Genomic DNA, 111187 nt, shown 5'->3' with positions numbered 1-111187 from the left:
CGCTGAGCGTGCAGACGGCGTTCTTCGCGGCCTATGCCATCGTCGGCATTCCCGGCGCGATGATCGTCAAGAAGGTCGGCTACATGCGCGGTGCGGCGATCGGCCTGCTGACGATGATGGCGGGCTGCCTGATGTTCATTCCCGCCTCGTCGAGCGCGACGTTCCCGGTGTTCCTGGCCGCCATGCTGGTGCTGGGCGCGGGCGTGACGATCGTCCAGGTGGTCGCCAATCCGCTGATCTCGCTGCTGGGACACCCACAGACCGCCAGTTCGCGCCTGGCTTTCGCGCAGGCCTTCAATTCGATCGGCACGACGATCTTCCCCTACGTCGGCACCATCGTGATGCTGGGCAGCCTTGCCAAGGTGGACGCGAGCAAGCTGACGGGCGAGGCGCTGACCGCCTATCGCGTCGCCGAAACCGCTGCGATCGAGCACTCCTATCTGGGTCTTGCCGCGGCGCTGCTGGTGATCGCACTGGTCGTGTGGTTCAACCGCAACCGGCTGAAAGGCGAGCGGCACGAGGGCGGATCGGTGTTGGCCAGCTTCGGCCTGCTGGCGCGCCCGCGCTTCGGGTTCGGCGCGGCCTGCATCTTCCTCTATGTCGGGGCCGAAGTCGCCATCGGTTCGCTGATCGTCAACTACATGATGGAAGGGCGCGTGCTGGGGCTGAGCGAGAGCGCGGCGGGCAAGCTGATCCCGTTCTACTGGGGCGGGGCGCTGGTCGGTCGCCTGATCGGTTCGGCGCTGTTGCGCGTGGTCAATCCGGGCAAGATCCTGGCCTTCAATGCGGTGGTCGCCATCGTCCTGCTGCTGGTTTCGACCCACACGGGCGGCCAGGTTGCCGCGTGGAGCTATCTGTCGATCGGCCTGTTCAACTCGATCATGTTCCCGACGATCTTCAGCCTGGCCAGCGAAGGCCTCGGCAAGCGCGCGGCGGACGGTTCGGGCGTGATCTGCGTGATGATCGTGGGCGGCGCGGTGATCCCGCCGCTGACCGGGCATCTGGCTGATATCACGCATAGTCTGGCGCTGGCGATGGCTCTGCCTGCCCTGTGCTATGCCCTGATCGGCGCGTATGGATGGTTCGCGCGCCGTCCGCTGGTAGCTTCGGCCTGACCTTCTAAGGGCCGGGCCGTGAACCGGCTTAGGCAAATATCAAGCACTTTGCGCGAGGATCTGCCCATGACCCAACAGGTTCCCAGATCCTCGCCTCGCCACCCGGTGCGCCTTGCCGCCCACTGTCGGACGCTCGACGGGCAGGCCGAGGAAGGCGAGCTTTTCGATATCTCGCTCGAAGGCTGCTGTGTGCGCACGCCTTCGGGGTTCTTCCGCGTCGGTGGCCGCGTGGTGGTCCTGCCCGAAGGGCTCGATGGCCAGAGCGGCATCGTGCGCTGGTCGCGCGGCGAGATGGCCGGGGTGGAGTTCGACCAGCCGGTGCGCCCGATGCTGGTTGAGGAACTGGCCGCCCGCCACGGCGTGGATGTCCTCACCGACCGCCGCTGACCTTTACCGGCGCCGCGTTTCGCTGAGCCTTTGCGACGTGAAGCGGTAGCCGAGCCCTTCCGAAATCGCGATCACCGCGTCCCCCTCGCGCATTTCGACGCGGGTGTGGATGCGCCGGACCGGATGGGCGGCCACGTCCTCGCGGATGGCTGCCAGAGTGCCGAGCCGCGCCAGCCGTTCCAGATTGCAGCGGGTGGGGAAGATCACGTCCACCTTGCGCCGCCCGACCATCGCCAGTGTCTGTGCGGCGCTGGCCCAGAACAGGCGGGTGTTCTCGGTCTCGTCCGCGCTGACCTCGCAGGCCCCGCTGCCGATATCGATTACGAAGAACCGGGTGTCGAAGAAGCGGTCCTCCAACTGCGTCCAGTGGGCGAAGAGGTCGAGGCGCTCGGGCGCCAATGTCCAGTGCATGGCGGCGAGTACCTCCGCAAAGGACATTCCCTCTGTCAGCAGCGCGCGGGCGCGCGCGGCCTGTGCGGCGCTGACCGGTTCGCGCACCGCAAGCATGAGGCCGGTCTCTTCCAGCGTTTCGCGGATTGCGGCGATGCGCGCTGCGGCCAGCTCGGGTTCCTCGTCGGGCGAGAGCAGGGCGGCCAGCGCATGATCGCCCGGATCGACCCGCCCGCCGGGGAACACCGCCGCGCCGCCTGCGAAGTCCAGCGCGCGCGAGCGTTGCACCATCAGAAGCTCGGGCGCCGCGTCATGTCTCCCGCGTCGCATGACCACGACGGTGGCTGCGGGCACGAAGGCGGCGCCGTCCATCTGCATCGGGCCGGGGCGCATTGGACCAGGGCTGGGGGAACTCTCCATGGCGGTCCTCCTCGCGCTGTTGGCGGCCAAGCGCAAGTGCGGATCGCCGGTGCAATTCCGACCGTCACGTCTTCCGACGCAGGTGTCGGACATTTTTACAAATCGCTAAGAGAGATGAATTGCCTTTAACGCGGGATCGGCGGAATTCAGCGCTATATCCGAATCTGGCACGCATCGTGCTATAGAAACGGTGTACCCAAAGTGGTTGAGGCGGGGCCGGATTGGTCTCCGGGTCCCGCCTCCCCGCGATACACCCCGAAATCGCCGGAACCAGATAGCAAAACGCCCGCAGCGGAGCTTTCCGTGCGGGCGCTTCGAAATCGTGGAAAGATGGCCGGGGCGTCCCGGCCAGCCTTGTCAGGCCTTGGTGGCGAGGCCTGCGTCGATGAACAGCTGGTGCAGTTCGCCTGCCTCGTACATCTCCATCATGATGTCGCTGCCGCCGACGAATTCGCCCTTCACGTAGAGCTGCGGGATCGTCGGCCAGTCCGAGTAGGCCTTGATGCCCTGACGGATTTCCATGTCCTGCAGCACGTCCACGCTCTCGTAGGTCGCGCCGAGGTGATCGAGGATGGCGATCGCGCGGCTGGAGAAGCCGCACTGCGGGAACAGGGGCGTGCCCTTCATGAACAGGACGATGTCGTTGCTGTTGACGATGTCGCCGATGCGGGTGTTGACGTCGGACATTGCGGAAAAATCCTTGGAGAAGCGTTCTGGGAGATCAGTTGGGAACTGCGGTGGTCAGTTGCAAGGCATGGAGCACGCCGCCCATGCGGCCGCCCAGTGCCTCGTAGACCAGCTTGTGCTGCGCGACGCGCGGCTTGCCCGCGAACGATGCCGAGACGACATGCGCGGAATAGTGATCGCCGTCTCCGGCAAGGTCGGTGATCGTGACCTGCGCGTCGGGCAGTGCGGCCAGGATCAGGGCTTCGATTTCGTGGGCTGGCATGGCCATGGGATTGTCTCCTTGTCTGTATGTCGGCACCGGCCCTTTCCCCCACCCTGCCACCCATAGGGTACGATCGTCGGGTGGCAGGGTGGGGGAGAGGGCCGGTGCCGTATCGAAGGGCCTCCCCGAAGGCCCTTCGCAAAAACGTTACCCCAGGAACGCGCGGCGGGCGTCGACCTGCTTGGCCTCCAGCGCCTCGCGCACTTCGGCTTCGCTGGCGTCCACGCCGGCGGCGATCAGATCGCCCAAAAGTTTGCGCACGACGTCCTCGTCGCCCGATTCCTCGAAGTCGGTCTGGACCACGGCCTTGGCATAGGCGTCGGTCTCGGCCTGCGAGAGTTGCATGCGCTGCGCGGCCCATTCGGCCAGCAGGCGGTTGCGGCGGGCCTGAATGCGGATCGCCATCTCGGATTCGCGTCCGATGCGCGGTTCGAAGCCGCCGTGTGCCGACGAAGGATCGTTCGCAGTGTCCATGGTGTCCTGTGTGCCGCCGTTTTGCGCGAGCCGGGGCGTGCGCGGGTTTTCTCGCGCCGACATAGGGCCGGGAGGGCGTTTCCGGCAAGAGGCTTTCGGGGGGCGGGCCGTCGGCGCGCCGGGCGAGGCAAACGGGAAGGGGAAGCGGGGAAGGGCTGGAGCCGCTCCCCCGCAATCCGTATCAGTCCGCGCTGACAGGCGCCTTCGCGAGGAAGGGCAGCTCGGCGCTGGCCTTGGCCTCATGCCCGGCGATGGCGGCGTCCTGCGCCAGCGTCAGGCCCACTTCGTCGAGGCCGTTCAGCAGGCAGTGCTTGCGGAACGGATCGATCTCGAAGGTGAAGCGGTCCTGAAAGGGCGTGGTGACGGTCTGGCTTTCCAGATCGACATCGACGGGCTGCTCCACGGCGACTTCCATCAGCCGGTCGATGGCTTCCTGGGGCAGGGCCACGGTGAGAATGCCGTTCTTGAAGGCATTGCCCGAGAAGATGTCCGAGAAGCTGGGCGCGATCACGCAGGCCACGCCCATGTCGAGCAGCGCCCATGCCGCGTGTTCGCGGCTCGATCCGCAACCGAAGTTGTCGCCCGCGATCAGGATCGGTGCGCCTTCGTAGGCCGGGTCGGTAAAGACGTTGCCCGGCTCCTTCTTCACCGCCTCGAACGCGCCCTTGCCGAGACCTTCGCGGGTGATCGTCTTGAGCCAGTGCGCGGGAATGACGACGTCGGTGTCGACGTTCTTGCGCCCGAACGGGATCGCCTTTCCGGCGACGTGGTTGATGGCTTTCATCGCTGGGTGCCTCAGTCCGTCTCGGCCGGGAAGTGCGGCGCGGTACTGGTCGGCGAGGGGAGCGAGCGGGCATCGCGCGCCTTGTCGCGGCGGCGCTTCACGAACAGCAGCGCGGCAGCAATCGCGGCAGAGCCGATGGCGGCACCGGCAGCGACAGCGGCGCGACCGGCGAGGTTGTTTTCGGTATCGTCGGACATCTTGGTCATCCCATCAGCTCGCGAACGTCGGTCAGGTGGCCGGTGACGGCAGCGGCAGCGGCCATCGCCGGGCTCATCAGGTGGGTGCGCGCCCCCGGTCCCTGACGTCCGGTGAAATTGCGGTTGCTGGTCGAGGCGCAGCGCTCGCCCGCCGGAACCTTGTCCGGGTTCATCGCAAGGCATGCCGAGCAGCCCGGCTCGCGCCATTCGAGGCCCGCCTCGACGATGATCCTGTCCAGGCCCTCGGCCTCGGCCTGCGCCTTCACCAGACCCGATCCGGGGACGACGATCGCCCACTTCACGTTATCCGCCTTGTGACGGCCCTTGAGCACTTCGCAGGCCGCGCGATATCCTCGATGCGGCTGTTGGTGCACGAGCCGATGAAGACGTTCTGGATCTCGATATCGGTCAGCTTCGTGCCCGGCGTCAGCCCCATGTAATCGAGGCTGTGGCCGACCGCGTCGCGCTTCGAGGCATCGCCGAAGGCTTCCGGCCCCGGAACGAGCGCGCCGATGGGGGCGGTGTCCTCGGGGCTGGTGCCCCAGGTGACAGTGGGCTGGATGTCCTCGGCACGGATATGGACGGACTTGTCGAACGTCGCGCCTGCGTCGGTCGCCAGACTCTTCCACCAGGCGACGGCCTTGTCCCAGTCCTCGCCTTTGGGGGCATAGGGGCGGCCCTTGACGTAGGCGAAGGTCGTCTCGTCCGGCGCGATCAGGCCCGCGCGGGCGCCGCCCTCGATGGCCATGTTGCACACGGTCAGGCGGCCTTCGACGGTCATTTCCTCGAAGACGTTGCCGCAGAATTCGATGACGTGGCCGGTGCCGCCGGCCGTGCCGATCTCGCCGATGATGTGCAGGATCACGTCCTTGGAGGTAATCCCGGCGCCGAGCTTGCCCTCGACGCGCACCTCCATGGTCTTGCTCTGCTTGAGCAGCAGCGTCTGCGTGGCGAGCACATGCTCGACCTCGCTGGTGCCGATGCCGAAGGCCAGCGCACCGAGGCCGCCGTGGCAGGCGGTGTGGCTGTCACCGCACACAATCGTCGCGCCGGGCAGCGAGAAGCCCTGCTCGGGGCCGACGACATGGACGATGCCCTGTTCAGCGTCGGCATCGCCGATGTAGCGGATGCCGAATTCGGGCGCGTTCTTTTCCAGCGCGGCCAGCTGCTGGGCGCTCTGCGAGTCGGCGATGGGCACGCGGTTGCCCTGCGCATCGCGGCGGGCGGTGGTGGGAAGGTTGTGATCGGGCACCGCGAGCGTAAGGTCGGGACGGCGTACCTTGCGACCGGAGCTGCGAAGGCTTTCAAAGGCCTGCGGGCTCGTAACCTCGTGAACGAGGTGACGGTCGATGTAGATGAGGCAGGTGCCGTCGTCGCGTCTGTCGACGACGTGTGCGTCCCAGATCTTCTGGTACAGCGTGCGGGGTGCGGTGTCAGTCATGGTGAAAGCGCGATTAGGCGCGCCGGTCCCGCAATTCAAGAGGGACGGGCGCGCCTTGTCGCGCAATTATCGTGCTTCCCGTTGCGCTATCCGCCCTGCGCCATATGTTTCAATGGGGGGAGGGAGATGCCGGGTGGATAGCGCAGGCGGCGTGACGATCAGTGGCGATAGGTGACGGTCTTCTTGACGACCGTGTGATGCGCTACGTGGGCGGGCGCCTTGTGAACGACGACGGTGCGGTGGACGACCTTGCGGGCAGGGGCGGGGCGCACGACCTTCTTGGTGACGACCTTCTTGGTCACGACGCGGTGGGCGGGCGTTACCTTGTGGGTCACGACGGTCTTGTGGACGACCGGGGCGGCAGTGGCGGGAAGCGCGGCGCCGAGACCGATGGCGGCGACCAGAGCGGGGGCGAGAATGCGGGTGAACTTGGTCATCGTGGTGTCCCTTCTTGATGGCGGAAGCGCGGTCGTGAGTGACTGTCTCTCCGTTGCATTCAGATTTAGAGCTGTTTTGATGAACGCCCGAAAAACAAGGCGTCGCAGGATCTTGGGAAAGTGTCGCCAAATGTCGCACGCAGATCGGCATGTCGGGTGGGCTGACAGCGAGGCGGCGCGGGCGTAGAAGCGTGGCTATGGATTTCGTTCTTGCCCTCTCGATGGTTCTGGCCAGTGCCGCCGCGATGGAACTGGTCGCCTGGGCCAGCCATAAGTACGTGATGCACGGCTTCGGCTGGGCCTGGCACCGCGACCACCACGAACCGCACGACAATCTGCTGGAGAAGAACGACCTCTATGCACTGGTCGGTGCAGGCATCAGCATCGGTATGTTCGCGCTGGGCTCGCCGCTGGTGATGGGCGGCCTGTTTGGTCTGCCTGCTTGGTGGCCGGGGACGTGGATCGGCCTTGGCGTGCTGATCTATGGCGTGATCTATACGCTGATCCACGACGGGCTGGTGCATCAGCGCTATTTCAGATGGGTGCCCAAGCGCGGCTATGCCAAGCGGCTGGTGCAGGCGCATCGCCTCCACCATGCGACCATCGGCAAGGAGGGTGGGGTGAGCTTCGGCTTCGTGATCGCCCGCGATCCTGCCGTCCTGAAGCGCGAACTGGCGGCGCAGCGCCGCGCCGGCATCGCCGTGTTGCGCGAAGCAGCGGACGATTGATCGGGTAAGGGCTGGACGCGGGCGGCATCAGCCTCCATCTTGGCACAGCGATGCTTGAACCAGTCGAAGTCGAAAACCTCATCATCGAAATCCGCGACCACTACGTCGCCCAGTTCCGCGACTTTGCCGCGCGCATGCGCGCCGAAGGCGAGGACGGCAGCACTGAGGTCAAGTTCGAGGTCCCCGATCCCGGCAGCGCCTTTCGCGGGCTGATCGTGGTCGATCACATCACCTCGGGCGAGGATATCGTCGCCAGCGATTTCGATCCCGAACAGATGCTCTCGTTCAACCGGATCGAGGGGCTGGTGAACGACATGGCGCTCGAACTCGAAGGGCTGCGCTGGGACGGCGCGGTGCTGCGCCACGATCTGCCCGATGCCGCGCCTGCTCTGGAGGACTGGTTCGAACGCTGGTTCGATCCCGACGAACTGCGCCTCGATCCCGAGGCCGAACTTTCGGAGAATATCCACGCGCTCTATGTCGAGCCGGGCGAATTGCAGGTCGATTTCGGCACGGCCCCTGCCGAGGCATTCTGGGAACTGCTGGGCACTCTGTCCGCCGCCGGGGCCGCGCGCGTGGTGGTCAGCGGGTAGGAATTACCCCGCTGCCAGCCGCGCCGCCGTCTCGCGGATCAGCGCGATCATGTTGGGCACGCCCTGTGTGCGGTTCGAGGACAGCTGGCTCTTGAGATCGAACGGTTCTAGCGCGGCGGTAACGTCGGTTGCGGCGACGTCCTTGGCCGGGCGATCCTGCACGGCGGCGATCACCAGCGCGACGATACCCTTGGTAATGGCCGCATTGCTGTCCGCCAGAAAGTGCAGCGTGCCGTTCTCGGCTTCGGTGGGATAGACCCAGACGCTGGCCGAACAGCCGCGCACCTTGGTGGCATCGGTCTTGAGCGCATCGGGCATCGGGTCCAGCTCGCGGCCCAGTTCGATCAGCAGGCGATACCGTTCGTCGCCATCGAGGAATTCGTACTCTTCGCGGATATCGTCGAGGCTGCGCATGGCAGGGCATTTAGACGCCGGTGCGCGAAGGGCAAGGGGGAGAATGGCTTGCACGATTGCGCTGGGCGCGCGTTCCTGTCAGGGGAAGTGGCAAAGTTTATGTGGTTCAAGGCGTCTGAACACAAGGAACTCGTCATCCCCGCGCAGGCGGGGATCCAGAGCCCATGGCGCCACGGCCACTGGATCCCCGCCTGCGCGGGGATGACGAATATGAGAGAGACGCACCAGCCGATGCCATCAGCCGCCAGCCATCCGTTCTTCTCGATGCACCGCCACGGCTTCGTGCGCGTCGCCACTTCCACGCCGCGCGTGCGCACGGCGGACGTTGCCTTCAACACCGAGGCGGTGCTGGCCGAGGCGGCGCGCGCGCATGCCGCGCATGTCGATCTGGTGGTGTTTCCCGAGCTGTGCTTGTCCTCCTACGCGATCGACGACCTGCACCTGCAACGCGCGATGATCGAGAGCGTCGAGGCCGCCATCGCCCGCGTGGTCGCAGCGAGCGCGGCGCTTTCGCCGGTGCTGCTGGTCGGCGCGGCGCTGGCGCGCGAGGGGCGGCTGTATAACTGCGCATTGGTGATCGCCAACGGGCGGCTGCTGGGCGTCGTGCCCAAGAGCTTCCTGCCCAACTACCGCGAGTTCTACGAGAAGCGCTGGTTCTCCAGCGGCAAGGGTCTGCGCGGCGAGACCATCCGGGTGAACGGCGAGGATGTGCCCTTCGGCACCGACCTCGTGTTCGCCTCGAACCAGTTGCCCGATTTCCGCCTCTTCGCCGAAATCTGCGAGGACGTGTGGGCCGCGATCCCGCCCAGTTCGCTGGGCGCGCTGGCAGGTGCGACGGTGCTGTGCAATCTCTCGGCCTCGAACATCGTCATCGGCAAGAGCGACGAGCGCCACACCCTGTGTCGCGCCCAGTCGGCCAGTGCGCAGGCGGCATACATCTATTCCGCCGCCGGCCATGGCGAGAGCACGACCGACCTTGCCTGGGACGGGCAGGGGATGATCTACGAACTGGGCGGGCTACTGGCCCAGTCCGAACGCTTTGCGCTGGAGCCGGAGCTGTGCATCGCCGACGTCGACGTGACCCGCATCGCGCTCGACCGGCTGCGCTCGCCCACCTTTGCCGACAGCGCCGACCTTGCCTTCGCGAGTCTGCCGAAGTTCCGCACCGTGGCGTTCGATCATGTGCCCGCGAGCGGCGATATCGGCCTCACCCGCCCACTCGCCCGCTTCCCCTTCGTGCCCGACCGTGCCGACAAGCTGGATGCGGACTGCTTCGAGGCGTTCAATATCCAGGTCGACGGGCTGATGCGCCGGATCGCCTCGACCCACGCGAAGTCGCTGGTGATCGGCATCTCGGGCGGCCTCGATTCGACGCAGGCACTGATCGTCGCCGCGCGCGCCTGTGACCGCCTCGGCCTGCCGCGCACCTTCATCCGCGGCTACACGATGCCGGGCTTTGCAACCAGCGACGGCACCAAGTCGAACGCCTGGGCACTGATGCGCGCAGTGGGCATCACGGCGGAAGAGATCGACATCCGCCCCGCCGCCACGACGATGCTGAAGGACATCGGCCATGCCTTCGCGGATGGTCAGCCGGTCTATGACGTGACCTTCGAGAACGTGCAGGCGGGGCTTCGCACCGATTACCTGTTCCGCCTTGCCAGCCAGCACGCGGGTTTTGTGCTGGGCACCGGCGACCTGTCGGAACTGGCGCTGGGCTGGTGTACCTATGGCGTGGGCGACCAGATGAGCCACTATGCGGTCAACGCTGGCGTGCCCAAGACGCTGATCCAGTACCTGATCCGCTGGTGCGCGAATGGCCAGTTCGACGAGGCGACGGCGCAGATCCTGCTGGCGATCCTCGATACCGAGATCTCGCCCGAACTGGTGCCCGCAGGCGCAGACGGCGCGATCCAGAGCACCGAGGCGAAGATCGGGCCTTATGCGCTCAACGACTTCTTCCTCCACCACATCGCCCGCTTTGGTCAGAGCCCGTCGAAAGTCGCGTTCCTGTGCTGGCACGCCTGGCGCGATGCGGCGGCGGGCAACTGGCCCGAGGGTTTTCCCGAGGACGCGCGCGAGGCGTATGACCTCGCCACGATCCGGTCTTGGCTGGAGAAGTTCCTGAGCCGCTTCTTCGCGTTCAGCCAGTTCAAGCGCTCGGCGATTCCAAATGGTCCGAAAGTCTCCTCCGGCGGCGCGCTGTCCCCACGCGGAGACTGGCGCGCGCCCTCCGATGCGAGCGCGGCAGTATGGCTGGCGGATCTGGAAGCGGGCGTGCCGAAGGGCTGATCGGTCCCGATTGGCGGAGAAGCAGCCCCAACATTCTTCGTCATTCCCGCGCAGGTGGGAATCCAGCTTCCGACCTTACGGTGGAGCGTCACTGCGGACTGGATCTCCGCCTGCGCGGGGATGACGAAAGGGGGGCGGGCAGGGGGTTAAGGGGCGATTGACCTCAATCGCGCAGTTTCTCGATCTCGCGCGCAAGGTCCTTGCCGTGGCGATCATCGGTGGCGATGCGTTCGAGGACGGCGATGCGCTCGCGCAGCTTCTCGACCTCGCGCTCCAGTTCGCGCTCGTGGTCGGTCGGACCGGAGGGGGTGAAATCGCGGTCGCGACCCAGGGTTCGGCCCAGCCGACTGCGGCGACGACCGAAGTTGAACAGCTCGCGCGGGTCGGTGCTGCCCCCGTGCCGCAACTGTTGCGAACGCAGCCAGGTCACGCAGCCGATGGCGAAGAGGACGACGATGGCGGTGCCGAAACTCATTGCGTGGTCACTTTCCTGATCTCTTGGCCCCTGATCTCATGCCCAATGTCGGCAGAGGGAAGGCGGGCGTCAAGCGCCGTCGTATCGTGGGCAGAGGTATCCCGAAGCGCCTCGATCTGGTGGGCAAGGCCCAGTGCGCTGCCACCGTCGGTGAGGATACGCTCCAGCACGCGGACGCGGTTCTCCAGTTGCGCATTGTGCGCAGCATATTGCGCGGCCTTTTCCGCCGCCAGCTTCGTCGAGGCACCGGCAGTGATCTCCAGCTTGCGCTCCATGAAGGCGAGGCGGCGCTTATAGGCGCCTGCCAGGATCGCGAAGATGATGATCGTGGCGATCAGGAAGGCGCAGAAGCCCATGAAATCGCCGGGGCTCACTGGCGGGTCTCCTCGGGGGCGGGCATGGGTGGCGGCCCGGGGATGCGCTCGGCCTCCACCTCGCGACGGTCGCGCAGCGCCTCGATCTGCAGCGCGGTGTCATAGCTGCCATCGGTGATGATGCGCTCCAGCACGCGCATGCGCTCTTCCAGCTCCGCGACGGTAGTGGCGTGGCGCGCGGCCTTGTCTGCGGCGAGATCGGCGGCAGACTGGATGTGCAGTTCGGCCAGATGGGTCTGGTGCCGGGTCCAGATGAAAAAGCCGCCCAGAAGGAAGGGGGCCAGCGGTATCAGTATCCAGAGGTTGTCCACGAGAGGTGTCCCTGTTGCGTGCTCGTAAGTGGCCCGGAGGAGAGGTCTTCAGTTGATCTTCTGACCGGCTGCGGGATCGCGCGCGGTCTCCACCTCGCGCTTGTCGCGCAGGGCCTCGATCTGGAGCGCGGTGTCATAGCCGTTGTCGGTGATGATCCGCTCCAGAATGCGCACGCGCTCTTCGAGCTGGGCATTGCTGGTGGCGTAGAGCGCGGCTTTCTCGGCCGTAGTGTTTGCCTGGATTTCGGCCATGCGGCGCTGGTGGCGCGTCCAGATCGCGACGATCGGGATGGAGAGCGCGAAGATGGGGACGAGCAGGTCGGGATCGAACATGAGGGGCGTTCCTTCGGAAGGTCTCAGCGCAGGCTGTCGATCTCGGCGGCGAGGCGCGAGCTGCTGCTGGTCGAGTAATGCGTTTCCAGATCGCGCACGCGGCGGTCGAAATCGTCAAGATCGCCTGCAATCTTCTCGCTGCGCGCGGTGGTGGCGGAGCGGGAGGCGCGATCCAGCGAGATGTCGTGGAAGGCACTGCGCGGCGCATAGGGCGAGCGGATGCCGCGGGCGCGGCGGCGCTCCATCCGGCGCAGCAGGCGCGCTTCGTCGGCCTCGTCATAGAGCCCCATCGGGCGCGAATCCGCCAGCCAGGCGACCGCGATGTAGACGAGGATCGGTACGCCCGAGCCCATCAGCGTCACCAGCACGGCGGCGAGGCGAATCCAGAAGGCGTCGACGCCGGTGTAATCGGCGATCCCGGCGCATACGCCCCAGATCTTGGCGTTCGACTTGTCGAGATAGAACTGTCCGCGTGACATCGTTCCGTTGTCCTTCCCCAGAGGCCGCCGGGCATTGCCCTGCCGCGGCCGGAATGCGTCTTGTGTAAGTACGGCGGAATTTTACGCCGGCCTGTCGGTCATAGGCTTGTCGGTCATCGCGCGCTTCATTGCCGCGAGTTCGTCCTCGATCGCATCGCCATCGGCCAGCGCGGCGATCTCGTCGGCGAGCGTGGGCTGGCGGCGGTCGTCGCCGAGCGAGAGCGCTTCGGCACGGCCTTCGGCATAGTCCACGCGGCGTTCGAGCTGGTCGAAGCGCGCCAAAGCCTCGTCCACCCGCTCGCTGGCCAGCAGCGTGCGCAGTTTGACGCGATTCTCGGCGCTCTGCAACCGCGCGGCGATGGCGCTCTGGCGGCTGCGGGCTTCGCGCAGGCGGTTCTGCAGCTTCTCGATGTCCTGTTCGTAGGCGAGCAGCGCATCGTCGAGCACCGCGACTTCGCCGGTCAGCTGTTCGGCCATGTCTGCGGCCTTCTTCTTTTCCATCAGCGCGGCGCGGGCCAGATCCTCGCGGTCCTTGGACAAGGCAAGTTGCGCCTTTTCCGACCAGTCGGCCTGGAGCTTGTCCAGCTTGATCAGGTGGCGGCGCAGTTCCTTCTGGTCGGCGATGGTGCGGGCCGACGAGGTACGCACTTCGACCAGCGTCTCTTCCATCTCCAGGATGATCAGGCGGATCATCTTCGCCGGGTCTTCGGCCTTGTCGAGCAGGTCGTTGAAGTTGGCGGCGATGATGTCGCGGGTGCGGCTGAAGATGCCCATGGCGGTGGTTCCTGTGATGCGGGTTTTGCCGAAGGAGGTGTGGTTGAAAGTCGCCTCGTCCGCCGCATCCGGTGCAAGCGGATAGAGCGTGACGGGGCGGGGGTTCGAGGGGCCGGAGTTGGAGGAACGTGCGTTCGAGACGCGTTCGATCTCGGCGTCGAGGCGGCTCATGCCAGCGGTGCTCCGCAGGCATGGAAGCTGGAAAGCGTCGTGGCAGAGGCGGGCGCTGCGATGGCGTCGGCGGCACCGATCTGTCCGGCCATGGCCAGCACGTTGAACACGGCGAGCACCAGCAGGCCGACGAACAGGGCGATCTGGGCACGCGAGCGGGCGGGTGCATCGGCGTCGCGCACCGGAAGCGGTGCGCGGGCGGCGGCATGGCTGGCTTCACACTCGGTCCACCGGTCCACGGGTGACTGGTCTCGAACGGATGCATGACGGTTGGTCCCTGTTGCGGCCCGGCGGGTCTGCCGAGCGATTGTTCACAGTACAGCAAGCCCCGTGCCAAATGGACAAAAGCGCACATTTGCGTGGCTATCGCACTGGAAACACGCGGATTGAAAATGACGGATTGCCAGATATTGGTAAATTATGCCAATTTATGGGCATGGAGCGCGACGTTCAGTTCATCGGCCAGTCCTCGGCCTTTCTCGATGCGGTGGAGCGCGCCAGCCGTGCCGCGCCGGTCGGGCGGCCGGTGCTGGTCATCGGCGAGCGCGGCACGGGCAAGGAGCTGATCGCCCAGCGCCTCCATCGCCTGTCCTCGCGCTGGATGAGCCGCTGGTGACGCTCAACTGCGCGGCGCTGCCCGAAACGCTGATCGAGGCGGAGCTGTTCGGGCACGAGGCGGGCGCCTTCACCGGCGCGGTCAAGGCGCGGGCCGGGCGCTTTGAGGAGGCCGATCGCGGCACGCTGTTTCTCGACGAGCTGGGTAATCTGTCGATGGCGGCACAGGAGCGGCTGCTGCGCGCGATCGAATATGGGGAAGTGGTGCGCATCGGCGCCTCGCGCCCGGTGCAGGTCGATGTCCGCATCGTCGCGGCGACCAATGCCGACCTGCCGCGCATGGCGGAGGAGGGCGCCTTCCGGGCCGACCTGCTCGACCGCCTGAGCTTCGAGGTCATCACCCTGCCGCCGCTTCGTGCCCGCGAAGGCGATGTCGAGCAACTGGGCGACTACTACGGTCGCCGCATGGCGAGCGAGCTGGGCTGGGATCGCTGGCCGGGCTTTGCAGACGGGGCGATGGCGGCGTTGGAGGCCTATCCATGGCCAGGCAACGTGCGCGAACTGCGCAATGTGGTGGAGCGCGCGGTCTATCGCTGGGGTGATGAGGAATTGCCCATCGGCGAGGTTGTGTTCGACCCGTTTGCCAGTCCCTGGGCGGCGAAATATGCAGAGGTTCCGGTCGAAGTGGCCGAGGTTGTCGCCTCTGCCGCCTCGGTTCCTACGCCGCCGGTATCATCGCCTGCGAACTTGCGCGAGGCGGTCGAGGCGCATGAGCGCAGCCTTGTCCTCGCTGCGCTGGAGCGTCTGCGCTGGAACCAGCGCAAGGCCGCCGTAGCGCTGGGCCTGACTTACGATCAGTTGCGCCATTGCCTGAAGAAGCATGGGCTGCATCGGGGCGGGTGATCGCGCTTCTGCTCGTCCTGTTGCAACGCCCTTGCAATTTTCCGGAATCGGGCCTATCTGCCTTGTCATCCCGTAATTGGTGACACAACGAACGGGCTGGCGCCGACAGGGGCCGGCGCGAAACTGCGTTGCCTAACACGGCCCGACATATCCGGCGCGATGCGCCGACAAGACATACGAACGGAATACCGATTGGCCGATATTGCCCGCCTTGTTGAAGTGATCGAACCCGAGGTCAAGGCTCTGGGCCTCGACCTCGTGCGCGTGCGCATCTTCGGCAAGAGCGAAGTCGGCGACGACGAGATCGCGCTGCAGATCATGGCCGAGCGTCCCGAGACCGGGCAGCTCGTGCTGGAAGACTGTGTGACGCTCTCGCACCGCATTTCCGATCGCATGGACGCGCTGGAGGAAGCGGGCGAGGACCTGATCGAGGAGGCCTATCGCCTCGAAGTCAGCTCGCCGGGCATCGATCGTCCGCTCACCCGCGTGAAGGATTACGCGAACTGGGCCGGGCACGAGGCCAAGATCAATCTGTCCGAACCCGTGGAAGGCAACCGCAAGGGGCTCCACGGCGATCTGGTCGGTATCGAGGGCGATGCCGGTGCGGAAGTGGTGACGCTGGAGGACCGCAAGTCCGGCCGCGTCAGCTTCCCGCTCGCCCATGTCAATTCCGCAAGGCTGGTCCTGACCGACCGGCTGATCGCTGCAACCCGCCCGCTCGACGCCTCTGGCGCGGACGAGGAAGTCGTCATCGATGACGACACTTTCGAGGAACAGGAAGACTAAGCCATGGCCAGTGCGATTTCCGCCAACCGCGCCGAGCTGCTCGCGATCGCCAACTCCGTTGCCTCGGAGAAGATGATCGACAAGTCCATCGTCATCGAGGCGATGGAAGAAGCGATCCAGAAGTCGGCCCGCAACCGCTACGGTGCCGAGAACGACATCCGCGCCAAGCTCGATCCGCGCACCGGCGACCTGCGCCTGTGGCGCGTCGTCGAGGTGGTCGAGCATGTCGACGACTACTTCAAGCAGGTCGATCTGGCGCAGGCCCAGAAGCTCCAGAAGGACGCCGCGCTGGGCGACTTCATCGTCGACCCGCTGCCCCGGTGGATCTGGGCCGTATCGACGCGCAGTCGGCCAAGCAGGTGATCTTCCAGAAGGTCCGCGATGCCGAGCGTGACCGTCAGTACGAAGAGTTCAAGGACCGCGCGGGCGAGATCATCACCGGCGTGATCAAGTCGGTCGAGTTCGGCCACGTGATCGTCAACCTCGGTCGCGCCGAGGGCGTGATCCGCCGCGACCAGCAGATCCCGCGCGAAGCTGCCCGTGTGGGTGAGCGCGTGCGTGCGCTGGTGCTGCGCGTCGAGCGCCAGAACCGCGGTCCGCAGATCTTCCTCTCGCGCTCGCACCCGGACTTCATGAAGAAGCTCTTCGCGCAGGAAGTCCCCGAAATCTATGACGGCGTGATCGAGATCAAGGCCGCTGCCCGCGATCCGGGCTCGCGCGCCAAGATCGGCGTCATCAGCCACGATCACTCGATCGACCCGGTCGGCGCCTGCGTCGGCATGAAGGGCAGCCGCGTGCAGGCCGTCGTGCAGGAAATGCAGGGCGAGAAGATCGACATCATCCCCTGGAGCGAGGACACCGCGACCTTCGTGGTCAACGCGCTTCAGCCCGCCACGGTCAGCCGCGTCGTCATCGACGAGGAAGAGAGCCGTATCGAGGTGGTGGTGCCCGACGATCAGCTGTCGCTGGCGATCGGCCGTCGTGGCCAGAACGTGCGCCTCGCCTCGCAGCTCACCGGCTCGCAGATCGACATCATGACCGATGCCGAATCGTCGGAGAAGCGCCAGAAGGAATTCGTTGAGCGCTCGAAGATGTTCGAGGAAGAGCTGGACGTCGACGAGACGCTCTCGCAGCTGCTGGTGGCCGAAGGCTTCACCGAGCTGGAGGAAGTCGGCTACATCGACATCGCCGAACTGGCGCAGATCGAGGGCTTCGACGAGGAGCTGGCCGAAGAGCTGCAGAACCGCGCGCTCGAAGCGCTGGAGCGCCGCGAGGAAGCCTCGCGCGAGGCTCGCCGCGCGCTGGGCGTCGAGGATGGTCTGGCCGAACTGCCGCACCTCACCGAAGCGATGCTGGTGGTGCTCGGCAAGGCCGGGATCAAGACGCTCGACGATCTCGCCGATCTCGCCACCGACGAACTCATCGCCAAGAAGCGCACCGAGCAGCGTCGTCGCGACGGCACTGTCAATCGCCGCTCGCGCGACGAGGACAAGGGCGGTGTGCTCGGCGAATATGGCCTGACCGAAGAGCAGGGCAACGAGATCATCATGGCCGCCCGCGCGCACTGGTTCGACGACGAGCCGGACGCTGCGGAAGCGGTCGAGACTGAGGAGGCCGCCGATGCGGGATCCTCACAATGAGCGCGTAAGCTCCGACATCGATGGCCCCGGCGCGGAGCGGACCTGCATCCTCTCCGGCCGCAAGGGTGCGCGCGATGATCTCGTGCGCCTCGCCATTTCGCCGGAAGGACTGGTCCTTCCAGACGTCCATGCGCGTGCCCCCGGGCGCGGCGCATGGATCGGCGTTTCGCGTGAGGCCCTTGAAATTGCCGTTGCCAAGGGCAAGTTAAAGGGAGCGCTGGCGCGTGCCTACAAGGGCGCGCCGCTGACGATCCCCGAAGACCTGCCCGAACGCATCACGGCGGCGCTGTCCCGCGCCCTGACCGACCGCCTCGGGCTGGAGATGAAGTCCGGCCGTCTGCTGCTCGGCTCCGACCGCATCGCCCAGAACGCTCGCGAGGGCCGGGTCGAATGGCTCGCCCACGCCGCCGATGCGCGCGAGGACGGATCGAGGAAGCTCGATCAGGCCTGGCGCGTGGGGCGCGAGGAAGAGGGTTCGGGTCTGAAAGGTGTGCGCTTGCCACTGGACCGCACGACGCTCTCTGTGGCATTGGGCCGCGAGAATGTCGTTCACCTGGCGCTTGGCGAGTCTGGTGCGGCCCAACGGGTCGCCTCCTTGCTGGAGCGTCTCCTGAATTACCAGGGGCAGATCGCGGAGCCACCGGCTGCGCACGAGCCCGCCGCATAGCGCGGGCACGGTACTGAACTGAACGAACACGAGGGCAGGTCTTCGCTGAAGGCGCGCCCGCGACGTTACCCGGTCGTTTTCGGGTACATGAATTGAGATTGAAGGGCACGACGACAGATATGAGCGAGACCGACAACAAACCGACCCTGGGCCGCAAGCCGCTTGGGCTGAAGCGCTCGGTGGAAGCGGGTGAGGTCAAGCAGACTTTCAGCCATGGCCGCACCAACAAGGTCGTGGTCGAGGTGAAGCGCCGCAAGGTGCTGGGCAAGCCCGGCGAGGGCGGCGTGGAAGCCACTGCACCGGCCCCGCAGGCCCCGGCAGCCCCTGCTGCTCCGGCTCCGGCTCCGGCGGCTGCTCCGGCAGCAGCCAAGCCTGCCGCCCCGGCCCCGCGCCCGGCGGCCCCGGCTGCGCCCGCACGCCCGATGATCCGCCCCGGCGAGACCCGTCAGGAAATGCAGACCCGTCTGCTGCGCGAGGCCGAGGAAGCCCGCCTTGCCATGCTCGAGGAGGCAACCCGCCGCGAGCAGGAAGCGCGCACCCGCGCGCTCGAGGACGAGAAGCGCCGCGCCGAGGACAACCGCCGCGAGCAGGAAGAGGCTGCGGTCGCTGCTGCCAAGGCGCAGGCCGAGGCCGCGCGTCAGGCTGAAGCGCCCGCCGCTGCTGAGCCCGCGCCCGCTGCGCCGGTTGCTGCCGAGGCTCCTGCTGCAGCGCCGGTGGAAACGCCTGCGCCCGTGGCCACGCCTGTCGCCAAGGCTGCCGAAGCGGCGCCTGCCGTCGAGGAGAACGCACCGGCACCTGCGCCGCGTCGCTTCACGCCCGTCCAGCGTCCCGAGCCGGTCGTGCGCAAGCCTGCCGCGCCTGCCGCTGGCGGCAACGCGTCGAACACCGGCAACACTGGTGGTGCTCCCAAGACCGCCTCTTCGGCACCCGCTGCCAAGAAGGGCGCGCCTGCACCGCGCGGCGCTTCGGCGGAGCGCAAGGGCGGCGATCGTCGCCAGTCGGGCAAGCTGACCGTCACGCGCGCGCTGAATGACGACGAGGGCGCACGCGCCCGTTCGCTCGCCGCGCTGAAGCGTGCGCGCGAGAAGGAGCGTCGCTCGCACTTCGGTGGCCGTAACCAGCCGCGCGAGAAGCAGGTCCGCGACGTGATCGTCCCCGAGGCGATCACCGTGCAGGAACTCGCCAACCGCATGGCCGAGAAGGGCGCCGACCTCGTGAAGGCGATGTTCAAGATGGGCATGATGGTCACGGTCAACCAGACCATCGACCAGGATACCGCAGAGCTGCTCGTGACCGAATTCGGCCACAACATCCAGCGCGTGTCCGAGAGCGATATCGATCTCGATCACACCGTGGACGTCGATGCCGAAGAGACGCTGAAGCCGCGTCCCCCGGTGGTGGCGATCATGGGCCACGTCGATCACGGCAAGACCTCGCTGCTCGATGCCCTGCGCGGCACCGACGTGGTGAAGGGCGAGGCCGGCGGCATCACCCAGCACATGGGCGCCTACCAGATCAAGACGAAGAGCGGCGATCTCGTCACCTTCCTCGATACGCCGGGTCACGCTGCCTTCACGCAGATGCGCATGCGCGGCGCGAACGTCACCGACATCGTGATCCTGGTGGTCGCGGCGGACGACGGCATCATGCCGCAGACGATCGAGGCCATCAACCACACCAAGGCCGCAGGCGTGCCGATGATCGTGGCGATCAACAAGATCGACAAGCACGAGGCCAACCCGCAGAAGGTGCGCGAGCGCCTGCTGGAGCACGAGATCGTCGTCGAGGCGATGTCGGGCGACGTGCAGGACGTCGAGCTTTCGGCCAAGACCGGCCAGGGCCTCGACGAGCTGATCGAGAAGATCCTGCTCCAGGCCGAACTGATGGAACTGCGCGCCAACCCCGATCGCATGGCGGAAGCCACCGTGATCGAGGCCAAGCTCGACAAGGGCAAGGGCCCGCTGGCGACCGTTCTGGTCAACCGCGGCACCCTGAAGGTTGGCGATGTGCTGGTCGTGGGTTCGGAGAGCGGCCGCGTTCGCGCCATGCTCGACGACAAGGGCCGTCAGGTGAAGACCGCGCCGCCTTCGATGCCGGTCGAGGTTCTGGGTATCGGCGGCGTGCCGATGGCAGGTGACCTGATGAGCGTGGTCGAGAACGAGCAGCGTGCGCGTGAGGTTTCGGCCTACCGTCAGGAGCAGGCGACTGCCAAGCGCACTGCCATGGCACCCGCCAGCCTCGACACGATGTTCTCGGCGCTCGCCGCCAAGCAGAGCGTCATCGAGTATCCGGTGGTCATCAAGGCGGACGTGCAGGGTTCGGTCGAAGCGATCAACTCGGCGCTCCACGCCCTGTCGAACGACGAGATCAAGGTGCGTATCCTTCACTCGGGCGTCGGGGCTATCACCGAAACCGACGTGGCTTTGGCTTCGGCCTCGGGCGCACCGATCGTGGGCTTCAACGTTCGTCCGAACGCCAAGGCGCGCGAGCAGATCGCCAAGACCAAGACCGAGATGCTGTACTACGATGTCATCTACGAGCTGACCGAAGTGGTCGCCAAGCAGATGGCCGGTATCTGGGGCCCCGAGCGCGTCGAGAACGTGGTCGGTCGCGCCGAGGTCAAGCAGGTCTTCCCGGCGGGTAAGAAGGACAAGGCTGCCGGTCTGCTGGTCGTCGAAGGGGTCATCCGCAAGGGGCTCTACGCCCGTCTCACCCGCAACGACGTCATCGTTTCGGCCACGAAGATCGCCTCGCTGCGCCGCTTCAAGGACGATGTGGACGAAGTGCGCGCGGGTCTGGAGTGCGGTGTGGTTCTGGCCGACACCAACGACATCCGTGCCGGCGATCACCTCGAAGTCTTCGAGGTCAACCATCGCGAACGCACGATCGGCTGACGATAACGGCCCGCCCGGCTTTCAGGCCGGGCGACGGAACAAGACGGGGGCGGCGACCATGGGTTGCCGCCCCCGTTGCTTTGTTGGATACCCGGTCCAACCCAGTTTCAAAAAGAGATCTGATGCCCCGCTACCTTGCCCTGTTCGGTTCGCTCAATGTCGGCTCCGGCAACCGCATCACCATGGCCGATCTGCGCCATGCGCTGGCGCGCGAGGATATCGAGAACGTCGAGACGGTGATCGCCAGCGGCAACGTACTGTTCGACTACGACGAGCGGCCGACCGAGGGGCTGGAGGAGATGTTCGCCTATGTGATGCGCGAGCGTTTCGACATCGACAGCTTCGTTGCCATCCGCACCCGCGAGGAACTGCGCCGGGCGATCGAGGACAATCCCTTCACCGGGATCGGTGAGGATGCCAACGTCCACACGCATTTTCTGGGCGGGCAGCCCACGCCCGAAGCCTATGACGCGCTGTTCGCCGCCTATGAGGGGCGCGGGCCGGAGAAGCTCGCGGCGGGCGAACGCAGCCTCTATATCGATTATGTCGAGGGGCAGGGCGAAGCCGGTTGACGGCAGGCTTTATCGAGCGGCGGCTTGCGTTTCCGGGCACTGCGCGCAATGTGCGCTCGCTGGCGCGCATTCTGACGAAGATGGGATAAGGTTCGAAGGCGAGAGCAGGAATACCGCTGCACTCCGAAAAATCACGGGGCGGCCCCCCAAACCATGAAAAGGGGCCGCCCCGGTCGCACTCAGATCAGGTCAGGCGTTCAACGGAACTGCCCGGCCAGGACCGAGGCGACGATCCCGCTGGTGATGCCCACGAGCAGAATGTCGTTGCCCGAACGGACATAGTGATAGCCGCGCGGCGGGGCCTTCATGCCGCGATGCTGGCGATAGTCGACGACCTGGTAGTGCGAGGCGTGCTTGCGGTCGAACTTCTCGCCCTTCTTCCAGTGGTCCATCTGCGAATGGCCATGGCCGGGTGCTGCCATGGCAGGCACGGCGGCGGTCAGGGCGGGCAGGGTCATCGCAGCAGCGACGAGGCGGTGGTGATCTTCTTCATGTGTCGCACTCTCCTTCGTAGTGGGGCACTCGTCTTGCGACGGAGCCTTTGCTATGGCGTAGCCAGGTTATGAGAGCTTAACGAAGCGGCACCTGAACGGTGGCGTATTCAATTGTTGCAAATTGTCGCAAAATTACGTGATGGATTAAGAGAAATGGCACGTCAGCAAGTCACCCCCGAGCAACAGTCGGTCCGCCTCCTGAAGGTGGGCGAGCAGGTGCGCCACGTGCTGTCCGAGATCCTCACGCGTCAGCAGGTCCACGATGCGACGCTTTCGGGCCATACCGTCTCGGTCACGGAAGTGCGCATGACGCCGGACCTGCGACAGGCCAACGTCTACGTGAAGCCGCTGCTGGGCGAGGACGAGGAGGCCGTGCTCAAGGCGCTACGCACGAACACCGCGTTCTTCCAGCGCGAGGTCGCGCAACGCCTCAAGCTGCGCTTCGCCGCCAAGATCCGCTTCCAGGCCGACGAGACCTTCGACGAGGCCAGCCGCATCGACGCGCTGCTCGCCGACCCCCGCGTAAAGCGCGACCTCGACGAGGATTGAGGGGCGTATCGAGGGAAGAGACGCGGCGCGTCAAGCGCTCCAGCAGCCGAGCGGCGAGCCGAAAATTCCCGCAGCATCCAGACGATCCGGATGTTCGCCCCAGAAGCACACGAACCTGTCGAGCGCGGGCTGATAGCCGAGCCAGTATCCACCCTCGTGAGCGACGCATATCGCGTCGAGGGTCTCGCCTACCGCCGTTTCGGGAAAGCCGGGTTCGATCGCCACGGCGCGGATCGGGAAAGGCTCGCAAAGGGCCGCGCGAAGCCCCCGTTCGATGTCGCGCAGATAGCTGGCAGCGTCCCAACCGGCGCCGATATAGACGTCCGAAGTATCGGCCATGCAGGCATTCAGCCGGTCGATAGCTGTCGCCATGCCAGCCCTCACGCCGTCTCGAACGCCAGCGTCGCCTTGTCCCAGCGTTCCGTGCGCAGGGCTTCGGCCGGGATGCGGAAGCGCCAGGCGCCCATTTCGCTCCAGCGCCATTCCATCAGATCGTCGTAGCCCAGCTGGAGCAGCAGCACGTCGCGCCTGCCGTCCTCGTCGAGCGCGAAGATGCGGTGCTGGTGCAGGTTTGCCAGCGCGTGCTCGGTGTTGATCCGCGCGAGGGTGTCGTCGGGCAAGGCATCGAGCGCAGTTTCGTCGCCGCTGACCATCGCGCGCTGGCTGAGCGTGGAAAGCTGGGCAATGCCCGTCGGGATCTGGGTGGAGACGGTATCGCCGTAATGGCCGTGCAGTTCGGCGAGGATTTCCTCGACCAGCGCGACTTCCTCGGGCGTCAGCGGTTCCCAGTCGTCGCGCCCCGATACGAGCTCGGCGAGCGCTGTGGCCATGTGCGGCAGGCTGTCGACCTGCTCGGTGAAGCGGTCGAGATCGGCGCGGGCAGCGGCGGCGACGTCTTCGGCCTGATCGATCTCCAGCGTTCCGCGATGTTCGCGGTGCATGGCATCGAGCGTGTCGAGCGCGGCAGTGAGCCGGGCCTCACGCTGGCCAAGCTGGCGCGGCGCCAGCGCAGCGGCGATCTCGATCCGGCGCGCCAGATTGCGCACGGCGTGCCACCACAGCGGCGGCGGCGCCTCTGGTTCGGAAGGGGGCGCAGTTTCGCCGCCCCCGTTTCCGTCCTCCGGCTCGGGCGGGGCCTCGACTGCGCGGAAGGTGGCGCGCGGATAATGACCGAAACGCTCGGTGAGGAAAGCGGCGAGCGCACCTTCGCGATCGCCGCCGGTGAGGTCCAGCGCGATCTGTTCGACCGGCCAGAACGGGAAGACCGGGCGGCTGAGCACCGAGGCGCGCGCGGGAAGCGGAAAGCCTCCCTCGTCGAAGGCAGGCGGCAGGCCGGGGGCGGCGCGGTGAAGTCGTGCTCGCCCGGCGGCACGGCCACGACGGCGCCGCTGCCCAGGAAGAACGCCAGCCAGCCGCGCGCAGGAAGCCCGGTTCCCTCGGGCACCTCGGGGCGGACCTGTGCCAGTTCGGCAAGGTCGATCTGCGCGACAAAGGGCAGCGGGCGCCCGTCGCTGCCGCGCGGCCATGGCGCGGGGCCGAGGCGCGGCAGTCCGCCGAGCCAGCTGGTCTCGGCCAGCCAGTCATGGCCCCGGTCGCGCGGGCGGCGGACCAGCAGGATCGGCGCGGGCGGCGGCGGGAGATCGGGCTCCGGGGCGGGCGGCTCTTCCTCTGCCGCCATGTCGTGAAAGGCGTCGGCAAAGGCTTCGGGCGGGGGTAGGGCTTCGTGGCGCAGGCGGCGTGAGCCGGTGAGCGCGACCAGTGCCGTCAGCACGATCGTCAGCGCCAGTGCGGCGAGCACGGCATTGCCCTGACCCAGCCTGTCGGTGGCGTGCGCCGCCAGATCGTCGAGCCAGCGAACCGGCGCGGGCGAGCCGGGATGAGCGAACGGGGCCAGCGCGACCCAGGCGGTGGCTCCGCCGGTCAGCGCGAAAGTGGCTATCGTCGCCCAGATCCGTCTCAACGCCTGCTCCCCGATAGCGGACGCATCCGGCCTGTCCGGCGTGGTCGGTATCGTGAGTTGCAGGCTAAGCTGCATTTCGTCGGGGAGAAAGTCGCAAACCCCCGATGCAGCGCGATAAGAGGGGTGTTATCCACCGCGCGCAATGGCCAAGCTCTATTTCTACTATGCCAGCATGAACGCGGGCAAATCCTCGACCCTGTTGCAGGCGGACTTCAACTACCGCGAGCGCGGGATGGAGACCATGCTGTGGACCGCCGGGCTCGACGACCGGGCAGGGCACGGGCGCATCGCCAGCCGCATCGGGCTTGAGAGCGCGGCCAATGCCTTCCAGCCCGAGACGGACCTGTGGGCCGAAGTCACCGCCGCGGTGCGCCAGCGCCCGATCGCCTGCCTTATGGTGGACGAAGCGCAGTTCCTCACCGAAGCGCAGGTCTGGCAATGTGCCCGGATCGCCGATGCCGCTGACATTCCGGTGCTGTGCTATGGCCTGCGCACCGATTTCCGGGGGCAGCTGTTTCCCGGTGCGGCGGTCCTGCTGGGGATTGCGGATGCGCTCGTCGAGCTGAAGGCGGTCTGTCACTGCGGGCGCAAGGCGACGATGAACATGCGCGTCGATGCGGCGGGCCATGCCGTGCGCGAGGGCGCGCAGACCGAGATCGGCGGCAACGAACGCTACGTCGCGCTGTGCCGCCGCCATTTCGTGGAGGAAATGGCGGGCTGAGCGCCAAAGCCACCGGTCTTGCCGGAGCGGTCGCCCGCGCCTAGATGGACGCCATGACCGACACCTGGCTGCAGGCCGCAGCGCTCATCCTTCCGCTTATCCTCGCCATCGTCTTTCACGAGGTGGCCCACGGCTGGACCGCGCTGGCGCTTGGCGATCCGACCGCAAAGGAGATGCGCCGCCTCAGCCTCAATCCGTTTCGCCATGTCGATCCCTTCGGCACGGTGATCCTGCCGGGGATGCTCGCGCTGACCGGCGCGCCGGTGTTCGGCTGGGCCAAGCCGGTGCCGGTGGACAAGTGGCGGCTGCGCAATCCGCGCCTCGGCATGATGGTGGTGGCCGCCGCCGGACCGCTGACCAACGTGATGCTGGCCTTAGTCGGCACGATCCTGCTGGGGCTGACGATACGGTTCGCCGCGGGCGCGCAGGGCGGTCTGGCGCTGACGTTCTGGGTGATGAACCTGTTCAATTTCATCCGCCTGAATATCTTTCTTGCGCTGTTCAACCTGTTGCCGATCCCGCCGTTCGATGGCTCGCACATCGTCGAGGGCGTGCTGCCCGCCTCGCTGGCGAGGCCCTATCGCCGGTTGCGGCGCTACAGCCTGCCGCTCTTGCTGATCCTGCTGGTGGCGCTGCCGATGGCCTTCCCGCATCTGGGGATCGTCGACCGGGTGGTGGCACCGCCGGTGCTGTGGTCACAAGGCGTGCTCTTTGGTCTTGCTCACGACATCGCGGGCGCCTGATTAATTTAATCCGGGTGAATTGACTCCAATAACCCGGATTAATATAGGGCCTCTCTGGAGGTTCATCATGTCTGTCACCGTATTCTACAAGGACGAGGTCATCGCGCGCGGCGATCCGCGTTCGTTCGTCGATTCCGTGCGCAAGCTCGAACTGGCGCGCAGCAGCGATCTGCTGGCGTTCGATGACGAGAGTGGGCGGCAGGTCGATCTCGATTTCGATCCGGCGCCGGTCACGCGGCCGCGCGGTCGCCCGGCGCTGGGTGTCGAGGCGCGCGAGGTCACGCTGCTGCCGCGCCATTGGGAGTGGCTGGCGGCGCAGCCCGGCGGCGCCTCGGTGACGCTGCGCAAGCTGGTCGAGGCGGCACGGCGCGAAGGCCGCTCGCCCGCCGAGTGCCGAGATGCGGCCTGCCGCTTCCTGACGGTGATGGCGGGAGACCGCCCCGGCTACGAGGAAGCGGTGCGCGCGCTCTATGCAGGCGATCGCGAGAATTTCGACGCGCTTTCGATGCTGTGGCCGCGCGCGGTGGCGGATCACGCCCGCTTGCTGGCATGGCCCGCAGACGGGGGCGCTGCGTGATGCCGCACGGCTGGATCATTCTCGACAAGCCGCTCGAACTGGGCTCGACACAGGGTGTAGCGGCGGTGAAGCGCAACTTGCGCAGCGGCGGCTTCGGCAAGGTCAAGGTCGGCCATGGCGGCACGCTCGATCCGCTGGCGACCGGGGTGCTGCCGATTGCGCTGGGTGAGGCGACCAAGCTGACCGGGCGCATGCTCGATTCGGACAAGGTCTATCACTTCACCGTACGCTTCGGCACCGAGACCGCGACGCTCGATCTTGAGGGCGAGGTGGTGGCGACCAGCGATGTGCGGCCCACCCGCGCCGAGGTCGAGGCGGTGCTGGCGCAGTTCACCGGCCCGATTTCGCAGGTACCGCCGGTCTATTCCGCGCTCAAGATCGACGGCGAGCGCGCCTACGATCTTGCCCGCGCGGGTGTCGAGGTGGAGATGAAGTCGCGCGAGGTGACGATCCACGCGCTGGAATTACTCGATTTCGATGCCGAAAACGACGCGACCCTGCTGGCGGAAGTGTCCAAGGGCACCTATATCCGCAGTCTGGCCCGCGACATCGCGCGGGCGGTCGGCAGCGTCGGTCAAGTGACGATGCTGCGCCGTGTGAAGGCGGGGCCGTTCGACCTGTCACAGGCGATTTCGCTGGACAAACTCAACGAAATCGGCCAAGGCGCGCCCCTTGAACAGGTACTCTTGCCGCTGGAGGCGGGGCTGGACGACATCCCGGCCATCGACCTCGATCCGGAGCAGGCAAGGGCGGTCCGACAGGGCCGCGTTCTGACCGGAATGGCTTGCGAAGATGGGTTGCACTGGGCGCGTGTGGGGCATGTCCCCCTTGCTCTGGTGGAGCTTACGGGCGGAGACGCCCGCGTCGTTCGCGGTTTCAATCTCACGGATGTCGCGGAGTAGTATTATGTCGGTTACCGCCGAGAAGAAGTCGGAAATCATCACGGACAACGCACGCGTCGCTGGCGACACGGGCAGCCCGGAAGTTCAGGTCGCGATCCTCACCGAGCGTATCGTCAACCTGACCGAGCACTTCAAGTCGCACCACAAGGATAACCACTCGCGTCGCGGTCTGCTGGCTATGGTCAACAAGCGCCGCTCGCTGCTTGACTACCTCAAGAAGAAGGACGTGGCGCGCTACAACGCCCTCATCCAGAAGCTGGGTCTGCGCAAGTAAACCTGAGCGGAGGCGGCCCCTAGCGGGCCGCTTCTTGCATGTGGGCCCCGCGTAATCCGCCAGCGGATCGCGCCGGGCCTGAAAAGTTTATCAAGGGTATCCCCGCAATCCGGCGGGGGACCGGGAGGCCACAAGGCTTCCGACCGGACCGGGACGGTATCCCCGGCAAGCGATCCCCGCGGGCAATAGGGCCTGTGGGAAAAGGAAATTCTCATGTTCGACGTCAAGACCGTATCGATGGAGTGGGGCGGCAAGACGCTCACTCTCGAAACCGGCCGCATCGCCCGCCAGGCGGACGGTGCCGTCCTCGCCACTTATGGCGAAACCGTTGTGCTTTGCGCCGTTACGGCCGCCAAGTCGGTGAAGGAAGGCCAGGACTTCTTCCCGCTGACCGTGCACTACCAGGAAAAGTTCTCCTCGGCAGGCCGCATCCCCGGCGGCTTCTTCAAGCGCGAGCGCGGTGCGACCGAAAAGGAAACGCTGACCAGCCGCCTGATCGACCGTCCGGTCCGTCCGCTGTTCCCCGAAGGTTTCTACAACGAGATCAACGTCATCGCTCAGGTGCTGAGCTTTGACGGCGAGACCGAGGCCGACATCGTTGCGATGATCGCCGCTTCGGCTGCGCTGACCATCTCGGGCGTGCCTTTCATGGGCCCGATCGGTGCCGCGCGCGTCGGCTTCGTCGATGGCGAATACACGCTGAACCCGAAGCAGTCGGCAGCTCTGGAAAACGGCCGTCTCGACCTCGTCGTCGCCGCTACCGGCGATGCCGTGATGATGGTCGAATCGGAAGCCAAGGAGCTGACCGAGGAAGAGATGCTGGGCGCCGTCGTGTTCGCGCATGATGAGTGCAAGAAGGTCGTGAACCTCATCATCGACCTCGCCGAGCAGGCCGCCAAGGACCCCTGGGAAATCGACCTGTCGGACAACACCGCCGACATCAAGGCGAAGCTCAAGAAGGCCGTCGGCAAGGACGTTGCCGCTGCCTACAAGCTGACCGACAAGTCGGCCCGCTCGGCCGCGCTGAACGTTGCGCGCGCCAAGGCCAAGGAAGCCTTCGGCGACGAGACGCCGCAGACGCAGATGGTCGCCATCAAGACCATGAAGAAGCTGGAAGCGGAAATCGTTCGCACCGCCATCCTCAAGGACGGCAAGCGCATCGACGGCCGCACGCTGGAGCAGGTCCGCCCGATCGAATCGATGGTCGGCTTCCTGCCGCGCACCCACGGTTCGGCGCTGTTCACCCGCGGTGAAACGCAGGCGATCTGCACCACCACGCTCGGTACCAAGGACGCCGAGCAGATGATCGACGGCCTCGAAGGCCTGTCGTACTCGTCGTTCATGCTGCACTACAACTTCCCGCCCTACTCGGTCGGCGAAGTGGGCCGCTTCGGTGCGCCGGGCCGCCGCGAAGTCGGCCACGGCAAGCTGGCATGGCGCGCGCTGCACCCGGTGCTGCCTTCGAAGGAAGACTTCCCCTACACGATCCGCGTTCTCTCGGACATCACCGAGTCGAACGGTTCCTCGTCGATGGCCACCGTCTGCGGTGGTTCGCTCTCGATGATGGACGCCGGCGTGCCGCTGGCCCGTCCGGTTTCGGGCATCGCCATGGGCCTGATCCTGGAAGGCAAGGACTTCGCGGTCCTGTCGGACATCCTGGGCGACGAGGATCACCTCGGCGACATGGACTTCAAGGTCGCAGGCACCGAGGCCGGCATCACCACGATGCAGATGGACATCAAGATCGCGGGCATCACGCGCGAGATCATGGGTAAGGCGCTGGAGCAGGCCAAGGCCGGTCGCGCGCACATCCTGGGTGAGATGACCAAGGCTCTGGGCGCCTCGCGCACCGAGTTGTCGGCTCATGCCCCGCGCATCGAGACGATCCAGATCGACAAGTCGAAGATCCGCGAAGTCATCGGCACCGGCGGCAAGGTGATCCGCGAGATCGTCGCCGAAACCGGCGCCAAGGTCGACATCGATGACGAAGGCGTGATCAAGATCTCGTCCTCGGACACCACGCAGATCGAGGCCGCCAAGAAGTGGATTCTCGGCATCGTCGAGGAAGCGGAAGTCGGCAAGATCTACAACGGCAAGGTCGTCAACATCGTCGACTTCGGTGCCTTCGTGAACTTCATGGGCGGCAAGGACGGCCTCGTCCACGTCTCCGAAATGAAGAACGAGCGCGTCGAGAAGCCGACCGACGTCGTGTCGGAAGGTCAGGAAGTGAAGGTCAAGGTCCTCGAGATCGACCCGCGCGGCAAGGTACGCCTGTCGATGCGCGTCGTCGATCAGGAGACCGGTGCCGAGCTGGAGGACACCCGTCCGCCCAAGGCGCCTCGCGAGCCGCGCGGTGAAGGCCGTGGCGACCGCAACGACCGTGGTGGCGATCGCGGCGGTGATCGCCGTCGTCCCCGTGGCGACCGCAACGACCGTGGCCCGCGTCGCGACCGCGAAGGCGGCGACCCGAGCCACATGCCGGCGTTCCTCAAGGAAGACTGATCCCATGGCTGGGCTGGTTTCTACACGAGGCCAGCCCGGTTGGTTCGGTTGAAGCCATGAAAAAAGGCCCGCGAGGATCGTCCTCGCGGGCCTTTTTCTGTGCCGCTTCCGGCGCCTTCCGCAGCGGAAAGGCCCGGAAAAACCGGTATCAGCCGATCAACGGCACTTCACGTTGCCGCGATCGATCGAGCGACCGATCAGCGCGCCGCCGACGCCGCCTGCCAGCGTGCCGAGCGTGTCGCCGCCAACGAGGTTGCCGAGTGCCGCACCGCCCAGCGCGCCAACCACAAGGCCGGTCGTGCCGTCCGAGCGGCGGCAGTAGGCGCGACCATCACGGCCGCGATAGATGCGGTCGTTGCGGCCCAGACGGCGCTCCTTGTAGTTACCCTTGCGGTAGCTGTCCGAAGGATTCCAGTTCTTGTCATCACCGCGCCACTGGCGATCATTGTGGCTGCCGTGGTCGCGGTCGTGACCGCCCTGGTTCCAGGCCTGCGCATAGACCGGCGATGCGACCAGTGCCGCACCTGCCAGAATGCTGCCGATAAGTCCGAGAGTCTTCATGAACTTCCCCTTCCATTGATGTCGCGCATAATTGCGACTTACGTTCACCAATGAACAAAGCGCTAAGAGGTTCCCGCGAGCGAGACAAGACGAGCCTCAGCCGCGAGATCGTGTGGTCGTCAGGGCGTGCCGGTGGCGGGATGATCTGCGAGGGCAAGCCGATGAGCAGCCGGGGCCATTAACCTTGTCTTAGGGCGCAGGTGCAGGGGCGGGTGCAGGTGTGCGGCGGGCCGAGATGATCTTCACCTCGTTCTCCAGCATCTGGCCCTTCATCACGCCTTCGCCCTTCGTGGCCGAGCGCTGGCCGTTCCAGATCGTGCGCGCCACGTCCATGCCGGAGACGACATGGCCGAAGGCGGCGAAGCCGGCGCCCGGCTCCTTGCCGTCGTTGCCCGGCGCGGCATCGAGCGAGGGCATGTCCGACATCAGGATCAGGAAGTCCGAGGTGGCCGTGCCCGGTGCAAAGCGTGCCATCGAGACGGTGCCTTCCTTGTTCAGGAGGCCGGTCTTGCTGGTCGGTTCGTGGGCAACCGGCGGCAGCAGTTTGGAAGCATCGCGGATACCGCCCTGGAGCAGGCCTTCGTTCGGCGCCGTGTCGAAATGCATCGCGCGGTAGAACAGCGCGCCGTCCATCCGCTTGCTGTCGACATACTTGAGGAAGTTCGCGGTGGTCAGCGGTGCGTGCGTCCGGTCGAGCGCCAGCACGATCTTGCCAAGGCTGGTGGTCAGCGTGACGTAGGCATAGCTGATCGGCTCGGCAGCGGGAGCAGGTGCGGGCGTTGCCGTCGGGGCAGGGGCGGGGTGGCATCCTGCGCGAGGGCTGGGGTGGTGAGCGCCAGCACACTCGCGACAAGGGGGCTCGCGACAAGAGCGAGGGCGGGAAGGCGGCTGAACAGGTGATGCGACATGGCGGCCATCCTAGGCACGCCGCATCGATTGTCGAGCCCGCAGGCAGTGAACTTCGGTACGCCCACAAAAACGGCGCCCGCACCGAAGTGCGAGCGCCGCTTGATGTCTGTTGTGTGGATCAGCCGATCAGCGCACGCGCGGACCGCCGAACGGCAGCGGCGGCGGGGGGCGGCGCGAACCGCGCGGCAGCTGTGCCTGATAGGCGCGGCCGCAGTGCTCGACGCAATAGGGGAAACCGGGGTTCACCTTGTCGCCGCAGAAGTGGAAGTCCGGCTCGCCGGGATGGCCCATCGGCCAGCGGCAGATACGGTCGCTGAGGTCGAGCAGGCTGGTCTTGTCGGCAATCTCGGCGCTCGGCTTGGCGGGCACCAGACGGCGCGGTGGCGCGGGCGGGATCGGCTGCTGCTGGTCGCCTGGGCCCTGACGCAGGAAGCCGCCGGGGCCGACTGAGACGATGCGCGGCTGCGGCGCAGGGGTCGGAGCGCCATCCGCCGAAGCGGCAGGCGCGGGCTCTGCGGCGCGGGGTGCGGGGCTCGGCGCCGGGCGGGGCGCGACGGGGGCTGCAGGCGCGGGCTGCGGCGCTGCCGCCACGGGGCGCGGAGCGGGCTCCGGCGCCTCTGCGGGCTTGGCCTTCTTCGGCGCGGCGGGCGCGCTGGAGGCAGGCTTTGCCGGCTTCTCGTTCGCCTTGACCGGGGAGGGGCGCGCCTTGAGGCCGAGGCGATGCGCCTTGCCGATCACCGCGTTGCGGCTCACGCCGCCCAGCTCGTCAGCAATCTGGCTGGCGGTCGAGCCGCCTTCCCACATCTTCGTCAGCTTCTCGATTCGCTCGTCGGTCCAGCTCATCTGAATGTCGTTTCCGTTCCTGCACAGGGATGGCCGCGTGGTGCCGCCCCTTCGAATTCCTGTTATCCCCGGTAGCCGCAGGCGCGGCCCGGAGCCAATTTTTAGCGCGCCCGCTCACCTATGGGCGCTTGCCTAAGGGACCGGTAGCCGATAGTCGCCCCATCATGGCCGAGCAAACAAATTCGACCGAGCTGCCGACCCCTTCCGGGATCGTCCAGCCCCGTCACTTTCCCGCGAAGGGCGAACCCCAGCTTCACCAGGTGAACTGGGAAGGGCTCAAGACCCTCTATATGAAGGAGGTGCGCCGGTTCTTCAAGGTGCAGACCCAGACGATCTGGGCGCCTGCGATCACCACGCTGCTGTTTCTGGTGATATTCACCGTCGCGCTGGGCCGTGGCGGGCGTGAAGTGCTGGGTGTGAACTTCGCAACCTTCATCGCGCCGGGCCTGATCGTGATGGGCATGATGAACAATGCCTTCGCCAATGCCAGCTTCTCGTTCCTGGCGGGGAAGATCCAAGGCACCATCATCGATTACCTGATGCCGCCGCTTACCGAGGGCGAGCTGATGCTGGCGATGGTCGGCGCGGCGATGACCCGTGCGATCCTCGTCGGGCTGGCGCTGGCGGTGGCCATGGCGCTGTGGCCGGGTGTCGATCTTTCGGTCCATCACCCCTGGGCGGTGCTGTGGTTCGGGCTGAACGGCGCGGCGTTGCTGGCGCTGCTGGGGCTGCTGTCGTCGATCTGGGCCGACAAGTTCGACCATAACGCGGCCGTCACCAACTTCATCATCCAGCCGCTCTCGCTGCTGTCGGGCACATTCTATGTCATCGACAATCTGGCCCCCACATTCCAGGCGATCAGCCGGGCGAACCCGTTCTTCTACGTGATTTCGGGCTTCCGCTTCGGCTTCCTGGGCGTCAGCGACATCGGCGATACCAATATGGCGGTGCTGCACGGAGCGATCGGCATCGGCGTGGCCAATGCGGTGCTCGCCTTCGTGACCTATCGCGTGCTGCGCTCGGGCTGGAAGCTCAAGGGCTGAGGTCGTCGCGAAGGCGGGATAACAAAAAAGCCGCTCGGTGATCCGGGCGGCTTTTTTCTTTGCTGCGCGCTGTTGAGGCTCAGTGCGCCATGCCGGGGCGCAATGGATAGCGCCCGTCGATGAACTCGCCGAAGATTTCCGGCAGCGAAGGGTGCTCCACCGGGCCGCCCTCGGCATCGGCGATGAGGTTCTGCTGGCTGACATAGGCGACATAGGACGCCTCGTCGCTTTCGGCGAGAAGGTGGTAGTACGGCTGCTCACGCTGCGGGCGCAGTTCGAGCGGGATGGATTCGTACCACTCGTCGGTATTGGCGAAGACCGGGTCGATGTCGAAGACGACGCCGCGGAAGGCCTGGTTGCGGTGGCGAACCACATCGCCGATCGCAAAGCGCGCACGATTGGTGAGCGGCGCATCGATGATGCGTCCGGCCTGGGGGGAGAAGAAGGACGCCCTGTTCATGCCTGTGAATATAGGGGTAGGGGGCAGTCCCGACAAGCAAACGCAAATTTTCTCCCCATTTTTTGAAACTTGGGGCTTGGCAAGGTCGAACAGGTGGGCTAACGGCGCGCTTCCAGTCGACCGGGCGAACCTATTTCGCCAGTTTCACTTCTGCGGAGAGGTGGCAGAGTGGTCGAATGCGCTGCACTCGAAATGCAGTGTACGGGCAACCGTACCGTGGGTTCGAATCCCACCCTCTCCGCCACTTACCTGACCAGCACTGTTCGTGATCGCCCGAAAAAAGGCAGATTTCCTTGGGTTTTCGCTTAATGATGCCCGGAAGCGTTCGGCGCTGAGCGGGGGCAACCACGACCTGTTGTTAGGGTCGGTATTAGGGTCGCCCCCCGATGCGCGCCGGGTCTACTTGAGCGGTCAGTCAGCGGTGGACTTCTGACCGGTCAGGTAATTGGACCATCGCTCCATCAGCTTGCGGCGCTTGTCGAGGGCATCGCCCCGACGGTAGGCACGCTCCACTTCACTGCCGACTTCATGTGCTAGCGCCATCTCGGCAATTTCGCGCGGTTCGTTGGTGCATTCACCGACCCAGTCGCGGAACGACGAGCGGAAGCCATGAACCGTCACGTCGTCAACCTCCATCCTGCGCAGCAGCATCAACATAGCCATGTTGGAGAGCGGCTTGCTGTTGGACTGCCCAGGGAACAGGAAGGTCCGGTGACCGACAAGGCTCCGGAGCAGTTCCATGGCCTGCGGAGTCAAAGGTATGTGCAGGCGGACCGCGCGAGATGAACAGGTCGGCCAGAGCCACCAGAACATCCTCGTGCTTGAGCTGACGCGCAACGATGAGCGCCAGGCATTCCCTGCTGGCCTCGTCGATGAGCGTGAGGATACGGAACTTGCGGCCATCATGCGTCCGCCCCTCGACGAAATCGTAGGCCCAGACATGTCCCGGATACTCAGGCAGCAGGCGGATGCATGATCCGTCGCCCTGCCATAGACGTCCGCGCTTTGGCTGGCGCTGCGGCACCTTGAGCCCTTCGCGCCGCCATATCCGCTCGACCCGCTTATGGTTTACCGTCCATCCCGCATGGCACAGCAACGCTGTCACCCGGCGGTCACCGTAACGACCATATTGCTTCGCCAAGGCGATGATGTCCTCTGTCAACGCCTGCTCGTCATCTGCCCCACGCGGCACCTTGCGCTGCGTAGATTGATGCTGCCCCAGTACCCGGCATATCCGTCGCTCGGATACCGCAAGCTCTCGTCGCACATGATCAATGCAGCGCCGCCGCCGCGCAGGGCTCAGAAGTTTAGCTGCGCTGGCCTTCGGCTCCCTTGGCTGCCTCCTGCAGGATCAGCTTGTCCAGCGTCAGGTCCGAGATCGCCCGGCGCAGCCGCTGGTTTTCCTTCTCCAGATCCTTCATCCGCCGTGCCTGGTCGGTCTTCAGCCCGCCATATTCCTTGCGCCAGCGATAATAGGTCTGCTCGCTGACACCGATCCGACGGCATGCCTCGGCTGTCGAGCCCTCTGCGCCAACACAATCTCAACTTCACGCAGCTTGCCGATGATCTCTTCCGGCTTGTGTTTCTTGAATGGCATCTGTCGTCCCTTTCGTGGTCCAGACTATCATAGTCTATGGGCCACCCAGCGGGGGGCAGATCAATGATGTATGATGCCCATACCTGTTGTTGCGGCCTCGATCGGCAGGGCGCAGGCAGACATGGCCGAGTAGGTCTGGCGAGCCATGGAGCACTGGCATCCAGGCATAGTCGGCCCCCACCGTTAACTTCGGTGCGCGCGACTGGGGGCTTCAGTATCGCAGCGTATGGAATTTGCGTTTGGGGAAGACGGCGGCAGTCCTGCCGAGCCGCCTTCCCTTACGCGGTCTGTTAGCCGTTGAGCTTGTCCTTGACCGCCTTGGCAGGCGCGAAGGTCAGCTTCTTGGAGGCGGCGATCTGGATGGTCTCGCCGGTCGAAGGATTGCGGCCTTCGCGCGCCGGGGAATCCTTGACCTTGAACTTTCCGAAGCCGTTCAGCGAAATTTCGTCACCGCCTGCGGCGGCATCGGCGATCGCTGCGAAAACGGTATCGACCGCCTTCTTGGCGTCAGCCTTGGTCATGCCGGTTTCGGTAGCCAGCTTGTCTGCGAGGTCTGCATTGTTCATCTGAAGTGATCTCCTGCTGTTTTGGTGCTTTGTGGGTGAGAGCTATCGCGGGTTGTTCCAGCCAGCAACGTACCCGCGATTATGTCTGTGCATAGCTTTGACTAAAATTGCCTTATGGCGTGGGGTGAGCACAGTGAATGGTTTCTTTTGGGGAAAGCATGCGGTCATCGATCCTAAAATGCCGTTCATAGGCCTGCGACTCGCTCCAAGACGCGGGCATTCCAGAGCCAAGCCGCTGCAATACCAACGCACCGGATAACGACCTGTCTCCCTTCTTAAAGGCCAAAGGCCGTGCGTAGATACCGCCCTCCCAGCTTCCTTCAGCCAGCCTCGGCCGCGAAGTACGCGCTTACCAGCAACACGAGCCGGCGATCCAGATGGTCCTCAAAGCCGGGAGGGGCATAGCCTTCAAGCACGGCCCGGACGCAGCCGACGATGGAGCTCAATGTTACGGCGGCCGTGATCACCGGATCAGCGAAGCGGGCATCCCGTGCGCTTGCCAGCATCTCGGAAATGGTGGCGACCATGCGGTTGTTCCCGCGTATGACGAGTTCGGCACCGCCTCGCTCGCCAGCAATCGCATAGAGCGCCTTTGATGCATCGGGATCGCTCAGCTTGACCCTGAGGAACGCGGAGACGAGGGCGACCGCCATATCGGATAGCCTTGCCCCCTTCAGATCCGCGCAAGTCTGCTCGATCGCATCGGCGAGCTTGCCCAGGTGTGCCTACAGCACGGCGGCAAGCAGGGCATCCCGATTAGGGTAATACTGGCATAGCCTCCCCACCGACGTGCCCGCGCGCTTGGCGATGCGGGTGGTTGTGCAATCGATCAGGCCCTCGCGAGTCAAAACCTTCCAGCTCGGTGATCGCACTGTGAAGCGCATCGGCTATGGTGCCATGCAGCTTGCCTGTCCGGGTGTATTCGGCGCGCCGAAGGATCGCGATGCGGCGATCGCCGTGCTGCGAGAGGCCATCGAAGCAGGCGTCAACCACATCGACACCAGCGATTTCTACGGTCCTCACGTCACCAATCAGATCATCCGCGAGGCGCTCCATCCATACAAGGACGACCTCGCGATTGTCACCAAGATCGGCGCCCGACGCGACAACAAGGGCGACTGGCTGCCGGCGCCCTAGAAGGCGGAACTGACGCAGGCTGTACACGACAATCTGCGCAATCTAGGCCTTGATGTCCTTGATGTCGTGAATTTGCGCGCGATGCACACTGTCGTCGGTGCCGGTGAAGGTTCGATCGCTGTATCGCTCGAAGCGGTTGCGGAACTCCAGCAGCAGGGTCTGATCAGGCATATCGGCATCAGCAACGTGACTGCGGCCCAGGTTGCCGAAGCGCGCGGCATTGTGAAGTTCGTCTGCGTCCAGAACCTCTATAACGTCGTGACCCGTTCCCGCTAGATCCGGCCCCGGCTGCGACCGGCGCTTTTGAACGCGCAGCGTGACGGGAGGGCATGTTCATGCATTATGCTCTGACCCTGGCATCGCCTGCGCCCTGGCCTGCCGTTTCGGTTCGTGCCTCTAGCGTTGAGGCCTGCCCGTCTGCCGATGGGCGCTGGCAGCGTCTGGCGTCCCGGCTTGCTTCCTTGCGCGAGCACGGGCGGCGCGCCGTCAGGATCGTCGATGTGAACTGTGGCGACGGCTCGCTGCTGATACAGGGGGCAAGGTCGCTCTGGCATTCCGCGTCGATAGCAGCCGCCATCGCCAGTTGCCGGAACTGATCAGGTCGCGTCGGCGTCAGCGGCCGATGAGGCGTCGTCGATAGCGCTGGATCAGCGCTGGATCGAACACCGTATCTGTTTCTCGGGACGTGAAATCCATGAGCCATTTCCATTACGCCTCGGGCATCCTCCTGACGCGCGTGCTCTGGGTGAAGCCGGGGCCGGATCATCCATTCGTCATCGTCGATGCCGCGATGAACGACTTCTTACGCCCGGCGCTCTATGATGCCTGGCACGAGTTCGCTGCCGTTCAGCCATGCGGCGCGCACATGCTGGCCGATATCGTCGGGCCGGTATACGAGACGGGCGATACTTTCGCGCGGGGCAGACGCATTGATCGTGTTGCGCCCGCAGATCTCTGCGTGGTGCATACGGTCGGCGCTTATGGCGCGACGATGGCCTCCAGCTATAATCGCCGGGCCTTGCCGGCAGAAGTTCTGGTCGATGGAGATCACTTCGCCGTCATTGCGGACCGGCTGAACATGGCCTCCCTGGCGCGGCAACACTTTGCGTCCTGGCAGATGGACAGCGAAGTGGCGCTCGCCGTCGTCGATGCCTGACCCGGCGTGCAGCCGAAAGGGCGAGGGGGCTGTTCAAAGTCCTCTTTCAAGAAGTCCCCCGCGACCTTTGACTTTACAGGCTATGCGTCACGCGCGGTTGTCGGCCCACATTCGATCACCGATGACATCATCATACGGTATCTCGATCAGTATCCCGCGAGGATGCTTCAGCCCCGGCTCATGAAGCTGACTGCGTCAGCCGGTCGGATGCCCCGCTTCCGGTTCGGTGGAGCGTTTTGGTTCTGGTGGCGTCGAGTTTGCCGGGCACGACAGCAACGATTACGATCGCCAGAAGCATCGGTGCTGCCAAAGCCAGACAATAGGTAGCGCGATCCCACCCCGCAGCCATCAGCAAGCCAGCGACATAGGGCCCCGCCACGGCACCGATCCGCCCGCCGCCAAGGCCGATACCGGTTCCGGTGGCGCGTGTTGCGGGAGCGAAGACTTGCGGCAGGATCGTATAGAGGCAGGTGATCGCAGTGTTGAGGAAAAACCCGGCGGCAAAGGCAGCCGCGATCAATGCACCGGCCTCAGCCGGCACAAGGCCGAATGCGGTGAGGGCCAGCCCCATGCCGGCAAATGTAACGATTGACAGGCGGCGCAGGCCGAAGCGATTTGCGAGCAGGCCGAACAACAGGCAACCGATCGCGCCCGCCAGATTCATCATCGTGGCGGCATAGATGCCGATAGAATCGCTGAAGCCCAGTTGCGAGAGGATCTTGGGTGTCCAGCTGATTGTGAAATAGACCGTCGCCATCACGCTGATGTTCAGCAGCAGCACCAGAGCCGTTGCGCCCAGCATAGGTCCGCGCAACAGGTCCAGCGGACGGGCTTGTCCGGCCTGTGCGGCTTCGGGCATGGGGATCGTATCGAGTGGCGCGCGGTTCATGCGCGCCCGCACGCGGTTGATCCGGGCCAGCGCATTCACCGGACGGCGCACGCTCAGGAACTGGACGGATTCGGGCAGAAGCCAGAGCACCAGCGGGACCATGACGGCGGCCAGTATGGCACCCAGCACATAGACTGAGTGCCAGCCGAACGCTGCGATCAGCGGCACCGCAGCGAGGCCGCCCAATGTCGCGCCAATGGGATAGCCCAGCGCCATGCAGGCAATCGCCAGCGAGCGGCGCTTGGCGGTGGCATATTCGGCAACCACGGTGTTGATGCTGGCGAGCACACCGCCGATGCCGAGGCCGGTGATGAAACGCATCGCCGCGAGTTCGCCCAGCGAGCCGCAAAGGGCCGAGAACGCCATGCCCACGGTCAGCAATGTCAGGCACAGCAGGATCGCCGGGCGTCGCCCCTTGCGGTCTCCCAGCGGAGAGATCGTGAAGGCACCCACGCCCATTCCTGCAAGGCCCGCGCTGAACAGGCCGCCGATCTGTGCCGGGCCAAGCCCCCAGTCGCGCGAGATCGCAGGGGCGGTGAAGGCGACGGCCAGCACGTCGAACCCGTCAAGCGCGTTGATCGCCACACACAGGCCCACGGCGGCGATCTGGAAGGCGGTCATCCGCTCTTCCGGCGCCGTGATATTATCGCGAAAAGATGTGGCAGGCGTATCGCCCATCACCAGACTGGCCATTGTCACTCTCCCGGTTTTGTCGTGTTATCGGCACACACGATAGATCGGGAGCGGGCGCGGACAGCTATCGCATTGTCGCGCGGCGCTATGTCGCAGGCGTTATAACGAGCGTTGCAGGGCTGAAAGTCATGCCTCTGGGGATGCGGTGAGGCTCTCGCCCATGGCCATGCTGCTTTCCTGCGTCATGGCATGTTCGCGAAACAGCATTTCCGCCCGCAGCACGTCGCCTGAGCGCAGGGCGTTGAGAATTGCGTGGTGCTGGAACTGTGCGTGCCTCAGCAGCGCAAGGATTTCGGTTTCATCGTGATCCTCGAAAGCGATCACGTTGGGCGATGTGAACGGCACCACGTTGCAGCGGGCAATAAGGTCGCTCAGCAGGGAATTGTCAGCGCCTTCTATGACGGCGGCATGAAAGCGGTCGTTGAGCTGGCCGTACCGTTCCTCCAGCGTATCGGATAGTTGCCCGGTCGCCAGCAGCACGTCCACTTCGGCGACCAGCGGGGCAAGCGTGTCGGCCACAGCGCTGCCGCGCCCGGCCAGGATCACGCTGCGTGCCGCAAAGCCCTCCAGCATGGCGCGAAGATGAAGGGCTTCCATGCTTTCGGCCCGAGTGAAGGCGCGCACGGCATAACCGCGCCCGCCTGCCGGGACGAGCAGCCCCTCCAGCGCCAGTGCGGGCAGGGCCTGCCGGATCGGTGTGCGGGACATGTCGAGGCGCGCGGCGAGATCGACCTCCAGCAGCCGCTCTCCCGGCTTCAACGTGCCGCGCAGGATCATCTCGCGCAACCGGGTGAGTGCCGAGGGCTTCGAACCGGGGGCCGTGTTCTCAAGTTGGGTCGCCATGCCCGGACCCTACAACAGTCCTGTATCCCCGGCCAAGAGGTGAACGCCGGCAATGTATCCAAAAAAGGCATATCGATGCCCCGCAGGATCGCTATTGACCTATATTGTATCCAATGAGAGGATGCAGGCACAGAATCGCGGGGTGTAAACCCGGCAATGGATACAAAATAGGCTGTCAGGACCGGCCGGGAGAGATCATGCAAGGACACCTGATCGACGTCGTGGTGCGCCGCGTCCGCCAGTTGACGCCGCGCGTTCGCGAGTATCTGCTCGCCTCGGTGGATGGTTCCGCCCTGCCGCGCGGGGCGCCGGGCGCGCATGTGGAGTTGCACACCGCTTCGCCCAGCACCGGCCCGGTCGTTCGCCATTACTCGCTGATCGGCGGTGAAGGGCTGGCCGACGATCCGGCGGACACGTATCGCATCGCCGTCCAGCGTGAGGATCGCCAGCGCGGCTCGGCGCATATCCATGCGACGTTCGAGGAAGGCACGCGGCTGAAAGTCTCGCGCCCCAAGAACAACTTCCCGCTCGACCGGCGCGATCATCGCAGTCTGTTGATTGCGGGCGGCATCGGGGTGACGCCGATCTACGCGATGCTGCGCAGTCTGGTGCGTCGGCAACGGCCGTTCGAACTGGTCTACGCCGGACGAACGTACGACCAGCTGGCCTATGCGGACGAGATCGCGGCGCTTGCAGGCGCGCAGGGGCGGCTGCATTTCAGCGGCGATCCGGCGGTCGATCACCTCGATATTCCCGCCCTGCTGGCGGCACAATCGGATGATACCACGGTCTACGTCTGCGGCCCCGCCGCGATGATCGAGGCGACGCACGCGGCCGCAGAGGCGCTGGGTTGGGGGGCTTCGCGTGTACGCTCCGAAATGTTCACCGCAGGCCCCGCACCGGACGACGCCCCGTTCGAGGTCGAACTGCGCCGGACGGGCCGCACCGTCAGCGTCGGGCGCGATGTCAGCATTCTCGATGCATTGGCGGCAGAGGGCATCGACATGCTCTCCGATTGCCGACGCGGAGAATGTGGCTTGTGTCCGCTGCCGGTGATCGGGGGCGGCGACAGAATCGACCACCGCGACCGCTACCTGTCGGACGAGGAGCGCGCCGCCTGTGACACGCTGTGCATCTGCGTCTCGCGCGCCCGCGGCACGCTGGTGCTCGATGCCTGATCCCTTTTTCTCTTTCGCCCCCTTTCGGGAGACATGCCATGAACCAGATCACTGCCGCTTCGACCATCGCCGCTTCGCCGCTGGAGATGGAGCGCTTTGCCGACCAGAATACGCCGATCGTACGCGATTGCTGGTACGTCGCCGGCTTTTCCGACGAGATCAGCCGCGATATTCTTGCCCGCCGTATCCTGGGCATCGACGTGGCGCTCTATCGCACACTGGCGGGGGAGCCGGTGGCGGTGCGCAATCGCTGCCCGCACCGCTCTTTCCCGCTGGCCAAGGGGCGGCTGGATGGCGACGTGCTGGTCTGCGGCTATCACGGCATGCAGTTCGATCCTTCGGGGCGCTGCGTCGATATGCCCTCGATGCCGATCGTGCCGACGAACGCCAATGTCCGCGCATTTCCGACGGCGGAGCGCGGCCCGCTGGTGTGGATCTGGATGGGCGATCCCGACCATGCCGACGAAGCGCTCATCCCTGATACCTCGTGGCTCGACAGCCCCGAATGGAAAAGCGTGCGCGGGCAGTATCACATCGCCTCGGACTATGTGGCGATGCATGAGAACCTGCTGGACCAGACGCACTTTCCGTTCCTGCATCCGGGCACCGTGGGAACACCCGAGTTCGCCCGTTCCAAGCTGGACGTGCGGCGTGAGGGCGATGTGATCGTGATCTATCGCTCGCTCAAGAACGCACCGCCTCCGGGCATCTACGGCGTGCCGATGAAGCTGATGGACCGCAAGGTCGATCGCTTTTCCGAGGCGCGCTTCGTCTCGCCCGCGCTGCACACCGCCTATGCCAGCGTGACCGACAACACCGATGTCGAGGCGGGGCCGCGCAAGTACCGCTTCAACATCACCCATCTGATCACGCCAGAGACGCAGAACTCGATCCACTACTGGTGGTTCAATTCGCGCGACAGCCGGCTGGACGACGAGGAGGCAGACACCTTCCTGCGCACCGCGTCCGAGCAGGCCTATCTGGAGGACGTCGAGGCGCTGGAGTGGATTTCCGAGACCGTGAACCGCGATGTCGAACCGCAGTTCGACCTCAGCTTCGCGCCTGACAAGCCCGGCCTGCTGATGCGCCGCGTGCTTTTCGAGCAGGCCGAGGCGGAAACCGCGCGCGGCTACTGAACCTGATACGATCGAACAAGAGACAGGATACGACATGGCACGGATCATCGGCGGCATCGGCACTTCGCATGTGCCCACCATCGGCGTCGCCTACGACAAGGGGCGGCAGGCCGACCCGGTCTGGGCGCCGCTGTTCGACGGCTACAAGCCGGTCGCGCAGTGGCTGGCGGAAAAGCAGCCCGACGTGCTGCTGTTCTTCTACAACGACCATGCGACCACGCTGTTCTTCGACCTCTACCCCACGTTCGCGCTGGGGGTGGGCGAGCGTTTCCCCATTGCCGACGAAGGCGCGGGACTGCGTGGTTTGCCGGACATTCGCGGTAATGTCGATTTTCAGGCGCACATCGGCGAGGCGCTGGTGAACGAGGAGTTCGACCTCGCTTTCTTTCAGAACAAGCCGATCGATCACGGCATAGCCTCGCCGCTGCCGCTGCTGTGGCCGCACGAGCCGGACTGGCCGGGCACGGTCGTGCCTATCGCCATCAACGTGCTGCAGTATCCGCTGCCGACCGCGCGGCGCTGCTATCGTCTGGGGCAGGCGGTGCGCCGCGCGGTGGAGAGCTATCCCGAAGACCTGAAGGTCGTGGTGGTCGGCACTGGCGGGCTTTCGCACCAGATCCACGGCGAGCGCACCGGTTTCAACAATACCGAATGGGATCACCGCTTCCTCGAACTGCTGCGCGACGATCCCGCGTTGCTGACCGAGATGACCCACGCCGATTACGTGCGGCTGGGCGGGGCGGAAAGCGTCGAACAGATCATGTGGTTGGCGATGCGCGGAGCGCTGCCCGATGCGATCGCAGAGCAGCATCGCAACTATTACCTGATGACCACCACCGCGATGACGGTCGTCACGTATGAGGAACGCGTGACCGAAGGTGCGGGCGAAAGCCTTGCGCCGGACGCCGAGCAGGAGGTCGCCTGAGCCATGTTTACCCAGAACCCCCAGACCATCGGCATGCCCGAGGGTACTTATGTGTTCGACTTGCGCACCTGCAACCGCCGGATCGCTTTCAACCGCTTCTTCTGGAACATGATCCGCCCCGAAGCGCGGCAGGCGTTCTGGGATGACGAGGAAGCGGCAATGACCGTTGCCGGGCTGGACGAGGAGGAGAAAGCGCTGGTGCGCGCGCGCGACTGGCTGGGTATCGTCCAGAGCGGCGTCAATTTCTTCGTTCTGGAGAAGTGGGCCCGCGTCGTGAAGAAAACCAACCTCGAAGTCTACGCGATCATGCGCGGCGAGAGCTTCGAGGATTTCATGCAGACCCGCGCGGTGCCGCACGCACGCTGATCCTTCCGGATATAAGACAACGCCTTGGGAGAGGTTATCATGACACAGGACAAGACGCCCCCGTTCCCGATGAACGCCTGGTACGTGGCGGCATGGGACGCTGAAGTTGGCCGCACGCTGCTCTCGCGTACGATCTGCAACAAGCGCATGGTGCTCTATCGCAAGCAGGACGGCACCCCGCCGCGCTGGAGGATGCCTGCTGGCATCGTCTGGTGCCCCTTTCGATCGGCACGCTGGAGGGGGACGAGGTGCGCTGCGGCTATCACGGGCTGGTGTTCGGTCCCAACGGACGCTGCACGCACATGCCCTCGCAGGAGACGATCAACCCGTCTGCCTGCGTGCGCGCCTATCCGGTGGTCCAGCGCCATCGCTTCGTGTGGGTCTGGCCGGGCGATCCGGCGATGGCCGACCCCGGCCTGATCCCCGAACTGCCCTGGGCGGACGATCCCGAATGGGCCGGCGATGGCAGCATGACCGAAGTAAAGGCCGACTATCGCCTTGTCATCGACAACCTGATGGACCTGACGCACGAGACGTTCGTGCATTCCTCCAGCATCGGCAACAGTGCGTTGGCAGAAGCGCCGTTCGATGCCTATCACGGTGAGCGCACCGCGCGGGTCGAACGCTGGGTGATCGAGCAGGACGCGCCACCGTTCTGGGCCGCGCAGCTGAACAAGCCGGGCAAGACCGACCGCTGGCAGATCATCAACTTTCTGGCGCCGAGCGTGATCTATCTGGAAGTGGGCGTCGCGCCCAGCGGCACCGGCGCGCCGGACGGGGACCGCTCGCAGGGTGTCGACATGCGCGTGCTCCACCTGCCCACGCCTTCAACGGACAAGACCTGCTATTACTTCTGGGCGCACCTGCGCAATTACAACGTGCGCGATCAGGGCCAGACCCGCCGCGTGCTGGAAGCGGGCGGGGGGATCATGGTGGAGGACGAGACCGTGATTGAGGCGCAGCAGCGCGCCATCGACGAGCATCCCGACCATGTCTTCTACAACCTCAACATCGATGCCGGTTCGATGTGGGCGCGCCGGGCGATCGACCGGATGATCGCGGCCGAACAGGCGCCGGTGCTGGCGGAGGCAGCGGAATGAGTGGGGAAGTGATGGAGCGCAGCCTGATCGATCTGAAGCCCGGCTGGATGCGCGCGCAGGTAGTGGCGATCCGGCAGGTCACGCCAAGCATTCGCGAGTTCACGCTTATACTGCCGCAGGCGGTGTCCGCGCAGCCGGGGAGCCATGTCCGGATTGGCGTGGATATTGCCGGACGGTCGGACGAGCGCAGCTACTCGGTGGTCGCCCACGAAGGCGCGCAGATACGCATCGCGGTGAAACGCCAGCCCGAAAGCCGGGGAGGCTCGGCCTTCATGTGGAGGCTGGAAGAGGGCGATGCACTGGCCTTGCAAGCGCCGCGCTGCGACTTCCCGCTGATGCACGGAGCGCCGCATTATCTGCTGATGGCAGGCGGTGTGGGCGTGACCCCGATGGTGGCCATGGCGCATCAGTTGGCGCTGCGCGGGGCCTCGCTGCGCATGGTCTATGCCGCGCGTGACGCGGATGAGTTCGCCTATGGCGAGGAATTGGCGGCGCTGTTGGGGGACAGGTTCGCGCGTTTCGATGCCGCTGCCGGGCACCACCTCGATCTGGCTGCCGAGATCGCGGCCTTGCCGCAAGGGTCCGAACTCTACATGTGCGGGCCGCTGGGGCTGATGGATGCTGTGCGTGCGGTCTGGGGCGAGGCAGGGCGACCGCTGGAGAAGCTGCGCTTCGAGACGTTCGGCTCCAGCGGCGCGCATGCGGCGCAAGCCTTCACCGTCAAGGTGCCGCGTCTGGGCACCGAGATCGCGGTGCGCGAGAACGAGTCCATGCTCGATGCGCTGGAAGCGGCAGGCGTCGAAGTGGTGTTCGAATGCCGCCGTGGCGAATGCGGCTTGTGCGCAGTGGACATCGTTTCCGTCGAAGGCGCGGTCGATCATCGCGATGTGTTCTTTTCTCCCGCCCAGCACCGCGAGAATGCACGGATGTGCGCCTGCGTAAGCCGGGTGGCGGGCGACAGCGTGACGATCGATCCTGCCTGGCGTGGCGATGATGCTTTCTCTTTCGCCGGAGCGGGCGCTGCCGGGGGTTCCGCTGTACCCCCCGGCGCGTTAGGCTTGCCCCCGGCCTGCGCGACCTGAATGCCGCTTACGCTCATTCACCGTCGCACGCATGTCGCAACCGATAAGGAACTGCCACCCGTCTTGTCCCACTATCTCGAACAGCGCCTGAAGATCCGGCATCTGCGCGTCATCGATGCGCTGGAGCGGCACAAGAGCGTGCTGGGTGCCTCGCGGGCGCTTCGGGTCAGCCAGCCTGCACTTTCGCGCACGTTGCAGGAAGTCGAGGAGATCGTCGGCACGGAGATCTTCGAGCGGCATTCGCGCGGGGTGCGCCCGAACGAGACCGGGGCGGTGCTGACCGCCAGTGCCCGTCGCCTGCTCTCGACGATCCGCGAGCTGGAGGCGGATCTGGGCCGTATGGCGGATGGCGAGAGGCGCTCCATTCGCGTGGGCGCTTTGCCGGTGGCGGCGCACGGGCTGCTCCCTGCCGTGCTCGCCCACGCTGAAAGCGAAGCGGCGCACCTTTCGATCGAGATCGTCGAGGGGCGCACGGACCAGTTGGTGCCCGCGCTGCTTTCGGGCGAGGTCGATGTGGTGGTGGGGCGGCTCTATCCCTCCGTGCCGGGGCAGGGAGTGGACGACAGTCTGGTGCGCCGCGTCCTTTACAACGAGCCGATCTCGCTGGTGGCGCGCGCCGACCATCCGCTGTTCGAGCGGGGCGGTGTGATCACGCTGGCCGATGTCCAGCGGTATGGCTTCGTGCTCCCGGCTGTCTCCACGCTGATGGAGCGTGATGTGCGCGAAGTGCTGGAGGCTATCGGCCTGCCGGTCGATACCGGGGTGCAGTCCAGTTCGGTGGGCTTCATGCGCGAACTGCTTCTGGCGGGCACCTTCATCAGCGCGGTTCCACGGGTGCTGATCGCCGGAGACCTGACCCGCGATACCTTGCGCATCCTGCCATTTTCCGTGCCCGACATGGTGCGCCCTGCGGGCCTTATTTATCGCAGTACGCTGAGCGCAGCTGGCAAGCTGCTGCTGGCGGAGCTGGAGCGCGAGGTTGCCCGGCTGGAGGAAAGCGACATCGTGGAACTTTGGGATGAACGCGCTGGAGAATGAGGGCGTTGGAGGATGAAGGAGCGGGGCGACGCGACGCGACGCGACGCGACGCTTGCCTTGATCTGCCCCGTCTCCTCCATTTATCGAAAACCGGCCCTCAGAACCGCACGTCGGTCCAGAACCCGAAGTAGTCCGAACTGCGCCCGCCGCCTGCCTGGAAGGCATCGCTGGCCATGAAATGCGTGTAGTACAGGTGGAAGCTCAGGTTCTTGGTGGCGAGGTAGTCGACCTGAAAGTTGAGGTCGGTGCCAACGTAGCGGTTGCCGATCGGGCGGATCAGCGGGAAGTTCGTCGGCCCGGCATAGACCGCATCGTTCTTGGTCGCGCGCCACAGGAAGTCTGGCCCGGTGACGATGGACAGCTTCTTCGTCGGCTTCAGCGTAACGCTGGGGAACACATCGAACAGGTTCGAGAAGTTGAACCAGCCGGAATCGGTATAGAGCGGCGTGCGCGGAAAGGGCGGTGCGAACGTGCCGATCTTGCCGTCGTTGGGATTGCTGTCACCGCTGAAGTAATTGATGCGCCCGCCGAAGCGCGGCGCGAGCGGGGCATTCTTCAGGCTGTAACCGCCCTCCAGCAGCATTCCCCAGGCCTCGATCTTCTCGCCCGCGAAGCTGCCGTTCTGGTACGCCCATTCGCCGTCGTAATCGAATCCGTTGGAACGGCCGGAAAGCCTCAGGCCCCAGGTCCGGCGGCTTTCGGTGCCGGTCAGCGTCGCATAGCGGGCATTCTGGCGGTACAGATCGTACCAGTAGAGGTCCACCGCCAGATCGGGAATGATCAGGCCCGGCACACTGGCTGCATAGATCCCGTTGAAATGGCGGCCTTTCTCCGGCTTGTCGTCGAAAGCGCTGCCATCATCGTAAGTGACCGGTTTCACGGCGAAAGCATCGATGCGGAACAGGCCCTTCTTCACAAAGGTTCCGCGGATACCCTGATAGATGAAGCGCACGTTCACGCCATCGCGCAGGCCCACCATCTTGCCGTTGCCGATCGGCATTTCGAACCGGCCGGGGCGCAAGGTAAGCTTGGTGGTGGCATCGAAGGGGATCGTCACGTCGACGAAGGCCTGCATGATGTCGAACTTGTCGCGGTTGGGCGGCGTATGGGTGTCCTCGAAGAATTCCCGGTTGTCACCCAGTTCCACAAAGGCGCGGAAATTGGGGCCGATATGCAGATCGCCCACCAGTCGCAGTCGCTGCTGCAGCACGGAAAGCTTGTCCTTGCCCTTGGCGCCGACATTGAGTGAGCTGTAATAGGTGTAATTCCAGCGCCCCTCTCCGCCGATCGAAAGATAGGTGCGTGGATCGTCGCCGAGCGGGATATAGCGCAAGGCTTCCAGCGGCGATGTCCGCTGGGCAAGATCGGCAAGGTTGGACCAGTCCTCGGTCCAGCGCAGGCTCTGCGGAATGCCGGCCTTGGCGGGCGTGCCGCCGGGAACCGGCTCGGGGATCGGCGGGGATACCGGCACCGGCACCGGCGGGGGCGCGCCGATCTGCACGGGCACGGGGCGCTGCGAGCGGGGCACACGAATCGGCTGGTTGCTGGTCTGCGCAACCTGGATCACCTGTGTGCGATTGGCGACTTCGGCGTCTGCTTCTGCGGTTGTTTCGGCATGGGCAGGCGCTGCCAGTATGGCGCTCCAGGAGGCAAGCGCCATCCATGCACAGGTCGCGGTCATCTGCGTTTTTGGGCCGCTGGCCATCAATCCTCTCCTCCTCACCGGGCGTCTTTGTGCGCCCAAGTCCCGTTGTCCGACGGCCTCGGGGCCGTTCGTGATCTATTTGCAGAGCCTAGGGGAGTGCGGTCCGCGCCGCGTATGCTTTCGCCGCAGGCCGGTATCAGCCTTTGCGATAGCTTGCGGCGAGGTTTCATTTGAGCCGCTCGGTGACTACGGCGACGAGAGCAATGGCAGCGGGATGGCTGTCGGCGTGCCTGTCCGGGGATGTGGTCGGTTTCCAGGATCTGTGCTGTCTGCCATTCCCTAGGGCGTCGGCTTGCGGCATAGCGCCGGAACCATGTCCGATACGCCTGATCATACCCCCAGCCTGTTTTCCGCCACGAATCTGGCCGAGGCTGACGCTGCCAACGAGCTTATGCGCCTTGCCCGCCAGATCGCGCGGGCCAACCGCAAGTACCATGCCGAGGACGCGCCCGAGATTTCGGATGCCGAATACGACGCGCTGGTGCGCCGCAATGCCGAGCTGGAAGCGGCCTATCCGCATCTGGTCCGGGCCGACAGTCCGGCGAATGCGGTGGGGCACGAAGTCGCGTCCTCGCCGCTCGGCAAGGTGCGCCACGAAGTGCGGATGATGAGCCTCGACAACGCCTTTGCGGACGATGAAGTGGCCGAGTTCCTCGCGCGCGTGCGCCGGTTCCTTTCGCTGCCCGCCGATGCGCCGCTGGCGGTGACGGCGGAGGACAAGATCGACGGCCTCTCCTGCTCGCTGCGCTACGAACACGGCATGCTTGTGCGCGCGGCGACGCGCGGCGACGGGCAGGTGGGTGAGGATGTGACGGCCAACGTCGCGCATATTCGGGACATCGTGCAGGAACTGGTCGGCGACGACATTCCCGAGGTCTTTGAGGTGCGCGGGGAAGTCTATATGGAGAAGGCGGCGTTCCTCGCGCTCAACACCGCCCTGATGGACGAGGCGCGAGCCGAGGCGGAGCGCAAGGGCGAGGCGTTCGACGAGGATGCGGCGGCGAAAGTCCGTCAGTTCGCCAATCCGCGCAACGCCGCCGCCGGATCGCTGCGCCAGAAGGATGCTGCCGTCACGGCCAAGCGCCCCTTGCGTTTCTGGGCGCACGGCTGGGGCGCAGCCAGCAGCGTTCCGGGCGAGAGCCAGCACGAGGTGATCCGCCGGATCGAGAGCTGGGGCCTGCCGGTCTCGCCGCAGTTCCGCCTGTGCCATTCGCTCGACGAGATGCTCGCCGCCTACCGCGCGATCCGTGACGGGCGCGCCGACCTGCCGTTCGAGATCGACGGCGTGGTCTACAAGGTGGACAGCCTTGCCTATCAGGGCCGCCTCGGTTTCGTGGCCAAGGCGCCGCGCTGGGGGCTGGCGCACAAGTTTCCCGCCGAACGCGCCGAGACCACGCTGGAATCGATCGATATCCAGGTTGGTCGCACCGGCAAGCTGACGCCGGTCGGGCGCCTGAAGCCGGTGCTGGTCGGCGGCGTCACCGTTACCAACGTGACGCTCCACAACCGCGACGAGATCGCGCGCCTCGGCGTGCGTCCGGGCGACCGGGTGGTGCTCCAGCGCGCGGGCGACGTGATCCCGCAGGTGGTCGAGAACGTGACCCGCGACGAGGTGCGCGAGGCTTACGCGTTCCCCGATCACTGCCCGGAATGCGGCAGTGAGGCTTACGCGGAGGTCGGTCAGGTCGATGTGCGTTGTAGTGGAGGGTTGATCTGCCCCGCTCAACGCACTGAGCGCCTCAAGCATTTCGTCAGCCGCGCCGCGCTCGATATCGAGGGGCTGGGCGAAAAGACGATCGATGAGTTCTTCGCGCAGGGCTGGCTGGAAAGCCCGGCCGATATCTTCCGCCTGCGGAAGCGCCGGGACGACATCCTCGCGCTCGATGGGTGGAAGGACAAGTCTGTGGACAACCTGTTGGCAGCGGTGGAAAACAAGCGCAGCCCCGATGCCGCGCGGTTGCTGTTCGGCCTTGGCATCCGCCATGTCGGGGCGGTGACGGCGCGCGATTTAATGAAGGCGTTCCGTACACTACCTAGACTGCGCGATACTGCGACAAAGGCGCATACCACTACTTGGCGTGACCCGGTGTCGAAGACTGCTGGAGGAACTGGAGAAGTTGGCGCCTTGAACGAGATGACGTGCATTATGGGCGTGGGGCCCGCTGTTATCGAAGCGCTGGGCGACTTCTTCCACGAGGCGCACAACGTCGAGGTGTGGGACGATCTGCTGTCCGAAGTTTCGCCGCCCCCTTATGTGGTGGAGACCAAGGAAAGCCCGGTCTCGGGCAAGACCGTGGTGTTCACCGGCAAGCTGGAGACGATGAGCCGCGACGAGGCCAAGGCGCAGGCCGAGCGCCTCGGCGCCAAGGCGGCGGGCTCGGTCTCGCCCAAGACCGATCTGGTGGTTGCCGGGCCGGGGGCGGGCTCGAAGCTGAAGAAGGCGGCGGACCTCGGCATCGAGGTGATCGACGAGGCAGCCTGGGCGGAGATCGTCAAGGCAGCGGGATAGCGACGACGGGGTTGGAAGCTGGGTATGCTTGCGCTCGCCATGACCATGGCAGGACCGGCTATTGCGCAGTCTGATCAATGTCTTGGCGGCCTGACCTCACAACTGATCGCAGGCGGTTTCACTGGCTCTACCGACTGCGATCATGACCACCTGACGTGGCACCGGCTGGGTCAGATCCGGGCTGGCGGGCGCGTGTTCGCGCTGTTCGATTATGCCTACTGGCTGAAACCGGTCTGCGCCGGGTGTGCCGTGCATGGTGGCCGTCGCATCGTCGTGATGGAGCGCCGTGGAGGCGCCGGGGAGCGGTATCTGGGGCAGTATGGCCCTTTGCAGATGGGCGCGGTTGCCGCGATCCGGGCTAACCGTCTCCGGCTTCAGGCCGCCTCGGGCGCGAAGGCTGCGGACATCGTCTTCACGCGCGCAGGACCGCCGCAGAGCATTCTCTACGACGGCGAGGTGCTGTCGTTCCACCGCTGAAGGGGAGGGGCGCTACTCCTTGCGGCCCTGCCGTTCGTGCAACTGGCGATAGTGCTGGACCCGCGTGGCGCGCAGGCCTGCCATGCCCTCGCGATCGATGGCGCGCTGCCACGAAGCGAGTTCCTCCAGCGTCAACTGATAGCGTTCGCAGGCCTGCGAGACGGTCAGCAGGCCGCCGTTCACCGCCGCGACGACTTCCGCCTTGCGGCGCACCACCCAGCGCGATGTGTTAACCGGCGGCAGGGTCTCCAGCGAGAGTTCCTCACCGTCCGGGCCGATGATCGCGGCCGGTCCGGGCGTTGCTGCTGAAAAATTTCCGGCCTCGGCACCCTCGGTCCGAACCGTCTCCGTGTCTGGCATTTTCGACCTTTCGAGCTGTGGGAAACAGCCCCCTTGGCCAAAAGTCTTGCTTGCGGGAGTTAAGATGAACTTGCCTTAATTGGTTAACATTTGCCTGCGCGGATTTGCGGAGTCCGTTGCGCTAAACGACCGGAATCCAGCGCTGCGGCGACTGGAATCGTTTACGTCTCGTTAACCTGTCTTAACTAGCGTCGCGATTATGGAAATATCCAACGCCCTCAATGATCCTCGTGCGATACCTGCCAAAGCGTCTTCCATGACAGGGCATGGTATGCAGGCAGGGACGGCGTCTCGCGTAAATGCCGCAAATCCGACAATTCGCGCAATTGCCCGCCATGTCTCCGGGGAAGGATGCCTGTTTCTGGTCCCGCGCGGTGACTTGGAGCCCGGCGAAGCCCTGCTGGTGAGCGTCGCAACGTTCCCGGCGGTACGCGGTGTCGTGCGCTGGGTGCTGGAGGACCGCCTCGGCTTCGCGTTCCGTCAGGTTTTGCCCGAGGGCATGGAGCATGCGCTGGCCGATCAGGCCCGCGCAGGGGCGCCGGTCACGCTGGAGCGCTGTTGAGGGCTCAGACCTTTGACCGTTTGCGCAGCCACAGGATCGACCAGTCGCCGTTGACGGTCCGTGCGGCGAGGCGGAGGCCTGCGCGGCGGCAGGCAGCGCGCACGGAGGCTTCCTGCGTTTCGAGCAGGCCCGCCAGCACCAGATGGCCGCCGGGAACCAGTGCCTTGCCGAAATCGGGCGCGAGGCTGACCAGCGGTCCGGCAAGGATATTGGCGATCACCAGATCGTAAGGCCCGCGCCCCTCGATCAGCGGGTGCTCCATGCCGTCTGCCACGGTCATCACCAGTTGCCCGGCGCCCGCACCCATCGGCACGTGGTTGGTTTCGGCATTGTCCTCGACCACGGTCACGCAGACCTGATCGATGTCGCTGGCGAGGGATAGGGCACGCGGCCACAGCTTCATCGCCGCGAAGGCGAGCAGGCCGGTGCCGGTGCCGATATCGGCCATGTTGCGCACCACCACGCCCTGCCGCTTCATGTGCGTGAGCATGGCAAGGCAGCCTGCGGTGGTCGCGTGCTGGCCGGTGCCGAAGGCCTGACTGGCAGGAATCTCGAAATCGACGATGCCCGGCTCGTCCGCAGCCGGATGCTCGGGCGTGTGGACGTGGAAGATCCCGGCGCGGATCGGTTCTAGGCCTTCCTGGCTGGTGACGAGCCAGTCGGTCTCGGGCAGTTCCTCCACTTCCAGCTTGGGCGCCTTGGTGATGCCGGGGCGTCCTTGAACAGCGCGCTGATCGCCTTCTTCTCGGCTGCCGTCGGCTTGCCTTCCAGCCAGGCTTCCAGACGCCAGTCCTCAGGCTTGTCCTCGGCGATCTCGCAGCCGGACAGGACGATGCCGGGGTCCCAGTCGAACGCCTCTTCATGCGCGACGAGGGCGGCTTCGATGACGAGGCGCGGGGCGTAGGCGGTGATCTTCCAGCTCATGCGCGGTTCCCTGCCGTCAGCCTCTCTCGCTGGCAAGCCGTTTCGTCAGCCGCTCGCCCGCTTCGCGCGCATAGGTGCGGCAGGCCGAGGGATCGTAGAGCGGCTTTTCGCCCGCAAGACGCTCGAACATGTCGCTCTGGCCGGGGTGCGGGGTGAGCAGGATGCCGCAGGGCAGGGCCGCCATCGTCGCAAGGCCCCGGCGGGCGGCGGCCATGCGCTGGGGGTGATCGGTGAAGCGGTAGCCGTCCGCCGATATGGTCGAGGCGCTGTCGAGGTAGGAGATCGTGCGGCACTGGTCATTCTCGCACGATTGCCAGACCCAGCTGGTAGAGCCCGGCGCGTGGACAGGCGTGGCATGCGGGGTGAAGCGCAAGGATCCCATGGTCACAGGTACGCCATCGGTCAGGGTGCGGGTGACGTTGACCGGATCGAACGGCGACAGATCGCCGGCCTGCGGGTCATCCTCTTCCGGCCTGCCGGTGGCGAGCACGCGTGCCTGAACGGGCAGCGCCGCGACAGTCGCTCCGGTCGCCCGCTGGAGCGCGGCGAGGCCGCCGACGTGATCGAAGTGATCGTGCGTTGCCAGGATCATCCGCACGCGGCGCGGCTCCCGGCCCAGCTTGCGGATATTGGCGAGCAGCAGCGGCGCGGCGGCGGCAACGCCCGCGTCGATCAGCACGTCGCCCTGCGGCGAGGTGACGAGCAGCGCGGTGATGCCGCAGGTGCCCACATACCAGGTGTTGCCGTAGACCTTCACAGGCGGCGCGGGATAGTCCCAGGCATCGTGCCCTTCGCAGGCCTTGAGTAGCGAGGGGGCTGCGTCGTCAGCGGTCTCCTTCGCCGGCTTCCCTGCCGACTCGGGCGATTTGTCCTGTTGCGCTGCGGCGGATGCAATACCTGCGTCTGCCGTTGCGGCCAGAGCAAGGGCAGGGATCAGCAAAAGCGCGGCAGGGCGCAGGCGAAGCGGGCGAGGGAGCGGAAACACCATGGTTTTGCGGCATACACCGGAAACCGGGGCATGAGCCAGCCGCAACCGAAAGCGCCGGAAATGCGCGCGAAACTTGCGTTCGGAACTTGCGCCATGGCGTGATTTGGCTAAGGGGACTTGAAAACAAGGGCAGAGGGTCATCCCTGCCGAACTAGGTACAGGCTAAGGGGAATCGTACGCGCATGGCAAACGCCGGGACAAAGAACCGACCGCTTTCGCCCCATCTTCAGATCTGGAAGTGGGGTCCGCACATGTTCGTGTCGATCCTCCACCGCGTGAGCGGAGGCGCGACGTCTGTCGGCGGCCTCGCGCTGCTGCTGTGGTGGCTGGGCGCGCTGGCCGCAGGGCCGGACGCCTACGCGACGTTCAGCTGGGCGATGACCACCCCGATCGGCTATCTGGTGATGGTCGGCGTGAGCTGGGCCTTCTTCACCCACATGATGAGCGGCCTGCGCCACTTCGTGCTGGATATCGGCGCGGGCTTCGAACTGAAGAGCAACCGCTTCTGGTCGATCGTCTCGCCGGTGATGGGCGTGGTTCTCACGATCGCCTTCTGGGCGATCATCCTGCTTCGCTGACGGGGACAAGACAACATGGGTAACGGAACTTCCATCGGCCGCGTGCGCGGCTTGGGTTCGGCGAAGACGGGCGTCAGCCACTGGCTGGTCCAGCGCTTCACCGCCATTGGCAACCTGCTGCTCGGCCTCTGGCTGGTGATCTCGATCCTGCTGCTGCCGAACATGAGCTATGCGACGGTGATCGAGTGGATCGTCAAGCCGGTCCCGGCGATGGCCATCGCGCTCTTCGTCATCTCCACCTTCTGGCACGCACGCCTCGGCCTGCAGGTTGCCATGGAGGACTATGTCCATGAACACGGCAACAAGTTCGCGCTGATCACGCTGCTGAACTTCCTTGCCTTCGCAGGCGCCGGTTTCGGCGTGTTCTGCATCATTCGCCTCGCGCTGGGAGCCCACGCCTGATGTCCGAGAATACCACGGGCTCTGCCTACAAGATCATCGACCACGTCTACGACACCGTCGTCGTCGGCGCCGGCGGTTCGGGCCTTCGCGCCACCATGGGGTCGGCCGAGGCCGGTCTGAAGACCGCCTGCATCACCAAGGTGTTCCCCACCCGCTCGCACACCGTTGCGGCGCAGGGCGGCATCGCGGCTTCGCTCAAGAACAACACGCCCGATCACTGGACCTGGCACATGTACGACACCGTCAAGGGGTCGGACTGGCTGGGCGACCAGGACGCGATCGAGTACATGGTGCGTGAAGCACCCGCTGCGGTCTACGAGCTGGAGCACGCAGGCGTGCCCTTCAGCCGCAACGCCGATGGCACCATCTACCAGCGTCCGTTCGGCGGCCACATGCAGAACATGGGCGAAGGCCCGCCGGTGCAGCGCACCTGCGCCGCGGCCGACCGTACCGGTCACGCCATGCTGCACGCGCTCTACCAGCAGTCGCTGAAGTACGACGCGGACTTCTTCATCGAATACTTCGCGATCGACCTGATCATGGAGAACGGCGAGTGCCGCGGCGTGATCGCGCTGTGCCTCGACGACGGTTCGATCCACCGCTTCCGCTCGCAGGCCGTGGTGCTGGCGACGGGCGGTTATGGCCGCAGCTACTACACCGCCACTTCGGCCCACACCTGCACGGGTGACGGCGGCGGCATGGTGCTGCGTGCGGGCCTGCCGCTGCAGGACATGGAATTCGTCCAGTTCCACCCGACCGGCATCTACGGCGCGGGCGTGCTCATCACCGAGGGCGCACGCGGTGAGGGCGGCTACCTGACCAACTCCGAAGGCGAGCGCTTCATGGAGCGCTATGCCCCCTCGGCGAAGGATCTCGCCTCGCGCGATGTCGTCTCGCGTTCGATGGCGCTGGAAATCCGCGAAGGTCGCGGCGTCGGCCCGCACAAGGACCACATCTACCTGCACCTCGATCACATCGACGCCAAGGTGCTGGGCGAGCGTCTTCCGGGCATCACCGAGAGCGGCAAGATCTTTGCCGGTGTCGACCTGACCCGCCAGCCGCTGCCGGTGGTGCCGACCGTGCACTACAACATGGGCGGCATTCCCTGTAACTATCACGGCGAAGTCGTCACCATCGGTGCCGACGGCAACCCGGATACCGTGGTGCCCGGCCTGTTCGCAGTGGGCGAGGCAGCCTGCGTTTCGGTCCACGGCGCCAACCGCCTGGGCTCGAACTCGCTGATCGACCTCGTGGTGTTCGGTCGTGCGACCGGCCACCGCCTCAAGGAACTGCTGACGCCGGGCAAGGCGCAGCCGGAACTGCCCAAGGATTCGGCGGATCTCGCGCTTACCCGTCTCGACCACTTCCGCTATGCGGACGGTGGCACCCCGACGGCAGAACTGCGCACCGAGATGCAGCGCAACATGTCGGCCCACGCCGCCGTGTTCCGCACCGACGAACTGATGGCCGAGGGCAAGGCGGCGATCGCCGAGACCTACAAGAAGATGAGCGACATCAAGGTCACCGACCGTGGCCTGATCTGGAACTCCGACCTCGTCGAGACGATGGAGCTGGACAACCTGATCTCGCAGGCGACTGTCACGCTGCACGGCGCGCACGCTCGCAAGGAAAGCCGCGGCGCCCACGCGCACGAGGACTTCCCGAACCGCGACGATGCGAACTGGATGAAGCACACCGTGGGCTGGTTCGACGGCTGGGGCGGCAAGGGCGGCGACGTCCGTCTCGACTACCGCCCGGTCCACGAATACACGCTGACCGACGATGTCGAGTACATCAAGCCCAAGGCCCGCGTGTACTGAGCCGGGAAGCGTGCGCTGATGAAGCTGGGCAGGGCGCTCGGGGTGCCCGCTCTTGCAAGCATATTTATGGCCGCTGGCGGACTCGCGTTCGCCGGCGGTCTTTCGTTTCCGGTCTATCGCGACACTGTGCTGGCGCCGAGGATCAAGGCCGCCGCCTGCGTGCATGACAGGCTCGTCGGCAAGGCGGTGTGGGACCAGTTGGCTGCGCTGAAAACCTGGCGGCACCCGTTGATGCAGGGCGGTCTGGCTGCCGTATTGTGTGGCCTTGCATTGCTGGGGTTATGGGCCGCTTTTCCTAACACTGGTCGTCGCTGGCTGGCAACGCCGTCACAACGCGCGACCTTCGTGCTGTTAGGCGCGGCGGCGCTGGCGATGATCTGGGCGGATGCGGTCTATGCGGAAGTGCTCGACGAGCGACGTCTGCCATGGTGCGTCAGCGGGTTTGGCCCCACGCTCATCGGGGCCACGCTGTTAGCGCTGATGTTGGCCATCGTTGGCCTGCTGGCGGGCTTGGCGGCGAGCCGAACCTTTGGGTCTTTGCCGGTCGATCTGGCTGTCTGGGACCGTGATCGGCCGATGCGCTCGGTGGTCGCGACAGCGATCGCGCTACCTGTCATTGCGGCTATCGCGATTGTGTTTGTCGACTCGTTCCCGCGGACATCGTTTGCGTGTTGTCCGGGGCTGCTGGTGCTGATCTATCTTGTCGCCGCTGTGCGAGCGGCTGCGCTTGGCCCGGCGCAGTGCGGGCCGCATGCCGAAGATACAAACGGCGAAGGTTCGGTCGAGGCCCTGTCGTCAAGGCCTTAACGGCAGGCTGATCCGCGCGGTGAGGCCCTGTTCGGCCCATTCGCGCGTTATCGTGCCGGAAGCTGTGGCGAGGAGGCGGTCGATGAGGTCGCTGCCGAAGCCGCGATGCTCGGGCGTTGCGACAAGCGGTGGGCCGCCACGTTCTTCCCAGACGAGATCGAGAATCCCTTCGTGCGCGCTCCAGTGCAGGTTCACCTCGCCATCGGGGCGGGAGATCGCGCCGTACTTCACCGCGTTGGTCATCAGTTCGTGCGTGACGAGCGAGAGCGTGGAGAGATAGGTCTCGGGCAGGCTCACCCTGTCGCCGTGGACGCTGCACTGGCTGTAGTAGGGCTGGAGCACCGAGATCAGCAGCGTTTGCAGGTCGAGGTGGGCAAAGTCGCTGCCGCGCGCGGCATTGTCCGAGAATACCGCGTCGAACGAGCGCCAGATCGCTTCCACCTTGGCGCGGAACAGCGCCATCGGTGATTTGCTGCCATTGCTGTTACGGGCCTCGCGCTCGGCGAAGTGGGACAGGCTGGAGACGACCGAGAACAGGTTCTTGATCCGGTGGGCGATCTCGCGCGCCATGAGTTTTTCGCGGGCGACCGCCTCTTCGAGCTGGCGTTCGAGCAGCGTCGTTTCGGTGATATCGCGCGAGACGCACAGGATGGTGGACGTGCCGCCATCCGCATCGAGGACCGGGGTGAGCAGGTTGTCCCAGTAGAACACCAGTCCATTGAACTCGCTGCGGCCGGAGAAGCGGGCGACATGGCCTGCGCGCGCCCTTTCCAGCGCCGCCTCGGCTGCCACCTGGATTTCGGGCGGGAGCAGCGGCGCCCACGGCATGCCGAAGCCGGATGCGGGATCGACGCCCAGTGCGACACAGCCTGCCCGGTTCATCGTGACGAGATTGCCGTCCGGCGCGATGACCTTGATGCAGTCGGGCGTGGTGTCCAGCATGGCGCGCTGGAGATCGGCCAGCGAGGTCGTGCTGGTGGAGGGCGCCGAATGCGGCGCGGCCAGAGGCGTTGTGCCCGGATTTTCCATATGCGGCTGGCCTCCCAAGGCTTCCGAGGATGGCCGTTCAGGCTAACACGCCGCTAACCGGCTGCAAGTGTTTCTGCGCATTTCGGATGGTGGGTGGTATGTTTTGTGTCGGGCAGCGCGGAAACCCGGCGCGCCGATGGACGTTGCAGTGGGGAACCGACCTCATATTCCATCGGAGATTGCGCATGGTGCAGATGCACATGGACCCCACTCTCGATCCCTCGCTCAATGCCGATCCGCTGGTGTCCGCCGCCGCGCGCGAGCCTTCCGGCTGGGCCTGGGTGCTCGCCTACGGGATCGTTCTGTTGCTGATCGCGCTGGCGGTGCTGGTCGAACCGGCCATTGCGGGTGTCGCCGCCGGGCTCGTGATCGGGCTGGTGCTGACGCTTTACGGCATCGCGGCGATTGCTTCGGGCTTCACCGCGATGTCCAGCCGGGCGCGCTGGATCGAGATCGGGCTCGGCGTGGTCGCGCTGATCGCGGGGCTGGTCTCGCTGTTCAATCCGCTGGCGGGCGCGGTCTCGCTGGTCTGGGCCATCGGCGTGTGGCTGCTGGTGACGGGTGTTCTGCAACTGGCCGCAGGGTTCAAGGCGCGTCACGATCGCGGCTGGCGCATCGGCATGGGTGTGCTCGACGTTCTTCTCGGGCTGATCCTGATGTTCGCAGGGCCGCTGGTGAGCCTCGCCTTTCTGGCTGGTATCGTCGCGATCACGCTGGGCGTGCGCGGCGTGTTCCTGCTGGTTGTCGCGCGCGACATGCGCAAGGGCCTGCCGCTCTGAGATAATCACCGATGGCGAGCGACCCGAAGGACAGTACGGACCGCCGCACGCAACTGGCGGCGGACCGCACACTGCTCGCCTCGGAGCGGACGTATGCCGCGTGGATGCGTACCGGGCTGGCGGCGCTGGCCTCGGGCGTGGGGGCGAAGGCGCTGCTCGATGGCGAGATCGCGCACTGGCTGGCCACGGCGACGGCTGTCCTCCTGCTGATCTTCGCAGGATTCTGCTTCGTGGCAGGCGTTTGGCGCGAGATCGGTGGCGCGGTGCCTAGGCCGCGCACGGACATGGCGCGCCTGCCGACATGGTTGCTGCTGGGTTCAACGGCTTTCTGGTGCTGGTCTGCGCCGCCGTGCTGGTGGGCGTACTGGTGCGCTGAGAGGAAGCCCGTCTGACGTCAGCTGGGCGAGCGGGCCTTGCGCTCTTCATTCTTGGCGGCGTCCGCCTGTTCGGCCTTGGCTTTCTTCGCGGCCTTTTCGCGGTCTTCCTTCTCGAACTTCGCCTTGTAGGCCGCGATCACCTTTGGCGTGGCGGGAGAGGCAGGGTAGGCGCAGTGGCGCGCTTCGCCAAGGCCCTTGAGGAACCCGCGCCGGGCCAGCCCCGCCTGGATCGCGGCGGTTACTTCGTCATCGTGCTTGCGTGCGCCGGAGACTTCCCGAACGAGGCTGCGGAACGGGATGAACGAGGCGACGACATATTTCGCGACGCGGGTGGCGCTGATGCGGTCGCGCTCTTCCTGCGGCAGGTCGAGATCGGGGCCGAGAATATCGTCGAGGGCATCGACGGCAGCGGTGATGCTGGTGCAGTTGTTCAGGCCGTCACGGTCGTAGGGCCTGGTTTCCGCCTCGATCAGCAACTGGGGAATCTTGCGCTGATCGAGGTTGAGATCGTTCACCGGGGTCTTGGCGACATCCATCGCATCGGGAGAGCGGTCGGTGATCGGACGCTGATCGGCAGCCCTGGCCGCAGGCGCGATAAGCAGCCCCAGAGCGGCAGCCGCGCCCCCCGCGGCACCGACGAACTTGCGCATGGTAGTCACATTGTCTCCTAGCCGGCCAACCGGTTCCGCACCCTGTCTCATGAGGCGAACGTGTCGCAGGCGTCCTCGTTCCCGGTGTCGAGCCCGCGCTTGAGCCATTCCATGCGCTGGGCGCTGGTGCCGTGGGTGAAGCGCTCGGCGTTAACGGCCTGCCCGGCATTGCGCATCAGCGTGTCGTCGCCGATGGCGCTGGCGGCGCGCATGCCTTCCTCCATGTCGCCCGGCTCGATCAGATCGCGGTTGCGCGCGGCCCAGACGCCCGCATAGCAATCCGCCTGAAGCTCCATGCGCACCTGTAGCGAATTGGCGGCTTGCGGGTTCGCCTGCTGTTCGCGGCGGACCTTGGTGTCGAGCCCGGTCAGGTGCTGGACGTGGTGGCCATATTCATGGGCCATGACATAATATCGCGCGAAATCGCCCTTGGCGCCGAGCTGCTGCTGAAGTTCGTCGTAGAAGCTGGTGTCGATCCAGATGCCCTGATCGGCCGGGCAGTAGAATGGCCCCATCGCCGCCTGCGCCACGCCGCAGCCGGACCGACTGGTGCCGTTGTAGAAGTACAGCATGGGCTGCTCGAACGCGATGCCGGCCTGCTGAAAGCGCGGCTGCCAGGTCTGGTTGAGCGAATCGAGCGCGTTGCAGGCTTCGGTCGCATAGGCGTTCTGGGTGCAGATTTTTGTGACGTCGGTGGTGCCTGCCGCCGGAGCGGAGGAGGTAGGCGACTGGCCGCCGCTGCCGCCTTGCGTCGCGGTCTGGACGCTCTCGATCGTGCCGAGCATCTGCTGCGGGTCGACGCCGAACACGACCGCGCCGATCAGCACCAGTACCAGCGTGCCGCAGCCCAGCTTGCCGCCGCCACCGCCGGGAAATCCGCCACCGCCGCCTTCACCCTGACTGACGCGAATGTTCGCCGGATTGAACTGATTGAGCCGCATATTCGTGTCCCCGCCTGATCTGCCTGACCCTGTGATCGGAACTCTAGCCGAGCCCGGTCGCGCTGTAATCCCTGCGGGCCGTTTTTGCTCCCGTCCCGCTGCCGGGACGCAAAATGCGATGGACCGAGTGCGAAGCGCACTCCATGCAACGCAAAACGGCAGTTGCATGCCTGACAAGTGCGATGGAATGCGCTTATAGAACGACCATGCGAGGGCATACGGGCAACAAGGGGCAGTATTTCGGCAGCACCGCAAGGCGCGGGCTGCGTGCACTTGCTGTTGCGGTTCTTGCCGCGGCCTTGACGGCGAGCGGATCGCTTTCTGCCCGTCCGCGCATCGACAAGGACAGCCGGGATATCGAAGCGCGTCTGCTCGCCGATATTCGCGTGCTTGCCAGCGATGACTTCGACGGTCGCAAGCCGGGCACGAAGGGCGAGACGAAGACGCTCCATTATCTCGGCAAGGAATGGTTCGATATCGGCCTCGTCTCGGGCACCAACGATCCGGGTAACGAGTGGTTCGCGCCGGTGACGCTGCTGGTGCGCGAGCCTGCCGTTTCCACCGCACGCTTCTGGCGCAAGGGCCGGGCGGTGCCGTTCGATCGCAAGTCCGTTCTGGCACTGACCTGGGGCAAGCGTGCGATGGTAAGCAGCGCGCCGTTGCTGTTCGTCGGGCATGGGCAGGGGGCTGAGCTGACCCGCGCCGAACTGGCGGGGCGCGTGGCGCTGCTGCTCGATGGCGACGGTACGGACGGCAGTCGTCAGAACATGCTGCTGCAAAAGGGCGCGGCGGCGGTGTTGACCGTGCTCGACGGGCATCGCACGCTGGCCGATGTGGCGGCGCGCCGCGAGCGTTCGGGCTATGCCCTGGCCGACGAGGGGCTCGACAGCGATATCGAGGCTTACGCCACGCGCGAGGGCGTGACCGAACTGCTCGCCCACGCAGGCCTTTCGCTCCAGAAGCTGGAAGCGAAAGCCGCGGCGCCGGGCTTCGTGCCGCGCGTGCTGGATATTGCGGTCTCGCTGGAGGCGACGACGACCGAGACAACGATCCATACCCATAACCTGATCGGCAAGCTGCCGGGGCGCGATCCCTCGCAGGGCGCAGTGCTGTTTCTGGCGCATTGGGATCACTTCGGCGAATGTGCGGCGGCGGGCGCGCCGGACCGGATCTGCAACGGTGCGGTCGACAATGCCAGTGGCGTTGCGGCGCTTACCGAAGTCGCCCGCCAGCTTGCCAGGGGGCCGCAGCTCGATCGCGATATCTATTTCATGGCGACCACGGGCGAGGAGTCCGGGCTGCTGGGCGCCCATGCCTTTGCCGACAATCCGCCGATCCCGCTCGATCGCTTCGTGGCGGCCTTCAACATCGATTCGCCCGCGATCGCCCCGCACGGCACACCGTTCGCCATCGTCGGGCGCGGGATGACGGCGCTCGATCCCGAGATCGAGAAAGTGGCGAAGGCGCAGAAGGTGAAGATCGTCCAGAATAACGACGCCAACGAATATGTGCGCCGTCAGGATGGTTGGGCGCTGCTCCAGCACGATGTGCCTGCGGTGATGGTGACGACGGCCTATGGCGAACTGTCGCGTCTGCGCGCTTTCTTCGAGGGGCCGTATCATCGCCCGATCGACGATGTGGCGCATCTGGGGCCGCTGGGCGGGGCGGCGGACGACACCCGGATGCTCACCGCGCTGGGACGCTGGTTCGGCGATGCGCAAAGCTATTCGCCCACGACCTCCGACAGTGTGCCCGCGTCCCCGGCAACTGCCGCTGCAACTGGCATTGCAATCGGGGCATCCACCCCTGCCGCAAACGCGAAATGAGGGTCTAGCCTCTGGCGGTATCTTTGATTACATGGCTCGCCACGATTCTCCCCCGCAAGATTTAGGTGGCGCACATGGATATCCCTCTCGGACTCACTTTCGACGACGTTCTGCTGCGTCCTGCCAAGTCCGAGATCGTGCCGACCCAGGCCGATACCCGCACCCGCCTGACCCGCTCGATCAGCCTGAACATCCCGGTGGTTTCCTCGGCGATGGATACCGTGACCGAGGCCGACATGGCCATCGTCATGGCGCAGCTGGGCGGCATCGGCGTGCTTCACCGCAACCTGACCATCGAAGAGCAGTGCGCGGCTGTCCGCGCGGTCAAGCGCTTCGAGAGCGGCATGGTCGTCAATCCGATCACCATCTCGCCCGACGCCACGCTGGGTGAAGCGCGCGCCCTGATGATGACGCACAAGATCAACGGCATCCCGGTGGTCGAAGGCTCGGGCAAGCTGGTGGGCATCCTCACCAACCGCGATGTGCGCTTCGCCGCCAATCCCGGTCAGCCGGTGCGCGAACTGATGACGCATGAGAACCTCGCCACCGTGAAGGTCGGCGTCGGTTCGGAAGAGGCGCGCCGCCTGCTGCATGCCCGCCGCATCGAGAAGCTGCTGGTGGTGGATGACGCCTTCAAGTGCGTCGGCCTGATCACCGTTAAGGACATCGAGAAGGCCGTCACCTACCCTGACGCCACCAAGGACGAGGCGGGCCGCCTGCGCGTTGCCGCTGCAACCACCGTGGGCGACAAGGGCTTCGAGCGCACCGAGGCGCTGCTCGCCGCCGAGTGCGACGTTGTCGTGATCGACACCGCGCACGGCCATAACGCCGATGTCGCCCGCGCGGTCGAGCGCGTGAAGAAGCTGTCGAACAACGCGCAGGTGATCGCCGGTAACATCGCCACGGCCGAAGCCGCCAAGGCGCTGATCGACGCGGGCGCGGATGGCGTGAAGGTGGGCATCGGGCCCGGCTCGATCTGCACCACGCGCATCGTTGCCGGTGTCGGCGTGCCGCAGCTTACCGCGATCATGGACGCGGCAGAGGAAGCTGCCAAGGCAGGCATCCCGGTGATCGGCGATGGCGGTCTGCGCACCTCGGGCGATGCCGCCAAGGCGCTCGCCGCCGGTGCCTCGACCGTGATGATCGGCTCGATGCTGGCAGGCACTGAGGAAGCGCCGGGCGAGACCTTCATCTATCAGGGCCGCGCCTACAAGTCGTATCGCGGCATGGGTTCGGTCGGCGCGATGGGCCGCGGCTCGGCGGACCGCTACTTCCAGGGCGACATCAAGGACCAGATGAAGCTGGTGCCCGAAGGTATCGAGGGTCAGGTCGCCTACAAGGGTCCGGCCAAGGACGTGATCCACCAGCTGGTCGGCGGCATCAAGGCGGCGATGGGCTACACCGGCTCTGCCACCATCGAAGACCTCAAGGGCGCGCAGTTCGTGCGCATCACCAACGCCGGTCTTCGCGAGAGCCACGTCCACGACGTGACGATCACCCGCGAAGCGCCGAACTACCCCTCGCGCTGAAAGTAGTCCGGGCATGACCCCCGCCGCGCGTGTTCAGGCGGCGATCGAGGTGCTTGACCTCGTGATCGTCGCCGCCCGCTCGAACGGGGCACCTGCCGACAGGCTGATTACCGAGTGGTTCCGCGCCCGTCGCTGGGCGGGTAGTGGAGACCGCCGTGCCGTGCGCGAGCTGGCCTATCGCGCGATCCGTGCCTGCGGCGAAGTGCCGGTCTCGGGCCGCGCGGCGATGCTGCGGGTCGCGCAGGGCGATGAAGCGCTGGCGGCGCTGTTCGATGGCTCCCGCCATGCCCCGGCGCCGCGTGCGGCGGGGGACATGATCGCCAGCGAGGGCATCGCGCCCGACTGGCTGGTCGAGGCGCTGGCGGCGAGCGGGGTTTCCGGCGCCGATGCCGCAGCCTTGCTCGATCGTGCGCCGCTGGACGTTCGTGTAAATCCGCTGCGCGAAGGCGCGGTGCCCGAGGGCGGTGAGCCGGTCGCGGCGGCGCATGGCCTGCGCTATCCCCCGAAACCCGCATCGAACAGAGCGAGGCCTATACCTCGGGCCGGATCGAGGTGCAGGACGCCGGATCGCAGCTGACCTGCGAGGTCGTGGCGGCGCGGCCCGGAGAGACGGTGATCGACCTGTGCGCAGGGGCGGGCGGCAAGACGCTGGCTCTGGCCGCAGCGATGGACAATCGCGGCACGCTGATCGCGGCGGATACCGACCGCGCCCGCCTGCAACGCCTGCCGCCGCGCGCTGAGCGGGCAGGCGTGGCCAATGTCGAGACCGTGCTGCTCAACCCCAATCGCGAGGGCGAGGCGCTGGCGCGCTTCACCGGTGCCGCCGATGCCGTGCTGGTCGATGCGCCGTGTTCGGGCACCGGCACCTGGCGTCGTAACCCCGAGGCGCGCTGGCGGCTGACACCGGCCCAGATCGAGCGCTATGCCGCGATCCAGCAACGCCTGCTGGGTGTTGCGGCGCGGCTGGTGAAGCCGGGCGGACGGCTGATTTTCGTGACCTGTTCACTGCTCGACGCCGAAGGACGGACCCGCGCTGCGCAGTTCCTGGCCGAGCATCCGGGCTGGCGTGCGGAGCTGCCGCATCTCCCCGCCGGAACGCCGCGCGGAGACGGCATGCGATTGTCTCCGGCCCATGACGGAACCGACGGCTTTTTCGTCGCACGCTTCGTCAGGCTATGATAGCGTTTCGGTCATGAAGAGGATCTCGCCCTCGGCCAAGGACCTGTTGATGCGCTATACCCCCGTTGCCGTCGCACTTTCTCTCGCGATCGCGATGACGTCTTCCGTTTCGCTTTCGGTGCCGCCCGAAACGCTCGACCCGCGTGTCGTCAGCCTGCTCGATCAGGGTCGGGCGGCTGAGGCTGCGGGGGATCATGATGGTGCGGTGAGCGCTTACGAAGCCGCGCTGACGGTGCAGCCGGGCAGCGCCACCGTGCTGGTCGCGCTGGCAGGTGCCACGCGCGAGACCGGCATGACCGGCAAGGCGCTGCATTACTATCGCGATGCGCTGGCCCGCGATCCGCGCAATCTCGCGGCGATTTCGGGCGAAGGCGTGACGCTGGCCGAGAAGGGCGCGACCGACAAGGCGCGGGCTTCGCTGGCGCGGCTGGAAAACCTGTGCGGCAAGGACTGCGCAGGCACGCGCGAGGTAACGGCAGCGATTGCGCGTGGGGCGACTGCACCCAAGATGGCGGTCGATGCCGGGGCTGTCTCGCGCCCTGCGGTCACGGACAACTGATCGAGGCGCAGCGGCGCCGATTTACCTGAGATTGGGCCGGTTTATCTGACAGTGGAGGGCCGCTGACCCTAATCCGTTCGTGTCGAGCGTAGTCGAGACACGGTAGCGCTGCGGTGTCTCGACTACGCTCGACACGAACGGAAGAGGGGAGCCGGGGAAGGGGCAGCTCCGAAATGCCCCCTTGCCGTTCCTGTTCAGATCAGCGCCCGGAACTCGTCGAGCACGGCGCGGTAGACGCGCTTCTTGAAGGGCACGATCAGCTCGGGGAGCAGGTCGGGCTCGATCCACCTGAACTCGCAGAATTCGGCAGGCTTGTGGGCTTCGAGGTCGATGGCCTCGTCGGTGCCGTCGAAGCGGGCAAGGAACCAGGTCTGGCGCTGGCCGCGATAGCGCCCCTTCCACAGCTTGCCTATCAACTCGTCGGGCAGGTCGTAGAGCAGCTCCTCGCGCGTGCGGGACAGGATGGTGACATTCTCTTCGCGAACGCCGGTCTCTTCCCACAGTTCGCGCAGCGCCGCGTCCTTGAGGTCCTCGCCCTCGTCGACGCCGCCCTGCGGCATCTGCCAGAAATCGCCCTCGCGGTTGTCGATCCGCTTGCCGACGAAGACCTTGCCGGAAGCATCGACAAGCATCACGCCCACGCAGGGGCGGTAAGGCAGAGTCGCGAAGTCAGTCATGGTAGAGAGTATGTCCTTGAAATAGGGGGATGCTACGCGAAAGGGGCGGCGATACGGGATCGGCGCTTTGATCGTCAGGGCGAAGCATGCCGTGAAAATGGCGCATGTGTATCCGGTTGACCAGATCGTTTTGCGAGCGCGGCGATGAATTATCGCTCAGCCGTGGCCTTGCTGCCACCGGGGGAGGCGGCAGCATCGATCTTCTGGAACAGCGCGGCGGCGCCGAAGGCCCAAGCGGTTCCTGCGAGCAATCCTGCCACCACGTCGCTGGGCCAATGGACGCCCAGCCACACCCGGCTCCAGGCAATGGCCAGGCTCAGCAGCACGGCGCCTGCCACAAGTCCCCCACGCAGCGCGCGGCTTTGAGCAAACGCGCCGAAGACCAGCGCCATGGTGATATAGAGCAGCGCCGAATTCAGGCTGTGTCCGCTGGGAAAGCTCGATCCGCTGGCATGTACCAGATGCGGCACGATCTGCGGGCGCGGCCGCTCGACCGCGAATTTCACCAGCAGGCCGAACAGCGAGCCGCTGACGACTGTCAGCAGGAAGCGGACCGCCGCATGGCCGCGCTTCAGTCGCCACAGCACCAGCGCCGCCGCCACCGTGATGACCGAGCGCAGCAGCACCCCGCCCAGCGCCGTGAGGCTGACGGCCAGACCGTATAGCGCGTAAGGCCCGGTGGGCAGCAGGTGGGCGTCGCGCCAGATCAGCATGCCGGTCACGTCGAAGCCGATCAGGGCGTTGCTGGCGATCCCGGCGGCGATCACCGCAAAGGCGATCCAGCAGACGATGGCGATGAGCTTGGCCTGCTTGCGCGAAAGCAGCGGGGCGGCGATGTGTGAGGGGGCATGGAAAGGGTAAGGTCCGGTACTGTGGAAGACGATCTTGCGGAACGGCTTGCCCTTTTGCACGTTGCCCCGCGATGACCAAGCCTTCCGCGTCCGCTTCTCCCAAACCGATACTTGTCTGGCTGCGCCGGGACCTTCGCCTGTCCGATCAGGCCGCGCTGGCCGAGGCGGCTGCACGTGGCCCCGTGATCCCCGTCTACGTGCTCGATGACGAGACCGCGAAGCACCGGGCGATGGGCGGGGCCTCGCGCTGGTGGCTGCACCATTCGCTGGCCGCGCTCGATGCGGATCTGCGCGAGAAGGGCTCTCGCCTGATCCTGCGACGCGGTCCCTGCGACAAGGTGCTGGCCGATGTGGCAGAGGAAGTGGGGGCGAGCGAGGTCCATGCGCTGCACCATTACGAGCCGTGGTGGCGCAATGCCGAGCGGGCGGTGGGCAAAGTGCTCGACCTGCACCTGCATCACGGCAACTACCTCGCCCCGCCGGGATCGGTGACGACCGGGGCGGGCACGCCCTATCGCATCTTCACGCCGTTCTGGCGGGCCTTGCGAGACTTCATGCCGCCGCCTGAGCCGCAGCCGCGTCCACACACGCTTCACGCGCCCGGCACATGGCCGAAATCCGATAGGCTCGCCGACTGGGGGCTGCTGCCTGAAAAGCCCGATTGGGCAGGCGGCATGCGCGAGACGTGGCAGCCGGGCGAGGCCGGTGCGATGAAGCACCTGCGGGCCTTCGTGGACGAGGCGAGCGCCTACGAAAGCCAGCGCAACCTGCCCTCGATCGAAGGCACCTCGATGCTCTCGCCGCATCTGCATTTCGGTGAGATCTCGCCTGCGCGAATCTGGCATGCGGTGGCCGATGCGGGCGGGTCGGTGGACGTGTTCCTCTCCGAGATCGCCTGGCGCGATTATGCGCAGAATGTGATCTGCCAGTTCCCCGATTACGGCGGCACCTCTGCGCGTGAGCCCTTCGACCGGTTCCCGTGGCGCAGCGGCAAGGAGGCCGATGCCGCGCTTCGGGCATGGCAGCGCGGACGCACGGGCTATCCCATCGTCGATGCCGGAATGCGGCAGTTGTGGCACACCGGCTGGATGCATAACCGGGTGAGGATGATCGCTGCCAGCTTCCTCATCAAGCACCTGCTGATCGACTGGCGCGAGGGTGAGCGCTGGTTCTGGGACACGCTGGTCGATGCCGATTATGCCAGCAACGCGGTAAACTGGCAGTGGACGGCGGGTTCGGGTGTCGATGCCAACATGTTCGTGCGGATCATGGCGCCGCTCAGCCAGTCGGAGAAGTTCGATGCGGCAGCCTATATCCGTGAATGGGTGCCCGAACTGGCGGGGCTTTCCGATGCCGAGATCCACGACCCGTCGGACCGCGCCCGGCCGAAGACCTACCCGAAGCGCCTCGTCGAGCACCGCGATGCGCGGGAACGTGCGCTCGATGCATGGAACACTGCAAAATCCGCGAGATGACGTGTAGAACCGCAGCAAGGTTCGGGGGTTAAGATACGGAAAGGTCAGCACTCGCGCATTGCCGCAGCGGTGCGAAAGAGTCATAGGTCACTTATGAACGCACAGACTCCCGATCGCGGTGGGCAACTCCTTGCCGGAGGACGCGGCGTCGGCGTCGGCCCGCAGTGGCTGGCGCGGCTGTGGTCGGGCAGTGTGGCCCGCATGCTGGACCGGATCGACGCCAAGTTGCAGCGCGGCGCGGTGATGGCGACGCTTCCCAATGGCGAGGCGCGCCTGCTGGGCGGACGCGAGCCGGGCTTCACCTGCGAGGTCCACCTGCACAGCTGGAAGGCGCTGCTGCGCCTCGCGACGGCGGGGTCGGTAGGCTGGTATCAGGCCTGGGAAGCGGGCGAATGGAGCAGTCCGGACCCGGTGCCGCTGTTCGCGCTGTTCATGGACAATGCCACAGCGCTGGGAGACACTGCGCGGGCGCACGGGCCGTGGCGGCTTGTCGCACGGCTGCTGCACTGGCTGAACCGCAACACCCGCAAGGGGTCGGCCCGCAACATCCACGCGCACTACGATCTCGGCAACGATTTCTACGAGCAGTGGCTGGGCGAGACGATGATCTATTCCAGCGCGCTCTATTCCGCGCGGGAGGAAGGCCCCAACGCCATGGGCCAGTTCTTCAGCGAGCTGGACATGGCGCAGTCGGCCAAGGTCTCCGCCATCGAAGAGCGGCTGCATCTGGAGCCGGGTGCGAAGGTGCTGGAGATCGGCTGCGGCTGGGGCACGCTGGCGGCGTTCCTTGCCAGCCGCAATCAGGTCTCGGTCGATGCGATCAGCCTTTCGGACGAGCAGCTGACCTATGCCCGCCGCCGCTGGATCGCCGAGCGCGTGCCCGATCCGGCAGGCGTGGAGCCGGGCGAACTGGACTTCCGCAAGCAGGATTACCGCGACGTCTCGGGCCAGTACGATGCCATCGTCTCGGTGGAGATGGTGGAAGCGGTGGGGCGCTCCTACTGGCCCAGCTTCCTCGATTGCGTGGCGAAGAACCTGAAGCCGGGCGGACGCGCGGCGATCCAGTTCATCTCGATCCGACACGAACTGTTCGAATCATACGCCCACAGTGCCGACTTCATTCAGGCCTACATCTTCCCCGGCGGCATGCTGATCGACGAGCCCGAATTCCGCGCACTCGCCGAAGAGCGCGGCCTTTCGTGGGAGAACCGCCACGGCTTCGGCCTCGACTATGCCCGCACGCTCTACGAATGGCGCGAAAACTTCGACCGCGCAGTCGAGGACGGACGCCTGCCCGCCGGTTTCGACAGCCGCTTCGTGGACCTCTGGCGCTATTACCTCATGTACTGCGAAGGCGGCTTCATGGGCGGCGGCATCGACGTGGCGCAAGTGACGTTGGTGAAGGGGTAGGGGGAAGTCCGTGCGCTTCGTCGCTGCTCTGGTGTTGATAGTGCTGTCATGTGCAGGGTGCCACCCGAAACGTTCTGAAAGAAGTTCGCAAACAGTCGCTGCTTACGAGATAGCCGTTCCGACTGCGGGCGCGCGAGCGAAACTGCTGTCAATCTTGCGGCAAGCGGCGAAAGCGGCTGGCGGCCATCTCGATGCGAGCAGCGACGAGGAATTGGCTGAACTAGGCCGCGATATGCCGCAGGCCAAAATGACTGTTCATGCCGCGGTATGGCGAGGTTCAACTGATGAGGAAACGTGGGCGGTGATCATGGACCAGAGCGATCATCTTGGTCGCGTTTGGCTTATGTTCCTGAGAGGAGAGGATGAAGCCGCAGCTACTCGGTTTCGGAACTCCGCGATGGCCAACGTTCGTGCGAACTGGAAGCCGCTCTCTTTGCCTGTCATTGAAAATCGGTCCATCCCGCTGAGCCGAGATATGATCAGGACACCTGACGGCTATCGCCTCAATCCTTCTGCAGCATCACGATATGCCGCTAAGTAGTTGAGCCCCGACCGTTTGAGGAGCTGCGAGTAAACTAACGCCCATCCCATCGCGTATTCAGCGCTGCCAGTTCGTCCTCGCTCAGCAGGCGGTCGAAGGCGCAGCCGACGTGGCCGTTGTTCCACCACACCACCTTGCCGCGCATCGCTTCCATGCCGGGGAAGGTCAGCCAGCAGATCGTGCCGGGCACGATGCGGGTGATGGCGGTGGCGGAGTAGCCCGAGAGCGAGAGATCGCGCACGGCGGTCTGCAATGTCTTGCCGCCCGAGGCCCGAAGGGTCGCCGGGATCGAGATGCGGCTGCGGTGCGCGCTGCGGTCCTCCTGCGCGGCGTGCGCATAGGCTTCGGTTTGCGTGCGTTCGATCATGAAAGCTGCCCGTGTTGCGGTTCGGTTCGGTCACATCCGGCGTACCCGGCAGTGTCCAAAATCGAGACTCGCAAGAAAGGGTTACTATCGCGTTACCGTGGCGCGTTACCGGGGCGGAAGCTTCGCGCGGTGACTTACTTGGGCTGGTTCAGCGCCAGATGATGCCCGGTGGGGAAGTTCTGCCCCAGCAGGCCCAGCACCGCGTCGGCGACCGCTTCGGGCGGCTTGACCGAGGAGGGGGCCTCGCCCGGATAGGCGCGGGCGCGCATCGCGGTGCGGGTGGCGCCGGGATCGAGCACCGCAACGCGGATCTGCGAGGTCTTCTCGACCTCCTGCGCATAGCACTGGAGCAGCACCTCGAATGCGGCCTTGGTGGCACCATAGGCGCCCCAGTAAGCGCGGGGGCGCTGGGCGACGCTGGAGGTGAGGCCGATCACCCGCGCATTGGGGCTGAGGCGCAGCAGCGGATCGAAGTTGGCGATCAGCGCCTGCGTGGCCAGCACGTTGGTAGTCAGTGCCTTGTTGAAGGCGCGCTGGTCGATATCGACCACCGAGGTCAGCTCGGTGAGGATGGCGGCATTCACCACCATGATGTCGAGCCGGTCCCAGCGTGTTGCAAGCGCGCTGGCGAGCCGGGCGACGCCGTCCGGCTCGGCCAGATCGACCGGCGCGATGGTGGCGTTGCCACCGGCCTGGAAGATGGTCTCCTCGACCGCTTCCAGCGCCTTGGTGTCACGCCCGGTCAGCACGACATGCGCACCGGCGGCGGCCAGCGCGATGGCGGTGGCCGCGCCGATCCCCCGGCTGGCGCCGGTGACAAGCGCGATCTGGCCGCTCAGGTCGACGTTCAGGTCGGCAGGCGCTGCCTCGGTCAAGGCCTCAGGCGACCTTGCCGACTTTGACCGGTGCCGGGAAATCGCGCTCGGCGAAGTCGGTCAGCTTGGTGGGATAGTCGCCGGTGAAGCAGGCATCGCAGAACTGCGGGCACTTCGACTTGCGCTTTTCCTCGCCCACCGCACGGTACAGGCCGTCGATCGAGACGAAGGCCAGACTGTCGGCCTGGATGAACTCGGCCATCGCCTCGACATCCATGGTCGCGGCGAGCAGCTTGGAGCGCTCGGGCGTGTCGACGCCGTAGAAGCACGAATGCTCGGTCGGCGGGCTGGCGATGCGCATGTGCACTTCGGCAGCGCCGGCATCGCGCATCATCTCGACGATCTTCTTCGAGGTGGTGCCGCGCACGATCGAATCGTCGATCAGGATGATGCGCTTGCCTTCCACGATGGCGCGGTTGGCGTTGTGCTTGCGCTTCACGTCGGCATGGCGCGCCGCGTCACCCGGCTGGATGAAGGTACGGCCCACGTAGTGCGAGCGGATGATGCCAAGCTCGAACGGAATGCCGGACTGCTGGGCATAGCCGATGGCGGCCGGAACGCCGCTGTCGGGCACCGGGATCACCACGTCGGCATCGGCGAAGGCTTCCTTGGCCAGCTCGACGCCGATCTGCTTGCGCACCTGATAGACCGAGAGGCCATCCATCACCGAATCGGGACGGCTGAAATAGACGTGCTCGAAGATGCAGGGGCGCGGCGAGGGATCGCCGAACGGGCGGTGGCTGGAGATCACGCCCTTGTGATCCACCTGCACCAGTTCGCCCGGCTCGATCGAGCGGATGAACTCGGCACCGACGATATCGAGCGCGACCGTTTCCGAAGCGAAGACGATGGCATCGCCGATGCGGCCCATCACCAGCGGACGGATGCCCAGCGGATCGCGGCAGGCCATCATGCCCTCTGCAGTGGTGCAGATCAGCGAATAGGCGCCCTCGACCATGCGCAGGGCATCGACGAAGCGATCGAGCAGGGTGGGATAGCGGCTGGTCGCGACGAGGTGGATGATCACCTCGGTGTCGGAGGTCGACTGGAAGATCGAGCCTTTCGACACGAGATCGCGCTTCAGCGTCATCGCGTTGGAGATGTTGCCGTTATGCGCGATCGAGAAGCCGCCGGCGGCCAGATCCGCGAACAGCGGCTGGACGTTGCGCAGGCCCGAGCCACCGGTGGTGGCATAGCGCACGTGGCCCGAGGCCATGCGGCCGGGCAGCGTTTCCAGTTCCTTGTGGCGGAACACCTGCGCCACGTGGCCAAGGCCGCGGTGCGAGTGGAATTCGGAGCCCGAGAAGCTGGTGATGCCCACCGCTTCCTGTCCGCGATGTTGCAGGGAATGAAGGCCCGCAGCCGTGATGGCCGCAGCTTCGTTGGCACCGATAACGCCGAAGATGCCGCATTCTTCGCGCAGCTTGTCCCCGTCGGCATCGAGAAAGGGGTGTGTCATGTTCATGGAATCGTAGGGCCCGCTTGCCGCTCACAATGTGCCGCGCATTTGGCTGGGATCGCCCGGAAAAGCAAGGGGCAGGGCAGACAGTTTGCCCCACTGTGTCCTGACCCGTGCTTTTGACAGGGCGATGACGGCGAAAAAGGCGGGAACTTTCGCGGATCGCGCGGGTTTGGGAAGCCCGCTATGCTCCTGCCGCTGTCACGTTGCTGTCCGGTATTCGCCTTGACGTATCCGCCGTATTTCCGCTTTCCCCTGCGTGTTCATCCTCTCGCAAGGGCGTCTCGCGCAGTTCATCGCCGTCCGGCATCGCTCCATCGGGGCATTGCCAGTGCCCTGCCTGCACCGTAAGGCGCGTTTCTATCAATCCCGATCACAGGCGGACCTGACGCTTGATCCTCTCTTCCTTCGAATGGACCATCGCCAAACGCTACATGATGCCCGGCAAGGGCGAGCGCTTCATTGCGCTCGTGGCGGGGATCAGTTTCGTGGCGGTCATGCTGGGCGTGGCCGCGCTCGTTATCGTGATGAGCGTGATGAACGGCTTTCGCGGCGAACTGTTCGACAAGATCGTCGGGCTGAACGGCCATGCGATTGTACAGGGCTACGGCAACCGGCTCGACAACTGGCAGCAGATCGTGACGCAGGTGCGCAAGACGCCGGGCGTGACGCATGCCTCGCCGCTGATCGAGCAGCCGCTGATGGTGACGTTCAACGGCAGGACCGAGGCGATCCTGCTGCGCGGCAACACGCAGGCGGATATCCACAATCTGGATGCCAAGGTGACGGCTGGCGATATCGGCTCGCTGCAACCGGGCGCAGAGAATGTGGCGATCGGCTCGGAACTGGCGCGCGATCTGGGCGCGCAGGTGGGCGATGTCATCACCATCATCAACCCGGCAGGCCGCGCCACGCCCTTCGGCACGGTGCCGCGTCAGGTCGCCTATCATGTCTCCGCGATCTTCGAGATCGGCATCTATGATTTCGACCAGTCCTACGTCGTGATGCCGATCGCCAACGCCCAGCAACTGCTGCTGATGGGTGACACTATCGGCAATATCGAGGTTTCGGTGAAGAACCCCGACGATGTCGGCACGATCCTCGCCCCGCTGAAACGCGAACTGGCGGGGCTCGCGCAAGTGTCTGACTGGCGGCAGATCAACTCCTCGCTGTTCGAGGCGCTGGCGGTGGAGCGCGTGGCGATGTTCACGATCCTGTCGATCATCGTGCTGGTGGCGGTGTTCAATATCCTCTCCTCGCTGATCATGCTGGTGCGGGCCAAGACGCGCGATATCGCGATCCTGCGCACGATGGGGGCGACGCGCCGTTCGCTGCTGAAGGTCTTCGTGACCACCGGCTTCTGCATCGGTGCGATGGGCACGGTGGCGGGCGTGTGCATCGGCTTCGTGTTCCTCTATTTCCGCCAGCCGATCGTCCACGCGGTGGAGATCGTGACCGGGCAGAACCTGTGGGATCCCTCGATCCGTTTCCTGACAGAACTGCCCTCGCGGCCTGATCCGGTGGAGATCACGGTGATCTGCGTGATGTCGCTGGTGTTCAGTTTCCTCGCCACGCTCTACCCGGCCTTCAAGGCGGCGAGCACTGATCCCGTGCAGGTGCTGCGCTATGAATGATGTGACCGTTTCCGCCCCCCCGTTTCCGCCGCTGACGTGCCTTCGGCTGCCATGGAGGCCGGGCCTGCCGTGCGCCTCGAAGGGCTGACCCGCAGCTTCTCGCAGGGCGGTGTTACCATAGACGTGCTGCGTGGCGTGGACCTGACCATCCGCCCCGGTGAGATCGTCGCGCTGCTGGGCCCTTCGGGTTCGGGCAAGTCGACGATGCTGCAGGCGATCGGCCTGCTCGAAGGCGGTTTCGGCGGGCGGATCGAGATCGCCGGGATCGATGCCTCGAAGCTGGGCAAGGATGCGCGCGCTGCGGTACGGCGCGACTATATCGGCTTCGTCTACCAGTTCCATCACCTGCTGCCCGATTTCAACGCGATCGAGAACGTGGTGCTGCCCCAGCTCATCACCGGGCGTTCGCGGCCCGAGTGCGAGGCGCGCGCCACCGAACTGCTCACCGCGCTGGGGCTTGGCCAGCGGCTCGACCACCGGCCCAGCAAGCTGTCGGGCGGCGAGCAGCAGCGCGTGGCGGTGGCCCGTGCGCTGGCGAACAAGCCCCGGCTGGTGCTGGCCGACGAGCCGACCGGCAATCTCGACGAAAGCACCGCCGACAAGGTCTTTGCGCAGTTTCTCGAACTGGTGCGCGGCCAGGGCAGCGCGGCACTTGTCGCGACTCATAACGAGCGATTGGCCGCGCACATGGATCGCGTGGTGCGTCTGCACGAAGGTGTGCTTGCCTGACGGTTGCGTTCCTGTTTGATTCAGGTGTGTGCGTGCAGGAAGAGCATGCAACATGTGTGCGCCTTTGCACGTTCACGATTCTATAGACATGCCATTGCCAATTGAGAGGACGTTTAGATGAGCGACAACCCGACCACGATTCAGGGTGGTCCTTTTGATGAAGTACCCGGCTGGGACGACAGCGCCGAACTGCACCGCACCAACGATGGCGGCGGTGTGCTCAACTTCTTCAAGGCCATTCGCCGCGATACCACGGCCAACCTGATCCGCTACGTCATGCATCTGAATGATGATGAGCAGGCCCATTACGCCATCCAGAAGGACGGCGACCGGATGCTCCAGATCGGTGACATTCGCCGCCTCTACCGCCGCAGCGATTTCCCGCGCGGGGCACAGGGCTGATCACCCAGGCTTCGACGGCGCCGTGCCTGCCAACCGGCAGAGGCGCGGCGCCCGTCCTTTCGCCCCCTTTACTTACCCCACAAGGAATGACGCGACCGGCCGCCCTATAGCTGGGCGAGGCGCCGTTTCCGTGCAAGATCGATGGGCACGGGCGCGTTCTTTTCCGAAGGCGCCAGCGCCGAAGCTGACGGCGGCAGATCGTCGACGCTGGGCAGAAGCCCTGCGGTCATGGTTCGGTTGCGTCCGGCGCGCTTGGCTTCGTAGAGCGCTTCATCGGCGCGGGTGAGAACGGCATCCCAGCGCTCCTCGTCTCCGGGATGTTCGAAAAGTGCGATGCCCAGGCTCATCGTCGCGCTGTCATGCGTATCGTCGAGGTGATGGCGCATGGCTGCAAAGGCATGGCGCATCCTTTCCGCCTGCGTGAAGACGGCGACGTGATCGTCGGCATCCAGCACCGCCAGAAATTCCTCGCCACCAATCCGGAAAACGCAGTCGCTGCCAAATATCGATCGCGCGGCCTCAGCTGCCCCGATGATCACACGATCTCCGAAAGCGTGACCGTACCGGTCGTTGATGGTCTTGAAATGGTCGATATCGAGTGCGACCATCGCGCGGACCTTGCCCGTCCGGCACGATGGAAGCCCTGCCATATGCGCATCGAGCGCACGCCGGTTGCCGATTCCGGTGAGCGGGTCGACTTGCGCCAGCCGCAGATGTTGCGCCGCCAGTTGTTCCCGTCCTAGCGCGGTCATGAACAGGCCCAGCAACATGCCTTCGATCACGATCTCCAGATTGAAGAAGATGATGGTCGGCGCAGTCGGGGGCAGGGGGCCGAGCGGGGCGGGCAGCGAAAGCGAGAACGGCAGGCGCAGCACGTCGATCATCGCAAAGGTCGCGAAGATGCCGTAAAGGATGTTGGCCGAAGGCAATTCCGGCGCCCGCATTCGCTTGAATTCCCGCGCGATCAAGGCGTTGAAGGCGGCCATCAGGGCGATGCGGGGCATCATCGAGAACATCTGCGTGGGGTCTGTGTGGCTGGCGAACGTCAGCGAAAACGCAAAGCACCCGAAACAGGCCAGTAGCGGCAGGACCAGCACCGGGGATCTTCCGGCTGAAACCCGCGCGGCCTGCCAGGCCGACACGTAGACCAGCAGGATCAGCAGCCAGCCGATGCGGATCGCCCATAGCGGCTGCATCACGTCGGGGTAGCCCAGCAGTACGCCTGCCGGGATCGCTATCGTGAAAGGCACCGAAAGCCATGTTCGCTGCGCCGGGCGGCCGTCCTTTATCCAGGCGAGCACGATCGCCAGCCCCATGATGAAGGACAGCGCTGTGCTGCACGCGACGATGGTGGTGATATCGGGCATTGTCCTCACCCGCCCTGCAAGGGGTACGGCAAAGCATCGTGGCAATCGGCCATGAACCCCTCCTTCGAGTTTGCTGGTAAAGTGCGCGGTGTTAACGATTTGTAATCGGGAGAATCAGGGATATTTGCTGGTGAACGCCCCTAACACTCCACTCTTAATGCTTTCTATTCTTAATTGATCGAGTTTGGCGAGCGGCATGTATCAAATTGTCGCGACAGGTTCTCGGCCGGGTAAACGGGGGTGGAAATACGTAAATTGAGGATTCTGTCGGCCCGATTCTCGGCCAGGGACCTATCCCCCGGAGAATCGCCGCGCCTCTTGATAGGGGCGGGGCGCGCTCCTAGATTGCCGCCATGGCTTTCGCACCCTTCGTTCCGCTTCGTATCTTTTCCAGTTTCACGATGCTCGACGGTGCGATTGATCCTAAGGCGGCGGCGAAGCTGGCCAAGGAGCGCAAGTTTCCCGCCGCTGCCACGTGCGATCGCAACGGCCTGTATTGCGCGCCCACCTTCGCGCAGGCGTGCAAGGGCGCGGGCGTGCAGCCAATCATCGGCACATTTCTGGCCGTCGCGCGCCCCGGAACCGCCGGCCATGATCGGCCGATCGACTGGCTGGCGCTGTTTGCGCAAGACGAGACCGGGTGGAACAACCTGTGCCACCATGTCAGCCGCGCCCATCTGGAACGCCCGGTCGAAATGGACCCGCATGTCGAGCTGGCCTCGCTTCAGGGCTATACCGATGGTGTGATCTGTCTGACCGGCGGCGATGAGGGCGCGCTCGCACGCCTTTTCGCAGGCGGGCGGTACGATGAGGCCGAGGCCTATTGCGACACCTTGCAGGGCCTGTTCGGAGATCGGCTCTACATCGAGATCGCCCGCACCGGCGAAATTGTGGAGGACGAGAGCGAGGAAGACCTGATCGCGCTGGCCTATGCGCGCGACATCCCGCTCGTCGCCACCAATCCGGCGCAATTTGCCGAAAAGAATTTCCACGCGGCGCATGACGCCATGCTGTGCATCGCCAATTCGACCCACGTCGATGCCGCCGAGCGCCCGCGTTCCTCCTCCGAGCGCTGGGTGAAGCCGGTCGATATCATGCAGGAGCAGTTCGCGGATCTGCCCGAGGCGCTGGCGAACACGCTGGTCGTCGCGCAGCGCTGTGCCTTCATGCCGCCGCGTCGCAAGCCGCTGCTGCCCAGCCTTGCGGGCGATCGCGAGGGCGAGCAGCGCATGCTGGCCGATGATTCGCGGCGAGGGCTCGCGCGCCGCCTCGCGCCCTACTGGCCCGGCGTCACCGAGGCCGAACTCGATACCGTGATGGCGCTGCCCGAGGAGGAGCGTCGCGCCGCCTGGCAGGCGCAGCTGGCCGAAAAGGGCGTGACCGAGGATTTCCTCGAATATGCCACGCGTCTCGATTTCGAGACGAAGATCATCATCGGCATGGGCTTTCCCGGCTACTTCCTGATCGTGGCCGACTTCATCAAGTGGGCGAAGGACAACGACATTCCTGTCGGGCCGGGCCGTGGTTCGGGCGCCGGTTCGGTCGTCGCGTGGGCGCTGACGATCACCGATCTCGATCCGCTGAAACTCGGCCTGCTGTTCGAGCGCTTCCTGAACCCGGAACGCGTCTCGATGCCGGACTTCGACATCGACTTCTGCGAAACCCGTCGCGGCGAGGTGATCCGTTACGTCCAGCGCAAATACGGCATGGATCAGGTGGCGCAGATCATCACTTTCGGCAAGATGAAGGCCCGCGCGGTGCTGCGCGACTGCGGGCGCATCCTGCAGATGGGCTACGGCCGCGTCGATTCGTTGTGCAAGATGGTGCCCAACCATCCCACCGATCCGTGGACGCTGACCGAGACCATCCAGGGCCGCAAGAAGCACGGCGTCACCGCCGATCCGCCGGTGCCCGAGTTCAAGCGCGAATACGATACCGATCCCGAAGTGCGCCGCCTCGTCGATCTGGCGGTGCAGCTGGAGGGCCTGCCGCGCAACTCGTCCACCCACGCGGCGGGCGTGGTGATCGGCGACCGTCCGCTGGCGCAGCTGGTGCCGCTTTACCGCGATCCGCGCTCGGACATGCCGGTGACGCAGTTCGACATGAAATATGTCGAGGACACCGGACTCATCAAGTTCGACTTCCTTGGCCTGAAAACGCTGTCGGTGCTGAAGAAGGCAGGCGATCTGCTGGAGCGGCGCGGGATCTCGATCGATTTGTCGACGCTCGCGTGGGACGATCCGGCGGTCTACGAACTGCTCAAGCGCGGTGATACCGTGGGCGTGTTCCAGCTGGAATCGGAAGGCATGCGGCGCACGCTGGCAGCGGTGAAGCCGACCAATTTCGGCGACATCATCGCGCTCGTTTCGCTCTATCGTCCGGGTCCGATGGACAACATCCCGCTGTTCGGCCAGCGCAAGAACGGCCTCGCGCCCATTGAGTACCCGCATGACAAGCTGGCGGGCATCCTGGGCGAGACCTACGGTATCTTCGTCTATCAGGAGCAGGTCATGCAGGCCGCGCAGATCCTGGCGGGCTACTCGCTGGGCGATGCAGACCTTCTGCGCCGCGCAATGGGCAAGAAGGTGCAGGCCGAGATGGACAAGCAGCGCCAGCGCTTCGTCGAGGGCTGCAAGGAATTCTCCGACATCGAACCGGCCAAGGCGAACGAGCTGTTCGACTTGATCGACAAGTTCGCAGGCTACGGCTTCAACAAGTCGCACGCGGCCGCCTATGCGCTGCTCGCCTACCACACCGCGTGGTTCAAGGCGCACTATCCGCACGAGTTCTATGCCGCCGCGATGTGCTTCGACATGCACCAGTCGGAAAAGCTGGCGGTGTTCGTGGACGATGCGCGCCGCAACGGCATCGCCATCGCCGCGCCCGATATCAACGCCTCCGAGGCCGAGTTCATGGTCGAGGAAACGCCCGACAGCCATCAGGTGCGCTATGCCCTCGCCGGCATTCGTAATGTCGGCGAGAAGGCGATGGACATGATCGTCGAGGAGCGCGAGACGAACGGTCGGTTCGCCAGCCTCGATGATCTGTTCCGCCGCGCGCCGGCAGGCTCGATGAACCGTCGCCAGCTGGAAGCGCTGGGGGCTGCGGGGGCGTTCGACAGTCTGGAGCCCAATCGCGCCAAGGTGCTGGCCAATGCCGATACGCTGCTGGCCGAGGCAGACCGGTCCTCGCGCGAGCGCGCCAGCTCGCAGGTCGGCCTGTTCGGCGGCGAGGATCACGTCGAGCAGGGCCTGCGCTATGTCGAGGCCGAGGCGTGGTCGCGGCTGGACCAGATGGCAAAGGAGCGCGAGATTTTCGGCTTCTACTTCGCCGCGCACCCGGTGGAGCAGTACCGCGCGGTGGCCTCGGCCAACGGTGCGCGCACCTACTCCAGCCTGATGGCGGGCGGATCGGGCGGCGGGCGCAGCGGCGCGGTGATGGCGGCGATGGTGGAGAACGTCCAGCGCCGCAAGACCAAGCGCGGCAAGGACTTCGTGATGGCGGAGTTCTCCGATTCCTCGGGCAACTTCACGGCCTCGTGCTTCGAGGAGAGCCTGGTCGAGAACTTCGTGAAATGGGCCAAGGACAGCGCCTGCGTGCTGCTCACTGTCGAACTCGACAGTCCGAACCCCGATGAGCCGCCGCGCGTCACGGTGCGGGGTGGTCGCCCGCTGAACGAGGTAAAGGCGGATGCCCGCATGATGCTCAAGCTCGATATCGACCGGGTGGATGCGGTGAAGGAACTCGCGCTGCTGATGCGGCCCGGCGCCAAGGGTTGCGGCGAGGTTCTGGCGACGCTGGTGCTGGAAGACGGTCGGCGTCAGCAGATCCGGCTGGGCCGCGATTTCGCGCTCGACGGCGAGTTCGCCGAACAGCTTGCGCATGTCGAGGGGTTGTCCAACGTCTCGCTCACCGCCCGCAAGGGCGCGGGCGATCACTTGCGGCTGGTGGCCTGAGACTGGGGCGAGGCGCGCGGATGGACAGGACGAAACGCATCATGGGGCGGTCGCCGAACTGCCGCTGCCCGTCAAGTTAACCGCGTTTCACGGCGGGGCTCACGGGTTGCCGCTGCTCTTGTCCGTGACCGTATCGGCAGCTTGCTTCGCGGCTTCCCCGACATCGGCGGCGGCGTTGCCGATCTTGTTCGCGGCCTGAGTGACGGCGTCGTTCTTTGCGACCTCGCTCGTCGATTGCTGGTTGAACACATAGATTGCGGCGATGGCGGCCACCAGCAGTATCACGGCGAGAACGACCCCCATGCCGCTGCCGCTGCGTTCCCGAACGATGGTGGTGTGATGGACAACCTGCGGCGCGGCGGGTTGGGGCGTCTCAGATGGCGATGTGCCGGGTTTTCGAGCTGATTCCGGCGTGGTCTCGATCTCATCGGTCATGGCTTGGTTCTGTCCCCTGTCATGCCGATCGCAACGCGCAGAACAGGGCAGGAGTTGCAGCGATGTAATCCCGCAAATCCGCGAGTCGTCGCTTCAGATTGGCACGCTTGCGTGCATTTGCGCGTGAAGCGGTGGCTGCGTTTCTCGCGAGGCTATCCGCGTCAGATGGAGCGTTTTCTTGCTGTGAATGGTAACAATTGGGAGGAAGCGGGGGTGCCTCATTCGAAGAACCTGCTGGTGTCGTAGTTGGCGATGGTTTGCGACAAGGATCGCGGGCTATTCCCGTGGTCATTCATCTGGTCGGGATCGGCCCCTGCCTTCAGCAGCAGTAAGATGCAGGCGCCATCGCCTTTTGAGGCATAGACAGCTCTTGAGAGCGGGCTGTTGCCGTTTAGGTCTGCCACGTTTACCGATGCACCGCCGTTCAGCAGGATGGCCGCAATCTCGGCATCGTTATTCTGCACGGCGAAATGCAAAGCGGTCCAACCCGCGTTATCGGCATAATCGAGGTCATAATTCTGGGTCAGATATCGGGATACAGCGCAGGCATCGCGAACGATTGCAGCGTTGATGAGCTCATTTCTGCCTGCGCGATCAACAACCATGTTCCATCCGACCGTATTCCGTAAATATTTCCAATAGCTATATTCTTAAGTGGATCGATTATCATTCTGCAGCGGTCAGAATAATGAAAGCTGGCCGCCGATGGAAGGCGCCTTGAAGCGGCTGGAGTCGAGCGGCGGGAAGCGCTGGTCCATGCCGTGGCGCTTCATTGCCAGCCGGATGCGCCGGGCGATCAGATCGGGCCAGACGCCTTGCGGGCGCATGCGGGTGCCGAAGTTGGGATCGTTGTCGCGCCCGCCGCGAATGTCCTGAATGGTCGCCATGACCTTGCCCGCGCGCTCTGGGAAGTGCGCATCCAGCCATTCGCGGAACAGCGGCGCGACTTCGTAAGGCAGGCGTACCAGAATCCACATCGCGCTGCGCACGCCTTTGGCCGCCGCCGCCTCGACGATGCCTTCGATGAAGCTGTCGGTGATCGCCGGGATGATCGGCGCGATCCCGACGTGGCAGGGCACGCCCGCTTCCACCAGCGTGCCCAGCGCCGCCAGCCGCCGGGCCGGAGAGGCAGCGCGCGGCTCCAGCTTCTGCGAGAGCACCGGGTCGAGGCTCGTCACCGAAATGCCGACATGGACGAGGTTCTGCGCAGCCAGTTCCCGCAGCAGGTCCAGATCGGCCAGCACCCGGTCGGACTTGGTGGTGATCGTCACCGGGTGGCGCGTTTCAAGGCACAGTTCGAGCACCTGCCGGGTGATGCGATACTGCGCCTCGATCGGCTGGTAGGGATCGGTATTGGTGCCCATGGCGATGGGGGCAGGGCGGTATCCGCGCTTGGCCAGTGTCTTGCGCAGCAGTTCGGCGGCCTGCGGCTTGGCAAACAGCTTCGTCTCGAAGTCGAGGCCGGGGGACAGGTCGTGCCAGGCGTGGCTCGGGCGTGCGAAGCAGTAGATGCACCCGTGTTCACACCCATTGTAGGCGTTCACGCTGCGGTCGAACGGGATATCGGGCGAACGGTTGAACGACAGGATCGTTCGAGGGTGAAGCTCGACGACGCTGGTGCGCAGCCGTGGAGCCTCTCCGTCGATCTGTACGCGGGCATCCAGCCAGTCGCCATCGCTTTCACGCTGCGCCAGATTGAAGCGCGCACTGGCCTGATTGGTGACGGAGCCTCTGCCTTTGACGGGTTGCATGGCGGGAACATAATGCGAACATCATGGTCCCGCCAGTCCTTTTATACTGTGCCGGGGGGCGTTGCCTCAGGCGACGATGGTGGGCGTGCCGCAGCGCAGTTTGTTCACTTGTACATCTGCTGCCCCGATCCTCACGCCGAGCGCGTCGGTCAGCGTGAACAGGACATTGTCGACCAGCGGCGCGGCGATACCCAGGACGCCGCCGACCAGCGAGGTCACACCCGAAAGATTGATCGGCAGAAGTCCGCCCAGCAGGCTGGCCTGCAGATTGATGCCCGAAACCAGCGAGGTGGTGATGCCCTGCGTCAGGTCGCGGGTCGAGACGGTCTTGATCGTCTGGGCGGTGATTTCCGGCATCGAGAAATTTACGGTCTGCGTGGTGACGCCGCCCAGACTGATCTGCGACAGCGCCGTGACCTTGGCGACCAACGGCACGTTGACCAGCGTCGCGCTGGCAAGCGGAACGCTGGCGGCGAAGTTCGCCATGTCGGTGGCAGAGACCGAGGCGATGGCGACTTTGCCGACCGAGGGCACCACGTTGAGCGAAACTCCTTGCGTCGCACTGGCTCCACTGCACGAAATGCTGCCGAGCGATGCTGTGGCCGAGGCCAGCTCCACATAGACGGGCAGCGTGACCGAAGGCAGCAGCACATTCCCGGTCAGCAGCCCCGCCGTGATGAGGATGCGCGTCTGCGCGGTGCTGAGCGTGTAGCCCTTGGCACTGGTCACGGTCAGCCATGGCGATGTCACCATTCCCTGTCCGCCCATGATGCGTACGCTGGTGCTGGCCAGCCCGCAACCGAGAGGTTCAGCGAAATATCGTAGTGGTCGCCTGCCGACAGCTCCAGCGCAGTGCGCAGGATCGAGTAGGCGTCGATGTTGAGGCCGAGGGTGCCGGGGTTGTAGTCAAGCTGCCCGTAGGGGCCGAGGTCGATGAGATTGCTCATCGCGATGGACTTCGACGGCGCCTGCGCGGCAATAGAGGAGAGCAGCGAGGCGGCCGCGCTGTTGTTGACCGAACCGGCGAGTGCGCGGATGACGTTGCCAACCGATATGCTCTGTCCGAACAACTGCGCATAAGTGATGTCGCCGGCGTTCACTTGCGCCTTCAGGGCATCGGCAAAACCGAGCAGATCGACATCCGCGTTCGCGAGATTTTGCGAGTCGAGTACGGAAAGGTTCAGATTGGTGCCGATCAGCGCGGAGAGCAGCTGGTTGGGAATGCCGCCGGATACTGTCGCAAGCGTGGTGCCGAGCGAGAAGGCGACGAGATCCTGGCGCTGGGCGGTGGCTGTTGCGGTCACGGTCCCGTTCCGGAAACCTAGGGCACGGGCGAAGAACAGCGGTACTTGCTGGGAAAGCGTGACCCGTGCTGCGGATCCGTCCCCGCCGGTCTGGAAGCGCTGCGCGATGGGAACGCTGGTGCTGGCCGTGTAGGTGCCGCTCTGGAGGCTGGCGATGGTGACATTCGCGGCCTGTGCCTCGGTTACCACGCCGTTGATCGCGGTTCTCTGGGCAGCGTCGGTGCCCTGATTTGCTGCGGCCATGGCAGCAGCATCGACCACCCCTTGCAGGTTGCGCTTGGCCAGGTACATCGAGGCGAGGTCGACAGAGACGGTAGCGGCGCCCATCAGCGCGATCAGCGAAATCGCCATCATCATTGTGGCGATACCGCTGCGATCGAGACAAAGCCTGCGAATGCCATTGTGGAAATGGCGAGCCTTGATGGCGCGCAAGAGGCTGGGGAAACGGCGTCCCAGCAGCGGCAGGGCATGGAATGGCATGGCGTGTCTCATGGGGCTGCCAACTGCACGACGGCATTACGCACGATGTTGCCGCTGGGCAGCGGGATCAGCGCGTTCTGATACATGGAGGACTTGGCCGCATTGTAGGTCAACGTCACGCGGTAGTAGGCGTTGTCCTGTGCGGTAGCGATTGTCACCAGGGAAGGGTTCAGCGTCCCCTGATACAGGACACTGTTGGCGACTGTGGTATTGACCAGCGTCTGGCGTTCGGTTGCGGTCAGCCCCGCCATCGAGGCACGGGCTGCATCGTTTGCGACTTCCTGCAGGGAATGCGCGGCCATGAACCAGCTGCCATAGGTAACGATGCCCAGGAGCAGCACGATCAGCACAGGCATGACCAGTGCGGCTTCGACAAGCACGCTGCCCGCCGTTTCCTGTCGCAGTCTCTTCGCCAGGATAGCGACGGCACCCCGTCGCGTTCCCGCTTCACTTCTTCCGGTAGATCGTACCATCGGCATGAAGTCTCCTTCCCGCTTCGATGATCGCCTGCGACCCGAAAGAACCGCCTTCACTTGAAAACAGATTTATTCTGCATTTTGCAAAGGTGGATTGGCGATAATATTATTTCATAACAATGGCTTGTTGATTTGGTTAATCTCGGTTTCAGAGGATCTACGTAAGCTGGTGGCGATGTTCCGCCGCATGGGCGGTTCGACTCGTCGTGGCTGTTGTTATCCGGTTCAGGCTTCGCTGCTGCCTGTCTGTTCGGTCGGTGCGCGGGTCATGAGCGCGACGGCCCCTTCGGTCCCATAGAGCCCCTGAAGGCGGACCATGGAGAGTATCACGTCTACCGGTATGCCCGAATTGGTCAGCAGCCGCAGCCGGACCTTCTCGGGTTCATTGCCGCGCAGCACCGTTTCAAGCACTTCGCGGTAACGCGGCTTGTCTGCCGAAACGACGAGGTCGCCCAGTGCAACGCCATCGAGCCGGGTCGCGGGGAGATCCAGCAATTTGCTGAAGGCCTCGTCCACGCGATCGATCGTACCACGCAGGCTGAGCCGCGCGTAACAGATGTCGCCATGCACATCCATTGCCTTGACGATGGCTTCCTTGACGTTCGCCTTGAAGTGCCGCTCGGCCTCAGCGGTGATATCGCGCAGGCGCAGGACGAGATGGTCGTCGAGCATGAAGCTCTGGAACCTGATCCAGGCGCTGACGAGGAAGGGGGAGGGCAGGTCTGCCATGTTGGGCTCGCCCTGCCGCAGAGTCTCGCGAGCCTGGACTTCCATGACGGTGCCGCCAATGCGGGGGAGAGCTGCCGTAAGAGGACGCCCGACAAGCGTACCCGGCGTTGCGCGCACCAGCGAATGGGCGATGCGATTGGCAAAGGTGATCACCAGATTTTCGTCACAGGCGATAATGCCTTCGTCGATCCAGTCCGCGAGGCCGAAGCGCACGGTAGGAGAATCCGGGCTTACCTCGTCGGAGGAGGTATGCTGCAAGGTGCGGAACGTATCGACGTCGCACAGCACGTGCGTTTCGCGACCGTGATGGGTGACATAGACGGGGCCGGTTCGCGCATCGTCCCGATAGCGGGCGAATTTTCGGACGAAATCGGCAGCGGTGACATGATTCATGAATGGTCTCCCACAGATACGGTTCAGTCCTCAGGCCCGGCGTCGGTATGACGCGCGGCCCGCGATCTTTCGTTTTGTGGCGACCCTGATGCCCTTAACGTAACAAGACCCGAAAAGGATCCGAAACAAGTGAAAGCACTTCGGAATTCTGCGTGGGTATCACGCCTGTTTTTGTAATTTACCCTGTTTCACTGCGGAAATCATAAAAAATGTGAACAAGGCTGCTTAACCTTGAGGAAAGCATTTACACATTTCCCAAAGATTTCAACCGCTGCGCCGCAACGAAAAGCCCTCCCGCCGGGGCGGAAGGGCTTTTTCTTAAGCATCCGTGCCGGTGTGCGGCGCGGGATGACGCTCGTCAGATCAGGCCCAGTTGGCCATTTCCGTTTCGAGGTTCTCGACGATCGCTTCGAAGAACTGCTCGGTGGTCATCCACGACTGCTCGGGGCCGATCAGCAGGGCAAGGTCCTTGGTCATCTTGCCGCTCTCGACAGTCTTGATGCAGACCTGCTCCAGCGTCTGAGCGAAGCGCACGACGTCCGGGGTGGCGTCGAACTTGCCGCGATAGGCAAGGCCGCGCGTCCAGGCGAAGATCGAGGCGATCGGGTTGGTCGAGGTCGCCTTACCCTGCTGGTGCTGGCGGTAGTGGCGGGTCACGGTGCCGTGGGCCGCTTCGGCCTCGACGGTCTTGCCGTCGGGTGCCAGCAGAACCGAGGTCATCAGGCCCAGCGAGCCGTAGCCCTGCGCCACGGTGTCCGACTGCACGTCGCCATCGTAGTTCTTGCAGGCCCACACGAACTTGCCCGACCACTTGAGCGCCGAGGCGACCATGTCGTCGATCAGGCGGTGCTCGTAGTGGATGCCGGCGTCCTTGAACTTCTCGGCGAAGCCCTCGGTGTCGTAGACTTCCTGGAACAGGTCCTTGAAGCGGCCGTCATAGGCCTTGAGGATGGTGTTCTTGGTCGACAGGAACACCGGCCAGCCGAGGTTGAGGCCATAGTTGAACGAGGCGCGAGCGAAATCGCGGATCGAATCGTCGAGGTTGTACATCGACATGGCCACGCCGGCGGTCGGGAACTTGAAGACCTCGCGGTCGATCACCTGGCCGTCGTCACCCTCGAACACGAGGCGCAGCTTGCCGGGGCCGGGGACGAGGAAGTCGGTGGCGCGGTACTGGTCGCCATAGGCGTGACGGCCGACGACGATCGGGTCGGTCCAGCCCGGAACCAGGCGCGGAACGTTCGAGATCACGATCGGCTCGCGGAAGATCGTGCCGCCCAGGATGTTGCGGATCGTGCCGTTGGGCGACTTCCACATCTGCTTGAGGCTGAATTCGGTGACGCGCGCTTCGTCAGGGGTGATCGTCGCGCACTTCACCGCGACACCGTACTGGTTGGTCGCGTTCGCAGCGTCGATCGTGATCTGGTCGTTGGTCTCGTCGCGCTTCTCGACCGAGAGGTCGAAGTACTTGAGGTCGATGTCGAGGTAGGGGAGGATGAGGCGTTCACGGATCCACTTCCAGATGATCCGCGTCATTTCATCGCCGTCCATCTCGACGATGGGGTTCGCAACCTTGATCTTGGCCATTCGCACTGTCTCCCTGGGGATGAGATTTGCGCGTCTCTTAGGCAGGCATGGGGCCGCTGGCAAGGCGTAGGCGGCATGATACGTGCGGGACCGGCGGCAGGAAACCGCCGCAGGGCCGGGGGCTTGGCCGCCTTATGCGTGCAGGGGAAGCGCCATGCACCAAAATGCAAGTGCGGCGTAGCGGGGCGATGCCGGAATTGCCGATCGGTCGGGCAAAGAAAAACCCGGCCAAGCCAGAGGCCTGCCGGGTATTCTTCGGAATGGTGGGCGTAGCAAGGATTGAACTTGCGACCCCTACGATGTCAACATAGTGCTCTACCACTGAGCTATACGCCCATTCCGTGTGGTCTCTTTCGCGAGGTGTCCCGCTCGGAGGACTGGCCCTCTAGCGGCGCCTTTCGGGGAGCGCAAGAGCCTTCGCGAAGTTTTTTCGAATTAAATGCTGGCCTGCTCGCTGAGGCCGAACATACGCTGCACTTCCAGCACGATATCGCGCAAGTGGAAGGGCTTGGAGAGCACCTTGGCGCGCGGGGCCTCGCGGCTGGCGCGCAGGCTGACGGCGGCGAAACCGGTGATGAACATCACTTTCGTCAGCGGAGAAAGTTCGGCGCAGCGCTGGGCAAGCTCGATGCCGTCGATCTCGGGCATGACGATATCGGAGAGCAGCAGGTCGAAGCCGCCATGCTCGAGATGGGGCAGTGCTTCGAGGCCGTTGGCAACAGGGACGACGTGATATCCGGCCTTTTCCAGCGCGCGGCTGAGGTAGAGGCGCATGGCCTCGTCGTCTTCGGCAAGCAGGATTCGGATCATGGCCTCTCGCGCCTTTCGGGCAGTCTGTCTTGGATCAATTGGCGATTCGTACCGCATCCTTGCGGCGCGGTCAGGTGCTTATACGCCTGATCCGTTTATCTTTGGTGTCCAAACTGCGGGTCGGACGCGGATGGCTCCTCTGCAATTTATGCCGCCTGCAATTTTATGGAGGCGCCGCTTTGACTTCGCCCTCCGCAGGTTCCAGCCTGTATCCATGTTCGAGGCCGATGACGAGCGCAGCGATTCGGGTGGTGCGGTTGACGCGCCGATGTTCGGCGGGTTGGTTCCCGGCAGTGGCGCGGAAGCAGCCTTCGAACTGCGCGAGAAGGCGCAGAGCGACAGCCCGGTGGTCATTGCTGTGCCGCATGCCGGGCGCGCCTATCCGTCTGCGCTGCTGGGCGCGATGCGCGGCGGCGAGGCGACGGCATTGCGGCTGGAGGACCGGCTGGCGGATCACCTCGGTCGCGCGGTCGCAGTGCGGACGGGCGCCAGCCTGCTGGTCGCGCGGGCGCCTCGCGCGATAATCGATCTGAACCGGGCTCCGGAGGATTTCGACTGGGATATGATCGATCGGGCAGAGCGGCCGTCTCCGGTCAGCCTGCTGCCCAGCCAGAGGGTGCGCGGCGGTCTTGGTCTTGTGCCGCGCCGCCTCTCCGGTCTGGGCGAGATCTGGTCGGAGCGGATGACCCGGCGGGATCTGGATGCGCGGCTTCAGGGAGTGCATGTGCCGTATCACGCCGCGCTGTCCGGCGTGCTGGAGCGCCAGCGCAGGCGTTGGGGAACGGCCTTGCTGATCGACCTGCATTCGATGCCGCCGCTGCCGCGCGTGGCTGGAGCGGCGGGGGCGACGTTCGTGATCGGAGATCGCTTCGGAAGGTCCTGTGCGGGGCGTCTGTCCGCTGCCGCGTTGCGCGAACTGGCGCGGGGCGGGGCGATGGCCGCGCATAACCGTCCCTATGCGGGGGGGTATGTGCTCGATCGTCATGGCGTGCCGGGGGCGGGTGTCCACGCTCTTCAGGTGGAGGTCGATCGCGCGGCCTATCTCGATTCGGCGCTGCGTGAGCCGGGCGAGGGCATGGCGCAGGTGGTCGAGCAACTGGTGGCGCTGGTGCGCCATCTTGCGGAGATGCTGGTCGATAAGCCGGCGTCTCGCCGCGATCACGGGCCGTGGCTGGACGCGGCGGAGTAGCGCGAAGGCGCTCGCGAAGTGCGGGTGAAAGCCTCAGCCGCTTGCGATGATGAAGTCCTGAAAGGCCCATGAAAAAACCACCTCGCGCGGTGCGCGAGGTGGCCAAGGTTCAGGGAGGAGGTGCACGTAAGTGCACCGGCCTGACCGGGCCATGAGGGGAGCACCGATCAGGTGCTTCCTATTTAGACAATTGGATTTTCGGATTCAACCCCTTGTTTGCATCAAGGTGTATGAGCACTGCAATCGCTTTGTCATAATTGCCGCGCGATTAAGCAAGGGGTGTGGCATTTCGCACACATGCCCTTGCTTAAGCGGGCGTTTACCGGGATTTGCGCGGCTTTTCGCCAAATCCCCGGTCACAGGATCATCAGGCCGGGATCGGCTCGGGCAGCTTGCCCTGGGCGACCTGGCGGCCGAACACGTCACGCACCAGTTCCAGCGAGAACAGGTGGGCATAGATCATGCCCAGCAGGCCGCTCTGGTTCCAGCCGCGCAGCACGTCGCCGCGCACTTCGCGCAGCTTCGTCTCGTCGACCATCTGGAAGCCGCGATAGGTGAAGGGCTTGCCTTCGGCCTCGATGTTCAGTTCGCCGTCCATCAGCAGCTTGTGCTTCTGGAGTTCGGCGATGAAGCTGGCGGTCTTGGTGCCGGCGATCTCGAAGTTCTCGCAGAACTGCAGCATGCCCTTGGTGACGTCGGTCGGCTGGCCTTCGTCGAACAGGGGCGCGCCTTCTTCCTGCTCGCCCACGAGGTCGCAGGTCGGATCGACGCAGAGCGAAAGCTCTTCGGCTTCAGGGCGCAGGCGAGCCAGCATGAAGGGATAGCGGCGCACATAGGCGGGCATGTAGATCGGCGTGTTCACCGAACCGTCCTCGTCCACGAAGACGTTCACGCCCTCGTTCATGCCCATCAGCACCAGCGGCACCGGGTTTTCGCCGACGCTGAACACGATCGGGAAATGGCGCTGGGCCTGCGGAAATTCCTCGACCGTCAGCGGCACGGTGTTCACGCCCTTGAGCCAGGTCGCTTTGTCGGTCGAACGGCTCTTCCACGTCGCATGCTGCTGCGAGTTGAGCGGGATCAGATCCTTGTAGAACAGCGGAAGGGCGGAATTGGTCGGCGCGGTGGCCATGGCAGTACTCTCCGGCAAGAAAAACGGGTTGGAACCATTCACGGTCGGAACCGACGAAATGGCGGTGGCTTTACGGTTTCGGTGAAATCTGCGCAAGCGCTCTCCCGGCAAGCGCACAAGGTTGTGCGGCAGGGATGCGCTTGCTGGCGCAAGATCAGAGCAGGAAGATCAGAGCAGCTTGCCGGGGTTCATCAGTCGCTGCGGGTCGAGCGCCTGCTTGACGGCGCGCATCAGCGAGAGCTGCGCAGGGTCGCCCAGGCGCTCCAGTTCGTCGCGCTTCATCTGGCCGATGCCGTGCTCTGCCGAGATCGAGCCGCCCCATTCCGTCACCAGATCGTGGACGTAACGGCTGATCTCCTTGGCGGTGGTCGCCTGCCAGGCGGGGCCATCGGTCACGGCAGGGGCGATGACGTGGTAATGCACGTTGCCATCGCCCAGATGGCCGAAGGCGACGGCCTCGGTGCCCGGCCACTTCGCCTCGATCATCGGTGCCGTGGCCTCGACGAAATCGGGCATCTTCTCGACCGGCACCGAGATGTCGTGCTGCACGGCGGGACCGCGCTCGCGCTCGGCGGGGGAGATCGATTCGCGGATCAGCCAGAAGGCCTCGGCCTGCGTCTCGTTGGCCGCGAAAACCGCGTCTTCCAGCAGTTCCGCTTCGAAGGCTTTGGCCATCATCTCCTCGCAGCGCTCGCGCAGGGCATCGGCGTGCGCGCGGTCGGCAACGACCTCGATCAGGACGTGCCAGGCGTGGGCATCCGCCAGCGGGCGGCGGGTATCGGGCATATGGTCGCACACCGCATCGAGGCAGTGCTGCGGCAGCACCTCGAAGCCTTCCAGCGCCTCACCCACCGCGCGCTCGCAATGGAGTAGCAGGCGGCGCGCATCGCCAAGGTTCTGCGTCGCCGCCCAGATCACCACGCGATCCGAGAACATCGGCACCAGCCGCAGCGTCGCCGCCGTCACGATGCCCAGCGTGCCTTCCGAACCGATGAAAAGCTGTTTGAGATCGAAGCCGCGGTTGTCCTTCTTCAGCGGGGTGAGGGCGTTGAACACCTCTCCTGTGGGTGTCACGGCCTCCAGCCCCGCCACCAGCGCGCGCATCGAGCCGTGGCGCAGGACCTGCGTGCCGCCTGCGTTGGTCGAGATCAGGCCGCCCACCGTGGCCGAACCCTTGCCGCCGAGCGAGAGCGGGAAGCGCAACCCTTGCGCTTCGGCTGCTTCGTGGAGAGTTTGCAGAATAACGCCTGCGCCGCAGGTGACCTGCCGCGCATCGGTGTCGATGGCTCCAAGTGTGTTCAGCCGCCGCAGCGAGAGCAGGATCGCATGGCCGCTGGCGTCCGGTGTCGCGCCGCCCGACATGCCGCTGTTGCCGCCCTGCGGAACGATCGGCACCCCGGCTTCGGCACAGAGCTGTACCAGCGCGGCGACTTGCGCGGTGTCGGCAGGCGAGGCGAGGGCCAGCGCCTTGCCGGTGTAGCGCCCGCGCCAGTCGGTAAGCCAGGGAGAGAGGAGGTCGGGATCGCGGGTGAAGCCGCGCGGGCCGAGCAGGGCTTCGGCGCGGGCAAGGAAGGTCTGCGTGTCGATCGTGTCGCTCGGTATCGTCATGATGCATCTATGGCACAGCGGTTCTGTGCGTACAGCCCCGCTCTGTCGCGGCGGCCTTTTCGGGATTGCCACGGGCATTAAGCGATGGTTCAACCTGCAACCGTATGCCGGAAGAAAGTGTGGCGCCGCACAGGCGGGATGCCGCCATGATTTTTCAGGGATGTGATTTTCAGGGACTGCATCTGACGCGATGAATTCGGCCATTGCCCTGCTTTTTCCATTTGCGCTGCTGTTTCCGTCTGCCGGCGGGCCGGTCGGTGGAGACGTCTCGCGTCTGGTCGACTCGTCCTCGGCGACCGGCAGTGCGGTGGTCGCGGGGGGCTTTGCCGATGGCGATGCCCTGCCGATGGGCGCGCCGCAATTGACCGCGTTCGACAGTGTGGCGCCGAAGCCCTCGTTCCAGCTGCGGATCGAGCAGCGCATGACCATCCGCATCACGCCGCAGTCGCCTGCGCCGATCCCGCCGGATCGCTTCATCTCGATGCCGAACGGGCACGTCGGGCCGGGCTATACCGAACGCAAGATTGGTGATTGCCTGCCGATCTCCGGCATCGAGGCCGTGCGCCCGGATCGCGACAGTCGGCTGCTGCTGTTCATGCGGGACGACAATATCGTCAGCGCAGATCTGGAGCGCAGCTGCCGCGCGCGGGATTTCTACCTCGGTTTCTACATGTCGCGCACGCCGGATGGACGGCTGTGTGTGGGGCGGGATCACCTGCTTTCGCGCAGCGGCATGAGCTGTGCGCTGACGAGGATTCGCCTGCTCGTTCCCAAAGATCCGTAATCGTCAGGGAAAAAGGGAGCGCCGAATCGCCGCTGTTGCGTGCATTTTCGGGAAATTCCTTGACTTTTCGGGTGCTCTGGCCATAGGGGCCGGGTGACGTGCATGTTGCTCGTCGCGGGTCGCATCCGCTGCGAACGGGCCTTCGGGGCGGTTCGGCAACGGCACGGCGGCTCTGCTTTTTCAGTTTTTCCGGAAAATTTGCCGCTTATGAGCTTTGCCGATCTCGGCCTGTCTGACGAATTGCTGCAAGTGGTCGAAGCCGCTGGGTATACCGAGCCGACTCCGATCCAGGCGCAGGCCGTCCCCTCCGTGCTGATGATGCGCGATCTTATCGGTATCGCGCAGACCGGCACCGGCAAGACCGCGGCCTTCGTGCTGCCGATGATCGACATCCTGGGGCATGGCCGCCGCCGTGCGCTGATGCCGCGCTCGCTCATTCTGGAGCCGACGCGCGAACTCGCCGCGCAGGTCGCTGAGAATTTCGAGAAGTACGGCAAGAACCACGACCTCAAGATGGCGCTGCTGATCGGCGGCGTGCAGATGGGCGATCAGGTCAAGGCGCTGTCCGAAGGTGTCGACGTTCTGATCGCGACGCCGGGCCGTCTGATGGACCTGTTCGAGCGGGGCAAGATCCTGCTCACCGGCTGCGAACTGCTCGTCATCGACGAGGCCGATCGCATGCTCGACATGGGCTTCATTCCCGATATCGAAAGCATCTGCTCCAAGCTGCCCACGCAGCGCCAGACGCTGCTGTTCTCGGCAACGATGCCGCCGCCGATCGAGAAGCTGGCCGCGAAATTCCTCTCGAACCCCAAGAAGATCGAGGTGGCCCGCGCTGCGACCACCAACGTCAACATCGCCCAGCACAAGATCGCCGTGCCCTCGCGCAAGAAGCGCGACGTGCTGCGCCACCTGCTCAAGACCGACAACGTCAGCACCGCGATCATCTTCTGCAATCGCAAGACCACGGTGCGCGATCTCAACAAGAGCCTGCAACGCCACGGCTTCGCCAGCAGCGAGATCCATGGCGACATGGATCAGCCCGCGCGTCTGGCCGAATTGCAGCGCTTCAAGGACGGTGTGGTGAACATCCTCGTCGCCTCGGACGTCGCTGCGCGCGGTCTCGATGTGAAGGGCGTGAGCCACGTCTTCAACTTCGACACGCCCTGGCACCCGGATGATTACGTCCACCGCATCGGCCGAACGGGCCGTGGCGGTGCTTCGGGCCGGGCGTTCACTCTCTACTCGCCCGAGGATGCCGAGGCGATCGAGAACGTCGAGAAGCTGACCAAGTCGAAAATTCCGGTGTTTACCATCGACGGTTCGGACGAGCCGGAAATGGGTGAGGAGGCGCCGGCACGTCGTGGTCGTTCGGCGTCGCCGAAGGCGGAAGAGCGCAAGCCAGCCGCAAAGCGTGGCACTACTCGCAAGGACGAGGCACCGCGTGGCGATGACGTGCCGCGCAAGGCAGACACGCCCCGTCAGCGCGAAGAGGCCCCGCGGCGCCCGTCGCGCCATGACGAACCGCGTCAGGCTGAAAGGCGAGGCGATCGTCGCCGTGATCGCCATGCCGATCCGGAGCCTGCGGATGGTGGCTGGAACGGCCCCGTGCCCCAGTTCCTGCACATCTCTGCGCTGAGCTGACGCGGTTACGGGAGGAATCGTTTCCTCTCGTATTTCATCGATGTTGCAGCTTAGGAACACGTTTACGATCGTGTTGCTACAATCGATGCGCACCTGAAAAGAACGCTCGTAGGTCGGGCGCCGCAGGTGCGGAGGGCGCACCTATGCCGGAAGTGTTGCAGCGTTCATCTGGCCATCGCATTGTTTTCTGGAGTGAGTGCGGGTTCGTCAGCATCATGGCGATCCGCGCCCTTGTGGTCTTCGGACCGGTTCTCCCGCACCATCCGGAAGTCTCGCTGTTTCTGGCTGCCGAAATTATCAGCATGGTGCTGGTGCTGATGCAGCGCAAAGGCGTGGTTTCTCCCCGCGCGTGGCCGCAGTTCCTGGGCTTCGTCGGCAGCAGTCTGGCGCTGTTGCTCCGCGAGAACAGCGAGCAACTGGCGCCTGAAGCCGTTACCGGGCTGATGATCTTTGCCGGTGCCATGATTTCGATCGGCGCCAAATTGAGTCTCGGGCGCAGCTTTGGAATCGTTCCTGCCAATCGCGGTGTTCGCACCATCGGCCTTTATCGGGCGGTGCGCCATCCGATGTATCTGGGCTACATGGTGACGCATGCAGGTATGCTGCTGCTGTTTCCGTCCCTCTGGAACATTGCCCTTATCGCCACTTGCTGGCTGCTGCTGGTGCTGCGTATCCGCGAAGAGGAAAAGGTGCTGATGCTCGACCCGGACTACCGGGCTTATGCCGAGCAGGTCCGCTCACGCCTGCTGCCCGGCATCTACTGATCTCAGGAGAGCCCTGACCGGTCGATCCCGGTCAGGGTTTGCCGCTGGCCGCAGCGAAAGCGGCGAGCAACGGATCTGCGCCAGACTTCGCTGTGCCGTCGGGCTCGAAGGTCATGATATCCGATTTTCCGGGAGCCATTGCGGCCCAACGAGCGAGGTGGGCGGTCGCCGCGCCTGACGGGTTGGGATTGCCGGTCTTGATGAAGCTCACCAGATAGCGACTGATTGTGGCCCCCATCGCGTTGTCGCGCGCTGTGGTCTTGTCGCCGTAGCGCAAGTCCTGCGTATCGAAGAAGAACGGAATATCGGTGGCATGGCCTGCGCCCGGCGCATCGAGGTTCTGGGCGACATAGGAGAAGCGATAGGCGTAGACCGGCACACCCGCGCTGGCGAGTTCGCTGGCGATGTCATGGGCGCCTTTGATCATGAAGCCGGTGTTGCCGCCCATGTCTGCCCCGGTCGCGCCGATCATCACCGGAACATGGGCATAGGCGCCCGAAGCGTAGGCGGCCTTTACGTCGACACCCAGCTTGCCGTCGACGATCGGCGAACTGAAGGTCTTGGGGCCGGGCTTGGGCTGGAACAGCTGCATCATGCTGAGCCCGTCCGTGACCTGTTCGGCGCTGAGCGCGCGCAGCTTGGCGAGGGCCTGCGGGTCATCCGGGGCGATGCCGTTGGCGCTCGCGAAGTTCACGCCGACCTGCTCTGCGCCGGAAAGCGTGGCATCGCCCAAAGTCGAGCCATCGCCGCCTGACATCACGACGGCGCGCTGGAACAGGCCTTTGGTCATCGGCGAGGTAACGAGCGTGTTCACCGAGAACCCGCCCGCGCTTTCGCCCATGATCGTCACGTTCGCCGGATCGCCGCCGAACGCGGCGATATTGCGCTGCACCCAGCGCAGCGCGGCCAACTGGTCCATCGTGCCATAGTTGGCGAGCAGGCCGTGGTCGGGATCGGCCTTGGTCAGTTGCGGATGGGCGAAAGTGCCGAAGCGGCCGAGGCGATAGTTGAAGCTGAAGAACAGCACGCCCTGCTTTGCAAGGCGCGCGCCGGTGTAGGTCGGCGGTGAGGCGCCGCCGTTCACGAAGCCGCCGCCGTAGATCCACACCACCACCGGCAGCTTGCCCTTGGCAGCGACCGGTCGCCACACATTGGCATAGAGGCAGTCTTCGGCAGGCGGTGTGCCGAGCGGCGCGGCATCGCCGGGGAACGGCTCCTGCATGCAGTCATGCGCATAGGCGCTGGCATCGCGCACGCCCTGCCATGTCGCGGCGGGCTGCGGCGCCCGCCAGCGCAAAGGGCCGACCGGAGGCGCGGCGAAGGGAATGCCTTTCCAGCTTTCCACGCCGTCTGCCGTCGTCCCTTTCAGGCTGCCCTCGGCAACTTTGACGACAGGAGCGGAAGGCACTTTCGCGCAGGCCGCGCCAGGCAGCAGCGTGAAGGCGGTCAGAGCGGTCAGCAGCGGGCGGGCAAGGAACGATGAGCGCATAAGGGCAATCTCTCCAGTCGTTTGGCCGCACCATAGCGCGGTTCCACGACGAAGCGAGAGCTTGCACGCACCCTTATTTGCCTCGCGGCGAATCGGCGCGCTTGCGTGCCTGTCAGGCCGGTTTGACGAAACTGTCGATCACGCGCTTGCGCCCGGCCTGCTCGAAGTCGATCTCCAGCTTGTTGCCTTCCTGCTCGGCCACCGTGCCGTATCCGAACTTCTCGTGAAACACGCGTGCGCCTACCGCGATATCGGTGCGCGGCTTGGCGGCAAAGCTGGCGGCGCTGCGGGTGCTCTCGGCCACGCGCTTGGGCACCGTTTCGAAGCTGGCCGCGGCGGCGCGCTGCCAGCCGGGGCCGCGCGTGACGATGCGCGAGGGCTGGTTGCGGGCCACATCCGCGAAGGGATCGGCGTGCTCGCTCCACTGCGCGCGCCACAGCGAGGCGCCGCCCGACAGCGTGGTCTCGCTCTCGACGTGATCCTCGGGCAGTTCGGCGATGAAGCGCGAGGGGATCGAACTGGTCCACTGGCCGTAGATGCGTCGGTTCGCCGCATGCAGGATCGTGCACTTGCGCTTGGCTCGCGTGATCGCGACGTAGGCGAGGCGGCGCTCTTCCTCCAGACTGGCGAGCCCGCCTTCGTCCAGCGCGCGCTGCGAGGGGAACACGCCTTCCTCCCAGCCGGGCAGGAACACGTTGTCGAACTCCAGCCCCTTGGCGCCGTGCATGGTCATGATCGTGACCTTTTCCTCGTCCGCAGCACTCTCGTTGTCCATGACGAGGCTGACGTGTTCGAGGAAATCGCCCAGACTCTCGTATTCCTCCATGGCGCGCGCGAGTTCGACGAGGTTTTCGAGCCGTCCGTTGGCCTCGGGCGTCTTCTCGGCCTGAAGCGCATCGGTATAGCCGCTTTCGTCGAGGACGAGGCGCATCAGGTCTGCCGGGCTGGTGCTCGCCTCCAGATCGCGCCAGCGCGCGAAATCGCGCATCAGCGACAGGAAGGTGTTGCGCGCACGGGCCGGAAGCTCGTCGGTATCGGCGATCTCGATGGCGGCGCGGGCGAGGGGGATGCCGCTACGCCGCGCAAGGCTGTGCAGCTTTTCCAGCGCCTTGGCGCCAAGCCCGCGTTTGGGGGTGTTGTAGATTCGCTCGAACGCGAGGTCGTCCGCCCCTTGCGCGATCACCCGCAGATAGGCGAGCGCGTCGCGTATTTCGGCGCGTTCGTAGAAGCGGAAGCCGCCGACGATGCGATAGCGCATGCCGATCGAGATGAAGCGGTCCTCGAACTCGCGCGTCTGGTACTGGGCGCGCACGAGGATGGCGATCTGGTCGAGCGGGGCGCCTTCGCGCTCCAGCCGCTCGATCTCGTCGCCCACCCGGCGCGCTTCTTCGGGCGCGTCCCATACGCCGATCACGCGCACCTTCTCGCCCGCATGGCGCTCGGTCCACAGCGTCTTGCCGAGGCGCTGGGTGTTCTCGTCGATCAGGCCGGAGGCGGCGGCGAGGATCTGCGGCGTGGAGCGATAGTTCTGCTCCAGCTTGATCACCTTGGCGCCCGGAAAGTCCTTCTCGAACTTGAGGATATTGGCCACTTCCGCGCCGCGCCAGGAATAGATCGACTGGTCGTCGTCGCCCACCACGCAGATATTGCGGCGCGCCTGTGCGAGCAGGCGCAGCCACAGGTACTGGACCTGATTGGTGTCCTGATACTCGTCCACCATCACGTACTTGAAGCGCTGCTGGTACTGCTCCAGCACGTCGCGGTGCTTGCGCAGGATGTTGAGCATGTGCAGCAGCAGATCGCCGAAATCGCAGGCGTTCACCGCGCGCAGGCGATCCTGATAGAGCTGGTAGAACTTCTGCCCCTTGCCGTTGGCATAGGCCTCGTTCTCGCCCGCATCGAGATCGGCGGGGTTGAGGCCGCGGTTCTTCCAGCGGTCGATGCAGCCCGCCAGCTGCTTGGCGGGCCAGCGCTTCTCGTCGATCCCTTCGGCCTGAATCAGTTGCTTGAGCAGGCGTAGCTGATCGTCGGTGTCGATGATCGTGTAGTTCGATTCGAGGCCCACCAGTTCGGCATGGCGGCGCAGCATCTTGGCAGCGATGGCGTGGAAGGTGCCAAGCCACGGCATGCCTTCCACCGCCGGGCCGATCAGCTGGCCGACACGCTCGCGCATCTCGCGCGCGGCCTTGTTGGTGAAGGTGACGCACAGGATCTCGCTCGGCCACGCCAGACGCGCGCGCACCAGATGGGCAAGGCGCCGGGTGAGCGCGGCGGTCTTGCCCGTGCCCGCGCCCGCCAGCATCAGCACCGGGCCTTCGGTGGTCAGCACCGCCTCGCGTTGCGGCGCGTTGAGGCCGTCGATCAGCGGGGCGCCGGAAGGAGCATCGACAGGCGAAACGGAAAAGGCATGAGGGTCGGTCACAGGTGAACAACTAGGGAACGGATGAACGCTGTGCAAGGCTGCTTCGTCGCGATGTGGGCAAGTTCCGGCGGGGTGAGCAGCGCGCATCCCGACGCATATGCGGGAACTTCCGGGGGGCTCCCGCATTGCAACAGGCAGACAGGGGTTGTTGAAGAGAACTCGGAGACAACGATGAAGTTCAATCGAATCACAGCCTTCGCGCTGGCCGCCGCAACGATCTCGTTCACGGGCGTTGCCTATGCGGAAGGGATGAACTCGCAGCACGCCACCGTGACGCAGCGCGATGCCCATGGCCGCGCGACGCAGGTTCAGGTGGATGGCCAGAACTACGCGGTATGTACGAAGAACGTGCAGGATGGCTGCATCAACCCGCGTTCGGCGGGGCTGCACTTCGGTAACGTGCCGCTGGATCACTGGCCGGGCCAGCCTGCCAGCCAGATGTCGGGCGGATAAGGCGCTCGCTTTTCCGGCAAAGAAAAAGGGCGCTCCTTGTGGGGGCGCCCTTTTCGTATGAGTTTCAGGCCTCTGCCGGGCTGCTATCCGCCGCCACCCGCCGCCACCCGCCGCAGCAGGTGCAGCCGCGCCTTGCCGACATCGCGCTGGGCATCGAGTTCGAAGCCCCGAATCGAGACCGCTTCCTTGCCCGAGGTCTCCAGACTCACCCAGGTCTGCTCGCCGATCCAGCCGAGGCGCGTCAGCTTGTCGATCGCGACCTGTCCCGCGCCGGTGTCATAGGGTGGGTCGAGCAGCACGAGGTCGAGCGGCGCTTTCGCAGGCCCCAGCGCCAGCACCGAGGACGCGCGCACATCGCTGATGCCTTGCGCTTTCAGGTTGGCGATATTGCTGCGGATGGCGCGGATCGCGGCGGCGTCCTGATCGACGAACAGGCAATGCGCCGCCCCGCGCGAAAGCGCTTCCAGGCCCAGCGCGCCCGAGCCCGCGAACAGGTCGGCGACTTTCAGGTCCTCGAACGAGCCGAGGCGGCTGGCGAGCATCGAGAACAGCGTCTCGCGCGTGCGGTCCGCCGTCGGACGGGTCGCCTCGCCTTCGGGTGCGGCCAGCTTGCGCCCGCGCCACTGCCCGGAAACGATGCGCAGGCCCGTGCTCTTTGCGCCAGCTGCCTTCGGCCCTGCTGCCTTCGGAGCGAACGGCTTCACTTGCCGCTCTCCAGCGAGTTGCGGAAGCGTTCCAGCGCGGCGGGCGGCACTTCGTAGGCCAGACCCTTGGGCAGGTCGGCCAGCACGAACGGTCCATAGGCAGTGCGCAGCAGGCGGCTGACTTCCAGCCCCAGATGCTCCAGCACGCGGCGTACTTCGCGGTTCTTGCCTTCGGTCAGCGTCAGTTCGATCCACTGGTTACGCCCGGTGCGGCGCTCCATGTTGGCGTCGATCTTGCCGTAGTGCACGCCGTCGATCTCGATCCCCTCGATCAGCGCTTCGAGCTGCGGCTGGGTGATGTCGCCGAAGGCGCGGGCGCGATAGGTGCGCGGCACCGCGCTGGAGGGAAGCTCCAGCTGGCGCTTGAACTCGCCATCGTTGGTCAGCAGCAGCAGGCCTTCGGTGTTGTAATCGAGGCGCCCCACCGGGATCACGCGTCCGGTGCCTTCGGGCAGGGCGTTGCGCAGCGCGGTGTAGATGGTCGGGCGGCCCATCGGATCGCGCTCGGCGGTGAGCAGACCGGCAGGCTTGTGGAACACGAACAGGCGAGTCGCTTCGGGCGCGCCGACCGGCTGATCGTCGACGGTCACGCCGGTCAGGTCCAGCAGAACGGTCGAAGGCGCATCGATCACCTCGTCCCCGCGCTTGACGCGGCCCTCGGCGATCAGGCGCTCGGCATCGCGGCGACTGGCGACGCCTGCGCGGGCGAGCAGCTTGGCGATACGCTCGCCCTCGCGCTCGGGCAGGTTCGGGTTCTTGGGTGTCGGGCCGGTCGGGCGCGAGGTCTTGTGCGGCGCGGTGCGCAGGTCCGGACGGACCGAGGGGCGCTTGTCACTGTCGCGATAGGGCTTGGCGTAAGCCGAACCCGCGCCGCGCAAGGGAGCGCTGGCGCGCGGCGCGCTGCTGTCACGGCGGGGGGCGTCACCGTCGCGGCGCGGAGGGCGGGCGCCTTCGCGGCGTTCAGCGCCGTGAGTCCGCGAGCCGCCGCGCTCTGTGGCAGCATGCGCCGCCCAGGGACGTTCGGATGATCCCTGCTCGTTCGGGATACGCTCCTGCGAACGTCTTTCGCCGGAAGGACGGGCACGCGCAGGCCGTTCGGGATGCGGACGCTCGGAGTAGGGGCGTTCCGGGCGGGCACGGTCGTCGCGATGGGGACGCTCGCCGAACGCAGGTCGTTCGTTGCGCGTGTGAACGCCGCCCATCGAGGCGCTGCGGATGGGAGCGCCCCGCGACGCGCCGCTGCCGGCCTCGCTCTCGGCGCGATTGCCCCGGCGCTCATCGCCGCGGCGGTGTGCTCCGCGCTGCTGCTCTTCGCGGGCGCGACGCCGGTCGCCGAAGCGGGCAGGGGCCTTGTCGGCGGGAGCGGCGCGCTCGCTGCGGCGCGGGCCGCGATGCCCGATCCGGCCTTCATCGCGTGAAGGGCGTTCGGCGCTGCGCGCATCGTCGCGAGAGTTGCGATCACGCGCCGCGCGCTCGTCGCGACCCAGACGGCGCTCATCGCGGTGGGCGTCGCGGCGATCTTCGGAGCGGCCGCGTGAGGGGGCCTGACGATCCCGGCTATCCCGGTCGCGGCCTTCGGAGGCGCGCTCGTCACGGCCTCTGCCACTGCGCGAACCGGCTCCGCGTGCGCCTGCACTTGCGCCATTGCCGTTACGCGGCGGACCGGGGCGCTTCGGGCCGTTCGATTTATAGGGTGGTTTGGACATGGCTTGCGCCATACCTGTTGATCGCCTTCGCTTCCAGCCTTCCCATGACGTCAATTGGCTTTACCGTGATCGTTCGCACCGACGCAGCCATGGAGAATCGCGCAGATGTCCGAAGCCCCCGCCGCACGCAAACGCGGCTGGCATTCGCTGGGGATGGCTCTGGCCAACCGCAAGACGGCCTTCATGCTCATCTTCGGCTTCGGTTCGGGCCTGCCTTTCGCGCTGTTTCTGGGCACGCTCTATGCCTGGCTGAGCGAAGCGGGCGTCGATCTGGAAACGATGGGCGTCTTTTCGCTTATTGGTCTGGCCTATGCCTTCCAGTTCCTGTGGTCGCCGCTGCTCGACCGGATGGACATTCCCGCCTTGCGCAAGCTGGGCAAGCGTAAGCAGTGGATCGTGCTGGCGCAAATGCTGCTGGGTGCGATCCTGGTGACGCTGAGCGTGCTCAACCCGAAGACCGACCTCGGCTGGTTCTCGCTGCTCGCTGCAATCGGTGCCTTCGCCTCGGCAACGCAGGATATCGTCATCAACGCCTGGCGCATCGACATCGCCGATGAGGAAGCGACGATCGACGTGCTCTCGACGGTCTATCAGATGGGCTACCGCATGGCCTCGCTGGTCGGGGGGCGCTCGGCCTCATTCTGGCGGCACGGATCGGCTGGCCGGAAACCTATCTGCTGATGGGCGCGGTATTGCTGGTGATCGGCATCGCCGGTCTGTTCGCTCCCGATGCCGAGGCCAGCGGGCCGACCGCCGAGGAGCAGGACGCCATGCTCGACCTGAGGCGCGCAGGCGAGCTTGATCCCGTGGTGCGCCTGCGTGCGCTGCTGGTGGTGGGCGCGCTGTGGGCAGCCGCGCTGGTCGCGGTGATCGTGTTCATGGTCAAATCGATGACCGCTCCGGTCGGCGAGCGCCCCGATCCCACTGCATTCATTACCACCGGCGGCCCGCTGATCGTGATCGCCACGATCGTGCTGCCCGCGCTTGTCGCAGGATGGCTGGTCGCCCAGCGCAAGCGTGGACGCCATGTGCTGGAAGCGGACCTTCCCGGTGGGCGGGAGCATGTCTCGATCGCCGACCATCTCTACCGCGCCCTGCTGTTGCCGCTGGTGGAATTCGTCGGGCGGCTGGGCTGGTCGCTGGTGCTGATCCTGGCGCTGGTGCTGACCTACCGCATCTGCGATGCGATCTGGGGCACGTTCGCCTATCCCTTCTATCTGGGCTATCTGAAGTACAGCAACGATGAGGTGGCGATCGCCTCGAAGTTCTTCGGCGTGGGTGCCACCGTGCTGGGGCTGGCGCTGGGCGGCGGTCTGTTGACGGTACTGGGGCGTATGCCCACGCTGCTGCTGGGCGCCGTGCTCGCGGCGCTGACCAACCTGCTCTATGCCGATCTGGCCTCGGGCGGCGCGCATATGGCAGTCCTGGCGCAGTGGACCGGCATGACCCGCATGGTCGAGGCATTCGGCGGAGAGCCGCGTCTTGCCAGCCTGATGATCACCATCGGGATCGAGAATCTGGCGACCGGTATCGCGTCTGCCGCCTATGTGGCGTGGCTGTCCTCGATCGTTGCCAAGGGATACAGCGCCGTACAGTACGCCCTGCTGTCATCGCTGACGATGCTGGTCGGCACGCTCGGGCGCGGGGCGCTGGGGCAGATGATCGCCGATCAGGGCTATCATGCGATGTTCGTCTTCGTGACGTGGATCGGCGGGTTTGCCATCGTGCTGTGCGCGCTGGAGTGGTGGCGTTCGGCACGGGTGGCGCGGCGGCCGGCCACGCTCTAAGGCGCGCAACCCGCTGCCAACTCGGCGGTTGTGTCCCTGATCTCAGCCTGTAGGCTGGCTTCGAGGGGACATGATCGATGCGGGTGAATTACGGATACGAGAATGCCCGAGCCTGCATGGCGCTTGTTGCCTGTGCCGTGCTGGCGGCAGAGCCTGCTCCGGCAGCCGCGCAGGCTTCGCGCGATCTGCTGACGACGGCGGCGTTTGGTACGAACGACAAGGTCAGGGCGCTCCAGCTGATCGCGCAGGCGACGGCCAATGCCGACCGGGCGCTGGCTGTGCATCCCACAGATCGCGAGTCCGCTCTCCAGCGCGCCGTGGCCATCGGCTATCGCGGCAAGCTGCTGCGCAGCCGCTCCGAAGTGATGGCATCATTGGCCGCGTTCAAGGCTTTGCTGGTGCAGGACCCGCGCAATCCCGATGTGCTGATGGCGATCGCGGCGTGGCATCTGGGCGCGGTGGACCAGCTTGGCGGTCTCCTTGCCCGCGCCGCGCTCGGTGCGCGCCGGGACGAGGGGCTGGCAGCGATGGCGCGCGCGGTTGAACTTGGCGGCAACGAGGCGTTCTATCCGGGCATCGCGGCGCTGCTGCAGATCCGCAGCGATCCCAAGGCCGTGGCGAAGGCGCGCCGTCTGGCGGAGGTCGCCGCCACGGCACAGGTCTCTGATCCACTCGATTCGGTGATGAAGCGCGCCGCGCTGACGATACTGCCCAGCTTGCGGGCAGGTGATGGCAAGGCCGCTGCGGCGCTGGCGCTCAAGCTGCTGCCGTTCGGCAGGCTGGAGACCTGACAGCGCTTTGCGTCAGTCCGGAATCTCGTCGTTGGCGCGCAGGACTTCGCCTGAAAGGTAGAGCGAGCCTGCGATCAGCACCGGCAGGCCATCGTCGGGCAGCGCTGCGAGTGCCGCTTCCACGCTGGGTGCAGCGATGGCGTCGGGGCCGAAATCGCGGGCCTCGTGCATGTCGTGACCGGGCACCGGCACGGCGCTGAGGCTGGCGAGGCTGGCCTCCAGCGGTCCGGTGAGCGCACGCGGGTCCTTGTTCGCCAGCATGCCGATGACGAGGTGCAGGCGCTGGCCCGCAAAGTGCCGGGCGATGGCAAGCCCCGCGTCCGGGTTGTGCCCACCGTCCAGCCAGACCTCGCGATTACCCGCATGGGCTACCAGCGGCCCTGCCGAAAGGTGTTGCAGGCGCGCGGGCCAGCGAGCGGCGCGGATGCCCTGCGCCATCGCCTCGGGCGAGACGGTCACGCGGTCCTGATGGCGCAACATGGCGACGGCAAGCGCGGCATTCTCGGCCTGATGACGGCCCGGCAGGCTTGGCAGCGGCAGGGTGAGGGCGCCGAAGCGGTCCGAATAGTCGATGACCTCGGTGACGCTGGCATCCCAGCCGGTGCCGCGCATGTGCAGCGGCGCGCCTGCGTTCAGGGCCGCGCGCTCGATCTCCAGCCTTGCGGCCTCGGGATAGGACAGGGTGCAGAGCGGTGAGGGGCCGCGCACGATGCCGGCCTTCTCGAAGGCGATGCGGGCGAGAGGTTCCTGCGGCACGCCGGGTTCGGGACGCAGCAGGAAGGCCTCGTGATCGATGCCGAGCGTGACGATGCCGAGCGCGGCGGCATTGTCGATCACGTTGGTCGCATCGAGCCGTCCGCCAAGGCCGACCTCGATCACGCAGGCATCGGCAGGCACGCGCGCGAACGCCAGGAAGATCGCTGCCGTGGTCACTTCGAAGAAGCTGGGCGACAGGTCTTCGCCCGCGTCCAGAACTTCGGCCAGCAGATCGGCCAGCATCGCGTCGGACACCAGCTCTCCGGCCAGCCGGATACGCTCGTTGTAGCGCACCAGATGCGGCTTGGTGGCCGAATGGACCTTCAGGCTCTGCGCTTCCAGCATGTATCGCAGGTAGGTGCAGGTCGATCCCTTGCCGTTGGTGCCCGCGACATGGAACACCGGCGGCAGCCGCTTGTGCGGATCGCCGAGGCGCTCCAGCAGGGCGCGGATCGTCTCCAGCCCCAGCCGCCCCTGCGGCACGGTGAGCGCGCCCAGCCGGTCGAGCTGGGCCTGAACCTCGGGGCTGTCCGAGACCGCAAAATCGCGCAAAGGGCGATCCTCAGGCGGTTTCGCGCGCGGTGTGCACCGCGTCGGACAGCGCAGCGGTCAGCTCGCGAAGCGCCGCCGGGGCGTTGTCGCCGTGCTGCTTCACCAGATCGATGAAGGCCGAGCCGACGACCACGCCGTCCGCTACCTTTGCGATGGCAGCGGCCTGTTCGGGGGTACGCACGCCGAAGCCCACCGCGACCGGCAGCGAGGTGCTCGCCTTGATCCGCGTTACCGCGTCCTCGATCGAGCTTTGCGCGGCCTGCTGCATCCCGGTGATCCCGGCGACCGAGACGTAGTAAAGGAACCCGGCCGAGCCTTCGAGCACGCTGGGCAGGCGCGCGGCATCGGTGGTGGGCGTCGCCAGCCGGATCGGGGCGATACCTGCACTGCGCAGCGCCGGGCCGATCTCGGCGTCTTCCTCGGCGGGAATGTCGACGCAGATCACGCCATCGACCCCGGCCCTGGCGCACTCGGCAGCGAACCAGTCCGGCCCGCGCGCGATCATCGTGTTGGCATAGCCCATCAGCACCAGCGGCACTTGCGGGTGGCGCGCGCGGAACTCGCTCGCCATGCGGAAGACGTCGGCGGTCCTGGTGCCCTTGTCGAGGCTGCGGATGTTCGCTTCCTGGATTGCCGGACCATCGGCCATGGGATCGGTAAAGGGCATGCCCAGCTCGATCACGTCGGCCCCGCCCGCGACCAGCGCGTCGAGATTGGCGGCGGTGTCGCCATCGCCTGCGGTGATGAAGCAGACCAGCGCGGGGGCGCTCCTGCCGTTGATTTTTCGGGCGAATGCGGTTTCGAAGCGGGTCATCGCGGTCGTCACTTTGCCCTCTCCCCTTCAGGGGAGAGGGTTGGGAGAGGGGCCTCGCGCGCCGTTTCGAGCGCTTGCGACAGTTTGATCAAGACACCATCCATGTTCGTCATCACATCCAGATTGGTGAAGCGGATGACGTGATAGCCGCGCTCCACAAGATATTGGGTCCGCTCTTTGTCTCGCGGATCGTCGATGTCATGCGTATGACCGTCGATCTCGATGACAAGTCGAGGCTCATTGGCGGAAAAGTCGGCGATGAACGGGCCGATCACTTTCTGCCGCCGGAATTTCACCCCTTCAAAACGTTCCGCGCGCAGCTGGAGCCACATGCGGATTTCGGGTTCGGTCATTTCGTGACGCATGGCCCTGGCGTATCGGGTCAGACTGGCGTCGCGCATGCCCCTCTCCCAACCCTCTCCCCTCAAGGGGAGAGGGCTAAATGTGTGTCACAACTCCACGCCCAGCGCTTGCGCTACGGTGAAGATATCCTTGTCGCCGCGGCCCGAGACGTTGACGACGAGCAGCTTGTCCTCGTCCATTTCCGCCGTCAGCTGCGGCAGTGCGGCGAGGGCGTGGGCGCTTTCGAGAGCGGGGATGATCCCTTCCAGCTCGCAGCACAGCTGGAAGGCTTCCAGCGCCTGATCGTCGTTGATCGGCACGTAGTTCACCCGGCCCGATTCGTGCAGCCACGAGTGCTCCGGCCCGAGGCCCGGATAGTCGAGCCCTGCCGAGATCGAGTGCGCCTCGGTGATCTGGCCGTCCTCGTCCTGCAGCAGGTAGGTCTTGTTGCCGTGGAGAATGCCGGGCTTGCCGCCGGTGAGCGAGGCGGCGTGCTTGTCGGTATCGACGCCGTGGCCGCCTGCCTCGATGCCGGTCATCGCGACGTCCGGATCGTCGAGGAAGGGGTGGAACAGCCCGATCGCGTTCGAGCCGCCGCCGACCGGGGCCACCAGCATGTCGGGCAGGCGGCCTTCCTTTGCCATCATCTGTTCGCGCGTTTCCTTGCCGATGATCGACTGGAAATCGCGGACCAGTTCCGGGTAGGGGTGCGGGCCTGCCGCCGTGCCGATGATGTAGAACG

Annotated in this window: 112 protein-coding genes, 2 tRNA genes and 8 pseudogenes (2 of these 122 cut by a window edge); 57 read left to right on the top strand and 65 right to left on the bottom strand. The window is 65.4% G+C overall.

Annotated features, from left to right (window positions below; all coding sequences use genetic code 11):
- Window positions 1-1115: the 3' portion of a sugar MFS transporter gene (locus CI805_RS13100; RefSeq protein WP_409934900.1), read on the top strand. 190 nt of this gene lie to the left of the window's left edge; only the last 1115 of its 1305 coding nucleotides appear in the window; its start codon lies beyond the left edge, outside the window; the stop codon is at window positions 1113-1115.
- A gap of 66 nt (window positions 1116-1181) precedes the next feature.
- The gene (locus CI805_RS13095) at window positions 1182-1502 is read left to right on the top strand and encodes a PilZ domain-containing protein (RefSeq protein ID WP_260924077.1); all 321 of its coding nucleotides are present in this window, start codon (window positions 1182-1184) and stop codon (window positions 1500-1502) included.
- 3 nt (window positions 1503-1505) lie between these two features.
- Here the strand turns inward: CI805_RS13095 and CI805_RS13090 are convergent, their stop codons facing one another.
- From CI805_RS13090 to CI805_RS13055, 8 genes and pseudogenes are all read right to left on the bottom strand, one after another.
- Complete coding sequence (locus tag CI805_RS13090) at window positions 1506-2312, bottom strand: NUDIX domain-containing protein (protein ID WP_260924074.1); 807 nt, start codon at window positions 2310-2312, stop codon at window positions 1506-1508.
- 357 nt (window positions 2313-2669) lie between these two features.
- Entirely contained in the window at window positions 2670-2999 is a 330-nt protein-coding gene (gene grxD / locus CI805_RS13085; protein ID WP_260924071.1) for a Grx4 family monothiol glutaredoxin, read from the bottom strand.
- Between the two features lie 34 nt (window positions 3000-3033).
- Window positions 3034-3267 carry a BolA family transcriptional regulator gene (locus CI805_RS13080; RefSeq protein WP_260924068.1) on the bottom strand — a complete coding sequence of 78 codons (234 nt, stop codon included), beginning with the start codon at window positions 3265-3267 and terminating at the stop codon, window positions 3034-3036.
- Window positions 3268-3408: 141 nt separating this feature from the next.
- Window positions 3409-3735 (bottom strand): DUF1476 domain-containing protein, encoded by a 327-nt coding sequence (locus CI805_RS13075; protein WP_260927980.1) that lies wholly within the window; start codon window positions 3733-3735, stop codon window positions 3409-3411.
- A gap of 181 nt (window positions 3736-3916) precedes the next feature.
- Window positions 3917-4519 (bottom strand): 3-isopropylmalate dehydratase small subunit, encoded by a 603-nt coding sequence (leuD, locus tag CI805_RS13070; protein ID WP_260924065.1) that lies wholly within the window; start codon window positions 4517-4519, stop codon window positions 3917-3919.
- Between the two features lie 11 nt (window positions 4520-4530).
- Window positions 4531-4725: a hypothetical protein gene (locus CI805_RS13065; RefSeq protein ID WP_313958501.1), complete on the bottom strand. Its 195-nt coding sequence runs from the start codon at window positions 4723-4725 to the stop codon at window positions 4531-4533.
- Window positions 4722-6157, bottom strand: a pseudogene (gene leuC, locus CI805_RS13060) (3-isopropylmalate dehydratase large subunit). The gene CI805_RS13065 and the pseudogene leuC overlap by 4 nt, the downstream one beginning before the upstream one ends.
- Window positions 6158-6315: 158 nt before the next feature.
- Complete coding sequence (locus CI805_RS13055; RefSeq protein WP_260924063.1) at window positions 6316-6594, bottom strand: hypothetical protein; 279 nt, start codon at window positions 6592-6594, stop codon at window positions 6316-6318.
- 197 nt (window positions 6595-6791) lie between these two features.
- Between CI805_RS13055 and CI805_RS13050 the strand changes: the two genes are divergently transcribed.
- Both CI805_RS13050 and CI805_RS13045 read left to right on the top strand, forming a co-directional pair.
- Window positions 6792-7322 (top strand): sterol desaturase family protein, encoded by a 531-nt coding sequence (locus tag CI805_RS13050; protein ID WP_260927978.1) that lies wholly within the window; start codon window positions 6792-6794, stop codon window positions 7320-7322.
- Window positions 7323-7372: 50 nt separating this feature from the next.
- Window positions 7373-7915, top strand: coding sequence for a hypothetical protein (locus CI805_RS13045; RefSeq protein ID WP_260924060.1), 543 nt, complete (start codon window positions 7373-7375; stop codon window positions 7913-7915).
- A gap of 3 nt (window positions 7916-7918) precedes the next feature.
- Here the strand turns inward: CI805_RS13045 and CI805_RS13040 are convergent, their stop codons facing one another.
- Window positions 7919-8329, bottom strand: a complete 411-nt coding sequence (locus CI805_RS13040; protein ID WP_260924058.1) for a SufE family protein — start codon at window positions 8327-8329, stop codon at window positions 7919-7921.
- 231 nt (window positions 8330-8560) lie between these two features.
- Between CI805_RS13040 and CI805_RS13035 the strand changes: the two genes are divergently transcribed.
- Window positions 8561-10621 (top strand): NAD(+) synthase, encoded by a 2061-nt coding sequence (locus CI805_RS13035; RefSeq protein WP_260927977.1) that lies wholly within the window; start codon window positions 8561-8563, stop codon window positions 10619-10621.
- 163 nt (window positions 10622-10784) lie between these two features.
- Here CI805_RS13035 and CI805_RS13030 read toward each other — a convergent pair whose 3' ends face one another.
- From CI805_RS13030 to CI805_RS13000, 7 genes are all read right to left on the bottom strand, one after another.
- Complete coding sequence (locus tag CI805_RS13030) at window positions 10785-11096, bottom strand: hypothetical protein (protein ID WP_260924055.1); 312 nt, start codon at window positions 11094-11096, stop codon at window positions 10785-10787.
- On the bottom strand, window positions 11093-11470 hold the full coding sequence (locus CI805_RS13025) for a hypothetical protein (RefSeq protein WP_260924053.1): 378 nt from the start codon (window positions 11468-11470) through the stop codon (window positions 11093-11095). The genes CI805_RS13030 and CI805_RS13025 overlap by 4 nt, the downstream gene beginning before the upstream one ends.
- Window positions 11467-11781, bottom strand: a complete 315-nt coding sequence (locus CI805_RS13020) for a hypothetical protein (protein WP_260924050.1) — start codon at window positions 11779-11781, stop codon at window positions 11467-11469. The genes CI805_RS13025 and CI805_RS13020 overlap by 4 nt, the downstream gene beginning before the upstream one ends.
- 48 nt (window positions 11782-11829) lie before the next feature.
- Window positions 11830-12114: a hypothetical protein gene (locus CI805_RS13015; protein WP_260924047.1), complete on the bottom strand. Its 285-nt coding sequence runs from the start codon at window positions 12112-12114 to the stop codon at window positions 11830-11832.
- 23 nt (window positions 12115-12137) lie between these two features.
- On the bottom strand, window positions 12138-12593 hold the full coding sequence (locus tag CI805_RS13010; protein ID WP_260924045.1) for a PspC domain-containing protein: 456 nt from the start codon (window positions 12591-12593) through the stop codon (window positions 12138-12140).
- Window positions 12594-12674: 81 nt separating this feature from the next.
- Window positions 12675-13538: a phage shock protein PspA gene (pspA, locus tag CI805_RS13005; protein ID WP_260924042.1), complete on the bottom strand. Its 864-nt coding sequence runs from the start codon at window positions 13536-13538 to the stop codon at window positions 12675-12677.
- The gene (locus tag CI805_RS13000; RefSeq protein WP_260924041.1) at window positions 13535-13777 is read right to left on the bottom strand and encodes a hypothetical protein; all 243 of its coding nucleotides are present in this window, start codon (window positions 13775-13777) and stop codon (window positions 13535-13537) included. The genes pspA and CI805_RS13000 overlap by 4 nt, the downstream gene beginning before the upstream one ends.
- A gap of 197 nt (window positions 13778-13974) precedes the next feature.
- Here CI805_RS13000 and pspF point away from each other — a divergent pair.
- The 6 genes and pseudogenes from pspF to CI805_RS12970 all read left to right on the top strand — a co-directional run bounded on the left by pspF (window position 13975) and on the right by CI805_RS12970 (window position 21555).
- A pseudogene (gene pspF / locus CI805_RS12995) lies at window positions 13975-14996 on the top strand (phage shock protein operon transcriptional activator).
- A 192-nt stretch (window positions 14997-15188) separates the two neighbouring features.
- Window positions 15189-15782: a ribosome maturation protein RimP gene (gene rimP, locus CI805_RS12990; protein ID WP_260924039.1), complete on the top strand. Its 594-nt coding sequence runs from the start codon at window positions 15189-15191 to the stop codon at window positions 15780-15782.
- 3 nt (window positions 15783-15785) lie between these two features.
- Window positions 15786-17422, top strand: a pseudogene (nusA, locus tag CI805_RS12985) (transcription termination factor NusA).
- Complete coding sequence (locus tag CI805_RS12980) at window positions 17403-18089, top strand: DUF448 domain-containing protein (protein ID WP_260924037.1); 687 nt, start codon at window positions 17403-17405, stop codon at window positions 18087-18089. The pseudogene nusA and the gene CI805_RS12980 overlap by 20 nt, the downstream one beginning before the upstream one ends.
- Before the next feature lie 119 nt (window positions 18090-18208).
- A complete protein-coding gene (gene infB, locus CI805_RS12975) occupies window positions 18209-20983 on the top strand; it encodes a translation initiation factor IF-2 (protein WP_260924035.1) in 2775 nt (924 codons plus the stop codon).
- A gap of 122 nt (window positions 20984-21105) precedes the next feature.
- Entirely contained in the window at window positions 21106-21555 is a 450-nt protein-coding gene (locus CI805_RS12970) for a DUF1697 domain-containing protein (RefSeq protein ID WP_313958500.1), read from the top strand.
- A gap of 197 nt (window positions 21556-21752) precedes the next feature.
- Here the strand turns inward: CI805_RS12970 and CI805_RS12965 are convergent, their stop codons facing one another.
- Window positions 21753-22013 carry an RcnB family protein gene (locus CI805_RS12965; protein ID WP_260924034.1) on the bottom strand — a complete coding sequence of 87 codons (261 nt, stop codon included), beginning with the start codon at window positions 22011-22013 and terminating at the stop codon, window positions 21753-21755.
- A gap of 189 nt (window positions 22014-22202) precedes the next feature.
- Between CI805_RS12965 and rbfA the strand changes: the two genes are divergently transcribed.
- A complete protein-coding gene (rbfA, locus tag CI805_RS12960; RefSeq protein WP_260924030.1) occupies window positions 22203-22598 on the top strand; it encodes a 30S ribosome-binding factor RbfA in 396 nt (131 codons plus the stop codon).
- Between the two features lie 30 nt (window positions 22599-22628).
- Here rbfA and CI805_RS12955 read toward each other — a convergent pair whose 3' ends face one another.
- From CI805_RS12955 to CI805_RS21135, 3 genes and pseudogenes are all read right to left on the bottom strand, one after another.
- Entirely contained in the window at window positions 22629-22970 is a 342-nt protein-coding gene (locus CI805_RS12955; protein WP_260924027.1) for a hypothetical protein, read from the bottom strand.
- Between the two features lie 8 nt (window positions 22971-22978).
- Window positions 22979-23878, bottom strand: a complete 900-nt coding sequence (locus CI805_RS12950; protein ID WP_260924025.1) for a hypothetical protein — start codon at window positions 23876-23878, stop codon at window positions 22979-22981.
- Between the two features lie 173 nt (window positions 23879-24051).
- Window positions 24052-24276, bottom strand: a pseudogene (locus CI805_RS21135) (DUF1963 domain-containing protein); the annotation flags it as partial.
- A 424-nt stretch (window positions 24277-24700) separates the two neighbouring features.
- Between CI805_RS21135 and CI805_RS12940 the strand changes: the two are divergent.
- The 6 genes from CI805_RS12940 to pnp all read left to right on the top strand — a co-directional run bounded on the left by CI805_RS12940 (window position 24701) and on the right by pnp (window position 30277).
- The gene (locus tag CI805_RS12940) at window positions 24701-25279 is read left to right on the top strand and encodes a thymidine kinase (RefSeq protein ID WP_260924022.1); all 579 of its coding nucleotides are present in this window, start codon (window positions 24701-24703) and stop codon (window positions 25277-25279) included.
- Between the two features lie 53 nt (window positions 25280-25332).
- The gene (locus tag CI805_RS12935) at window positions 25333-26022 is read left to right on the top strand and encodes a site-2 protease family protein (protein WP_260924019.1); all 690 of its coding nucleotides are present in this window, start codon (window positions 25333-25335) and stop codon (window positions 26020-26022) included.
- A gap of 67 nt (window positions 26023-26089) precedes the next feature.
- Window positions 26090-26599, top strand: coding sequence for a DUF2239 family protein (locus CI805_RS12930; RefSeq protein WP_260924017.1), 510 nt, complete (start codon window positions 26090-26092; stop codon window positions 26597-26599).
- Window positions 26599-27501, top strand: coding sequence for a tRNA pseudouridine(55) synthase TruB (truB, locus tag CI805_RS12925; RefSeq protein ID WP_260924015.1), 903 nt, complete (start codon window positions 26599-26601; stop codon window positions 27499-27501). Before CI805_RS12930 ends, truB begins: the two co-directional genes overlap by 1 nt.
- 4 nt (window positions 27502-27505) lie before the next feature.
- Window positions 27506-27775, top strand: a complete 270-nt coding sequence (rpsO, locus tag CI805_RS12920; protein WP_260924013.1) for a 30S ribosomal protein S15 — start codon at window positions 27506-27508, stop codon at window positions 27773-27775.
- Between the two features lie 213 nt (window positions 27776-27988).
- Window positions 27989-30277: a polyribonucleotide nucleotidyltransferase gene (gene pnp, locus CI805_RS12915; RefSeq protein ID WP_260923999.1), complete on the top strand. Its 2289-nt coding sequence runs from the start codon at window positions 27989-27991 to the stop codon at window positions 30275-30277.
- Window positions 30278-30433: 156 nt separating this feature from the next.
- Here the strand turns inward: pnp and CI805_RS12910 are convergent, their stop codons facing one another.
- The 3 genes from CI805_RS12910 to CI805_RS12900 all read right to left on the bottom strand — a co-directional run bounded on the left by CI805_RS12910 (window position 30434) and on the right by CI805_RS12900 (window position 32590).
- Window positions 30434-30838, bottom strand: a complete 405-nt coding sequence (locus tag CI805_RS12910; protein ID WP_260923997.1) for a glycine zipper 2TM domain-containing protein — start codon at window positions 30836-30838, stop codon at window positions 30434-30436.
- Window positions 30839-31027: 189 nt separating this feature from the next.
- Entirely contained in the window at window positions 31028-31543 is a 516-nt protein-coding gene (locus tag CI805_RS12905) for a peptidylprolyl isomerase (RefSeq protein ID WP_260923995.1), read from the bottom strand.
- A gap of 330 nt (window positions 31544-31873) precedes the next feature.
- A complete protein-coding gene (locus tag CI805_RS12900) occupies window positions 31874-32590 on the bottom strand; it encodes a GcrA family cell cycle regulator (RefSeq protein WP_260923985.1) in 717 nt (238 codons plus the stop codon).
- A gap of 164 nt (window positions 32591-32754) precedes the next feature.
- On the opposite strand from CI805_RS12900, the gene CI805_RS12895 reads away from it, so the two are divergent.
- Complete coding sequence (locus CI805_RS12895; RefSeq protein WP_260923983.1) at window positions 32755-33633, top strand: ABC transporter permease; 879 nt, start codon at window positions 32755-32757, stop codon at window positions 33631-33633.
- 79 nt (window positions 33634-33712) lie between these two features.
- Here the strand turns inward: CI805_RS12895 and hspQ are convergent, their stop codons facing one another.
- A complete protein-coding gene (hspQ, locus tag CI805_RS12890; protein WP_260923980.1) occupies window positions 33713-34093 on the bottom strand; it encodes a heat shock protein HspQ in 381 nt (126 codons plus the stop codon).
- Window positions 34094-34247: 154 nt separating this feature from the next.
- Here hspQ and CI805_RS12885 point away from each other — a divergent pair.
- Window positions 34248-34337: transfer RNA gene (locus CI805_RS12885), tRNA-Ser, on the top strand.
- A 167-nt stretch (window positions 34338-34504) separates the two neighbouring features.
- Here the strand turns inward: CI805_RS12885 and CI805_RS12880 are convergent.
- The 5 genes and pseudogenes from CI805_RS12880 to CI805_RS21130 all read right to left on the bottom strand — a co-directional run bounded on the left by CI805_RS12880 (window position 34505) and on the right by CI805_RS21130 (window position 37140).
- Window positions 34505-34714 carry a hypothetical protein gene (locus CI805_RS12880; RefSeq protein ID WP_260923978.1) on the bottom strand — a complete coding sequence of 70 codons (210 nt, stop codon included), beginning with the start codon at window positions 34712-34714 and terminating at the stop codon, window positions 34505-34507.
- Window positions 34715-34853: 139 nt separating this feature from the next.
- Window positions 34854-35690, bottom strand: a pseudogene (locus CI805_RS12875) (IS3 family transposase); the annotation flags it as partial.
- 290 nt (window positions 35691-35980) lie between these two features.
- On the bottom strand, window positions 35981-36256 hold the full coding sequence (locus CI805_RS12870; protein ID WP_260923977.1) for an HU family DNA-binding protein: 276 nt from the start codon (window positions 36254-36256) through the stop codon (window positions 35981-35983).
- 320 nt (window positions 36257-36576) lie between these two features.
- The gene (locus CI805_RS12865) at window positions 36577-36909 is read right to left on the bottom strand and encodes a hypothetical protein (protein ID WP_260923975.1); all 333 of its coding nucleotides are present in this window, start codon (window positions 36907-36909) and stop codon (window positions 36577-36579) included.
- A 72-nt stretch (window positions 36910-36981) separates the two neighbouring features.
- Window positions 36982-37140, bottom strand: a complete 159-nt coding sequence (locus CI805_RS21130) for a TetR family transcriptional regulator (protein WP_409934899.1) — start codon at window positions 37138-37140, stop codon at window positions 36982-36984.
- Between CI805_RS21130 and CI805_RS12860 the strand changes: the two are divergent.
- Together CI805_RS12860 and CI805_RS12855 are read left to right on the top strand one after the other, a co-directional pair.
- A pseudogene (locus CI805_RS12860) lies at window positions 37064-37669 on the top strand (oxidoreductase). The gene CI805_RS21130 and the pseudogene CI805_RS12860 sit on opposite strands and share 77 nt — an antisense overlap.
- Before the next feature lie 439 nt (window positions 37670-38108).
- Window positions 38109-38549, top strand: a pseudogene (locus tag CI805_RS12855) (diaminopimelate decarboxylase); the annotation flags it as partial.
- A gap of 178 nt (window positions 38550-38727) precedes the next feature.
- Here CI805_RS12855 and CI805_RS12850 read toward each other — a convergent pair.
- Both CI805_RS12850 and CI805_RS12845 read right to left on the bottom strand, forming a co-directional pair.
- On the bottom strand, window positions 38728-40131 hold the full coding sequence (locus tag CI805_RS12850; protein ID WP_260923973.1) for an MFS transporter: 1404 nt from the start codon (window positions 40129-40131) through the stop codon (window positions 38728-38730).
- 126 nt (window positions 40132-40257) lie between these two features.
- Window positions 40258-40974, bottom strand: a complete 717-nt coding sequence (locus CI805_RS12845) for a GntR family transcriptional regulator (RefSeq protein ID WP_260923971.1) — start codon at window positions 40972-40974, stop codon at window positions 40258-40260.
- Window positions 40975-41171: 197 nt separating this feature from the next.
- Between CI805_RS12845 and CI805_RS12840 the strand changes: the two genes are divergently transcribed.
- The 7 genes from CI805_RS12840 (at window position 41172) to CI805_RS12810 (ending at window position 47799) form a co-directional block, all read left to right on the top strand.
- On the top strand, window positions 41172-42152 hold the full coding sequence (locus tag CI805_RS12840; protein WP_260923969.1) for a PDR/VanB family oxidoreductase: 981 nt from the start codon (window positions 41172-41174) through the stop codon (window positions 42150-42152).
- A 38-nt stretch (window positions 42153-42190) separates the two neighbouring features.
- On the top strand, window positions 42191-43288 hold the full coding sequence (locus CI805_RS12835; RefSeq protein WP_260923968.1) for an aromatic ring-hydroxylating dioxygenase subunit alpha: 1098 nt from the start codon (window positions 42191-42193) through the stop codon (window positions 43286-43288).
- Between the two features lie 34 nt (window positions 43289-43322).
- The gene (locus CI805_RS12830; protein ID WP_260923965.1) at window positions 43323-44213 is read left to right on the top strand and encodes a gallate dioxygenase; all 891 of its coding nucleotides are present in this window, start codon (window positions 43323-43325) and stop codon (window positions 44211-44213) included.
- A gap of 3 nt (window positions 44214-44216) precedes the next feature.
- A complete protein-coding gene (locus CI805_RS12825; protein WP_260923962.1) occupies window positions 44217-44579 on the top strand; it encodes a hypothetical protein in 363 nt (120 codons plus the stop codon).
- Between the two features lie 212 nt (window positions 44580-44791).
- Window positions 44792-45679, top strand: a complete 888-nt coding sequence (locus tag CI805_RS12820; protein WP_260923959.1) for an aromatic ring-hydroxylating dioxygenase subunit alpha — start codon at window positions 44792-44794, stop codon at window positions 45677-45679.
- The gene (locus CI805_RS12815; RefSeq protein WP_260923958.1) at window positions 45676-46761 is read left to right on the top strand and encodes a PDR/VanB family oxidoreductase; all 1086 of its coding nucleotides are present in this window, start codon (window positions 45676-45678) and stop codon (window positions 46759-46761) included. The genes CI805_RS12820 and CI805_RS12815 overlap by 4 nt, the downstream gene beginning before the upstream one ends.
- Window positions 46762-46824: 63 nt before the next feature.
- Window positions 46825-47799: a LysR family transcriptional regulator gene (locus tag CI805_RS12810; RefSeq protein WP_260923956.1), complete on the top strand. Its 975-nt coding sequence runs from the start codon at window positions 46825-46827 to the stop codon at window positions 47797-47799.
- Between the two features lie 97 nt (window positions 47800-47896).
- On the opposite strand, the gene CI805_RS12805 is transcribed toward CI805_RS12810, so the two are convergent.
- Window positions 47897-49504 carry an alginate export family protein gene (locus tag CI805_RS12805; protein ID WP_260923952.1) on the bottom strand — a complete coding sequence of 536 codons (1608 nt, stop codon included), beginning with the start codon at window positions 49502-49504 and terminating at the stop codon, window positions 47897-47899.
- Window positions 49505-49817: 313 nt separating this feature from the next.
- Here CI805_RS12805 and ligA point away from each other — a divergent pair, with 313 nt between their 5' ends.
- Together ligA and CI805_RS12795 are read left to right on the top strand one after the other, a co-directional pair.
- Window positions 49818-52013 carry an NAD-dependent DNA ligase LigA gene (gene ligA, locus CI805_RS12800; protein ID WP_260923950.1) on the top strand — a complete coding sequence of 732 codons (2196 nt, stop codon included), beginning with the start codon at window positions 49818-49820 and terminating at the stop codon, window positions 52011-52013.
- 24 nt (window positions 52014-52037) lie between these two features.
- Window positions 52038-52490, top strand: coding sequence for a hypothetical protein (locus tag CI805_RS12795; protein WP_260923947.1), 453 nt, complete (start codon window positions 52038-52040; stop codon window positions 52488-52490).
- Between the two features lie 12 nt (window positions 52491-52502).
- On the opposite strand, the gene CI805_RS12790 is transcribed toward CI805_RS12795, so the two are convergent.
- Window positions 52503-52850, bottom strand: coding sequence for a DUF1153 domain-containing protein (locus CI805_RS12790; RefSeq protein ID WP_260923944.1), 348 nt, complete (start codon window positions 52848-52850; stop codon window positions 52503-52505).
- A 256-nt stretch (window positions 52851-53106) separates the two neighbouring features.
- Between CI805_RS12790 and CI805_RS12785 the strand changes: the two genes are divergently transcribed.
- Window positions 53107-53412 carry a PilZ domain-containing protein gene (locus tag CI805_RS12785; RefSeq protein ID WP_260923940.1) on the top strand — a complete coding sequence of 102 codons (306 nt, stop codon included), beginning with the start codon at window positions 53107-53109 and terminating at the stop codon, window positions 53410-53412.
- Window positions 53413-53416: 4 nt separating this feature from the next.
- On the opposite strand, the gene CI805_RS12780 is transcribed toward CI805_RS12785, so the two are convergent.
- From CI805_RS12780 to bla, 3 genes are read right to left on the bottom strand one after another with little or no spacing between them, the layout of a single operon-like run.
- Window positions 53417-54094, bottom strand: a complete 678-nt coding sequence (locus tag CI805_RS12780; RefSeq protein ID WP_409934898.1) for a 50S ribosomal protein L11 methyltransferase — start codon at window positions 54092-54094, stop codon at window positions 53417-53419.
- Window positions 54043-54336 carry a hypothetical protein gene (locus CI805_RS21125; RefSeq protein WP_409934897.1) on the bottom strand — a complete coding sequence of 98 codons (294 nt, stop codon included), beginning with the start codon at window positions 54334-54336 and terminating at the stop codon, window positions 54043-54045. Before CI805_RS21125 ends, CI805_RS12780 begins: the two co-directional genes overlap by 52 nt.
- A gap of 16 nt (window positions 54337-54352) precedes the next feature.
- Window positions 54353-55324: a subclass B3 metallo-beta-lactamase gene (gene bla, locus CI805_RS12775; protein WP_260923938.1), complete on the bottom strand. Its 972-nt coding sequence runs from the start codon at window positions 55322-55324 to the stop codon at window positions 54353-54355.
- Between the two features lie 182 nt (window positions 55325-55506).
- On the opposite strand from bla, the gene sdhC reads away from it, so the two are divergent.
- The 4 genes from sdhC to CI805_RS12755 are packed head-to-tail and all read left to right on the top strand — an operon-like array spanning window position 55507 to window position 58931.
- Entirely contained in the window at window positions 55507-55902 is a 396-nt protein-coding gene (gene sdhC / locus CI805_RS12770) for a succinate dehydrogenase, cytochrome b556 subunit (protein WP_260923935.1), read from the top strand.
- Window positions 55903-55917: 15 nt separating this feature from the next.
- Window positions 55918-56304: a succinate dehydrogenase, hydrophobic membrane anchor protein gene (gene sdhD, locus CI805_RS12765; protein WP_260923932.1), complete on the top strand. Its 387-nt coding sequence runs from the start codon at window positions 55918-55920 to the stop codon at window positions 56302-56304.
- Window positions 56304-58124: a succinate dehydrogenase flavoprotein subunit gene (gene sdhA, locus CI805_RS12760; protein ID WP_260923930.1), complete on the top strand. Its 1821-nt coding sequence runs from the start codon at window positions 56304-56306 to the stop codon at window positions 58122-58124. The genes sdhD and sdhA overlap by 1 nt, the downstream gene beginning before the upstream one ends.
- Before the next feature lie 18 nt (window positions 58125-58142).
- Window positions 58143-58931 (top strand): hypothetical protein, encoded by a 789-nt coding sequence (locus CI805_RS12755; protein WP_260923927.1) that lies wholly within the window; start codon window positions 58143-58145, stop codon window positions 58929-58931.
- Here the strand turns inward: CI805_RS12755 and CI805_RS12750 are convergent.
- Complete coding sequence (locus CI805_RS12750) at window positions 58920-59960, bottom strand: sensor histidine kinase (protein ID WP_260923925.1); 1041 nt, start codon at window positions 59958-59960, stop codon at window positions 58920-58922. The two genes, CI805_RS12755 and CI805_RS12750, sit on opposite strands and share 12 nt — an antisense overlap.
- 185 nt (window positions 59961-60145) lie before the next feature.
- Between CI805_RS12750 and CI805_RS12745 the strand changes: the two genes are divergently transcribed.
- The gene (locus tag CI805_RS12745; RefSeq protein ID WP_260923923.1) at window positions 60146-60739 is read left to right on the top strand and encodes an HdeD family acid-resistance protein; all 594 of its coding nucleotides are present in this window, start codon (window positions 60146-60148) and stop codon (window positions 60737-60739) included.
- Between the two features lie 11 nt (window positions 60740-60750).
- Window positions 60751-61131: a YidH family protein gene (locus CI805_RS12740; protein ID WP_260923921.1), complete on the top strand. Its 381-nt coding sequence runs from the start codon at window positions 60751-60753 to the stop codon at window positions 61129-61131.
- 2 nt (window positions 61132-61133) lie between these two features.
- On the opposite strand, the gene CI805_RS12735 is transcribed toward CI805_RS12740, so the two are convergent.
- Both CI805_RS12735 and CI805_RS12730 read right to left on the bottom strand, forming a co-directional pair.
- Complete coding sequence (locus CI805_RS12735) at window positions 61134-61766, bottom strand: hypothetical protein (RefSeq protein ID WP_260927976.1); 633 nt, start codon at window positions 61764-61766, stop codon at window positions 61134-61136.
- Between the two features lie 47 nt (window positions 61767-61813).
- The gene (locus tag CI805_RS12730) at window positions 61814-62707 is read right to left on the bottom strand and encodes a neutral zinc metallopeptidase (RefSeq protein WP_260923919.1); all 894 of its coding nucleotides are present in this window, start codon (window positions 62705-62707) and stop codon (window positions 61814-61816) included.
- A 206-nt stretch (window positions 62708-62913) separates the two neighbouring features.
- Here CI805_RS12730 and CI805_RS12725 point away from each other — a divergent pair, with 206 nt between their 5' ends.
- From CI805_RS12725 to CI805_RS12710, 4 genes and pseudogenes are all read left to right on the top strand, one after another.
- Window positions 62914-64533, top strand: coding sequence for a M28 family metallopeptidase (locus CI805_RS12725; RefSeq protein ID WP_260923917.1), 1620 nt, complete (start codon window positions 62914-62916; stop codon window positions 64531-64533).
- Between the two features lie 74 nt (window positions 64534-64607).
- Entirely contained in the window at window positions 64608-66062 is a 1455-nt protein-coding gene (gene guaB, locus CI805_RS12720) for an IMP dehydrogenase (RefSeq protein ID WP_260923915.1), read from the top strand.
- Between the two features lie 13 nt (window positions 66063-66075).
- Window positions 66076-67241 (top strand): annotated as a pseudogene (locus CI805_RS12715) (RsmB/NOP family class I SAM-dependent RNA methyltransferase).
- A gap of 13 nt (window positions 67242-67254) precedes the next feature.
- Complete coding sequence (locus tag CI805_RS12710) at window positions 67255-67800, top strand: tetratricopeptide repeat protein (protein ID WP_260923913.1); 546 nt, start codon at window positions 67255-67257, stop codon at window positions 67798-67800.
- A 194-nt stretch (window positions 67801-67994) separates the two neighbouring features.
- Here CI805_RS12710 and CI805_RS12705 read toward each other — a convergent pair whose 3' ends face one another.
- Together CI805_RS12705 and CI805_RS12700 are read right to left on the bottom strand one after the other, a co-directional pair.
- Window positions 67995-68477 (bottom strand): RNA pyrophosphohydrolase, encoded by a 483-nt coding sequence (locus CI805_RS12705; protein WP_260923910.1) that lies wholly within the window; start codon window positions 68475-68477, stop codon window positions 67995-67997.
- A 149-nt stretch (window positions 68478-68626) separates the two neighbouring features.
- Window positions 68627-69388 (bottom strand): phosphatase PAP2 family protein, encoded by a 762-nt coding sequence (locus CI805_RS12700; protein WP_260923896.1) that lies wholly within the window; start codon window positions 69386-69388, stop codon window positions 68627-68629.
- Window positions 69389-69399: 11 nt separating this feature from the next.
- Between CI805_RS12700 and CI805_RS12695 the strand changes: the two genes are divergently transcribed.
- The 3 genes from CI805_RS12695 (at window position 69400) to CI805_RS12685 (ending at window position 72754) form a co-directional block, all read left to right on the top strand.
- The gene (locus tag CI805_RS12695) at window positions 69400-70803 is read left to right on the top strand and encodes a cryptochrome/photolyase family protein (RefSeq protein ID WP_260923894.1); all 1404 of its coding nucleotides are present in this window, start codon (window positions 69400-69402) and stop codon (window positions 70801-70803) included.
- 93 nt (window positions 70804-70896) lie between these two features.
- Window positions 70897-72213 carry an SAM-dependent methyltransferase gene (locus tag CI805_RS12690; RefSeq protein ID WP_260923892.1) on the top strand — a complete coding sequence of 439 codons (1317 nt, stop codon included), beginning with the start codon at window positions 70897-70899 and terminating at the stop codon, window positions 72211-72213.
- A gap of 10 nt (window positions 72214-72223) precedes the next feature.
- On the top strand, window positions 72224-72754 hold the full coding sequence (locus tag CI805_RS12685; RefSeq protein WP_260923889.1) for a hypothetical protein: 531 nt from the start codon (window positions 72224-72226) through the stop codon (window positions 72752-72754).
- Between the two features lie 34 nt (window positions 72755-72788).
- Here CI805_RS12685 and CI805_RS12680 read toward each other — a convergent pair whose 3' ends face one another.
- From CI805_RS12680 to purF, 3 genes are all read right to left on the bottom strand, one after another.
- A complete protein-coding gene (locus tag CI805_RS12680) occupies window positions 72789-73121 on the bottom strand; it encodes a PilZ domain-containing protein (RefSeq protein WP_260923886.1) in 333 nt (110 codons plus the stop codon).
- A gap of 134 nt (window positions 73122-73255) precedes the next feature.
- Window positions 73256-73996 carry an SDR family NAD(P)-dependent oxidoreductase gene (locus CI805_RS12675; protein WP_260923885.1) on the bottom strand — a complete coding sequence of 247 codons (741 nt, stop codon included), beginning with the start codon at window positions 73994-73996 and terminating at the stop codon, window positions 73256-73258.
- 4 nt (window positions 73997-74000) lie between these two features.
- Entirely contained in the window at window positions 74001-75461 is a 1461-nt protein-coding gene (gene purF / locus CI805_RS12670; protein WP_260923849.1) for an amidophosphoribosyltransferase, read from the bottom strand.
- 386 nt (window positions 75462-75847) lie between these two features.
- Here purF and CI805_RS12665 point away from each other — a divergent pair, with 386 nt between their 5' ends.
- The 3 genes from CI805_RS12665 (at window position 75848) to CI805_RS12655 (ending at window position 78220) form a co-directional block, all read left to right on the top strand.
- Entirely contained in the window at window positions 75848-77089 is a 1242-nt protein-coding gene (locus CI805_RS12665) for a lipoprotein-releasing ABC transporter permease subunit (protein ID WP_260923846.1), read from the top strand.
- Between the two features lie 51 nt (window positions 77090-77140).
- On the top strand, window positions 77141-77818 hold the full coding sequence (locus CI805_RS12660; RefSeq protein ID WP_260927974.1) for an ABC transporter ATP-binding protein: 678 nt from the start codon (window positions 77141-77143) through the stop codon (window positions 77816-77818).
- 117 nt (window positions 77819-77935) lie between these two features.
- Complete coding sequence (locus CI805_RS12655) at window positions 77936-78220, top strand: hypothetical protein (protein WP_260923843.1); 285 nt, start codon at window positions 77936-77938, stop codon at window positions 78218-78220.
- Between the two features lie 104 nt (window positions 78221-78324).
- Here CI805_RS12655 and CI805_RS12650 read toward each other — a convergent pair whose 3' ends face one another.
- Window positions 78325-79587: a GGDEF domain-containing protein gene (locus CI805_RS12650; protein ID WP_260923840.1), complete on the bottom strand. Its 1263-nt coding sequence runs from the start codon at window positions 79585-79587 to the stop codon at window positions 78325-78327.
- 353 nt (window positions 79588-79940) lie between these two features.
- On the opposite strand from CI805_RS12650, the gene dnaE reads away from it, so the two are divergent.
- Window positions 79941-83543 (top strand): DNA polymerase III subunit alpha, encoded by a 3603-nt coding sequence (dnaE, locus tag CI805_RS12645; protein WP_260923835.1) that lies wholly within the window; start codon window positions 79941-79943, stop codon window positions 83541-83543.
- Window positions 83544-83642: 99 nt separating this feature from the next.
- Here the strand turns inward: dnaE and CI805_RS12640 are convergent, their stop codons facing one another.
- The 10 genes from CI805_RS12640 to cpdR form a co-directional block, all read right to left on the bottom strand.
- Complete coding sequence (locus CI805_RS12640; protein WP_260923832.1) at window positions 83643-83978, bottom strand: hypothetical protein; 336 nt, start codon at window positions 83976-83978, stop codon at window positions 83643-83645.
- A gap of 218 nt (window positions 83979-84196) precedes the next feature.
- The gene (locus CI805_RS12635) at window positions 84197-84583 is read right to left on the bottom strand and encodes an ankyrin repeat domain-containing protein (RefSeq protein ID WP_260923830.1); all 387 of its coding nucleotides are present in this window, start codon (window positions 84581-84583) and stop codon (window positions 84197-84199) included.
- A gap of 75 nt (window positions 84584-84658) precedes the next feature.
- Window positions 84659-85729 (bottom strand): PA0069 family radical SAM protein, encoded by a 1071-nt coding sequence (locus tag CI805_RS12630; RefSeq protein ID WP_260923828.1) that lies wholly within the window; start codon window positions 85727-85729, stop codon window positions 84659-84661.
- Between the two features lie 66 nt (window positions 85730-85795).
- Window positions 85796-86497, bottom strand: a complete 702-nt coding sequence (locus CI805_RS12625) for a hypothetical protein (protein ID WP_260923826.1) — start codon at window positions 86495-86497, stop codon at window positions 85796-85798.
- Window positions 86476-87513: a TadG family pilus assembly protein gene (locus CI805_RS12620; protein ID WP_260923824.1), complete on the bottom strand. Its 1038-nt coding sequence runs from the start codon at window positions 87511-87513 to the stop codon at window positions 86476-86478. The genes CI805_RS12625 and CI805_RS12620 overlap by 22 nt, the downstream gene beginning before the upstream one ends.
- Window positions 87514-87521: 8 nt before the next feature.
- A complete protein-coding gene (locus CI805_RS12615) occupies window positions 87522-87893 on the bottom strand; it encodes a TadE family protein (protein WP_260923823.1) in 372 nt (123 codons plus the stop codon).
- Between the two features lie 321 nt (window positions 87894-88214).
- Complete coding sequence (locus tag CI805_RS12610; RefSeq protein WP_260923820.1) at window positions 88215-89111, bottom strand: histidine kinase; 897 nt, start codon at window positions 89109-89111, stop codon at window positions 88215-88217.
- 363 nt (window positions 89112-89474) lie between these two features.
- Window positions 89475-90698 carry an NADP-dependent isocitrate dehydrogenase gene (locus CI805_RS12605; RefSeq protein ID WP_260923816.1) on the bottom strand — a complete coding sequence of 408 codons (1224 nt, stop codon included), beginning with the start codon at window positions 90696-90698 and terminating at the stop codon, window positions 89475-89477.
- Between the two features lie 261 nt (window positions 90699-90959).
- Window positions 90960-91034 (bottom strand) — tRNA-Val (locus tag CI805_RS12600).
- Between the two features lie 99 nt (window positions 91035-91133).
- Window positions 91134-91508 carry a cell cycle two-component system response regulator CpdR gene (cpdR, locus tag CI805_RS12595; RefSeq protein WP_260923813.1) on the bottom strand — a complete coding sequence of 125 codons (375 nt, stop codon included), beginning with the start codon at window positions 91506-91508 and terminating at the stop codon, window positions 91134-91136.
- Window positions 91509-91722: 214 nt separating this feature from the next.
- Here cpdR and CI805_RS12590 point away from each other — a divergent pair, with 214 nt between their 5' ends.
- Window positions 91723-92697: an N-formylglutamate amidohydrolase gene (locus tag CI805_RS12590; RefSeq protein WP_260923809.1), complete on the top strand. Its 975-nt coding sequence runs from the start codon at window positions 91723-91725 to the stop codon at window positions 92695-92697.
- 367 nt (window positions 92698-93064) lie between these two features.
- On the opposite strand, the gene CI805_RS12585 is transcribed toward CI805_RS12590, so the two are convergent.
- Window positions 93065-93829: a SapC family protein gene (locus tag CI805_RS12585; protein ID WP_260923807.1), complete on the bottom strand. Its 765-nt coding sequence runs from the start codon at window positions 93827-93829 to the stop codon at window positions 93065-93067.
- Between the two features lie 168 nt (window positions 93830-93997).
- The gene (locus tag CI805_RS12580; RefSeq protein WP_260923805.1) at window positions 93998-95437 is read right to left on the bottom strand and encodes an FAD-binding oxidoreductase; all 1440 of its coding nucleotides are present in this window, start codon (window positions 95435-95437) and stop codon (window positions 93998-94000) included.
- A gap of 190 nt (window positions 95438-95627) precedes the next feature.
- Here CI805_RS12580 and CI805_RS12575 point away from each other — a divergent pair, with 190 nt between their 5' ends.
- The 3 genes from CI805_RS12575 to CI805_RS12565 all read left to right on the top strand — a co-directional run bounded on the left by CI805_RS12575 (window position 95628) and on the right by CI805_RS12565 (window position 98629).
- On the top strand, window positions 95628-96221 hold the full coding sequence (locus CI805_RS12575; RefSeq protein WP_260923798.1) for a hypothetical protein: 594 nt from the start codon (window positions 95628-95630) through the stop codon (window positions 96219-96221).
- Window positions 96222-96428: 207 nt separating this feature from the next.
- Window positions 96429-97865, top strand: coding sequence for a DEAD/DEAH box helicase (locus CI805_RS12570; protein ID WP_260923796.1), 1437 nt, complete (start codon window positions 96429-96431; stop codon window positions 97863-97865).
- Between the two features lie 143 nt (window positions 97866-98008).
- Window positions 98009-98629 (top strand): methyltransferase family protein, encoded by a 621-nt coding sequence (locus CI805_RS12565; protein WP_260923794.1) that lies wholly within the window; start codon window positions 98009-98011, stop codon window positions 98627-98629.
- 31 nt (window positions 98630-98660) lie between these two features.
- Here CI805_RS12565 and CI805_RS12560 read toward each other — a convergent pair whose 3' ends face one another.
- Together CI805_RS12560 and CI805_RS12555 are read right to left on the bottom strand one after the other, a co-directional pair.
- Entirely contained in the window at window positions 98661-100118 is a 1458-nt protein-coding gene (locus CI805_RS12560) for a carboxylesterase/lipase family protein (protein WP_260923792.1), read from the bottom strand.
- A 112-nt stretch (window positions 100119-100230) separates the two neighbouring features.
- Complete coding sequence (locus CI805_RS12555) at window positions 100231-102540, bottom strand: ATP-dependent helicase (RefSeq protein ID WP_409934896.1); 2310 nt, start codon at window positions 102538-102540, stop codon at window positions 100231-100233.
- Window positions 102541-102711: 171 nt separating this feature from the next.
- Between CI805_RS12555 and CI805_RS12550 the strand changes: the two genes are divergently transcribed.
- On the top strand, window positions 102712-102993 hold the full coding sequence (locus tag CI805_RS12550) for a hypothetical protein (protein WP_260923790.1): 282 nt from the start codon (window positions 102712-102714) through the stop codon (window positions 102991-102993).
- A gap of 83 nt (window positions 102994-103076) precedes the next feature.
- On the opposite strand, the gene rsmD is transcribed toward CI805_RS12550, so the two are convergent.
- A complete protein-coding gene (gene rsmD, locus CI805_RS12545; protein WP_260927972.1) occupies window positions 103077-103637 on the bottom strand; it encodes a 16S rRNA (guanine(966)-N(2))-methyltransferase RsmD in 561 nt (186 codons plus the stop codon).
- A gap of 56 nt (window positions 103638-103693) precedes the next feature.
- On the bottom strand, window positions 103694-105403 hold the full coding sequence (locus CI805_RS12540; RefSeq protein ID WP_260923788.1) for a pseudouridine synthase: 1710 nt from the start codon (window positions 105401-105403) through the stop codon (window positions 103694-103696).
- Window positions 105404-105508: 105 nt separating this feature from the next.
- On the opposite strand from CI805_RS12540, the gene CI805_RS12535 reads away from it, so the two are divergent.
- The 3 genes from CI805_RS12535 to CI805_RS12525 all read left to right on the top strand — a co-directional run bounded on the left by CI805_RS12535 (window position 105509) and on the right by CI805_RS12525 (window position 107981).
- On the top strand, window positions 105509-106084 hold the full coding sequence (locus CI805_RS12535) for a hypothetical protein (protein WP_260923787.1): 576 nt from the start codon (window positions 105509-105511) through the stop codon (window positions 106082-106084).
- The gene (locus CI805_RS12530) at window positions 106084-107190 is read left to right on the top strand and encodes a hypothetical protein (RefSeq protein ID WP_260923785.1); all 1107 of its coding nucleotides are present in this window, start codon (window positions 106084-106086) and stop codon (window positions 107188-107190) included. The genes CI805_RS12535 and CI805_RS12530 overlap by 1 nt, the downstream gene beginning before the upstream one ends.
- Window positions 107191-107267: 77 nt before the next feature.
- Window positions 107268-107981, top strand: coding sequence for a hypothetical protein (locus tag CI805_RS12525; RefSeq protein WP_260923783.1), 714 nt, complete (start codon window positions 107268-107270; stop codon window positions 107979-107981).
- 12 nt (window positions 107982-107993) lie between these two features.
- On the opposite strand, the gene CI805_RS12520 is transcribed toward CI805_RS12525, so the two are convergent.
- The 4 genes in view from CI805_RS12520 to trpB are tightly spaced (at most 48 nt apart) and all read right to left on the bottom strand, a layout consistent with a single transcriptional unit that may run on beyond the window.
- Window positions 107994-109289 carry a bifunctional folylpolyglutamate synthase/dihydrofolate synthase gene (locus CI805_RS12520; protein ID WP_260923782.1) on the bottom strand — a complete coding sequence of 432 codons (1296 nt, stop codon included), beginning with the start codon at window positions 109287-109289 and terminating at the stop codon, window positions 107994-107996.
- A gap of 10 nt (window positions 109290-109299) precedes the next feature.
- Window positions 109300-110103, bottom strand: coding sequence for a tryptophan synthase subunit alpha (gene trpA, locus CI805_RS12515; protein WP_260927969.1), 804 nt, complete (start codon window positions 110101-110103; stop codon window positions 109300-109302).
- An 8-nt stretch (window positions 110104-110111) separates the two neighbouring features.
- The gene (locus CI805_RS12510; protein WP_260923780.1) at window positions 110112-110504 is read right to left on the bottom strand and encodes an endonuclease domain-containing protein; all 393 of its coding nucleotides are present in this window, start codon (window positions 110502-110504) and stop codon (window positions 110112-110114) included.
- A 48-nt stretch (window positions 110505-110552) separates the two neighbouring features.
- A protein-coding gene (gene trpB, locus CI805_RS12505) for a tryptophan synthase subunit beta (protein WP_260927968.1) crosses the window boundary here: on the bottom strand, window positions 110553-111187 show its 3' portion. It continues 607 nt past the right edge of the window; the window shows 635 of its 1242 coding nt (coding positions 608-1242); the start codon falls outside the window, past its right edge; it ends in the stop codon at window positions 110553-110555.

This window comes from Novosphingobium sp. 9 (assembly GCF_025340265.1).
GTDB lineage: Bacteria > Pseudomonadota > Alphaproteobacteria > Sphingomonadales > Sphingomonadaceae > Novosphingobium.
Note: the sequence above shows the minus strand (reverse complement) of the source record. Positions and strands in the feature narration are given on the sequence as shown.

Bases quoted from the DNA above. Each gene is read 5' to 3' on its own strand.
- CI805_RS13095 (WP_260924077.1), top strand. From the start codon at position 1,182: ATGACCCAACAGGTTCCCAGATCCTCGCCTCGCCACCCGGTGCGCCTT.
- CI805_RS13090 (WP_260924074.1), bottom strand. From the start codon at position 2,312: ATGGAGAGTTCCCCCAGCCCTGGTCCAATGCGCCCCGGCCCGATGCAG.
- grxD (WP_260924071.1), bottom strand. From the start codon at position 2,999: ATGTCCGACGTCAACACCCGCATCGGCGACATCGTCAACAGCAACGAC.
- CI805_RS13080 (WP_260924068.1), bottom strand. From the start codon at position 3,267: ATGGCCATGCCAGCCCACGAAATCGAAGCCCTGATCCTGGCCGCACTG.
- CI805_RS13075 (WP_260927980.1), bottom strand. From the start codon at position 3,735: ATGGACACTGCGAACGATCCTTCGTCGGCACACGGCGGCTTCGAACCG.
- leuD (WP_260924065.1), bottom strand. From the start codon at position 4,519: ATGAAAGCCATCAACCACGTCGCCGGAAAGGCGATCCCGTTCGGGCGC.
- CI805_RS13065 (WP_313958501.1), bottom strand. From the start codon at position 4,725: ATGACCAAGATGTCCGACGATACCGAAAACAACCTCGCCGGTCGCGCC.
- CI805_RS13055 (WP_260924063.1), bottom strand. From the start codon at position 6,594: ATGACCAAGTTCACCCGCATTCTCGCCCCCGCTCTGGTCGCCGCCATC.
- CI805_RS13050 (WP_260927978.1), top strand. From the start codon at position 6,792: ATGGATTTCGTTCTTGCCCTCTCGATGGTTCTGGCCAGTGCCGCCGCG.
- CI805_RS13045 (WP_260924060.1), top strand. From the start codon at position 7,373: ATGCTTGAACCAGTCGAAGTCGAAAACCTCATCATCGAAATCCGCGAC.
- CI805_RS13040 (WP_260924058.1), bottom strand. From the start codon at position 8,329: ATGCGCAGCCTCGACGATATCCGCGAAGAGTACGAATTCCTCGATGGC.
- CI805_RS13035 (WP_260927977.1), top strand. From the start codon at position 8,561: ATGCCATCAGCCGCCAGCCATCCGTTCTTCTCGATGCACCGCCACGGC.
- CI805_RS13030 (WP_260924055.1), bottom strand. From the start codon at position 11,096: ATGAGTTTCGGCACCGCCATCGTCGTCCTCTTCGCCATCGGCTGCGTG.
- CI805_RS13015 (WP_260924047.1), bottom strand. From the start codon at position 12,114: ATGTTCGATCCCGACCTGCTCGTCCCCATCTTCGCGCTCTCCATCCCG.
- CI805_RS13010 (WP_260924045.1), bottom strand. From the start codon at position 12,593: ATGTCACGCGGACAGTTCTATCTCGACAAGTCGAACGCCAAGATCTGG.
- pspA (WP_260924042.1), bottom strand. From the start codon at position 13,538: ATGAGCCGCCTCGACGCCGAGATCGAACGCGTCTCGAACGCACGTTCC.
- CI805_RS12980 (WP_260924037.1), top strand. From the start codon at position 17,403: ATGCGGGATCCTCACAATGAGCGCGTAAGCTCCGACATCGATGGCCCC.
- infB (WP_260924035.1), top strand. From the start codon at position 18,209: ATGAGCGAGACCGACAACAAACCGACCCTGGGCCGCAAGCCGCTTGGG.
- CI805_RS12970 (WP_313958500.1), top strand. From the start codon at position 21,106: ATGCCCCGCTACCTTGCCCTGTTCGGTTCGCTCAATGTCGGCTCCGGC.
- CI805_RS12965 (WP_260924034.1), bottom strand. From the start codon at position 22,013: ATGACCCTGCCCGCCCTGACCGCCGCCGTGCCTGCCATGGCAGCACCC.
- rbfA (WP_260924030.1), top strand. From the start codon at position 22,203: ATGGCACGTCAGCAAGTCACCCCCGAGCAACAGTCGGTCCGCCTCCTG.
- CI805_RS12955 (WP_260924027.1), bottom strand. From the start codon at position 22,970: ATGGCGACAGCTATCGACCGGCTGAATGCCTGCATGGCCGATACTTCG.
- CI805_RS12940 (WP_260924022.1), top strand. From the start codon at position 24,701: ATGGCCAAGCTCTATTTCTACTATGCCAGCATGAACGCGGGCAAATCC.
- CI805_RS12935 (WP_260924019.1), top strand. From the start codon at position 25,333: ATGACCGACACCTGGCTGCAGGCCGCAGCGCTCATCCTTCCGCTTATC.
- CI805_RS12930 (WP_260924017.1), top strand. From the start codon at position 26,090: ATGTCTGTCACCGTATTCTACAAGGACGAGGTCATCGCGCGCGGCGAT.
- truB (WP_260924015.1), top strand. From the start codon at position 26,599: ATGCCGCACGGCTGGATCATTCTCGACAAGCCGCTCGAACTGGGCTCG.
- rpsO (WP_260924013.1), top strand. From the start codon at position 27,506: ATGTCGGTTACCGCCGAGAAGAAGTCGGAAATCATCACGGACAACGCA.
- pnp (WP_260923999.1), top strand. From the start codon at position 27,989: ATGTTCGACGTCAAGACCGTATCGATGGAGTGGGGCGGCAAGACGCTC.
- CI805_RS12910 (WP_260923997.1), bottom strand. From the start codon at position 30,838: ATGAAGACTCTCGGACTTATCGGCAGCATTCTGGCAGGTGCGGCACTG.
- CI805_RS12900 (WP_260923985.1), bottom strand. From the start codon at position 32,590: ATGAGCTGGACCGACGAGCGAATCGAGAAGCTGACGAAGATGTGGGAA.
- CI805_RS12895 (WP_260923983.1), top strand. From the start codon at position 32,755: ATGGCCGAGCAAACAAATTCGACCGAGCTGCCGACCCCTTCCGGGATC.
- hspQ (WP_260923980.1), bottom strand. From the start codon at position 34,093: ATGAACAGGGCGTCCTTCTTCTCCCCCCAGGCCGGACGCATCATCGAT.
- CI805_RS12870 (WP_260923977.1), bottom strand. From the start codon at position 36,256: ATGAACAATGCAGACCTCGCAGACAAGCTGGCTACCGAAACCGGCATG.
- CI805_RS12865 (WP_260923975.1), bottom strand. From the start codon at position 36,909: ATGGCGGTCGCCCTCGTCTCCGCGTTCCTCAGGGTCAAGCTGAGCGAT.
- CI805_RS21130 (WP_409934899.1), bottom strand. From the start codon at position 37,140: ATGCGCTTCACAGTGCGATCACCGAGCTGGAAGGTTTTGACTCGCGAG.
- CI805_RS12850 (WP_260923973.1), bottom strand. From the start codon at position 40,131: ATGGCCAGTCTGGTGATGGGCGATACGCCTGCCACATCTTTTCGCGAT.
- CI805_RS12845 (WP_260923971.1), bottom strand. From the start codon at position 40,974: ATGGCGACCCAACTTGAGAACACGGCCCCCGGTTCGAAGCCCTCGGCA.
- CI805_RS12840 (WP_260923969.1), top strand. From the start codon at position 41,172: ATGCAAGGACACCTGATCGACGTCGTGGTGCGCCGCGTCCGCCAGTTG.
- CI805_RS12835 (WP_260923968.1), top strand. From the start codon at position 42,191: ATGAACCAGATCACTGCCGCTTCGACCATCGCCGCTTCGCCGCTGGAG.
- CI805_RS12830 (WP_260923965.1), top strand. From the start codon at position 43,323: ATGGCACGGATCATCGGCGGCATCGGCACTTCGCATGTGCCCACCATC.
- CI805_RS12825 (WP_260923962.1), top strand. From the start codon at position 44,217: ATGTTTACCCAGAACCCCCAGACCATCGGCATGCCCGAGGGTACTTAT.
- CI805_RS12815 (WP_260923958.1), top strand. From the start codon at position 45,676: ATGAGTGGGGAAGTGATGGAGCGCAGCCTGATCGATCTGAAGCCCGGC.
- CI805_RS12805 (WP_260923952.1), bottom strand. From the start codon at position 49,504: ATGGCCAGCGGCCCAAAAACGCAGATGACCGCGACCTGTGCATGGATG.
- ligA (WP_260923950.1), top strand. From the start codon at position 49,818: ATGTCCGATACGCCTGATCATACCCCCAGCCTGTTTTCCGCCACGAAT.
- CI805_RS12795 (WP_260923947.1), top strand. From the start codon at position 52,038: ATGCTTGCGCTCGCCATGACCATGGCAGGACCGGCTATTGCGCAGTCT.
- CI805_RS12790 (WP_260923944.1), bottom strand. From the start codon at position 52,850: ATGCCAGACACGGAGACGGTTCGGACCGAGGGTGCCGAGGCCGGAAAT.
- CI805_RS12785 (WP_260923940.1), top strand. From the start codon at position 53,107: ATGACAGGGCATGGTATGCAGGCAGGGACGGCGTCTCGCGTAAATGCC.
- CI805_RS21125 (WP_409934897.1), bottom strand. From the start codon at position 54,336: ATGAGCTGGAAGATCACCGCCTACGCCCCGCGCCTCGTCATCGAAGCC.
- bla (WP_260923938.1), bottom strand. From the start codon at position 55,324: ATGGTGTTTCCGCTCCCTCGCCCGCTTCGCCTGCGCCCTGCCGCGCTT.
- sdhC (WP_260923935.1), top strand. From the start codon at position 55,507: ATGGCAAACGCCGGGACAAAGAACCGACCGCTTTCGCCCCATCTTCAG.
- sdhD (WP_260923932.1), top strand. From the start codon at position 55,918: ATGGGTAACGGAACTTCCATCGGCCGCGTGCGCGGCTTGGGTTCGGCG.
- sdhA (WP_260923930.1), top strand. From the start codon at position 56,304: ATGTCCGAGAATACCACGGGCTCTGCCTACAAGATCATCGACCACGTC.
- CI805_RS12755 (WP_260923927.1), top strand. From the start codon at position 58,143: ATGAAGCTGGGCAGGGCGCTCGGGGTGCCCGCTCTTGCAAGCATATTT.
- CI805_RS12750 (WP_260923925.1), bottom strand. From the start codon at position 59,960: ATGGAAAATCCGGGCACAACGCCTCTGGCCGCGCCGCATTCGGCGCCC.
- CI805_RS12745 (WP_260923923.1), top strand. From the start codon at position 60,146: ATGGTGCAGATGCACATGGACCCCACTCTCGATCCCTCGCTCAATGCC.
- CI805_RS12740 (WP_260923921.1), top strand. From the start codon at position 60,751: ATGGCGAGCGACCCGAAGGACAGTACGGACCGCCGCACGCAACTGGCG.
- CI805_RS12735 (WP_260927976.1), bottom strand. From the start codon at position 61,766: ATGCGCAAGTTCGTCGGTGCCGCGGGGGGCGCGGCTGCCGCTCTGGGG.
- CI805_RS12730 (WP_260923919.1), bottom strand. From the start codon at position 62,707: ATGCGGCTCAATCAGTTCAATCCGGCGAACATTCGCGTCAGTCAGGGT.
- CI805_RS12725 (WP_260923917.1), top strand. From the start codon at position 62,914: ATGCGAGGGCATACGGGCAACAAGGGGCAGTATTTCGGCAGCACCGCA.
- guaB (WP_260923915.1), top strand. From the start codon at position 64,608: ATGGATATCCCTCTCGGACTCACTTTCGACGACGTTCTGCTGCGTCCT.
- CI805_RS12710 (WP_260923913.1), top strand. From the start codon at position 67,255: ATGAAGAGGATCTCGCCCTCGGCCAAGGACCTGTTGATGCGCTATACC.
- CI805_RS12705 (WP_260923910.1), bottom strand. From the start codon at position 68,477: ATGACTGACTTCGCGACTCTGCCTTACCGCCCCTGCGTGGGCGTGATG.
- CI805_RS12695 (WP_260923894.1), top strand. From the start codon at position 69,400: ATGACCAAGCCTTCCGCGTCCGCTTCTCCCAAACCGATACTTGTCTGG.
- CI805_RS12690 (WP_260923892.1), top strand. From the start codon at position 70,897: ATGAACGCACAGACTCCCGATCGCGGTGGGCAACTCCTTGCCGGAGGA.
- CI805_RS12680 (WP_260923886.1), bottom strand. From the start codon at position 73,121: ATGATCGAACGCACGCAAACCGAAGCCTATGCGCACGCCGCGCAGGAG.
- purF (WP_260923849.1), bottom strand. From the start codon at position 75,461: ATGAACATGACACACCCCTTTCTCGATGCCGACGGGGACAAGCTGCGC.
- CI805_RS12660 (WP_260927974.1), top strand. From the start codon at position 77,141: ATGGAGGCCGGGCCTGCCGTGCGCCTCGAAGGGCTGACCCGCAGCTTC.
- CI805_RS12655 (WP_260923843.1), top strand. From the start codon at position 77,936: ATGAGCGACAACCCGACCACGATTCAGGGTGGTCCTTTTGATGAAGTA.
- CI805_RS12650 (WP_260923840.1), bottom strand. From the start codon at position 79,587: ATGCCCGATATCACCACCATCGTCGCGTGCAGCACAGCGCTGTCCTTC.
- dnaE (WP_260923835.1), top strand. From the start codon at position 79,941: ATGGCTTTCGCACCCTTCGTTCCGCTTCGTATCTTTTCCAGTTTCACG.
- CI805_RS12640 (WP_260923832.1), bottom strand. From the start codon at position 83,978: ATGACCGATGAGATCGAGACCACGCCGGAATCAGCTCGAAAACCCGGC.
- CI805_RS12635 (WP_260923830.1), bottom strand. From the start codon at position 84,583: ATGGTTGTTGATCGCGCAGGCAGAAATGAGCTCATCAACGCTGCAATC.
- CI805_RS12630 (WP_260923828.1), bottom strand. From the start codon at position 85,729: ATGCAACCCGTCAAAGGCAGAGGCTCCGTCACCAATCAGGCCAGTGCG.
- CI805_RS12625 (WP_260923826.1), bottom strand. From the start codon at position 86,497: ATGGGCGGACAGGGAATGGTGACATCGCCATGGCTGACCGTGACCAGT.
- CI805_RS12620 (WP_260923824.1), bottom strand. From the start codon at position 87,513: ATGCCATTCCATGCCCTGCCGCTGCTGGGACGCCGTTTCCCCAGCCTC.
- CI805_RS12610 (WP_260923820.1), bottom strand. From the start codon at position 89,111: ATGAATCATGTCACCGCTGCCGATTTCGTCCGAAAATTCGCCCGCTAT.
- CI805_RS12605 (WP_260923816.1), bottom strand. From the start codon at position 90,698: ATGGCCAAGATCAAGGTTGCGAACCCCATCGTCGAGATGGACGGCGAT.
- cpdR (WP_260923813.1), bottom strand. From the start codon at position 91,508: ATGATCCGAATCCTGCTTGCCGAAGACGACGAGGCCATGCGCCTCTAC.
- CI805_RS12590 (WP_260923809.1), top strand. From the start codon at position 91,723: ATGTTCGAGGCCGATGACGAGCGCAGCGATTCGGGTGGTGCGGTTGAC.
- CI805_RS12585 (WP_260923807.1), bottom strand. From the start codon at position 93,829: ATGGCCACCGCGCCGACCAATTCCGCCCTTCCGCTGTTCTACAAGGAT.
- CI805_RS12580 (WP_260923805.1), bottom strand. From the start codon at position 95,437: ATGACGATACCGAGCGACACGATCGACACGCAGACCTTCCTTGCCCGC.
- CI805_RS12575 (WP_260923798.1), top strand. From the start codon at position 95,628: ATGAATTCGGCCATTGCCCTGCTTTTTCCATTTGCGCTGCTGTTTCCG.
- CI805_RS12570 (WP_260923796.1), top strand. From the start codon at position 96,429: ATGAGCTTTGCCGATCTCGGCCTGTCTGACGAATTGCTGCAAGTGGTC.
- CI805_RS12565 (WP_260923794.1), top strand. From the start codon at position 98,009: ATGCCGGAAGTGTTGCAGCGTTCATCTGGCCATCGCATTGTTTTCTGG.
- CI805_RS12560 (WP_260923792.1), bottom strand. From the start codon at position 100,118: ATGCGCTCATCGTTCCTTGCCCGCCCGCTGCTGACCGCTCTGACCGCC.
- CI805_RS12550 (WP_260923790.1), top strand. From the start codon at position 102,712: ATGAAGTTCAATCGAATCACAGCCTTCGCGCTGGCCGCCGCAACGATC.
- CI805_RS12540 (WP_260923788.1), bottom strand. From the start codon at position 105,403: ATGTCCAAACCACCCTATAAATCGAACGGCCCGAAGCGCCCCGGTCCG.
- CI805_RS12535 (WP_260923787.1), top strand. From the start codon at position 105,509: ATGTCCGAAGCCCCCGCCGCACGCAAACGCGGCTGGCATTCGCTGGGG.
- CI805_RS12530 (WP_260923785.1), top strand. From the start codon at position 106,084: ATGGGCGCGGTATTGCTGGTGATCGGCATCGCCGGTCTGTTCGCTCCC.
- CI805_RS12525 (WP_260923783.1), top strand. From the start codon at position 107,268: ATGCGGGTGAATTACGGATACGAGAATGCCCGAGCCTGCATGGCGCTT.
- trpA (WP_260927969.1), bottom strand. From the start codon at position 110,103: ATGACCCGCTTCGAAACCGCATTCGCCCGAAAAATCAACGGCAGGAGC.
- CI805_RS12510 (WP_260923780.1), bottom strand. From the start codon at position 110,504: ATGCGCGACGCCAGTCTGACCCGATACGCCAGGGCCATGCGTCACGAA.